Here is a 111,323-nt window from a genome sequence, read left to right on the forward strand (position 1 = left end):
AGCCATGAGCCGCCAGATCCACTTGTCAGCCTTCCTGCTCAGCGGCCCCGTGGTGCACAGCCATGCGGTGTGGCGCCATCCGGAAACTGTCGGCAATTACCTCGATCCCGAGTACTACGCGCGAGTGGCCAAGGTGGTGGAGGAGGGGCTGTTCGACTTTCTGTTCTTCGCCGATCGCCTGGCGGTGGGTGACCAGATGGGCGGCTCCCGCGAGTTGGCCTTGCGCTACGGCGCCCAGGACGCCACGCGCCTCGACCCGCTGCCGATCCTCTCCTACCTGATCGGCCAGACCCGCAAGTTGGGCCTGGGTGCGACGCGGTCCACTACCTATTACGAACCGGCACACATCGCCCGCGAGTTTGCCACCCTCGACCACCTGTCCAAGGGCCGCGCGGCCTGGAATATCGTCACCTCGATGAACGACAGCGAAGGGCGCCTGTTTGGCAAGGACAAGCACCTGGAACACGACCTGCGCTATGACCGCGCCGATGAATTTGTCGAAGTCGCGCTGAAGCTCTGGAGCAGCTGGGGCAAGGACGCATTGAAGCTCGATCGTGCCAGCGGCGTGCTCGCCGACCCGGCGTTGATCCAGTCGGTGCAGCACCAGGGCGAGTGGTTCAAGGTCGAGGGCCCGCTGAATATTCCGCGCACGCCCCAGGGGCGGCCAGTGCTGATCCAGGCCGGCTCCTCCGGACGTGGCCGTCGGTTCGGCGCGCGCTGGGCCGAAGCGATTTTCACCATTCACCCGCACCTGGCAGCCATGCGCGCGTTTCGCGATGACGTACGCGCGCAGGTCGTGCAGCAAGGCCGCGAGGCCGACAGTTGCAAGGTGCTGACAGCGGTGATGCCGTTCATTGGCGGCAGCGAAGCCGAAGCCCGCGCCAAGCGCGACCGGCACAACGCCCTGGCGCGTCCCGAGCTGGGCCTGGTGACGCTGGCTTCGCAGTTGAATGTGGACCTGTCGCCCTTCCCGTTGAGCGCCACGCTGGCGGAAATCGCGCAGTCACCGCTGATCCATCCGGCTGCTGCGGAAAAGCTGCTGATGCAAGGCCCGCAGACCACCCTGGAACAACTCGGCCGGATCTTCGCCAGCAGCGTGCGCGTGCCGCAACTGGTAGGCACCGGCGCGCAGATCGCCGACCAACTGGCCGAACTGTTCGAGCAGGGCGGTTGCGACGGGTTTGTGATTTCGCCGGGGTATTTGCCGGGGTCGTTTACTGAGTTTGTCGAGAGTGTGATTCCGCACCTGCAGCGCAAAGGCTTGTTCCGCAAAGCGTATGAGGGCTCCACGCTGCGCGAGCACTTGGGACTGGCTGACCTGCAGGCCTGACCGCAACTTGCGCGACACACGCACTTTTTTGTGGGGGCCGAGCTTTTTTTGTGGTGAGCAGTTTTTTTGTGATGAACGGTTTTTTTGTGGCAAGCAGGCTTTTTTGTGACAAACCCGCTTTTTTGTGGCGAGCGGGCTTGCCCCGCGTTGGGGCGCGCAGCGCCCCCAAAACCGAACCCCGCGGTGTACCTGGAAGAACGCGGTGACTGTATTTGGGGCCGCTGCGCGCCCCAACGCGGGGCAAGCCCGCTCACCACAGGTAAGCCCGCTCACCACATCCAAGCGGGCTCACCACAGGTAAGCCCACTCAACGCGGGCAAGCGGGCTCACCACAGGCAAGCCCACTCACCACAGACGAGCGGGCTCACCACAGAAAAGCCCGCTTACCGCATAACCAAGAACATCAATTTAAAAGGGATATTGAGCATGGCCACTTTCGATCACTTGACCCGTCGCCGCCTGCTCGGCATGGCCGGCCTGACCCTGGCTGGCCTGTCGCTGCCCGGCCTGGGCTTTGCCGCCGATGAACACGCCGGCCACAACACGCCCCAGGAGCCCGCCGGCACCGGAGACTTCATCCGCCTGGACGCGCCGCGCAAGTTGAAACTGGCCGTCAACCTCAACGCCGTGTGCCTGGCCCCGGTGGTGATCGCCCACGGCCAGGGCTTTTTCACCAAGCACAATCTCGACGTGGAGCTGGTCAACTTCGGCAACTCCACCGAAGTGCTGCTCGAAGCCATCGCCACCGGCAAGGCGGATGCGGGCGTGGGCATGGCGCTGCGGTGGCTCAAGGCGCTGGAGCAGGGCTTTGATGTGAAGCTCACTGCCGGCACCCACGGTGGTTGCCTGCGTTTGCTCAGTGCCGTGAACGGCGGCGTGAGCAAGCTCGAAGACCTCAAGGGCAAGGCCATCGGCGTGACCGACATGGCCAGCCCGGACCGCAATTTCTTTTCGATCCTGCTGAAAAAGCACGGCGTCGATCCGGTGCGCGATGTCGAATGGCGCCTCTACCCGGCCGACCTGCTGGGCACTGCGCTGGAGCGTGGCGAAGTGCAGGCGGTGAGCGGCAGTGACCCGTTCATGTACCGCCTGATCAAGTCCGGCGTGGCACGCGAACTGTCCACCAACCTGGTGGAGGAATACGCCAACCTCAGCTGCTGCGTGGTCGGTGTCACCGGCAAGCTGGTGCGTGAAGAAAAACGCGTAGTGGCGGCGCTGACCCAGGCGATTCTCGAAGCCCATGACTATTCCGTGCAGCACCCGGAGGCCGTCGCCAAGGGCTTCCAGGCCTATGCGCTGAACACCTCCACCGAAGAAGTGCAGGCGATCCTCCACGACCACACCCACGGCCACCATGCGGTCGGCGCGGCATTGACCCAGGAGATCACCACCTACGTCACCGACCTGAAAACCGTCGAAGTGATCAGCAAGGGCACCGATCCGGTGGAATTCGCCAAGGAGATCACCGCCGATGTCTTCAGCTGACGCCACAACCCTGAATCCGCCCGTGGCCCTCAAGGTCGGCTGGCAGGGCGCCGCCGTGGTGGCGGCCTGGGTGGCCGTCGCGCTGTTGATCAGCTATTGGCCCAACGCGACGCGCAATTGGCCGATGACCCAGGGCCTGGCGAATCTGTGCGTCGGCGTAGCGGTCGTGTTTATCCTGCTGAGCCTGCTCGGGCGCAAATTGACCAGGCTCGGGCTGCGCCTGCACTCGGCGGCGCCTTGGCTGATCGCCCTTCCGGCGCTGTTGGGCCTCTGGGAGTTGCTCACCGCCAAACTGGCGCTGTTGCCGGTGCCGTTCTTTGCCCCACCGCAGGCCTTGCTCGCGGTGTACCTCGAAGACTACGCGCGGCTGGCCGACAGCCTGCTGCATTCGGCAGTGTTGCTGGGCTCCGGCGTGGCGCTGGGCGCCGCCACCGGCTTTGTCGCCGGCGTGGCCATCGGCTGGTCCACGCGGATCGGTTACTGGCTGCACCCGGTGTTGCGCATCCTCGGTCCGGTGCCGTCGACGGCGTTGTTGCCGCTGTGCTTTTTCCTGTTTCCCAGCAGCTGGAGCGCCAGCGTGTTCCTGATCGCGCTGGCCACCTGGTTTCCGGTCACGGTGCTGACCTGGTCCGGCGTCGCCAGCGTCGATAAAGCTTATTACGACGTGGCGCGCACCTTGGGCGCGAAGCAGGGCTTTCTGATTTTCAAGGTGGCGATTCCCGCCGCGTTGCCCCACGTTTTCGTCGGCCTGTTCATGGGCCTTGGCGCGTCGTTTTCCACCCTGGTCGTGGCGGAGATGATGGGCGTGAAATCCGGAATCGGCTGGTACCTGCAGTGGGCCCAGGGCTGGGCCGCCTACGCGAATATGTACGCTGCACTGTTGATCATGGCGTTGGCCTGTTCGGGGTTGATCACCGGGTTGTTCCTGGTGCGCGATCGGTTGTTGGCCTGGCAAAAAGGAACGATGAAATGGTAGCCCTGGCAACTGCAGTCGCCGCATCCACGGGATTGGCACTGCGTATTGAAAACCTCAGCCATGGCTTTGCCCTGGACGGTCAGCACCTGCCGGTATTGGAGCGGGTCTCCCTGGATGTTGCACCGGGCGAGTTCGTGGCGTTGCTCGGGCCTTCGGGCTGTGGCAAATCCACCTTGCTGCGGCTGGTGGCCGGCCTCGAACCTGCGGATGCCGGCAAGCTGCTGGCCGACGGCGAGGCCATCCTCGGCCCCGACCCGAGCCGCGTGGTGGTATTCCAGGACCCGACCCTGTACCCGTGGCGCCGCGTGTGGGACAACGTTGCCATTGGCCTGGAAGCCCAGGGCCTGCTCAAGACCCATGCCGGCAAGGTCGACGAGGCGCTGGAAAAAGTCGGTCTCAGCCAGTTTGCCCGTGCCTACCCTCGGCAATTATCCGGCGGCATGGCGCAACGTGTCGCGCTGGCGCGTGCGCTGGTCAACCAGCCGCGCTTGCTGATCCTCGATGAGCCCCTGGGCAAGCTCGATTCGCTGACGCGCATCACCATGCAAAAGGAACTCATCGACCTGTGGCAGCGCCAGGGCTACACGGCATTGCTGGTGACCCACGATGTGGAAGAGGCGCTGTTGCTGGCCAATCGGGTGATTGTGTTCAGCGACCGCCCGGCGAAAATCCAGGCGCAACTGCACATCGACAGGCCGTATCCACGGCACCGCGACGACCCTTATCTGGTCGACCTGCGCCGGCAGATTCTTGGTCTGCTGGGGCTGGGAGAAAGCTGGTAGTCAGCGCGCGTCTTTCAGCGCAATGGTCTGGCTGGTCGCGCTCAACACACCGGCGCGCTCGGCCAGGTAGCGCGCTGGCGGCTGGCCCACCGCCTTGCGGAACATGGTGATAAAGCCGCTGGCATTCTCATAGCCCAGGTCCAGGGCCACGGCTTGCACGCTCTGACCTTTGGCCAGGCGCTGCAACGACAGGATCACATGCAACTGCCGTCGCCAACGGCCGAAACTCAAGCCCAACTCTTCGAGCAGCAGGCGCGTCATGCTGCGCTCGCTCATGCCGATGCGCACCGCCCATTGGCCAAGCGTGGCCTTGTCGGCGGGTTCGGCCAGCAGGCTGTCGGCCAGGCGCCGCAGCCTCGGGTCCCGGGGCATCGGCAGGTGCAGCGCTTCGATGGGGGCAGCGGCCAGCTCGTCCAGCAGCGTGTTGATCAAGCGGCCCTGGGCGCCGGCCTCGTCATACAGCTGCGGGAAACTCACCGCCTTGCTGATCAACTCATGCAGCAGGCCGGACACTGCCAGGGTGCAGCACTGCGGGGGCAGGGCGCAGGCGGCATCGGGGTCGATCAGCAGGCAATAGACTTCCGCCTCACCCGAGCCGCGCGCTGCATGGCAGGTGCCGCCGGGAATCCACAGTGCGCATTGCGGCGGGACGATCCAGATCCCCGCTTCGATTTCGCAGTGGATCACCCCGCGCAGGGTGTACATCAACTGGCCTTTGCGGTGCGCGTGTTGCGCGTGTTCCCAGGTGTCCGAGGCGCTGGTGGCACCCACCGCGACCACGGCACGCGGGAACACATCGGCATCCTTGGCCATCAGTGGGTCGTGCAGGTCCAGGCGGTGGTGTCTCATGGCGCGTTCGCAGTTTGGCTGAATTGCGAAACAGTCTGGCTATTCTGTGCAATGCCGTCCAGTGCCAGGCTCACTATAGTGAGAGTCACTCTCATTAAGGAGCTTGGCCATGCGACTCGACAGTACAACGTTCCCCGTGGTGAAAATCGTGTTTGACGCCCCCAACGAAGGCGGGCCGGAGGATGCGTTCCTGGCCTTTGAACGCCTGTTGGCGAGGGAGCAAGCCTTCATGCTGCTGCACGAAAAATCCGCCGATGAAAACAATCACGAGCACTCCCACGAAGAGCGCAAACAGGCGTCGATCTGGATGAAAAAGAACAAACAGGCGCTGCGCACGTTCGTCAAAGGCATGATCCAGGTCGAGCCCAGCGCCGCGCAACGCCTGGCCCTCAAGCCGTTTGCGGTCATGTTCGGCAAGGCCTGGGGCTACCCGCTGCTGGTGGTCGAATCCAAGGACCAGGCCTGGGCACTGGCGCGCGATGTGCTGGATGAGCAGGTGTCGGACGTGGCGCATTTCTGAGCTGCGCCAATACAAGCCTGTGGGCGCTGGCTTGCCTGCAATGGCGGTGTGTCGGCACTTCATGCATCAACTGACACACTGCCTTCGCGAGCAAGCCCGCTCCCACATTGGATTGAGGTGGGGCTTAGGCATCCGGGTGCATGGAGATCAAATGTGGGGATTGGGCTGGAGCCTAGACACCTGGATGCATGGAGATCAAAAAGTGGGAGCTGGCTTGCCTGCGAAGGCGGTGTGTCAGGCACCTGATAGATCAACTGACACACTGCCTTCGCGAGCAAGCCCGCTCCCACATTGGATTCGGGTGGGGCTTAGGCATCCGGGTGCATGGAGATCAAAGGTGGGGATTGGGGTAGCGCCTAGGCACCTGGATGCATGGAGATCAAAAAGTGGGAGCTGGCTTGCCTGCGAAAGCGGTGTGTCAGGCACCTGATGCATCAACTGACACACTGCCTTCGCGGGCAAGCCCGCTCCCACATTGGATTGGGGGTGGGCTCAGGCATCCGGGTGCATGGAGATCAAAGGTGGGGATTGGGCTGGCGCCCAGGCACCTGGGTGTATGGAGATCAAAAAGTGGGAGCTGGCTTGCCTGCGAAGGCGGTGTGTCAGGCACCTGATGCATCACCTGACACACCGCCTTCGCGAGCAAGCCCGCTCCCACATTGGATTGAGGTGGGGCTTCGGCATCCGGGTGCATGGAGATCAAAGGTGGGGATTGGGCTGGAGCCTAGGCACCTGGGTGTATGGAGATCAAAAAGTGGGAGCTGGCTTGCCTGCGAAGGCGGTGTGTCAGGCAACTGATGCATCAACTGACACACCGCCTTCGCGAGCAAGCCCGCTCCCACAGGGGGGAGCGGTGGGGGCCTTAGTCCACGCAGATCGCGCGGCCCAGTTGGCCTTTTTCTACGGTTGCCGAGCAGCCGAAATGTCCGTTGTCCACCTGGCATGCGCCGGTTACCGGGCCGTTGCCGGATTGGGTCGTCACGCTGGTCTGGCACTCGCCTTCGCACTGGCTGGAGTCGGTACAGGCCTTGCCGGCGTCCTTGTACGGTGTAACGCACTTCCAGCTCTGCAGCTTGCCAACTTGCTTCATGGTGCCGCCGCCGGCCAGGCAGGCAGACGCGGTGGAATCCTGGGCGGGCGGTGTTGCAGAGCACGCCGATAGCAACAGCAGGGCGGCCAGGCCGATCATCAATTTCATGCAAAAGTCCTCGTGGAGTAAGCGCAACGGTGCAGTGTACGGGCAATTGGACTACTTTGAATGACGAGCGATCCCTCCCGGTACTGACCCATGCACACGTTATGGAAACGCTATGTGGCACTGCTGGAAAACGACCTGAGCACGCAAATCTTCGACAATGTGAAGAACCTGCTGGTGTGCGCACTGCTGTTTGCAGCGGGGACTAATACAGTGCTCGGGCAGCGTGACTTGTTTATCGGCGTGTTCGCCTCCAGCGTGGCCGGTTGGGGGCTGATCATCCTGTCGTCGCTGTTGTTGGTGCTGAACGTGAGCGACGGCATTCGCAGGCTTTCCAAACTGCGCTACCACCTCGTGCTGCAACTGCTGATGATCCTGGTTTACCTGGTGATTGCCGAACGCATGGTCGAGATAGTCTGGGGCTTCCGCGCGCATTGAAGTATCCTCCGCGGCCCGCTTCCCATTGATTCAAAGACAGATGACAGGACAAGACATGCAGGCGATGCTTTCGTCGATCCTCGACGAAGTGCGCCCACTGATCGGCCAGGGCAAAGTCGCCGACTATATCCCCGCCTTGGCCGATGTACCCGCCAACCAGCTTGGCATTGCGGTGTACGGCAACGACGGTTCGGCCTACTGCGCAGGCGATGCCGATACGCTGTTCTCGGTGCAGAGCATTTCCAAGGTATTCAGCCTGGTACAGGCCATCGACCACGGCGGCGAAACCATCTGGGAGCGCCTGGGCCACGAGCCGTCGGGGCAGCCGTTCAACTCCATGGTGCAGCTGGAATTCGAACGCGGCCGCCCGCGCAATCCCTTCATCAACGCCGGTGCGCTGGTGATCTGTGACATCAACCAGTCGCGCTTCGCCGTGCCGATCCTGTCGATGCGCGATTTCGTACGGCGCCTGTCGGGCAACCCGCAGATCCTGGTGAACAGCGTCGTCGCCGACTCCGAAGCCCAGCACGGCGCGCGCAATGCGGCCATGGCTTACCTGATGAAATCCTTCGGCAACTTCCATAACGACGTCGACGCGGTGCTGCACAGTTACTTCAACTACTGCGCGCTGCAGATGAGCTGCCTGGACTTGGCCAAGGCATTCAGTTTCCTGGCCAACGAAGGCGTGAGTGCCCACAGCGGCGAACAGATCCTCACCGCGCGCCAGACCAAGCAAGTCAACTCGATCATGGCCACCAGCGGGCTGTACGACGAGGCGGGCAACTTTGCCTATCGCGTCGGCTTGCCGGGCAAGAGCGGCGTCGGCGGCGGGATCGTCGCGGTGGTGCCGGGGCAGTTCACGGTGTGCGTATGGTCACCGGAGTTGAACGCGGCGGGGAACTCGCTGGCGGGGATGAAGGCGTTGGAGTTGTTGAGCGAGCGGATTGGTTGGTCGGTATTTTGAGGTTATAAAGGTTTTCCAGGCCGTTCCTGCGCTACGTGGGAACGAGCATTTCTGCAGTGTCCAGATAGGTATCTTCATGGCTTACGAACTTCACATCGCCCGTGCCGACAGCCATGCAATTGCGCCTGAAGAGTGGCGCGCGTTGTGTGCCAGCGATCCAACCCTGGCGCTGCAGGACGAGGTGACCGGCATTAATCCCACTACCGGTGCGGTGATTTCCATGGGCGGAAATCAAACCGCCTACTGGACCTCTCCCACCACGCAGCAGGCTTACTATTTTGACTACCGGCGTGGTGAGATTGCCTTTGTGTACAGCGATGAAGCGATCGTGAAAGCCAAGGCTATTGCTCAATCGCTTGCCGCGACTATCAGGGGCGACGAGGGTGAGGCGTACTGACAGCCCTAGGCTTTGCGCGGCTTCATGAACAAATCCATCATCAAATACAGCGCGCCCACGGTGATTGCGATATCGGCAATATTGAACACGCCGGTATGGGCCGGCCCGACGTTCAGCACCATGTAATCAACCACGTGCCCGTCGCGAAAGACGCGGTCGATCAAGTTGGCGATGCCGCCGAGGGCGATGGCGTACAGCGGCAGGACTTTGCGCAGGGGCTGGTTCCAGTTCGAGAGGGACCACCACAGTGCCCAAGCCACTACGATAGCCACGCCGACGATGAAAATCAGCTGTTTGACCTGCGGCGACAACGCGGCGCCCAGGCTGAGGAACGCGCCGGGGTTCAGACTCAATTCGAGTGCCAGGTTGATCGGGTTGGCGCCGATTTTGAAGCTGTGGGCGTGCAGTGAAACCAGGGCCAGCAGTTTGACGAGTTGGTCCATGGCAATAAAGGCGAGGCCGGCGAGGAGGGCGAAGGTGCGGCCTCGCAGTAGGGGCGACGTGCTCAAGCGGTAACTTCCTGTTTCAGGCTTTCGATAGAGCGCCCGAAGATAGCTCAGGCGCTGTATCGCGTCCATCGTCACGCCACCGGATGAGCCACGCTCAGTGCCTTGTCGACCAGCAGTTGCACCCCTTCGAGCATGCGGCAGATGCCCAGCGCGACATTGCGTTGAGTCCCGTCGATCTCGAACGCCAGGTGAGCGGCGATGTCGCTGATGCAGGCCAGGTCCTGGGAGGCGTTGACCAGCAGGGTTTCGGTGCCCAGGTCGGCGCGTACGGTGAAGAGTCCGTCGCTGGCTTCGGGCGTGGCTGGTTTTGGGTTGAGGTAGTGATCGATGGCGCGGTAGGCCACTTCGTGCAGGGTGCTGGTGTCGAAATCGGGATGGCTTGGGGGGTTGGGGCTGTCTTTAATCATGGTGAAATCTCTCCGGGAATGGAGCTGCCACGATTCGCGGTCAAACGAGAGAGGGTGGCAGCTATACGCGGGTTGACCGACCGGTCCCAAAGTAGCCCGGCATACCCGAAGGTATCCCGCGTACAGCTGCCGCGACACGATACAACAGGCGTACACAAAACGCCTGATTCGATGTGGCACAGATGCATTTGGGAGGGCGGACGGTCAAATCCGGCCGCTGAATTGGCAGCGACGACGAGAGGTTAGCCAGCACCTTGGCGAGCCACAACCTGAAAGCCTTGTCGGAAAAATCCGAGAGCCGCATGCGCGGGGCACCGTTTATCGGGGTTGGGCTGGAAACAGCGGGAGTGCTGCGCACTCCAACGCGGGGCAAGCCCGCTCACCACAAAAAAAAAGGGGTGGGGCTAGTTTTTGGGTTTTTTCGGGGGCTTTGACCCGGGGATAATCATGGCGACCTCTTGCTGGTAGCGTCGGTACCGCTCACCGAACAGCGTCACCAGGTCCTTTTCTTCAAAGCGTGCGCCGATGAAGATGTAAACCGTCATTCCGACCGCAAACAACAGATGCCCGGCGGTCATGTGTGGCGTTGCCCAGAAGGCAATCAGGAAACCCAGGTACAGGGGGTGACGCACGAGCTTGTAAAACAGTGGCGTCGTAAACACCGGCGGCTGTGACGTGGGCTTGCGCCAACGGTCGATGGCCTGCTTGAGCCCGAACAGCTCAAAGTGGTTGATCAAAAACGTTGCCAGCAACGCGATGCCCCAGCCCAGCCAGAACAGGCCCATCAACAGGGCATCGGCCCAGGCGGCTTCAACCTCCCAGACACTCGCCGTAATGGGCTGCCACAGCCAGAACATCAACCCCAGCACCAGGCTGCTGAGCAGCACGTACGTGGAGCGTTCAACCGGCGCCGGGATGAACCCTGCCAGCCATTGCTTGAAACCTCGGCGCGCCATGACCGTGTGCTGGGCGCCGAACAGCATGATCAGCGCGGCATCGATCAACACGGCTGTCGGCCACTCACCGGGTGGGCCGTCGTTGATGTGCTTGGGCACCCCCATCTCGCCGACAAAGCCGATCAGGTACACGCAGGTGCACAGGAACACCAGGTAGCAGCCGGCGCTGTACACCAGCCCGAGCATTCGGGCGGTGTGTGGAGGATGTTCGAGGTTCATGGATGTCCTTCTCACTCAGTTGATCGCCCGCAATCCCAGCGGGCCAGCCAATGCATCTGGACTAAGCCTAGCGAGTTTTGCGCGCGCGGCAACCTGTGAGAATTGACAGTCTGCAGTGTGCCTGGGAATAGGATTCAGCTGATATTGAGCCGGTCCAGCAGGCTGTACCACGCCACCCCCGCGCCAATGTAGAACCGCTGCAACCCGTGCATCGGCAAGCGTTGCAACGGTGTCACCGGGTAGGCGAATTCCGCGTGGCTGTCGCACAAGCGTGCGGCCAATTGCTGCCCCAGGCTGGTACACAGCGCGATGCCGCGGCCATTGCAGCCCAACGCCAGGGTGAGCCCAGGCGCGGGTTGGTGCACGTGGGGCATGAAGTCGCGGGTGATTGCGATGCGCCCGGCCCAGCGGTACTCGAATTCCAGCGGGCCCAATTGCGGAAAGAGCAGCGCCAGGGAGCGCTCCAGGTGTGCAAAGTCGGCCGGTGATGTGGGATCGTTGAACAGCCCGCGTCCCCCCATCAATAAGCGTCCATGACTGTCTTTGCGAAAGTACAGCAGCAGCCGTTGCGCGGTGGACACGGTTTCCTGTCCCGGCAGGATGCACTCTGCCGCGCGCCCACTCAGCGGCTTGGTGGCGACGATAAAACTGTTCGCCGCCAGAATGCTCTGCGCCATCCCCGGCCACAGGTTGCCGCTGTAGCCGTTGGTGGCCAGCACCACTTGATCGGCCGTGACCTGGGCCCCGCCAGCCGTCTGCAGTTGCCATCCGCCGCCCTGGCGCTGCAACCCTGTCACCGCACTGTGCCCATGAATGCGCACACCCGCCGCCAACGCCGCGCCGACCAGCCCACGGGCATACGCCAGCGGCTGAATCGCCCCGGCACGGCCGTCCAGCCAGCCGCCAGCGAACGCCTCGCTGCCCATGCGCGCGGCCACCGCTGCTGCATCCAGACGCTGCACCGGCACGCCGCGTCGCGCCCATTGCTCGGCGCGTGCATGCAGCCCGGCCACGCCCTTTTGCGTGTACGACACCTGCATCCAGCCCTTGCGCACCGGCGCGCAATCAATGCCGTGCTTGTCGATCAACCTGAACACCAGGTCCGCCGAATTCGACACCGTCGAGATCAGTGGCTCGGCGCGCTCCGGTCCGAACATCTGCACCAGTTGCTCCGGGTCGTATTTGAGTGTCGGATTGACCTGCCCGCCGTTGCGCCCCGAGGCGCCCCAGCCCGGCTCATTAGCCTCCAGCACGCACACACTGACCCCGCGCTCGGCCAAGTGCAGCGCCGTCGACAGGCCGGTATAGCCCGCCCCGACAATCGCCACGTCGACCTTCAGCGACTCCGCCAGCGCGGGCGTTGGCAGCACGGACGGCGCCGTCGCCGACCACAACGATTTCATGACAGGCTCCTTGTAGTGCCGGTGGGGTGCAGCACGCGCCGCAGAAAGTCCTGGGTGCGCGCGTGCTGCGGGTCGCCCAGCACCTGCTCGGCCGGGCCGCTCTCGACGATGTAGCCGCCATGCAGGAAGCACACGCGGTCGGCCACTTCGCGGGCAAAGCCCATCTCGTGGGTGACCACGATCATGGTCATGCCTTCATCGGCCAGGGTGCGCATCACCGCCAGCACATCGCCGACCAGTTCCGGGTCGAGGGCCGAGGTGGGTTCGTCGAACAGCATGGCTTCGGGTTTCATCGCCAGGGCGCGGGCGATGGCCACGCGCTGCTGCTGACCGCCGGAGAGTTGTTCCGGGTAGGCGTCGGCCTTGGCACTCAGGCCGACTTTTTCCAGCAGCACCAGGGCTTCCTCGCGCGCTTGCCCAGGCGACTCGCCCTTGACGTACACCGGGCCCTCCATCACGTTTTCCAGCACCGTGCGGTGCGGGAACAGGTTGAAGCGCTGGAACACCATGCCCATGCGGCTGCGCAGGGCGTGCACGGTCTTGCTGCCGCGCTGCACGGTTTCACCGAACACGCTGATCGTGCCGCCGTCGTAGGCTTCCAGTGCATTGATGCAGCGCAGCAGGGTGGATTTGCCCGAGCCCGAGGGGCCGATCAGGCACACCACTTCGCCCTTGGCCACGTCGAGGTCGACGCCGTGCAATACGCGGTGGCTGCCGTAATGTTTTTGCAGCTGACGAATCTCGATCATGCTTTTTTCCTCCGGCCCAGGTGCTGCTCCATACGACGCAGGCCATACACCAGCGGCAGGCTCATCAGCAGGTAGAGCAGGGCGACCAGGGTGTAGACGGTCATGTTCTGGAAGGTCGACGAGGCGATCAGTTGGCCCTGGCGGGTCATCTCGGCGACGGTGATGGTCGACACCAGGGACGAGTCCTTGAGCATCATCACCAGGGTGTTGCCGTAGGGCGGCAAGGCAATGCGAAACGCCTGCGGCAGGATCACCCGGCGCATCATCAACGCCGAGCGCATGCCCAGGGCTTCGGCGGCCTCGCGCTGGCCCTGTTCGACCGCAATGATGCCGGTGCGAAAGTTCTCGGCCTGGTACGCCGAGTAGGCGATGCCCATGCCGATCACCCCGGCGTAGAACGCCGTGAGGTGCACGCCCATGTCCGGCAGGACGAAGTAGATGTAGAACAGCTGCACGATGATCGGCAGGCCACGGATCACGTTGATGATGGTGCTCGCCGTCCACGACAGCGCGCGGATCGGCGACAGCTTGAGCAACGCCAGCACCAGGCCGATGGCGCTGCTGAGCAGGAACGACAGCACGGTGATCTGGATCGTCACCCAGGCACCCTGCAGCAGAATCGGCAGGAAATCCTGGGCGTTCTGCAGGAACTCAGCCAGGTTCATGGGCGCACCTGGGTATCAAGTCCCCACTTCTTGAGGATGCTGTCCAGGGTGCCGTCGGCCTTGATGCTGGCGATGGCAGTGTTCAGGCGTTCGAGGGTTTGTGCGTCGCCCTTGCGCACTACCAGGCAGACCTCGCCGACGTTGACCGGTTGGTAGTCGGCGGCGAGTTTCACGCCTTTGAACAGTTTCTGGCGGATCTGGTACGCCACCACTGGCTGGTCGCCAACGGCGGCCTTGATGCGGCCCAGGGACAGGTCGCGGACCATCTCGCCAATCGAGTCGTAGGTGCGGATTTCCTTGAAGATGCCGAGCTTGTTCAGTTGATCGTAAAAGATCGTGCCGGCCTGCACGCCGACGACCTGGTCCTTCAACGGGGTGAGGTCGGGGTAAGCGGTGTTGTCTTCGGCGTTGATGATCAAGCCTTCACCGTAGGCATACACCGGGGCGCTGAAATCGACGACCTTGGTGCGTTCTTCGGTCTTGAGCATGCCGGCGGAGATGAAGTCGAGCTTGCCGGAGGTGAGGGAGGGGATCAGCGCGGCGAAGTTGGTCTGTTCGATCTGGCTGGTGAAGCCGCCGGCCTTGCCGACGGCTTCAGCCACGTCGACCATCACCCCCTGGATGCTGTTGCTCTTGATATCGAGGAAGGTGAACGGCGAACCACTGGCCGTTGCACCGACTTTGTACGTGGACGCACTTTCTGCGTGCGCGGCGCTGACGCAGAGCGTGGCGCACACGGCGAAGGCGAGGCGGCGAAACACGGGCGAAAGACTGTTCATCGGGTTACTCCAAAAGGAAAACGGAAAGTCAGTAGCGCAAGCGGCTGCCGATGAAACCGCAAGCTCTGTGCCATTTCGATTGGAGTAAGTCGAATATCGCTACGTAAATTCCACAAAATGAACTTGTCGTATCGATATGCGATATTTAGTAGTCTATTTTTGCGATTTAGGGTAGAAATATCGCCACGCCTGATCGTCCTGACCGCGAGTTCGCCATGTCCGAAGAACGCAACAGTTTGCACAACCAATCCCTGGAAAAAGGCCTGTCGGTGCTCAAGGCATTCAGCGCCCAGCGCCGCAGCATGAGCCTTGCAGAGGTGGCAGAGGCCGCTGGCATGACCAAAAGCTCGGCCCAGCGCATGGTGTTTACCCTCGAAAGCCTGGGTTACCTTCGGAAACACTCGCGCACCCGGCATTACCAACTCACCCCGCGCGTGCTGGAGTTGGGCTTCAGTTACCTGGACGCGCATTCGCTGATCGAAGTGGCCAACCCGTTCCTGTCCGAACTCACGCGGCTGACCGGCGAAACCTCATGCCTGACCGAGCCTGCGGGCTACGACATGACCTATATCGCGCGGTTCGTCAGCGCGGGTTTTGTGCCGGTGCACATGCCGATCGGCTCGCGGGTGCCGATGTACTGCACGGCGTCGGGGCGCGCGTATTTGAGCGCGTTGCCTACGGATGAAGCGTTGGCGCTGATCGAGCACAGCCAGCGCATTGCGCACACCAGCCAGACATTGACCGAGGTCGACAGGATCCTGGAATCGTTGCAGCAGGTGCGTGAGCAGGGCTATGCGGTCAATGCCCAGGAACTGTTCCTCGGCGACATGACCATCGGCGCACCGGTGCTGGGCGCGAATGGCCGGCCAGTGGCGGCGGTGCATGTGGTGGCGCCGACCAGTCGCTGGAGTCGGGCGGATGCGGAGAAGCAGTTGGCGCCGGCGTTGTTGCAGTGCTCCAGGGCGTTGAGCAATTCGGCGCGCAATCTTGAATAGCCCCATTCTCAAGAACACGGCCAATTCAATGTGGGAGCGGGCTTGCTCGCGAATGCGGTGTATCAGTCGCCAGATGCAGTGACTGGCACACCGCATTCGCGAGCAAGCCCGCTCCCACATTTTGATCTTCATTGTTCTTTGATAGTTATGTGAGTCCCAACAAAAAATGCGCCCCTTGGGGCGCATTTTTTGTTCGGTCAGCCATCGCCTATCAGGCAATCGCATCCCAAGCCCGATCACCGTGCTCGTCTTTGATCCGAGTCGGCAGGCCCATCACGTCCAGCGCCTTGAGGAACGGCTCAGCCGGCAGTTCCTCGACGTTGGCCATGCGTTGCACATCCCATTCACCACGGGCTACCAGCAGCGCAGCAGCGACCGGAGGCACGCCTGCGGTGTAGGAGATGCCCTGGCTGTCGGTCTCGGCGAAGGCTTCTTCGTGATCCGCCACGTTGTAGATGAACACCTCGTGCGGCTGGCCGTTCCTGGTGCCCTTGACCAGGTCGCCGATGCAGGTCTTGCCGGTGTAGCCAGGCGCCAGCGACGACGGGTCGGGCAGCACGGCCTTGACCAGTTTCAACGGCACGACTTCCAGGCCTTCGGCGGTGGTGACCGGCTTTTCGGAGAGCAGGCCGAGGTTTTTCAGCACGGTGAACACGTTGATGTAGTGCTCGCCGAAGCTCATCCAGAACCGCACGTTGGGCACGTCGAGGTTTTTCGACAGCGAGTGCACTTCATCGTGGCCGGTGAGATAGAGGTTCTGCGAGCCGACTACCGGCAGGTCGTCGGTGCGCTTGACTTCGAACATGGTGTTGCTGGTCCACTGGCTGTTCTGCCAGCTCCACACCTGTCCGGTGAATTCGCGGAAGTTGATTTCCGGATCGAAATTGGTGGCGAAGTATTTGCCATGGGAGCCGGCATTGACGTCGAGAATGTCGATCGAATCAATGCGGTCGAAATGCTGTTGCTGCGCCAGCGCGGCGTACGCGTTGACGACACCCGGGTCGAAGCCCACGCCAAGGATGGCGGTGATGTTCTTCTGTTTGCACTCTTCCAGGTGGTTCCATTCGTAGTTGCCGTACCACGGCGGGGTCTCGCAGACCTTGCCCGGCTCTTCGTGGATGGCGGTGTCGAGGTACGCGACGCCCGTGTCGATGCAGGCACGCAGGACCGACATGTTGAGGAACGCGGAACCCACGTTGATGACGATCTGCGACTGTGTCTCGCGGATCAGGGCCTTGGTCGCTTCCACGTCCAAAGCGTTCAGCGCGAAGGCCTGGATGTCGGCGGGTACCTTGAGGCTACCCTTGGCCTTGACGCTGTCGATGATGGCCTGGCATTTGGAGATGTTGCGCGACGCGATAGCAATACGACCGAGTTCGTCGTTGTGCTGCGCGCACTTGTGGGCCACCACCTTGGCGACACCTCCTGCACCAATGATAAGAACGTTCTTTTTCAATTGCTTTATCTCTCCTTTATCCGCCAGCTTACGAAAGGCTGGACAGGTAGTCGTCGTAACCAAATTCACGAACCACTTCGACTGTACCGTCGAGTTGTTTCACTACGATGGACGGCATTTTCAGGCCGTTGAACCAGTTTTTCTTGACCATGGTGTAGCCCGCGGTGTCGATGAACGACAGCCGATCGCCGATGGCCAGCGGACGATCAAATTGGTACTCGCCGAAGATGTCCCCGGCCAGGCAGGATTTGCCGCACACCATGTAGGTGTGTTCACCCTCGCTCGGTGCCAGCTTGGCGTTGAGGCGGTAGATCAGCAGGTCCAGCAGGTGCGCTTCGATGGAGCTGTCGACCACGGCCAGGTGTTTGCCGTTGTAGAGGGTGTCGAGCACGGTCACTTCCAGCGAGGCGCTGTTGGTGATCGCCGCTTCGCCGGGCTCCAGGTAAACCTGTACGCCGTACTTCTCGGAGAACGCCTTCAGGCGCGCGCAGAACGCGTCCAGCGCATAGCCTTCACCGGTGAAGTGGATGCCGCCGCCGAGGCTGACCCACTTGACCTTGTGCAGCAGCGCGCCGAAGCGTTCTTCGATGGTGCCGAGCATTTTGTCGAACAGGCTGAAGTCGCCGTTCTCGCAGTTGTTGTGGAACATGAAGCCTGAGATCTGCTCGATCACGCCTTCGATCTTCTCCGGGTCCCATTCGCCCAGGCGGCTGAACGGGCGCGCCGGGTCGGCCAGCAGGTAGTCGGAGCTGCTCACCTGCGGGTTGACGCGCAGGCCACGGGTCTTGCCTTCGCTGCGTTCGGCAAAACGCTGCAGCTGGCTGATCGAGTTGAAGATGATCTTGTCGCAGTTATCCAGCATCTCTTCGATTTCATCGTCGGCCCAGGCCACGCTGTAGGCGTGCGCCTCGCCTTCGAACTTCTGGCGACCGAGCTTGAGCTCATACAGCGACGACGAGGTGGTGCCGTCCATGTATTGCTGCATCAGGTCGAACACCGACCAGGTGGCAAAGCACTTGAGCGCCAGCAGGGCCTTGGCGCCGGACTGTTCGCGCACGTAAGCGATCTTCTGCATGTTGACCAGAAGCTTCTGTTTATCGATGAGGTAGTACGGCGTTTTGATCATTTTTGAGAGCCTGCGGCGGTGCCTGCCAAAAAAGGACACGCATTGTGCCCGCACTTGGATCAGATCGAAAGGTTAGTGGGCGGATTTTGCTGCGCCGCCTTTAATCTGGCCTGCCAATATGACAGCCCGTGAGGATGATGAACGGTCATGGTGATTGAACCAGGTTGGGGCGACGAGAGGTGAGAATGGACGCATGGACAGTGCACTGGCTGGAGGCTTCGGGCGGCCTGGCCGAGTTTCGTCAGGCATTGACGGGAGAATTCGACATCGCCTGTCAGGCCATTTCCCGATACCTGCCTGCCCAGCACATCCTGGCGATCGCACTCGACAAAGGATGGCTCCACACCCCCCTGTAGGAGCCGGCAAGCGGGCTCCTGCAGGTTATCGGTGACATCAAACTGTCATCTGCCCACCATGTGACTGCCACATTCCCTCGCTACTGTCCTCGCCAATGAGATCGATCTCAAGCGAGTGACGATGACTGACCTGAAAGACGTTGCGCGGTTGGCCGGGGTATCCCGTGCCACTGCCGCCCGCACCTTTGCTTCCCCCGACCAAGTGCGCCCGACCACTCGCGAGCAAGTGTTTGCCGCCGCCCGCGAGCTGGGCTTTCGCCCCAATCTGCTCGGCCGCCAGTTGCGGCTGCAAACCACCCAATTGATTGGCGTGGTGGTGCCCAACCTGCTCAACCCGGTGTTCGCCGAGCAGTTCCAGGCCATGGAGCGTGCGGCGCGGTTGCGCGGCTACAGCCTGGTGCTCGCCACCACGGACTACGACAGCGAGCGCGAAAGCAGCGTGGTCGAAGAGTTGCTGCGCCAGCGCGTCGACGGCCTGGTGCTGACGGTGACCGACGCCGAAAGCAACACCGTCCTCAGCAGCCTGAACAGCGAAAAAACCCCGTTCGTGCTCGCCTACCACCAACCCGGCAACCCCAACTACAGCGCCGTGTCGGTCGACAACCGCGCGGGCATGGCCCTGGCTACCCGCTACTTGCTGGAAGCCGGTCACCGGCGCATCAGCATGGTCGCCGGGCCCGCGTTGCAGTCGGACCGGGCCCGGCTGCGTTATGCGGGCTACTGCGATGCGATGAGCGAATACGGGCTTGCAAGCCGGCCGGTGATCGAAATGCCGGCCCACACCCAGGCCGAATTCGCTGCTATCGAAGCCTGCCTGCAAGGGCCCCAGGCGCCGACTGCGCTGGTGTGTTCCAACGATTTCCTGGCTATCAGCCTGATCGCCGAACTGCGCCGCAATGCCTGGCAGGTGCCGCAGCAACTGTCGGTCGTGGGCTTTGACGGCATCGCCCTCGGCACCCAGATGCACCCGACCCTGTGCAGCGTGGTGCAGCCCATCGCACTGCTCGCCAGCACGGTGATTGATCAACTGCTGGCGCAGATCGCCGGTAACGACCCGATATCCCACTGCCTGCCTTGCCATATCCGGCCGGGCGACAGCACTCAACCCCATGAGGAGAGCTTCGATGCGCGCATTGCGTAAAACCCTGGCAGCCGTGCTGCTCTGCGGTATGGCCGGCCTGGCCCAGGCCGCCGACACCGCAATTTGCTACAACTGCCCGCCGGACTGGGCCGACTGGGGCACCCAACTCAAGGCCATCGCTGCCGACACCGGTGTGCAGGTGCCGCTCGACAACAAGAACTCCGGCCAGTCCCTGGCGCAACTGGTGGCCGAGAAGGCCGCCCCCGTGGCGGACGTGGTGTATTACGGCGTGACCTTCGGCCTGCAGGCGCAAAAGGCCGGCGTGGTCGACGGCTACAAACCCAAGGGCTGGGAGCAGATTCCCGCCGGCCTCAAGGACCCGGACGGCCACTGGTTCGCGATCCATTCCGGCACCTTGGGCATCATGGTCAACGTCGACGCGCTCGGTGGCTTGCCGGTGCCGCACAGCTGGGCCGACCTGCTCAAGCCTGAATACAAAGGCATGGTCGGTTACCTGGACCCGTCCAGCGCGTTTGTCGGCTACGTCTCGGCGGTAGCGATCAACCGCGCCCTGGGCGGCGACCTCGACAACTTCGCCCCGGCCATCGACTACTTCCAGAAGCTTGCGAAAAACGCGCCCATCGTACCCAAGCAAACCGCGTACGCGCGGGTGCTCTCCGGTGAGTTGCCGATCCTGGTGGACTACGACTTCAACGCCTACCGCGCGCGCTACAAAGACAACGCCAACGTGGCCTTCGTGATCCCCACGGAAGGCAGCATCAGCGTGCCCTACGTGATGAGCCTGGTGGCCAACGCGCCGCACCGCGCCAATGCGCAAAAAGTCCTCGACTTCGTGCTGTCCGACGCCGGCCAGGCACTGTGGGCCAAGGCTTATCTGCGCCCGGTGCGCCCGCTGAAAATGCCTGCCGACGTCGCCGCGCAATTCCTGCCCGACAGCGACTACGCCCGCGCCGGCGTGGTCGACTACGAAAAAATGGCCGCCGTGCAGGAAGCCTTCGCCGCCCGTTACCTGAACGAGGTCAAGTAAGTGGCAGCATCGGCAAAACACGCGGCCTGGGCGTTGGCCCCGGCCTGTGCGGTACTGCTCGCGTTCTGGCTGTTGCCGCTGGCCCACCTGATGCTGCTCGGCGCCGAGAGCCGCGACAGCCTCGGCAGCGGTTACTGGCAGGTACTCAGCAGTGCGCAATACCTGGGCAGCCTGGGGCAGACGCTGGTGCTGGCGGTCGTAGTGACACTGGTCGCGCTGTTGATCGGCGGCATCAGCGGGGTGTTCCTCGCGCGCCAGCAGTTCTTCGGGCGTTCGGCCCTGGTCGCGCTGCTGACCTTTCCCTTGGCGTTTCCAGGAGTGGTGGTGGGGTTCCTGGTGATTCTGTTGGCGGGGCGCCAGGGCCTGCTGGCCTCCCTCGGCCTGCAACTGGCGGGTGAGCGCTGGATCTTTGCCTACTCGCTGGCCGGGCTGTTTATCGGCTACCTGTACTTCTCGATTCCACGGGTGATCCTCACGGTGATGGCCGCGTGCGAAAGCCTCGACCGCAGCCTGGAAGAAGCCGCGCATTCGCTGGGGGCAGGGCACTGGCGCGTGGTCTGCGACGTGATCGTGCCCGGCCTGGCGCCGGCTTTGGCCTCGTGCGGGGCGATCTGCTTCGCCACCTCCATGGGCGCCTTCGGCACCGCGTTTACCTTGGGCACGCGCCTGAATGTGACCCCGGTGGCGATCTACAACGTGTTCACCAACTACGCCAACTTTGCTGTCGCCGCCGCGTTGTCGGTGGTGCTGGGTGCGCTGACCTGGGCGGTCTTGCTGCTCACGCGCCGGCTGGTGAAAAATGCGGGGACGGTCCTGTGAAGCGCTCATCGCTGTTTGTGATTCAACTGCTGTTCACCTTGCTGGTGTGCGCCTTCATGCTGGTGCCGGTGCTGATGTCATTGCTCGCCGGGCTCACGCGCAATTTCTTTGTGGGGCTGTCCAGTGGCTTGACCTTCGACTGGTTGATCCAGGTCTGGCAGGCCTATTCGCCGACGGTATGGCTGTCGTTGCAACTGGCGCTGGCGTGCGCGGTGTGCGTCTGCGTGATCGGCGTGCCGGCGGCCTATGCCCTGGTGCGCATGAACAACCGCTTCAGCCGTGCCTTCGAAGAGTTGATGGTGCTGCCGGTGGCGATGCCGGGGTTGGCCAGTGCGCTGGCCTTGCTGCTGACCTACGGCCAGTTTGGCACGTTCCGCAGCAGCTGGTTGTTCATCCTGGTCGGGCATGTGCTGTTCACCTTGCCGTTCCTGGTGCGCCCGGTGATGGCGGTGATGCAGCGCCAGCACTTGCCGGTGTTGGAAGAGGCGGCGGCGAGCTTGGGCGCCGGGCCGATCAAGCGCTTTTTCAGCGTGGTGGTGCCCAACTGCCGCGCGGGGATCCTCGCCGGTGTGCTGATGGTGGTGACCTTGTCCCTGGGTGAATTCAACCTGACCTGGATGCTCCACACACCGATGACCAAGACCCTGCCGGTGGGCCTGGCCGACAGCTACGCCTCGGCGCGCCTGGAAATCGCCAGCGCCTACACCCTTATCTTTTTGCTGATGATCGTGCCGCTGTTGATTGCGTTGCAGGCCATCAGCGCGCGTTTGTCCCGTGGAGAACGTCGATGACTGCTATCACTATTCGCCTGCAAGGCTGTCGCAAGGCGTTCGCCGACGGCACCGTGGCCGTGCATGACTTGAACCTGACCGTCGAAGGCGGCGAAACCCTGGCGATTCTCGGCCCGTCCGGTTGCGGCAAGACCACCACGTTGCGCCTGATTGCCGGCCTCGAACGTCCGGATGTCGGCCAGGTATTGTTCGGCGACCAGGACGTGACCCGCCTGCCCATCGAGCGTCGCGACGTGGGCATGGTCTTCCAGAATTACGCGCTGTTCCCCAACCTGGATGTGGCCGGCAACATCGTCTACGGCCTGAAGATTCGCGGCGTGTCGGCGTCCGAACGCAACAAGCGCTGCGACGAGTTGCTGGAACTGGTGGGCTTGCATCACCACGGCAAGCGCAGCATCCACGAGTTGTCCGGCGGCCAGCGCCAGCGCGTGGCCCTGGCCCGTGCATTGGCACCGCGCCCGAAAGTGCTGTTGCTCGATGAGCCGCTGGCGGCCCTCGATGCGCAATTGCGTGAGCGCCTGCGCAGCGAGTTGGATCAACTGCTGCGGGGCCTGGGGATCACCTCGGTGTTCGTCACCCACGACCAGGGTGAAGCCATGGCGCTGGGTGATCGCATCCTGGTGATGGAACACGGCCGCGTGGCGCAGTTGGGCAGCCCGCGGGATATCTACCAGAAACCGGCCAACGCGTTCGTCGCCGGATTCGTCGGCAACCTGAATGCGTTCTCGGTGCTCGAAGCCTCGCCCCTGGGCCTGAAAGTCTGCGGCGGCGAATTGCCGTGGCAGGCGGCCAACCTGCCCGGCACGGTGTACTGCCGCCCTGAACACCTGCGCGTGATGGAAGGCGAGGGGCACCTGCACGGTCATCTGCTGGCGCAGTTTTTCCAGGGCGCGCAGAGCCGCCTGCTGGTGGATGTGGGCGGTCCGCAACCGTTGCTGGTCGACAGCAGCGACAACCAGCTCTACGCCGTGGGCGCGCCGATTGCCCTGGCGATCACACCGCACATGTTGTTCACCTTGAACGCCTGAGAACTTATGTCCAATCGTGCCTTTGTTGTTGCGCAGATCAGCGATCTGCACCTTAAAGCCGGCCAGCGCCTCACCTATGGCGTGGTCGATACCCTCGGTGCGCTGCGCCGCGCCGTCGATCATCTGAACGCCAGCCACCCACGGCCCGATATCGTGGTGGTCAGTGGTGACCTGGTGGACTTCGGCCGCGCCGATGAATACGCGGTGCTGCACCCTGAACTGGCGCGCCTGCACATGCCGGTCTACCTGGTGCCCGGCAATCACGACGCGCGCGGGCCGATGCTCGATGCGTTCGGTGATCACGCCTATTTGCCGGCCTCGGCCGAGGGGCCGCTGGACTGGGTGGTGGACGCGCATCCACTGCGCCTGATCGGCCTCGACTCGACCATTCCGGGCGGCCACGGCGGGCAGTTGCTGGACAGCCAATTGCAGTGGCTCGACGAGCAGTTGGCACTGCGCCCCGACGCGCCCACGCTGCTGATCCTGCATCACCCGCCGTTTATCAGCGGCATCGGGCATATGGATCGTGAGCCCTTCATCAATGCGGCGGCTTTGGAAGCAGTCGTGGCCCGCCATCCGCAAGTGGAGCGCCTATTGTGTGGGCACCTGCACCGGCCAATGCAGCGGCGTTTCGGCGGCAGCATCAGTTGCGTGTGCCCCGGCACTTCGCACCAGATCGTGCTGGACTTGCAAGATACCGCGCCGGCGCATTTCAACCTGGAGCCGGCGGGGTACCTGCTGCATCGCTGGGATGCGCAGCAGGGGTTGATCAGCCACAACGGCGTGTTAGGGGAGTACCCGGGGCCGTACCCGTTTTATGACGCGAATGGGTTGATTGATTGAAGCATCGGGCTTTCCATGGCGGGGATGGGGGCAGCTGCGCACCCCAGCGGGAGCAAGCTCCCTCGCCACGGTCCCGGACGGGGCTCAGGCCACGCGGTTTCTGCCTGAGCCCTTGGCCTCGTACAAGCGCATGTCCGCACGTTTGAGCAGCGCCAGGGAATCGCGGTCCGAGGGTTCGGCCACACCGACGCCGATGCTCACCGTCACATGGCCGACTGTCGGGAACACGGCGGCTTCCACGGCCGCACGGATTTTTTCAGCGACCACTTCGGGGCTGTCCGGCTCCTCGACTTCGGGCAGCAGCACGGCGAACTCCTCACCGCCGTAGCGCGCGACGAAGTCGGTGGCGCGGGTGGTGTTTTCGATCAGCGCCGCGAGCTGGCACAGCACGTCATCACCGATGGCGTGGCCGTAGGTGTCGTTGACGCGCTTGAAGTAGTCGGCGTCGATCAGCAGCAGCGCGAAGGTACGCCCGGTGCGCTGGAACAGCAGGCTGTTCTCGGCCAGTTTTTCATCGAAGCGACGCCGGTTGAACACGCCGGTCAGGGCGTCGTGGGTCGCCAGTTTGAGCAGGTCGGCGTTGGCCTGGGTGAGGTCGGCGGTGCGTTGGGCCACGGTGGCTTCCAGGGAGGCGTTGGCTTCTTGCAGTTCGCGTTCCTTGGAGAGCAATGATTGCGTCATGCCGGTGAGGGAGCGACCCAATTGGGCGATTTCCAGCACGGGGTGGTCCTGAGGGAAGACCGCGCCGGGCTGGTGGTTCTGCACCTGTTTGGCCGATTTGGCCAGGCGCTCGATCGGGCGGCTGAGGGAGGAGGCCAGGAAGTAGGCGGCGAGCACAAACACGACCGCAGCCAGCAAGCCCAGCACCAGCAATTTGTAGAGCAGGGTGCGCGCCGGTTCCAGCGCTACATCCAGCGGTTGGCGCACCATGATGTACCAGGTCATTTTCGCGTTGGACGGGCTCGGCACGGCGATGGAGGCGGTGACGTAGCCATTGCCGGTCGACCAGCCGGACGCACTGCGCAAGTTGTCTGGCGGCATTTGCTCGCCGGCCAGCAACTCCGGGTAGAGCACCTTGCCATCGAAGTCGACGATCAGCGCCTCGATCTGTGGGATCGCATCTTTTTGCATCACGGCCGAATCGACGATCTGCGTCACCCAGCGCCAGTGCGCATGAGCGCCCAGCACGCCGATGGTTTCGCCTTGTGCGTTGCGAATCGGCGCGGCAAAGTCGATAAAGCGCAACGGCTCGCCACTCGGCGAACCCGGCAACAGCTTGGCCAGCAGCACCGCCTCGTGAGGATCACCGGTGTACTCGCCGCGCAGGCCGGCCTGGAACCACGGGCGCTGCTTCACCGACTGATTGACCAGCAACCCGTTGACCGCCTGGCGCACTTGCCCGTTGGCGTCGGCCACGCCCATCCACGCGTATTCGGCGCGCGACTGGGTGCGCAGCTCCATCAAGGTCAGGATGTCCGGCGCGTCCAGGTCGCCCTTGCGCATGATCGGCGCCTTGCTCAGCAGCGAAACTTCCAACTGGCGTTCACGCAATTGCACCGCCAGCAGCGCCGCCGTCGAGCGGGCCGTGCTCAACAGGGCGTTGCCGCTGGCCTGTTTCATCTGTTCGGTGGCGATATGGCCGACATAGACCCCCACGCTCAATAACGTGAGTAACGACAAACCGGCAAACCACAGGGTCAGGTGACTACGCAGACTGGCTTTGATCATGGGGGGCTTTCGTCGACTGGGCGTTATTACAGGGTAGGCGTAATACCACAGAGCGTGCCAGCACTTGGGACCACAAACGTTCAAGAAGCACGCCAGGGCGGCTCAGTAGACTCGCCTCACTTCTTCTATTGCGGGTTCCCCATGGATATTTTCCTCTACGCCTTCAGCGTCATGTACAGCCCAGGTCCGGTGAATTTCATGGGCCTGAATGCCGGGCTCACCGGCCAGTTCCGGCGCTCCACCGGGTTTTTCATCGGCGTTGGTTGCGCGATGCTGTTGTTGTTCGTGCTGTTTGGCTACACCGGCGAAGCGCTCATCTCCCCGGCGGTGCTGCCGTACATCTCGTTGATTGGCGGGGTGTACACGTTGTACCTCGCCTATCAGGTGTTCAACGCGCGCACCGAAGTTGAAGAGTCTGCAAGCCCTGCGACCAGGACCCTCACGTTCTGGAATGGCCTGGTGATCCAGTTGCTCAACCCGAAGGGCATCATGGCAGTGTTGCCGATCACCAGTGTGATGTTGCCGGCGGCGCACATTACCGGGGCATCCATCGCCGGGGTCTCGGCATTGCTGGCATTCGGGGCGTTTGGTGCGCCGTGGGTGTATGCGCTGCTGGGTGCGGTGCTGGGGCGGCGCATCAATGGGGCGTCGGCCTTCACGCTGTTCAACCGGAGCATGGGCTTGGCGCTGGCGGTGTGCGCGTATTTCATGTTTCACGCGTTCTATGTGCATTTGGTTTCAACGTGAGAATACATCTGGTGCTGAGCCACCGCCTTCGCAGGCAAGCCACACATTAGGCTGTGTTGAGTCAGAGGTATTTGAGTCCGGCCAGGTCGGTGCGTGGTGGCCTGTATGCGTCCACCACACATCTGACTGGCTGAATGCGGTCAAAAATGTGGGAGCTGGCTTGCCTGCGAAAGCGGCGTGTCAGTGAATACATCTGGTGCTGACCCACCGCCTTCGCAGGCAAGCCAGCTCCCACATTAGTCCGTGTTGGGTCAGAGGTATTGGAGTCCGGCGAGGTCGGGCGCCTTGGCTTGTGTGCGTCCACCACACATCTGACTGGCTGAATGCGGTCAAAAATGTGGGAGCTGGCTTGCCTGCGAAAGCGGTGGGTCTGTGGATGCAGCTGGTGCTGACTCACCGCAATCGCAGGCAAGCCAGCTCCTACACTCGGCCGTGTTGAGTCAAAGGTACTTGAGCCAAGCCAAATCCCGCCGCCGGGCTTTCAGTCTGGCGAACCAACGCACTGGCACGTACAACGCCACAGGCAGCACTAACGCGACCAGCCAGATGGCGCCGATGCTGTCGACGCCGAAATAGTTGCCCTGGTTGAGCCCGAACAGCGCCACACCGATGACATAGAGCATTTTCAGCACATAAAGATGCAGCAAGTAGAAGAACATCGGCGCTGCGCCGAAGGTGGCGAGCACGCCGATCCAGCGTTTTTGTCCGGCACGTTCAAACGCCAGTAACAGCAGCAACCCGAGCCCCAGGGTCAGCGCCAGAAACAATAGCGAAGGCGGGTACTTGGTGACGTTGAAAAAGCTCATCAGCGTCCGCACACCGTCGTCATAGGCCTGCCAGGGTTTCTCGCCATAGCCATTGGCCGCGCGCGCCACCACGAATCCCACCAACGCCGCCGCACCGCTCAGCAACAGGTAGCGCTGGCGCAGCGCCGGCTGCAGGGTATTCGCGAACCACGGGCCGAGGCCGTAGCCGAGGGCAATCACGCCGATCCACGGCAGCACCGGATACGTGATCCGCAGGCGCAACGCGTCGCCAACCTCGATCCAACCGCGCTCATGCAGAATCGCCCAGGCGTTTTGCAGCGCCGACCCCGGCGTGAAGTGCAGGCCATCGAGCAGGTTGTGCCCGGCGATGATCACCAGGGCCACCGCGATCAGTAACGGACGCGGCAGCCACACCAGTGCGGCGAGGGCGAGCATGCTCACGCCGATGGCCCAGATCACTTGCATGTAGATCACGCTGGGCGGCAGTTGGAAGGTCCACGCGAAGTTGACCAGGGTGAACTCCAGCACCACCAGGAACAGCCCGCGCTTGAACAGGAACGCCGACACATCGCGCCGGCCCTGGTACTTCTGGCCGTACAGCCACGCGGATAAACCCGTGAGCAGCACAAACACCGGCGCACACAGGTGGGCGAGGGTGCGGCTCACGAACAACGCGGGTTCGGTGCTGTCGATGTTCATCGGGTCGCTGACCTGGCGGTGCAGCAGGAAGGTTTCGCGCACGTGGTCGAGCAGCATGAACAGGATGACCAGGCCGCGCAGGGCGTCTATGGCCAGCAGGCGTGGGCGTTGGGGAACAGCGTCGGTCATGGGCGGCATCACAGGGCAGGCGGGCGAGGAGCGTTATCCTATAACATTAATTTGCGCGTTGCCGTGCTTCGTCGTGCAGATTAGAATGCGATCAATTCTTAATTACTCCTTGGCCCCGCGCCGGTGACTCGCATGTCGTCCCCCCTCAATCTGCCTATCCAGGACCTGTACTGCGAACACCACGGATGGTTGTACCGCTGGCTCGACCGCAAGCTAGGCAACGCCAGCGACGCGGCCGACCTGGCCCACGATACCTTCATGCGCCTGCTCACCCGCCAGCCCGGCAACGGTTTTGGCAGCGAGCCGCGTGCGTTGCTCACGCATATCGCCAAGGGCCTGATGATCGACAGTTGGCGCCGCCAGGAAGTCGAGCGCGCCTACCTTGAGACCATTGCCCACCTGCCCGAGCAGGAAGTGCCGTCGCCGGAAACCCGCTGGCTGATCCTTGAAGCGCTGTACCGCATCGAAGCCATGCTGCGCGACCTGCCCGACAATACCCGCCAGGCCTTCCTGATGTCGCAGATCGACGGTTTGACCTACGCGCAGATCGCCGAGCACCTGCAGGTGTCGCTGGTGTCGGTCAAACGCTACATGCGCGATGCATTTCTCGCCTGCCTGAGCGTGGCATGAGCCCGTCGATCGACCCGCTGATCCTCGGCGAGGCCGCTGACTGGATGGTGCAGTTGCAGTCCGGCAGCGCCACCGACGAGGATCGTCGCGCCATCGCCCAATGGCAGTGCCGCAGCGCGCAGCACGCCCAGGCCTGGCAGCGGGCGGAAGCGATCCTCGGCGACTTCAACAGCGTGCCCGGCGCGATTGCCGGCGACACCCTCAAGCGCATCGGCCGCAAGAAAGCCCTGGGTCGGCGCCAGGCCCTCGGGCTGTTGCTGCTGGCGGGGCCGGCGAGCTGGTTGGCCTGGCAGCACAAGCCCTGGCAGGCCTGGACCGCCGACCAGCACACCGCCATCGGCGAGCAGCGCAACCTCACGTTACCGGATGGCACGCGCCTGCTGATCAACACCGCCAGCTCGCTGAATATCGTCTTTACCGATCAGGTGCGGCGCATCGAATTGCTGCAAGGCGAAGTGCTGATTACCACCGCCAAGGACCCGGCGCCGACGCACCGTCCGTTCAGCGTGCAGACCCCTCACGGCAGCGCGCGGGCGCTGGGGACGCATTTCAGTGTGCGGGTCGGGGAGCAGAGCAGCCGCGTGGCGGTGATCGACGGCGCAGTGGAAATGCTGCCGCTGCATGCCAGCCGGGGGCTGATCCTCAAGGCCGGCGAACAGAGCGCGTTCGGCAGTGACAGCGTGGCGGCGGTGGCGCCGCTGGAGGCGGGCGCAGTGACCTGGGAAAACGGCATGTTGCTGGCCCAGCAGATGCGCCTGGCGGATTTGCTCGAGGAGCTGGGCCGCTACCGGCAGGGCGTGTTGCGCTGTCACGCCAGTGTGGCCGGGTTGAGCGTGTCCGGCGCGTTCCCGCTGCGCGACACCGATGCCAGCCTGCGCCTGTTGCAGGACACGTTGCCGGTCAAGGTCAGCAGCCTGACCGGTTACTGGGTCACTGTTGAGCCACGCTGAAACTTTTTTGCCTGTTCGCTGACACCTTTTTCGTTGTCGTGCGGTGTAGGGGAGAACCCTCAACTTTGCACCGCGCCGACAGGAATGCCCATGACCTTCACATCGCACCCCATCCGCCCCTTGCAGGCCTTGAGCCTGGCCGTCGCGCTCGCGGCCATCGCACCGCTGCACAGCGCCGTGGCCGCCGAGCCGGCAAGCAGCGCGGCGCGCAGCTACAACCTCGGCGCCGGGCCGTTGGGCAATGTGCTGGCGCAGTTTGCGGCGTTGTCCGGCGTGCCGTTGTCGTTCGACTCCAAGCTGCTCAATGACCAGCACAGCGCAGGCCTGCAAGGCAGTTACACCGCGCAGTCGGGCTTTATGCAGTTGCTGCAGGGCAGCGGCTATACCCTGCAGAGCACCGGCGCGAATGGCTACACCGTGGTGCCCCAGGCCAACGGCGATGCGGTGGAGCTGGGCGCTACCACCATCAGCGGCGAGGGCGGGGCGCAGGCGGACACCTACGGCGGTGGCCAGGTCGCGCGTTCGGCGCGATTGGGCGTGTTGGGCAATCGTTCGATCAACGATGTGCCGTTCAGCGTGGTCAGCTACACCGCCAAGACCATCGCCGACCAGCAGGCGCGCACCGTGGGCGATGTGCTGCTCAATGATGCGTCGGTGCGCCAGTCTTCCGGGTTCGGCAACTTCTCCCAGGTGTTCACCATCCGTGGCTTGCCGTTGAACACCGATGACATTGCCTTCAATGGCCTGTACGGCGTGCTGCCGCGGCAAATCATCACCACCGAGGCGCTGGAGCGCGTCGAGCTGTTCAAGGGCCCCAACGCCTTCGTCAACGGCGTGTCGCCGGCTGGCAGCGGCATTGGCGGCAGCGTCAACCTGGTGCCCAAGCGCGCCGAAGACATCGCCACGCGCAGCGTCACCCTCGACACCACCACCGATGGCCAGGCCGGCGGCCACCTCGACGTGGGCCAGCGCTTTGGTGAAGACAACCGCTTTGGCGCGCGGCTCAACCTGGCCCGGCATGGCGGCGATACTGCCATCGAGGATGAATTCAAAAGCTCGCAACTGGTGGCCGTGGCCCTGGATTACCGGGGTGATCGCCTGCGCCTGTCCACCGACTTCGGCTACCAGAAAGAACGCATCAACAATGGCCGCTCGGTGGTGTACCCCAATGGCACCAAAGTGCCGAAGGCGCCTTCGGCCAAGGACAACTATGCGCAGGACTGGAGCTGGTCGGAGCTGGAAGACACCTACGGCATGTTCAATGCCGAGTACGACCTGACTGAAAACTGGACCGCCTATGTCGGCGGCGGTGCCAAGCACACGCGCGAGAATGGCCAGTATTCATCGTTGTACGTGGGCAATGACGGCAGCGGCCGCGTCGGCTTCCTGTACTCACCCCATGATGAAGACAACAAGAGCGCCATGGCCGGCCTCAACGGGCATTTCAACACTGGGCCGGTGACCCATCAGGTCAATCTCGGGTTGTCTGGCATCTGGGGTGAGCAGCGTTCGGCGTTCGAGGCGATCCTGCAGGCCAACCGTCGGCCGGGCAATCTGTACAACCCGACCCAGGTGCCTCGCCCGACCGTCACTTACTTCGGCAGCGACATTCACGACCCGCGTGTCGTCGGCAAGAACCGTATCAAGAGCGCCGCCGTTTCGGACACGCTCGGCTTCATCGACGACCGCGTGCTGTTGACCGTCGGCGTGCGTCGCCAGACCATCGAAGTGGATGGCTGGAACACCGCCAGCGGCGCACGCACCGCGAACTATGGCGAGTCCATCACCACGCCGGTGTATGGGCTGGTCGTCAAGCCGTGGGAGCACGTGTCGTTGTATGCCAACCGGATCGAAGGGCTGGCCCAGGGGCCCACGGTGCCGACGGCGGTCGACATCACCAACAGCGGCGACGTGTTCCCGCCGAGTCGCAGCAAACAGACCGAGGCCGGGGTCAAGCTCGATTGGGACAACTACGGTGCGACCCTCGGCGTCTACCGCATCGAACAGCCCAACAGCGCGACCAACAACAACCCCAACAGTGTGACGCCGCAGTTCCCCAACGGCACCCGCACGTTCAATGTCGACGGCGAGCAAATCAACAAAGGCGTCGAGTTGAACGTGTTCGGCGAGCCCATCGACGGCCTGCGCCTGCTGGCGGGTGCCACGTGGATGCACACTGAATTGCAGAACACCTCCAACGGCGCCACCGATGGCAACCGCGCCGCCGGCGTGCCGCGCTTCCAGTTCAACCTGGGTGCCGACTGGGACATCCCGGGCCTCCAGGGCGCCGCCGTCAACGCACGGCTGCTGCGCACCGGCGGGGAATACGTCAACGCCACCAACACCCTGAACATCCCGGCCTGGACCCGCGTCGACCTCGGCGCCCGCTATGGCTTCAAGGCTGACGACAAGTACGTCACCCTGCGCGCCAACGTCGAGAACGTGGCGAACAAGGCGTACTGGGCTTCCGCATCGACGGCCAACAACTACCTGACCCAGGGCGAGCCGCGCACGATCAAGCTGTCGGCCACGGTGGACTTCTAAGCGCCCACTACGGTCCACTGTAGGTGCCGGCCAACCGGCGCCTACAGGAGATAGCCACCGTGAGTACGACCGAACACACGCCGCAGTCCGTCATCGATTTCTGGCAGCACGCCGGCCCCAAGCGCTGGTTCGCCAAGGACGACGGGTTTGACGCAAGCTTTCGCGACACCTTCCACGCCACCCACTTGCAAGCGGCCCGGCGTGAGCTGGAAGGCTGGCTGGACACGGCTGACGGTGCGCTGGCGCTGTTGATCCTGCTCGACCAATATCCACGCAATGCGTTTCGCGGGACCGCGCACATGTTCGCCACCGACCCGCTGGCGCGCCTGTATGCCCGGCGCATGGTCGATGCCGGCCTCGATCAGCAGGTGGACCTCGCGTTGCGTGCGTTCTGCTACCTGCCGTTTGAGCACTCGGAGGATGCGGCTGACCAGCAACGCTCTGTGGCGCTCAACGCGGCGTTGGACGCCAACACCTACCGCTGGGCCAAGGAACACGCGCGCATCATCGAGCGCTTCGGGCGGTTTCCGCACCGCAACGACGTGTTGGCCAGGCTCACCACACCCGACGAGCGCAGCTTTCTGGAGGAGGGCGGGTTCGCCGGCTGAGCGGCTATTCCCGCGAGGAATGCCCCCATAAAAACAGCGCATTGTCTTTCTCGGCGGACATCTCGTAGCGTGGGGTTTCACCCAAGGAGACCCTGCCATGCACCAGCCCCCGTTGCGCCTCTATGTTGATTCGCTCTACACCAGCCCCTACGCGATGTCGGTGTTCGTCGCCCTGCGCGAAAAGGGCCTGGGCTTCGATGTGGTGACCCTGGACCTGGACGCCGCGCAAAATCGCACCGCCGATTTCGCCCAACTGTCCCTGACCCAGCGCGTGCCCACGCTGGTGCACGGCGATTTTGCGCTGTCGGAGTCGTCAGCGATCACCGAGTACCTGGAGCACCTTTACCCGGACACGCCGGTGTATCCGGTCGAGCCAAGGCAGCGGGCACGGGCGCGTCAGGTGCAGGCGTGGCTGCGCAGCGACTTGCTGCCGATCCGCCAGGAGCGTTCGACGCTGGTGGTGTTCTGCGGGCAGACAATGCCGCCGCTGTCGCCGGCGGCCGAGATCGCGGCAGGTACGTTGATCAGTGCGGCGCAGGCGCTGCTGGCGGGTAACCCGGAGTACCTGTTCGGCGCGTGGTCGATTGTCGATGTGGACCTGGCGGTGATGCTCAATCGCCTGATTCTCAACGGCGACAGCGTGCCCGCCGGGCTGGTTGATTACGCGCAGCGCCAGTGGGCGCGGCCGTCTGTGCAGGAATGGGTCAACCTGCCACGCCCTGCGCTTTAAGCCACCATTCATCCCCCGCCTGCGGTGGCGCCCTTGACAGGCGTCACCCGCGCGGCAAATACTCTCGCCATATTCATATATATGACTAAATAACAAAGTGAATGTGGCCCCATGAATACGCTCTCCAGTGATGCCCGTCTGCCGCTCTATCAACGCCTGCGCGACCATCTGGTCGAACAGATCGCCAACAATCGCTGGCGCCCTGGCGAAGCGATTCCCACCGAAGCGGTGCTGTCCGCCGAATACGAGATCTCCACGGGCACCGTGCGCAAGGCGGTGGATGCGCTGGTGAGCGAGGGCATCCTTGAGCGCCAGCAGGGCCGTGGCACGTTCGTCCGCCGCCCGCAATTCCAGTCGTCGCTGTTTCGCTTCTTCCGTTTCCAAGGCCCCTCGGGCGAACGCCAGGTGCCCGAGAGCCGCATCCTCACGGTGGAATCCGTGACTGCGCCGTCGGCGGTCAGCGAGGCCCTCGGCCTGAAAGCCGAAGCCCAGGTGATTCGTATCGTGCGTACCCGTCTGCTGGACGTGCAGCCGTTGCTGGCGGAAGAGATCTGGCTGCCGCGCAAGCGCTTCCAGGCGTTGCTCGACATCGACTTGTCAGCCCAGGGGCCGTTGCTCTACCCAGTGTATGAAAGCGTCTGTGGACAAGTAGTGGCCTCGGCCGAGGAGACCCTTACCGCCGAGTCGGTCAACGAGGTGTACGCGCGGCTGTTGCAGGTGCCGGTCAACAGCCCGGTGGTGGTGATCGAGCGCCTGGCCCGCGATTACGCCGGGCAGCCGCTGGAGTGGCGCCGCTCGCGCGGGCACGCCGAGCACTTCCGATACCGCGTGGATATCCGCTGACGCACCACCCGTAGTTTCACGTGTTTGCCAACACTGGCCTTGCAACGGCGCGGTTCGTGCTCGGCTGCCTCGCGTTTGACCTATAAGGATAAAAATCATGTTCAGTTGGTATCGCCAAGTCACTCCTCGGGAGCGCAAAACGTTCTGGGCCTGCTTCGGCGGATGGTCCCTCGATGCATTGGAAGTGCAAATGTTCGGCCTGGCGATCCCGGCCCTGATCGCCGCGTTCGCCTTGAGCAAGGGCGATGCCGGGCTGATCAGCGGGGTCACGCTGGTCACCTCGGCCATCGGTGGTTGGGTCGGCGGCACCTTGTCCGACCGCTACGGCCGGGTGCGCACTTTGCAGTGGATGATCCTGTGGTTCTCGTTCTTCACGTTTATCTCGGCGTTTGTCACCGGCTTCCACCAGTTGCTGATCGTCAAGGCCCTGCAGGGCTTCGGCATCGGTGGTGAGTGGGCGGCGGGCGCGGTGTTGATGGCCGAGACCATCAACCCCAAGTATCGCGGCAAGGTCATGGGCACCGTGCAAAGCGCCTGGGCCGTGGGCTGGGGCGTGGCGGTCGGGGTGTTCGCGCTGATCTATTCGTTTGTGCCGCAGGACATGGCCTGGCGTGTGATGTTCGTGGTGGGCCTGCTGCCGTCGTTCCTGATCATCTGGGTGCGCCGCAATGTGGAAGAGCCCGACAGCTTCCAGCGCCTGCAAAAAGAGCAGGTCATCCCGCAGAGCTTCTTCAAGTCGCTGGCCGGGATTTTTCGCCCCGAGCTGATCCGCGTCACGCTGTTTGGCGGCCTGCTGGGCCTGGGCGCCCATGGCGGTTACCACGCGGTGATGACCTGGCTGCCGACCTTCCTCAAGACCGAGCGCAACCTGTCGGTGCTCAACTCGGGTGGCTACCTGGCGGTGATCATTTTTGCGTTCTGGTGTGGCTGCGTGGTCAGTGGCTTACTGATCGACCGCATCGGCCGGCGCAAGAACATCGTGCTGTTCGCGCTGTGCTGCGTGGTCACCGTGCAGGCCTATGTGTTCCTGCCGCTGACCAATACGCAGATGCTGTTCCTCGGCTTCCCGCTGGGCTTCTTCGCCGCCGGCATTCCGGCCAGCCTGGGGGCGTTGTTCAACGAGCTGTACCCGGCGGATGTGCGCGGTGCCGGCGTGGGCTTTTGCTACAACTTCGGGCGTGTGCTGTCGGCGGTGTTCCCGTTCCTGGTGGGGCACATGAGCGACTCGATGTCGCTGGGCTCGGCCATCGGCATTGATGCCGGGATTGCCTACGGGGTCGCCGTGATTGCCGCCCTGTGCCTGCCGGAAACCCGTGGCCGCGTGTTGGAAGCGGCGCCGGTCGACAGCATCCCCAGCGGCCAGCGCGCGCAGGCCTGAGACCTATTTACGGATGAAAGACGACCACCATGCTCGATAACTGCTCCACGCCCATCACCGGCATCGATGCCCACGCCCATGTGTTCAGCCAGGCGCTGACCCTGGCCGGTGAGCGGCGCTATACCCCTGGGTACGACGCCACGCTGGGGGATTACCTCAGCCACCTGCACGCCAATGGCCTCAGCCATGGCGTGCTGGTACAACCGAGCTTCCTCGGCACCGACAATCAATACCTGCTCGCGGCCCTGCAGCAGGCGCCCGGTCAGTTGCGTGGGGTGGTCGTCGTAGACCCGGACGTCGGTCGCGATGCTTTACAGGCCATGGCCCGCCTGGGCGTCGTGGGGGTGCGCTTGAACCTGGTGGGGCGTGCGCTGCCGGATTTTGCCGGGCCGGGCTGGAAAGGGTTTTTCGCGCTGATCGCCGAACTCGGCTGGCACGTGGAATTGCACCGCGAGGTGGATGACTTGCCGCAACTGGTTCGGCACTTGATTCCGTTCGGGGTCAAGCTGGTGATTGATCACTTTGGCCGGCCCGATGCCCGGCAAGGGGTTGAGCAACGTGGGTTTGCCGAGTTGCTGGAGCTGGGACTCAGCGGCCACCTGTGGCTGAAAGTCTCGGGTATCTACCGCCTGGCCGGCACGCCCGCGCAGAACCTGGCGTTTGCGCGCGAGGCCATGCCGCTGCTGCTGCAAAGTTTCGGTCGGCATCGGCTGGTGTGGGGCAGTGACTGGCCGCACACCCAACATGAAGCGTCCACGGTCTATGCCAGTGTGGTTGAGCAGCGCCAGGCCCTGGGCTGTTCGGCGCAGGTCGAGCAGGCGTTGCTGGTCGATACGCCGAGCCGCTTATTCGGCTTCCACCACCCGTAGCCAGGCCTGCTCCACGCGGCGGTCGAGGTCTTCCCAATCCGCCATGCCCAGTACCCGTGTAGTGTTCAATCCGCGCAGATAGCCGCGCAGTTGCTGGGCGCTGGCGTTCACCTGCTCGGCATCGGCGGTGTCGTTCTGCAGCACGGTTTCATAGTCGACCAGGTAATCGGCGACCCGCTCGCGAAACTCCGGCAGTACGGCCTCGCGGATGCGGTCGAAGGTTTTCTGGTGGGGCTTCATGGCGTGGTCCTTATAAGTTTTATGTGCGCACTATCGGTTCAGATAATAGTCACCATCAAGCATCGCAAGTTCTGTTTTTACAGGAAAGGCGGAAAATCGCCTCATCAAGACGCTGCTCAAGGAAATGCGCGATGAGGACATTTATCCAACTGGCTTTGATGGCCCTGATGCTGGGCACTGTCGTCATGAACACGGCGGCAATCGCCGATGAACTGCCCACAGGCCATTTGCTACCTATCGTCGGTAGCGTAGACTCCCTGCAGCGTGCGCAATCGGTGGGTGTATTGCTGAGCGACAACACCCGCGACAATCTCAGCTACCTTGAACGCTACCACGACATGGCCTTGAATGGCGCCAAGGATGCCCTCGACGGGCGTATCCGCGAGGCGTTCGTCAACAGCTCCGACCCGGAACTGGCCATCGATTGGTTGATGAGCTCGTTGCAAGGCACCTTCCTGTCGGTCACCGTGTACGACAACCTGGATGCCCTGATGCAGGCTCACCCCGATGTGGTGGTGATGCTCGACACCCATAACCAACTGCTGACCCAGCGTAACGACCAGGTCGAGGCGCGTTTTATTGCGCGGTTTTATGACACGAACCTGCAATACATCGCCAAGGCCGAAGGCTCGGTGCACAAACAGCTGCCATCGGTGTGGGTGCACGACAAGGCCGCACCGGAGATTGCTGCGCAGATCGAACAGCAGCGCGATGTACAGCTTGATGCCTTGAAGCAGTTCGATGCATCGCTCAAAGCGTTGATTCGTGCCAGTTGATGTGACCTTTTTTAGTTATTTTCAGGAATTTTTCATGCGCTCTTTTTTCGTCCCGGCCCTGGCCTTTGCTTCCCTGTTACTGGCCGGTTGTGTTTCCGCCCCGAATGCACCCACCCTGACCCTGCAAACCAGCAAGGGCCCAGAAGCCTATGTGCAGTGTGTTGTACCGAAACTTGAAAAACACGGGATCACCTCGACCGTGACGCAAAACTCGCGTCACGCCAAAGTGGTACTCACCAGCAAGATCGCCGCCGATGACGTGCTGGAAGCCTACAAGTCGCAGGATGGCGGCAAAGTGTTCTTGTACGAGCGCAAGCCGCTGGCGTCGACGATCACGCCATCGCGTTTGGAACTTGCCGCGCAGGAATGCAAGTAACTGCCGGCAGCGCATCGCGTGGTGCGGGGATGTGGACGCGCCAACCTTTGAGCGGATTGCACAACCCGGTTCCAACTTGAAATACATTCCCAATGTGGGAGCGGGCTTGCTCGCGAAAGCGGTGGTTCAGTCAATAGTTTCGGTGCTGACCTACCGCCTTCGCGAGCAAGCCCGCTCCCACATTTTTTGATGTGTGCAGGGATCGGGGGTTGGCTGCGAGGCTGAAAGTGTTGGCCAGCCCTTGCCCACACGGGCTTGGGATGGGGCCTGAGACCCCGGGTGTACGCAGATCAAATGTGGGAGCTGGCTTGCCTGCGAAAGCGGTGGATCAGCCAGCGAATGCATCAACTGACCTATCGCCTTCGCGGGCAAGCCCGCTCCCACATTTTTTGATGTGTGCAGGGATCGGGGGGTGGCTGCGAGGCTGAAAGTGCTGGCCAGCCCTTGCCCACAGGGGGTTGGGATGGGGCCTGAGACCGCGGGTGTACGCAGATCAAATGTGGGAGCTGGCTTGCCTGCGAAAGCGGTGGATCAGCCAGCGAATGCATCAACTGGCACACCGCCTTCGCGAGCAAGCCCGCTCCCACATTTTTTGATGTGTGCAGGGATCGGGGGTTGGCTGCGAGGCTGAAAGTGTTGGTCAGCCCTTGCCCACAGGGGGTTGGGATGGGGCCTGAGACCCCGGGTGTACGCAGATCAAATGTGGTAGCTGGCTTGCCTGCGAAAGCGGTGGATCAGCCAGCGAATGCATCAACTGACACTCCGCCTTCGCGAGCAAGCCCGCTCCCACATTTTTTGATGTGTGCAGGGATCGGGGGTTGGCTGCGAGGCTGAAAGTGCTGGCCAGCCCTTGCCCACAGGGGATTGGGATGGGGCCTGAGACCCCGGGTGTACGCAGATCAAATGTGGGAGCTGGCTTGCCTGCGAAAGCGGTGGATCAGTCGATATTTTCGGTGACTGACACACCGCCTTCGCGAGCAAGCCCGCTCCCACATTTTTTGATGTGTGCAGGGATCGGGGGGTGGCTGCGAGGCTGAAAGTGTTGGCCAGCTCTTGCCCACAGGGGTTTGGGATGGGGCCTGAGACCCCGGGTGTACGCAGATCAAATGTGGGAGCTGGCTTGCCTGCGAAAGCGGTGGATCAGCCAGCGAATGCATCAACTGACGGATCGCCTTCGCGAGCAAGCCCGCTCCCACATTTTTAGTCGGTGCAGGACCTAGGGCTTGGCTTCGTTGCTGAAGGTGCTGACTGTCTTGACCAACCCTTGCGCCGCCAATGCCACCAGTTCACCGCCTTTTTCCACGGTCGCCAGCGCGGGGTCGGAGCCCATGCGTCCGTCGGGGAAGCGTGCGCGGAAGTCGAGGGCTTCGCGGATCGGCCCGGTGTTGGCGATTTGCGGCGAGTAGTCGGCAGACTTGATCGATTCCGGGTACGCCCATTGCGTCACGGCAATCTCCGACGGCGTGGCATGGCTGCCATGGCCCACCGGGAATTGGCGGTGAGCCAACTCGTTGACGCCTTCCAGATCCCACCAGTTCACCAACTTCAGCGCAAACCCGGCGGGGCGACGGCCGAAGCTCGCCTCGGCGTACAGCTCGGAAAACGCCGCTTCAATCGTGGCGATATTGCCGCCATGGCCGTTGAGGAACAGGATCTTTTCGAAACCATGCCCCGCCAGCGAGCGCACCCAGTCGCCAATCGCGGCAATGAAGGTGGAAGGGCGCAGCGAAATGGTGCCGGGGAAGCCCAGGTGATGCTGGGCCATGCCGATATTGAAAGTGGGGCCAATCAGGATGTCGGCGTTTTTCTGCGCCTCATGGGCGATGATTTCCGGACACATCCAGTCGGTGCCGAGCAGGCCGGTTGGGCCATGCTGCTCGTTGGAGCCGATGGGGATCACCACCGTGCGGCTGCGTTCCAGAAACTGTCCGATCTCGATCCAGGTGGATTTGTGTAGCAGCATGCGATGCTCTCTTTTATCTGTGGGACAGGCTATCCGCCACGGATTGTACGACTACTCGCCACCTGTTGGGGTTTGCAATTGAGGTACGTCGAAGACTTCAGCCAGCGCTGGTCGGGGTACCACGAAAACATGAACTGCCCATCCTTGAGCTTATCCACCACCTGGCGTGCCACCTGCGGGCGCACGGCCGGGCAACCCTGGCTGCGGCCGATACGGCCTTCGCGCTTGCTCCACAAGGGGCTGACGTAGTCGGCGGCATGAATCACCAGGGCGCGGTCGCGGGCCTGGTCGTTGAAGCCCGGCTCCAGGCCGTCCATGCGCAGCGAGTAGCCGTGGGCGCCGAGGTAGCTTTCCTGGGTTCGAAACAGGCCCAGGCTAGATTGGTGGCTGCCTTCCTGGTTGGAAAACTGGGTGGCGAAGTTTTCCCCGGACTTGGCACCATGGGCCACCAGGTCGCGCAGTACCAGGGTCTTTTTGCGCAAGTCGAAGATCCACAGCCGACGAGCGGTCGATGGCTGCGAATAGTCAATGACGGCCAGGCGCTCTGAGCGTTCCTCGCCGTTGTTGACCGCGCACTGCACCGCGCTCAGGGCGCTTTTGAGCACAGTGGGATTGAGTTCTGGAGCCGAGCGCGCCAGGCTGCTATACAAGGAAGGAGGATTGCCATTGGCGGCGAGCGCAGTATTGCTCAACGCGGCCAGGCTTACGGCTATCAAACCGAGGCGGCAGAAAAAAGTCAGCATCTACAGTACATCCCCCCACTGTGGATTGGAGCAAAGCCATTGTTCAAAAAACACGCATGTTACTTGAGCATTTGCCTGCTCGTTGCACCATTGGTCGCGACAGCCGATGCGCTGCCGGACGCCGCGTTACCCGTCGCGCCGCCAACGCTGGTCGCCACGGCGCCGGTGCAGCAGGCCTTGGCGCAATTGGCCAGTGTTTGTCCCAGCCTGGCGCCGCAGATCGATGCCGCCGTGCAAGCCCGCCTGCAAGCCTTCTACCAGCAGCAGGGCGATGTGCCTGTGTGGACCGCCGATGAGCGCCGGCAAGCGTTGCACGCTCAGTTGCTGATGCTCGCCGACGATGGCCTGGACCCCACCCACTATAGCCTGCCTGCGGCGGACGCCACGGCTAACGTGCTGTGCAGCGATATCGACAGCAGCCGGCAGTACCTGCAAGCCCTGCAGGATCTGCATTACGGGCGCCTGCAGCAGTCGCGCTTCGAGCCCCTGTGGCACTCGCAGCCGCCGGCCCATGACCCGGATACCGAAGTGCTGGCCTTTGCCGCCGCCGGCCTGCAGGACATGGCCCAGGCCTTCGACCAGGCGCGCCCCAGCGCCGATCTTTATCGCAGCTTGCGCAACGCCTATTCCGCCGTGCGCCAACGACCGTTGCCGCATTGGGACCCGGTCGCCACCGGCCCGCTGCTGCGCCCGGGCATGGAAGACCCGCGCGTGCCCGAACTCGCGCGGCGCCTGTACAGCGGCGGCTACCTGGCCAAGGCACCGACCGGCAGCAGCAGGCAATACCGCGACGAGTTGGTCAAGGCGGTCAAGGCCTTCCAGCTCAGCCACTCGCTGCAGGCCGACGGCGTGATCGGCACCGGCACCGTGGCCGAACTCAACGTCAGCCCGGCCGTGCGCCGCGAACAACTGCGCATCAACCTCGAGCGTTTTCGCTGGCTGGCCCAGGACCTGGAACCCGAAGGCGTGCTCGTCAACGTGGCGGCCGCGCAACTGAGCGTGTACCAGAGCGGCATCCCGGTGTGGCAAACCCGCCTGCAAGTGGGCCGCGCCGAACGCCAGACGCCGCTACTCAAGTCACGCATTACCCGCCTGACCCTCAATCCCACCTGGACCATCCCGCCGACCATCATGCGCGAGGACAAGTTGCCAGCGATCCGCCTCAACCCCGAATACCTGCGCCAGCAGAACCTGCAGGTGCTCGACGCCCAAGGCCACCCGCTGGCGCCCGACCAGGTCGACTGGGCGCGCCCCGGCAATATCCTCCTGCGCCAGGAAGCCGGCCCGCGCAATCCGTTGGGCAAGATCGTGATGCGCTTTCCCAATCCCTACTCGGTGTACCTGCATGACACCCCGAGCCAGCCGCTGTTTACCAAAGGGCCACGGGCGTTCAGTTCGGGGTGCGTGAGGGTCGAGCAGCCGTTGCTGTTGCGCGACCTGCTGGTGAGCCCGGCCGAACGCGCGCGCACCGACGAACTGCTGGCTACCGGCCTGACCCACGAATTCCGCCTGGCCACGCCGGTACCGGTGTTGTTGGGCTACTGGACCGTGCAGGTCGACGGCCAGGGCGACCTGGTCTACGCGCCGGACATCTACGCGCGTGACCCGGTATTGATGAAGGCGATGGGCAGCGTCCTCTAACCCACCCAAACCCTGGCCCCGCCCCCTGGCCCCTGGGCTCCTTGCCCCGCCCCCTGTGGCGAGCGGGCTTGCCCCGCGTTGGGCTGCGCAGCAGCCCCATCACTCCCCCTACATCCAATCCCGCCTGATGGCTGATGCCGACCACCGTGCATCCTAGCAACTGCTCCCGCCCCGACGGCCACACGCCCAGATGCCCTATTTCAAATAGCAGGCGCTGATCCAGTCTGCTGGCTTGGCCGAGAGCTGCATCGCCACGGGTCGGTAGCGCGGGTCCAGTTGCGCTGCCAGCCAAAACAGGCTTGCGCTGCTCCTGGGCTGCCAGGCGCCGCTGTAGCCAGCCTCGCCAACGCCGGCGCGGTCCTTGTCGAATTGAACATGGGTGTGTACGAACTCCTGATGGCTGCGCTCACCCGTGGCGTACGGCACCAGCCAATCGAGGGCGGCACCCAGGGATGCGCCATTGGCGGTGGTGGTCAGCCAGTTGCCACCCACCCCGTAGGGCTTGGCTGCCAGCGCGGCCTGCACCAGCGGCTCAAGATCGTAGACCACGTAATGCAGGGCGTCGCGGTCGTGGAAGTCGGTCACCGAACCATCGGGCAGGATATTGTCGGCGACCTGCTGCTGGAACAGGTGAAAGGCCTGCTCAAGCATCACCCGGTCCCCCAAGGCGGCCGCCGCCACGCTGACCAACTTGACGCGGTGGCTCTGCCAGTTATTGGTCTGCGTGCCTTTTTTCGGCAGATGAAACTGCTCGATACGCGCGATGTAGCCATTGCCCAGTTGGCTGATCAAGCGGCGACTGGCCTCGCGGGTAGCCGGGTCCAGATGGTCGGCGGTCAGCGCGTAGGCGCTGATCAGCATGTCGAGGTTGGTCTCGTCGATGGGGTTGAAGTTCGGTTGGTACACCCCGGCCCACGCGGCGAGGTAGGCATCGACTTGCTTGAGGTAACGCGCATCGCCGCTCAAGCGCCAGGCCAGTGCCGCCTGGCGCATCACCGGCCAGTCCCGCTCGGCCGCGATGCTCTGCTCGCGAATGCCGTGGTGCGGCAGGGTGCCTTCGGTGTGCACATGCGCCAGGGGCTGGGGCAGGTCACCCACGTGACGTTGGGCCGCCGCCAGCAGCGCGGGGGACGCAGGAGTTGTCGCGACGGGTTGGCAAAGGCTTGCCGCCGAGGCCGCATGGGTAAACGCCGCCAGCATGGCAGTCAGGGTCAAGATGGTTTTTTTCATGAAAGGCTCTGCAGGACGCGAACCCCGTCACGCTAGCACGCAGCCGGCGAGCGTTTGATGAAACTCCCGTCAACTCAGTATGCTTGCGCCCCCCACCGGTCGATCCCAGGACGCGCCATGACCTTGCCCTTTGTGAAGATGCACGCCCATGGCGACGACTTCATCATCATCGACCGCCGTGGCCTCGATGACCCGATCACCCCCGAAGTCGCCCGCCGCCTCGGCAACCGTCACACCGGCATCGGCTTCAACCAGCTGGCGGTGGTGCTCGATTGCGAAGACGCCGCCGCTCGCATCAAGTTCTGGAACCCCAACGGCACGCCTTTGGCCACGTGCGGCAGCGCCACCCGTGGCGTGGCTGATCGGTTGATGCATGAAGCCGGCGCCGATTCGGTGGTGCTGCGCACCGATCGCGGCCTGCTGACGTGCGTGCGCGAGGCGGGGCGGCGAGTGTCGGTGGACATGGGCGCGCCATCGCTGGACTGGGCCGCGGTGCCGCTTGCCGAGGCCATGGATACGCGCACGTTGCCCATCGAGGGACGTCCTGCGGCGTGCAGCATGGGTAACCCGCATTGCACGTTTTTTGTGCAGGACATCGCCGCTGTCGACGTCGCGGCGCTGGGGCCGGCGCTGGAAATCCATCCGTTGTTCCCGGCGAAGACCAATGTGCATTTTGTGCAGGTGCTCGATCGCGGGCATATCCGCCTGCGCATCTGGGAGCGCGGTGGCGGCGTGCCGCTGGGGTCCGGCTCGTGCTGCTGCGGGGCGGTGGTCAATGGCATCCGGCGTGGGCTGCTCGACGCCACCGTGCAGGTGCAGTGCGATGGCGGTACGGTCACGGTGCACTGGGACGGGCAGGGCGGTGTCGTGCTGACCGGCAGTGTGGCGCCGGTGATGCAGGGCAGCGCCTACGCGTTCGAGTGTTGATCAGGTACAGTCGGCGCCTTCAGGAAGAAACTTCAGGTAACAATCATGATGCGGTGGTTGCAGCAATCCGTCTTGAGTCTGCTGGTGTTGATGGCCTGCAGCCTCTTCATCAGCGCCCAGGCCGACACTTCGCCGATCGGCGTGGCCCTCGACCAACGGGTCATCGACCTCTCCAACACCCTCGACCCTGGCACCACCACCCGCCTGATGGAGCAACTTGCCGCCCTTGAACAACGCAAAGGCGCGCAGGTGGCCGTGGTGCTGGTGCCCACCACGGGCGGCAGCAGCATCGAGGATTATGCCAACCAACTGTTTCGCGCCTGGAAACTCGGGCGTAAGGACGTCAACGACGGCATCCTGCTGGTGGTGGCCAAGGAGGACCGCAAGGTGCGCATCGAGGTCGGCTACGGCCTTGAGGGCACCGTCACCGACGTGCTCGCCCACCGCATCATCGAAGAACACATCACCCCGGCATTTCGCCAGGGCGACTTCGCCGGCGGCGTGGCCCAGGGCGTGAACGACCTGGTGGTGCTGGTGGACGGCGGCGACTTGCCCAAGGTCGCCGGCCCCGGCATCAATCCCCAGGCGGTGGCGGTGTTGCTGGCGTTTATCGTCGGCGGCATCGGCGGCGTGCTGATGGCCGCCGGCAAGCTGCCTTGGCGCCAGGCCTTGATGCTCACCGTCGGGGTCACGGTGGCGCTGGCGGCACTGGCCGGTGGGCGGGATTGGCCGATGTACCTGCTGTTGTTGCCATTGACGATCCTGATTGGCGGCGCGACCTTCGGCGCCTTGTGGCTGGCGCGCACGGTGTTTTACTGCGTGATCGGGTTGCTGGCCTACATCGCGGCCTTGCTGGTGGCGGACCGTTTCGTGGCGGTCAGCTTTGTCCATTGGCTGGCCTTGCCATTGGGCGCGCTGGCCGTCCTGGGGGCGTACCTGGCGCTGTGGGTGGTCATGAGAGACGCCTGGAAGACCAGCCCCGTGGGGTTTGCCGTGCGGTTGCTGGCGGCGATCGCGGTGTACGTGGCCGCCGGGTTGATCGCCGACGCCGGGCGTGACGGCTGGCTGGTGGCGTTTCCGATTGCTTCGTTCGTGGCGCTGTTCATCTTTGGCAAGACCGCCGCCGGCTCGGGTTCCGGTTCGGGCGGCAGTTCATCCGGATCAAGCTCCAGCGGTTCCAGCTCCAGCAGCAGCTCGTCCGGTGGCGGCGGCTCCAGTGGCGGCGGTGGGGCTTCAGGGAGCTGGTAAAGCCGCTAGCGCGGCGTGTAGCCGACCCAGCCCTTGAAGCTGAAGCCGGCATAAAACAGCTCCACCCCTTCAAACCCGGCCTCGCGCATCAAGGCTTCATCCGTCTCGGGCGATAGTACCGGCAGCTGCGCGCTGATCGCGGTAATCGCCCGCTCGGCGTCCGCCGCCGGCACCCCCGAATCCACCGCGAACGCCGCATAGCGCTGCAACCAACGGGCCTTGTCTTGCGCGGCCTGCGGGAAGCTGTGGTGCGCCACAATCAACGGTGCCCCTGGCAGCAAGCGCTGCCACAATGCCTTGAGGGTTTGCAGGCGCTGCTCCTGCGGGATGAAGTGCAAGGTCAGCAAGCACGTGGCCCCATCGAACGGCCCCAGCGGCGCCGTGTCGATGTAACCCTCATGCAAGTCGACGCGCTCATTCAGCGGGCCCAATGTCGCTTGCGCTAGTTTCAACATCTCGGCCGCCGGGTCCACCCCCACAAAGCGCCAACCCGGCTCGGCGTCGGCAAAGCGCTTCAACTCCAGGCCGCCACCCGCGCCGAGTACCAGGACCGTGCCGGTGGCCGGCACGCTTTCGCGCAGCAGCAGGGTGGTCATGCGCTGCAGGCCATCGAAGCCCGGCACCAGGCGCACAGGGCCTTCGGCGTAACGGGCGACGGCGTCGGGGTCGGAAAAAAAGCTCATGGCAGGGCTCCTGCGGGATTGGCGAGGGCTAAACCCTACTGTGGCAAATCGGCAGTGGCAATCGGTTCAAGAAATCCACGATGATGTCGATAGGATCTCATCGACCACAAGGACCGTTCCCCCGATGAAACTGCTGAAACTCGCTGCCATCTTGACCCTGCCACTGCTCGGCGCCTGCTCCGACTATCACTACAAGAACTACCAGGGCGACTGGGCGCCGGAAAAACTCCACCCTGTCGACCTCTCCAACAACGCGCCGGACGCGGTGCTGGTGTACTTCGACACCTGGCGCGAACGCGAGCTGGGCGTGCCGTTTCACCGCCTGGCACTTGCGGTGGAAGTCGACGGCGTAACGTTGCCGGGGGCGGGTCGCCAGTCGATTCTCAACGTGAGCGGCGAACAGGCCCTCAAGCTCAGCCCAGGCAAACACTCGCTGCGCTGGTGCAACGTGTCGATGAACGCCCTCGGCACCGGCGGTGCGTTCTGCAACGAAGGCGCGGACGACGTGGAGTTCAAGGCCGGCAGACGCTACCTGGTCAGCTACCGCCTGACCGCCAGCACCCGCGGTGTGGGGCCGAACTACAGCACCCAATACCGCACCCATTCGAGCATCAAGGACCTTGACTCCCAAGAGATCATCTATCCCAGCGCCGGCACCGGCACGTTGATCTCCAATGATTGATGCCCACGGCCTGTGTGCGCAAACGGCCGGCCATCACGTGCCGAAGGCCCGCCTGCCATCACCAGCCTGATTCGCGACGCGATCCCCCAGGACGCCCTGTGCATCGGCGTGCTGGGCATGCAGGTGTTCCTCGACACCTACGCCACCGAAGGCATCCGCAGCGCCATCGCCAAGGAAGCGCTGCACGCCTTTGCACCGGAATCCATCGCCCAACTGATCGCCGAACCGGGCACGGTATTGATCGTGGCCGAGGTGAATAACCACTTGGTCGGCTTTGCCCAGATCCAACTCGAGGCCGGCCACGCGCTGATCGACGCGGCCAACGTCGCCGAACTGCAACGCCTGTACATCCAGGAGCGATTCACCGGGCGGGGTATCGGCAATCAGTTGCTGCACGCGGCGGAGCAGCGCGCGGCATCGGCGGGTGCTGCGTTGTTGTGGGCGACGGTGTGGGCGGGGAATGCGCGGGCGCTGGGGTTCTATCCTCGGCGCGGCTACGCCGTGCTGGGCGCGCCGACGTACACGTTCCAGGGCGAAACCCATGAGAACCGCTTGTTCGGCAAAGCCCTGGACGCTATAGCCGCTTAGACAGAAATACGCGGCAGCTGCCAGCCGGTTCACAGGGGATCTCACCAAAGCGCAGCCAACCGTGCCGCTCGTAGAAACCCGGTGCCTGGAAGCTGAGGGTGTAGAGCACCGCATTCGTACAACCGCGCCGCCGCGCTTCGTCTTCGAAGGCGTGCAGCAACTGGCTGCCCAGGCCGCTGCCGCGCAGGTCCTCGGGCAGGTGGAAGAGGTCGAGGAAAGCGGTGCCCAGGGTGGTCTTGCCGGTGATGCCACCGAGGATTTGCCCGCTGGCATCCTTGATCAGCACGTTCAGCGGCCGGCGGTCGTTGCCGCCGGTGACGGCCGTATTGAAGACGGCGAGGCCGTTGCCGAGGATGCGCTCGGCGTCGGGGTTGGCGTAGTCGCTGATTTCAATGAGCGGTGGCGTCATCGTCGCGTATCTCATTCGAGGAGGCAGGCACTTTAGCCTGCATTGCCTCCTCTTCCAATTGCTTCTCCCGGGCCGCCAGGCGCGCTTTGTTGTCGGCCTCTTCACGCGCCTGTTGGTCGCGGTGCATTTGCGCTTCCATGTCCTTCATCTGCTGGCGATTCTGCTCGGCAAACTGACGCATCTGCTCGCGGTTCTGCCGCGCTTGCTCATCGGCCCGTTGGCTGGCTTCGCGCTGAAACTGTGCGAAGGAACCGTTGCGTAGGTGTTCAATGTCCTGGGCCGTGGCGCCGAAGGCCAACGGCACGGTCGAGATCAAGGTGGCGGCGAACAACACAGCGGTAACGCGGCTAATCCGATTCCTGGACATCAAGGCACTCCGAGTCAATTCGTGGTGCCTTGTTGGACGTCGCCAAAAGCATAAGTTCCAAGCGTTGCTATTAAAAAGCCATCACCATTTCATGCCACGCCATCCCGCCATGATCCGAAGGCGAAGGGCGCACGTAGGTGTAGCCCATGCGGGTGTACAACGGCACATGCTGTTCCTTGCACATCAAGTGAATCGTCTGCTTGCCCAGCACCTGCATGCGCTGCACAAACTCGGTCATCAGCCGCTTGGAATAGCCCTGGCCCTGATGCGCCGGGTCGACCACCACCGACATGATCACCACATTCGGTGCCTCGGCCGAATGGCCCACCAACTCCTTGAACGCTTCGTCCGACATCACCACGTCATGGGCGCAACCCGAGTTGATGAAACCCACCACCTCACTATCGGCTTCCAGAATCAAGAAGCCCTGCGGGTACTGCGCAATGCGCGTGGCGATCTTCTCCAGAGTCGCCGCCTCGTCGCCTTCGTAGGCGGTGATTTCAATCTCGAAGCAACGGGCAGCATCGGCGGGGAGGGCGTTGCGGAAGGTGAGGGCGGGCATGGGCGTTTCCTGGAGGGTTGAGCGAAAGGCCCCATGATAACGGCGTGCCCCAGCCATCGCCATGGCGGGGGGCTGCGGCGAGCACACAAGCAAAATCTGGGAGCAACTGTCGAAGCCCGGCGAGATGGAGAAGGCGGCGGCATTGCTGGCATTTTCTTCGGCTGACACACCGCTTTCGCAGCCTCGCTAGAGCTCGGCAGCTCTCACAGGGGATCGCGGGGATGGCGATGAGATCTGTGGTGAGACCATGTTCAAAATATATGGCTTGCCGGCGATGGCATTGGGTCAGCCACCCTCTCGATCGCCAATGCGGCCGCTTTCGCAGCCTCGCTAAAGCTCGACAGTTCACACGGGGGATTTGCGGTGTCGGCCTTATTTCAATGTGGGAGCGCTCGAGCCCCAGCGAGGCCGCGATGGCGGTGGTACAGACAGCACCAAGCGCGCTTTTCAAACCCATAACGCTGGTTTTCATCATGGTTGATGCCGAAGGAACAGTTCGAGTCATCCATGCATAGGGAAATTTCCTACATTTTAACAGGCGACTTCCTTCGCTGAAGGTTATCCAGGCTCGCCACTATGAGCGCCCTCGAGTCTGCAAAACGGTTGATGACGATGGCCCCACCACGTGTTCTGGTTATGGAAAACCACAGTGCCCAGCGCAGCACCCTGGTCAATATGTTGCGACGGCTCGGGGTGCGGGAGGTGTTGCAGGCCAGCAACAGCGAACAGGCGATGTTGCTGATGCAGCGCACCGGCGGCGTGGATATCGTGCTGTGCGACTTGGGCAACAAGGGCTCCGAGCAGGTGGAGTTGCTGCGCTATGCCAGGCAGATTGGCCTGGTGCAGGCGGTGGGGTTGTCGAACGAATTGCGTCCTGAACTGCGTCGGGCGCTGGGCCACCTGGAATTTTTGTCGGGTGTGCAACTGCTGGGTATCTTGAGCACGCCGTTGCAGCCGCAAGTGCTGGACAGGTTGCTCAAGCGCTATCGCGCGATACCACCGGCAGCCCCTAAGTCTGCGGCCATGGCCCCGCTGCCCAGCGAAGAAGAAATACAACTGGGCCTGGCCCTGGGGGAGTTTCGCGGTTGGTTTCAGCCCAAACGGATGATGAGTGATGGCAGCCTCGCCGGCGTCGAGGCATTGGTGCGCTGGGAGCACCCGGCCCGGGGCTTGTTGTTACCCAAGGACTTCCTCGCCGCGGTGCTGGCCTATGACCTGATCGATGAAATGTTCAAACAGCTGCTGGAGCAGGGGCTGAAATTGCTCGCCGTGCTGCATCGCCAGGGCACCGCGCTGGAAATGTCGTTCAACCTGCATGCCTCGCAACTGGCCCGCCACGGCCTGATCGAGCATATTCAGGGCGCGCTGCAGCGTCACGGCCTGTGCGCCTCGTTGCTGGTGTTCGAGCTGGCTGAAAATGGCTTGCTGGATCTGCAGTCTTCCACCCAGGAAAACCTGCTGCGCCTGCGCTTGATGGGCTGCGGCTTGTCGATCGACGACTTCGGCGTGGGCTTCTCATCACTCAAGTTGCTGTGCCAATTGCCGTTCAACCAGATCAAGCTCGATGGCGACTTTATTCACACCTTGAACGAGCCGCGCAGCCAGGCCATGGTCGGTAGCACCCTGGCCCTGGCCCGCTCGCTGGACATGAGCCTGGTGATCGAAGGCGTGAGCAACCGGCAGATTCGTGATGCGCTGATCAGCCTTGGCTGCGAGCTCGGGCAGGGGTTTTTCCTGGCCCGGCCAATGACCGGCCACGACCTCCTGCATTGGCTGGCGCGCGAAGATGTGCAGCCGATAAGTTCGCCGGTGGCTTAGGCGGCAAAACTTCAGAATTTTCCTACACTTCAGTCGTGTTCGTGTAACTTGAGCAACGCGTCGGCTGGCCGTTTATCCATTGTTTTGCGTCGTGGGTGCTTCTGTCACCGGAACTTTCCGGCGCGCCTTACAGGAGGTTACATGTATACCGCTTTGGTTGTGGATGACCATCCCTTCATTCGCTCGTCCGTCAAAATGCTGCTGCGCCAAGTTCAGTTTGAAGTCGTGGCCGAAGCCGATAACGGCGCAGATGCGGTGCAATTGGCGCGTGAGCATGTTCCCGACCTGATCATTCTCGACATCGGCATGCCCAGGCTCGACGGCCTTGAGGTGCTCAACCGCATGGCATCCCTGCGCCTGCAGAGCAAGATCCTCGTGTTCACTTCGCAGTCGGCGCTGTTTTATTCCATGCGCTGCATGAAAGCCGGTGCGGCCGGGTTCATCTCCAAGACCAACGACATGGAGGAGGTGACCAAGGCGATCAAGGCCGTGATGGACGGGTACACCTTTTTCCCCAACCTGGCCAACAGCTCGGTACGTCGCAGTGACCTCGAGGCCACGGATCACGAGTTGATCCAGAATCTCTCCGACCGCGAACTGACCATCTTGCAACAGCTGTCCCAGGGGCTGACCAATAAGGAAATCGGTGACGCCATGCTGATCAGCAACAAGACGGTGAGCACGTACAAGACCCGCCTTATCGAAAAGCTCAACGTCAAATCGGTGGTGTACCTGGCCGACTTTGCCAAGCGCAACAACCTCATCTGAATGAATACACTTCTTCGACATGGCTTGCTGGGCCTGCTGTTGCTCGGCGTCCTGGGCAATGCCCTGGCAGCGCCGCAAATGCTCAAGCTGCACGGGCGTTCCGACGTCAGCGACTACAGCGTGGGCCTGGACGAAGCCGACTGGAGCTGGCTGCGCGGCAAGGGCACGCTGGTGCTCGGCTCTTCGGCGCCGGACTACTCGCCGTTCAGCATCACCAGTAACCGTCATGACTACGAAGGCATCACGGCTGACTACGCGCAGTTGATGGAGCAATTGCTGCACGTGAAAGTTCGGGTGCAACGGTATGCCTCACGCAATGAGGTGCTGGCGGCGCTCAAGGCGGGCGACGTCGATATGCTCGGCAGCTCCAACGGCTACGAGGCAGCCGATCCGGAACTTCAACTCTCCGAGGCCTATGCCGAAGACCAGCCGACCCTGGTCAGCCGTGTCGGCGACAGCCAGAACCTCGATCCGGAACTGGCCGGCAAGCGCGTGGCGATGCTCTATCACTATCTGCCGCCCAAGGCTGTCGAAGCCTTTTACCCAAAGGCCAGCTTGCAGCTTTACCCCTCCACCCTCAGCGCCATCGGCGCCGTGGCGTTCGGGCAGGCCGACGTGTACCTGGGCGATGCGATCAGTGCCAACTACCTGATCAACCGCAACTACCTGAACAACGTGCAGTTGGCTGACTTCTCGCGCATGGAAGTCAGCAATTTTTCGTTTTCGGTCAAGCGCGACAACACGCGCCTGCTGCGGATTATCAATGCGTCACTGGCGGCGATCCCGGTCACCGAGCGCCAGACCATTCTGCGCCGCTGGAGCGCCGGCGGCGCGAGCATACCCGGTCAGCATCCGTTGCATTTCAGCGTCAGTGAGCAGCGCTGGCTGGACAGGAATCCGCGGTTGCGGGTAGCAATTGACGAAGACTTCCTGCCGATGTCGTTCTACAGCGACGAGGGTGAATTTCGTGGCATCAGCGCCGATGTCCTGGCCAAGGTGGCCCTGCGTACGGGCTTGAAGTTCGATATCCAGCGGGTGAGTTCGGTGCGCGAGATGATCGACGCCATCACCAGCAACAAGGCAGACCTGCTGATCACCATCACTCCCAGCGAGGAGCGCGAAGCAGTCCTGCGCTTTACCCGCCCGTACCTGGCCACGCCCTTTGTACTGGTCAGTCGCACCACGGCAGGCAGCCCCAATACTCTGGACGACATGCACGGCAAGCGCCTGGCGGTGATCAGCGGTGACTCCAGCCGCGACATGCTCACCGAGCAATACCCGGACATCCGCCTGGTGGATGCCGACAGCGCCCACGACGCCATGCAGAAAGTCGCCAATGGCGAGGCCGATGCGGCGGTCAATTCGCTGATCACCGCCCGCTACATGATTTCCCGGCAATACCGCGATCGCTTGCGTATCACCAGCACCGTGGGCGTTACCAACTCGCGCATGGCCTTTGCCACGGCCCGCGGCTCGCTGGAGCTGTTCTCGATCCTGGACAAGGCGCTGCTCAGCATCGCCCCGGAGGAAATGGACGAGCTGACCAACCGCTGGCGTAGCGAAGTGGTGGTGGGCGACAGCTATTGGCTGCGCAACCGCAGCGCAATCATCCAGGGTTTTGTGATTGCCGCCGTGTTGCTGGTGATTGCCCTGGGCTGGATCGCCTACCTGCGGATGTTGATGCGCAAGCGCAAACAGGCCGAGCAAGCGTTGAGTGACCAGGTTGAATTCATGCGCGTATTGATCAACGGCACCCCGCACCCGATCTACGTGCGTGATCGCGAGGGCAAGCTGCTGATCTGCAACAGTGGCTACCTGGAAGTGTTCGCGGTGGAGCGCGAGCAGGTGATCGGCAAGACCGTCCTGGACGGTGTGCTCGGCGACCCGGATGAAGCCGCCGCGTATCACCGTGACTACCTGCGGGTGATGGACAGCGGCGAAGCACAGTTGCAGGATCGCAGCCTGAGCATGCCCGATGGCCGAGTGTTGACTATCTATCACTGGATGCTGCCGTACCGCAGCAGCACCGGCGACGTCAGCGGCATGATCGCCGGCTGGATCGATATCAGCGAACGCCAGCGGCTGCTGGAAGACGTTAACGCCGCCAACCGCGCCAAGACCACTTTCCTGGCAACCATGAGCCATGAAATCCGCACACCGATGAACGCGGTGATCGGCATGCTCGAACTGGCGACGAAGAAGGCTGACCAAGGCGTGATGGATCGCTTTGCGATTGATGTGGCTTCCGGCGCGGCGCGCGGCTTGCTGGACCTGATCGGCGACATCCTCGACATTGCCCGCATCGAATCCGGGCGATTGTCGTTGAATCCGGAGCGCGCCAACCTGCGCGAGCTGCTGGAGTCGGTGGTGCGCATTTTCGAAGGCCTGGCGCGGCAGAAACAGCTGCAATTGCAGTTGGACCTCGATGCCGGCGTCAATGGTGATGTGCTGATCGACCCGCTGCGCTTCAAGCAGATCGTGTCCAACCTGCTGAGCAACGCCATCAAGTTCACCGCCCAGGGCCACGTGCGCCTGAGTGTTCGAACGCAGATGAGCAAGGAGCAACTGGGGGTCAGGCTGCAGGTGGAGGACTCCGGCATGGGCATTGGCGAAGAGGACCAGAAACGCCTGTTCAGCCCCTTTACCCAAGCCGGCAACAATGACCAGTCGGCCCGCAGCGGCTCCGGCCTGGGCCTGGTCATCAGCCGCACACTCTGCGAAATGATGGGCGGGCGCCTGACCCTCGACAGCACCTTGGGCCAAGGCACGCGCATCGACGTGCGGCTGGACCTGACCACCCTGGAGCCGTTGACCGATATTGTTCCGGTCGAGGACGAACCGGCCGTCACGAACCACGCGTTGAACATCCTGGTGATTGATGATTACCCGGCCAACCGTCAGTTACTCACCCAGCAACTCAACTACCTGGGGCACCGGGTCGAGGATGCCGAGGATGGCGCCCACGGGTTGCGCGCCTGGCGCAACGGCCAGTTCGATGTGGTGATTACTGACTGCAATATGCCGCTGATGAACGGCTATGAACTGGCCCAGGCGATCCGCGCCGAAGAGACTGCCCGTGGCTCGCCGCCCAGCCTGATCCTGGGCTTTACCGCCAATGCGCAGCCGGAAGAGAAGGGTCGCTGCCTGGCAGCCGGTATGGACGACTGCCTGTTCAAACCCATCAGCCTCAAGGACTTGAGTGCGCGCCTGGCAGGCCTCGCAACCGAGCAGGGGGACGCCGCCGGGTTTTCGGCGGATGACGATATCGACCTGACCAGCGTTGAACACCTGGCCGGTGGCGACATTGACTCGATCAAAAGCCTTCTGGGCGACCTGGCCGCCAGCAATGAGCAGGACATGGCGCGCCTGATGCAGCTATTTACCCGTCACGACCTGCAAGGCCTGGCGGACATCGCGCATCGGGTCAAGGGTGGCGCGCGGATTATCAAGGCCCAGCGGCTGATTCGCTGCTGTGAAGACCTGGAGGCCGCCTGCAATGGGCTGGACTCGGCGCAGCTGACCGAAGCCGTGGATGCGCTGCATCAACAGATGGAGCGGCTCGAAGAGCGATTGGAGCGCTACCTGGCTTGAGTCATCACTAGGAAATTTCCTACAAGAACGCGGCACCATTCATACGTAATCAACCCCTCCCAACTCCGATACTGAGCCTCGTTGAACGGCCCCGCCGACCAAGCGGACCGGGCCCTGCAACCTGATTGAAGCCCTCACTGGGCTTCGAACTTTCCTCATTATCTGGATTACGTTATGAACAAGTTTGCGCTCAAAGGTCTGTTTGCCGCTGTCATCCTCGCCGCTGGTTCCCAAGTTGCGATGGCCGCTGACGGTGAAATCAACTTCGTTGGTTCCGTAACCGACAACACTTGCCCGGTGGTCGTGACTGACCTGAACGGTTCGGCCGGTGCCGGCGATGTAGGCCTGGGCGATGTACCTGCCACCTCCCTGGCTACCGTCGGCGCTGTTGCCGGTGGCGGCGCGTTCAGCCTGACCATCGACACCACTGCCCCTGGTTGCAGCGTCACCGGCAAGAGCGCCGTGGTCAAATTCCTGTCCCTGAGCGGCACCGCCGGCGCCAGCGGCCAGTGGATCGGCATCACTCCGGACGCCGGTCACGCCACCAATGTTGCAGTACAGATCAAGGACGCCACCGACAAGGACGTGCAACTGGGCCTGGAGTCGGCTCCTTACCTGGACCTGACCCAACCGCTGCGCTTCACCGCCAACTACATCGCTACCGGCATTGCGACCTCCGGCCCGGCCAACGCCAAGGCTGCGTTCACCGTCGAGTACCAGTAAGCCCTGTTGATGCGCCGCTGCAGCGCTGATGCGCGCGGCGGCCATCCCCTCGCTCACGGCAAGAGGATGATCGAAATGAACGTTTCCCCCTTCAAGCATGCATCGGCCCTGGCGCTGTTGCTCAGTACTGTACTGCTCAGCACGGCCAGCCAGGCCGGTGTGATGCTCGGCGGCACACGGATCGTGTTCGACGGCAACAAACGCGACGCGGCGATCACCGTCAGCAACACCACGGCGCAGCCGTACATGGTGCAGACCTGGGTCAACACCGAAGCCGATGACATGACCACCGCCACGCCCTTTGTGTCGACGCCGCCGCTGTTCCGCCTGGACCCGCGCAAAGAGCAAATGGTGCGCATCCAGAAAGTCGCCGGCAACCTGCCGACCGACCGTGAATCGGTGTTCTATTTCAACGCCCAGGAAATCCCGGTGGCCAGCGAAGGCAACGCCAATACGCTGAAGATCGCCATGCGCACCCGCGTCAAATTGTTCTATCGCCCGGCCGGTCTCAAGGGCAATGCGATCGAAGCACCGTCGCAGCTGACCTGGAGCCTCGCGCAGGAGCAGGGCAGGGCAGTGCTGGTGGTCAACAACCCGTCGCCGTTCCATATTTCGTTCATTGGCGTCACCGCCAAGTCTGCCGGCCAGAGCGTCGAGGTCAACGAGCCGACGATGGTCGCGCCGCTGAGCAGCCAGCGTTATCCGCTGCCGGGCTTCAAAGGCACAACCGGCGAAGTGGTGTTCTCGGCCATCAATGATTACGGCGGCTACAGCGAGCCGCAGACCGTGCCACTGAACCGCTGATTCCTTTTCTTCCTGTAGACGTTTGCGCGTGCCACGGCTGTGGCGCGGCGGCCGGGTATTGCCATGCGAATCGATAACTCCTTCAGCTTTAGTCGTTTGCCTTTATGGGTAGCGGTGGCGGCCGCCTGTGCCGGTGAATTGGCCGTGGCCGGTGAGCCTGCCAAGTTCGATGCCGGCTTCATGCAGTCGTTTGGCGGCGCCGGTGCCGGGCCCAACCTCGACCTGGATGCGGTGGCCAACAGCGGCAGCATCGGTCCTGGTACCTACCCGGTGCTGATTCGCCTGAACCAGAGCTTTTTCGACCGGCGTGACATGACCTTCATCAAGGATGAGCAGGGTGGTGACGTGCGTGTATGCCTGTCCGAAGCCTTTCTCAAGGAGCTCGGGGTTAAGCTGGATGCGTTCAAGGTGCCCGGCGAAACGCTCCCCGCGTGTATCGACCTGGCCGCGCTCATTGAGGGTGCCTCGGTGACCTTCAATGCCAACTACCTGGCTTTGGATATCAGCGTGCCGCAGATCGCCTTGAGCCGGGATGCGGCCGGCTACGTGGCACCGTCGGAATGGGACCGCGGCATCAATGCCGCGATGCTCAACTACCAGTTTTCCGCCGCGCAGACCAACAGCGACGCCCGGGGCACCGGCAATCAGTACAACCTGTATGCCACCGGTGGTTTCAACCTCGGCGACTGGCGTTTTCGCTCCAGCTCCTCGTTCCGCCAGGGCGATGAAGGTGGCCGCCAATGGCAGCGCAGCAATACCTACGCGCAACGGGACATCACGCCGCTGAAAGCCACGCTGACGGTGGGCGAGAGCTTCACCCCTGGCGATGTGTTCGACAGCGTGCCGTTTCGCGGTGTGCAACTGGCCTCGGACATGGGCATGTTGCCGGACTCGATGCAGGGCTACGCCCCGGTGATCCGTGGCATCGCCGAAACCCAGGCCAAGGTCGAAGTGCGCCAGAACGGCTACTCGCTGTACACCACTTACGTGGCGCCGGGTGCGTTTGAAATCAACGACCTCAACGCCGCCTCGGGCAGCGGCGACCTGGAAGTGATCATCACCGAAGCCGATGGTCGCGAGCGCCGTTTCACCCAGCCGTACGCAACCCTGGCCAACATGCTGCGGGAAAACACCTGGCGCTATAGCGCAACGGTGGGCGAATACAACTCGGCCAACGGTGGTGAGCGGCCGATGTTTACCCAGGCGTCCCTGGCCTACGGCTTGCCGTTCGACCTGACGCTGTACGGCGGCTTTCTGGGGGCTGATTTTTACCGTGCCGGTGTGGTTGGCGTGGGCAAGAGCCTGGGCAGCATCGGCGCCGTCTCGGTCGACGTCACCCAGGCGCAGACCGACGTGCCCAAGGCCGTCACCACTCAAGGCGACAGCAAAAAAGGCCAGAGCATCGGCCTGCGCTACGGCAAGGCATTTGAAAGCGGCACTTCGGTGCGCTTCGCCGGTTATCGCTATTCCACCGAAGGCTATCGCGACTTCAGCGAAGCCGTGGATTTGCAGCAACCCAACGAATACAGCCAGTTCTCCAAGCGCAGCAAGGTCGAGGCCAGCGTCAACCAGGCCCTGGACAACTACGGCTCGCTGTACTTGAACCTGAGCAAGCAGAACTACTGGGGCACGTCCCGGGAAGACAAGCAGATGCAGCTGGGTTTCAACACCCAGTACAAGGGCGTGACCTATGGCGTGTACGCCAGCAAGACCCTGACAGACGACTTCGGCTCCAACAACCAGGTGGTCTTCACTGTGTCCATGCCCCTGGGACAAACCCGCAGTACCGGTACGTTCAGCGTCACCCGCAACAATGACGGTAGCCTCGATCAACGGGCCGGCCTCAGTGGTCGCGATGGCAACCTGAACTACAACGTCAACGCCAACCGCGTGGAAAACACCGGCAACAACGGCTCGGCACTGCTGGGCTACCGCGCACCGTTTGCCCAGTTGGGCGCCGGTGTGAGCGTCGGCTCGGGCTACCGGCAGACCTCGGTCAGCGCGGCGGGCTCGGTGCTGGCCCATGGCGATGGTGTGGAGTTCGGCCAGACCCTGGGTGAAACCGTGGCGCTGGTGGAGGTCAAGGACACGCCGAAGGTCGGCCTGCTGAATGCCCCGGGCACCCTGACCAACGACCGCGGATATACCCTGGTGCCATACGTCACGCCGTATCGCAAGAACCGCGTGGCCGTGGACACCAGCGAACTGGACACCAGCGTCGACATCGCCGAAGGCGTGACCAACGTGGTGCCGCGTCGCGGTGCGGTGGTCAAGGCGGTATTCGCCGCCAGCCGTTCGGAAAAAATACTGCTCAACGTCCGCCTGCAGGACGGCTCGCTCTTGCCTTTCGGCACCACCGTGCAGGACGACCAGGGCGCCAGTGTCGGCGTGGTCGGCCAGGCAGGGCAGGTGCTGCTGTCGGCGGGCAAAGGCGTCACCTACACCATGAAGTGGGGTGGCAAGGCCGCGCAGCAGTGTGAAATCAATTTGGATATCAGCAGCACGCCAGCCACCGATGGTTATCGGGTGATGGACGCTGTGTGCGTAGGAGTTCGTCCATGAAACCGATAAACAAGTGGAAAAAACGCGTGCTGTTGAGCGCGCTGGCGGTGGCACCGTTTGCCCTTTCAGAGATGGCGTTGGCCGACTGTGGGGCAACCAGCGCGACCCAGAGCGTGCACCCCATCGGGGATGTGTACATTCCTCAGGATGCGCCGGTGGGCTCAACCATCGGGCTGGTCAAGTACACCCGCTTCCCGATCATCAACTGCACGACGACGGTACCGTTTTCGATCCAGGCCAACATGCTCGGTGCCAAGTTACCCGCGGTCACCGCGGCCATTGGCGCGGTGCAAGGCAGCCAACTGTACGCGACGAACATACCGGGGATCGGGGTAGGAGTGGTCAACGAAAGCCGCCCCAGCTTTCTGTGCCGGACCTCCGGCAACTGGTACTTCCCGCTGACGTACGCCAGCTGTAATACCGGTGGTTTCGCCTCCAATACCAATAACAGCCTGATCCTGATCAAAACCGGACCGATCCCGGCAGGCGTCAATGATTTCGGCAACCTGCAGGTGTACACCGTCACGATCAACAACAACGGTACGCCGTTCGACTGGATCGACGGTCGCCTGACCGGCAGCGTGACCGTGGCCGGCTGCAGCATGCCCGAAGGCGTGGGCAGCATCATCGACGTTCCGTTGAACAACTGGGAAAAGCGCGTGTTCAACGGTCCCGGCAGCGTCACGCCAACCGAAAGTTTCAATATCCCGCTGAATAACTGCATTGCCGGGACGTACGCGGGGAATCCGACCTGGAACTACTTCCAGGGCAACACCGCCAACATCCGCCTGGATGGCGCCAAGGGGTCGGTGATTGTCGATGCCGGCCAGGGAATCCTGGGGCTCAACTCCGAAGCCACCGCCAGCGGCGTGGCGGTACAGGTGCTCAAGCAGGACGGAACCGTGCTGCCGCTGGGCGTCGATGTACCGATCATGCCAGTCCAGGACGGCACCACCAACCTGCAGTTCGGTGCCCGCTACATCCAGACCGCCGGCGATGCCTCCGGGCCGCAGCCCGGTATTGCCAACGCCACCGCGAATTTCACCATCACCTACAAATAGGAACGATCCCATGCAACGTTTTACCCGTCGCTTCATGGCCGCTTGCGTACTGTCCACCGTGGTTGCCAGTGGTACCACCGTGGTTGCCAGCGGTGCCACCGTGACCAACGATCACCCGACCATCCGCGCCATGTCCGGTGCCGAGCCAATCCAGCAATTGCCGGCTGCCAAGACCGCGTTGATCGTGATCGACTTCCAGAACGAATACTTCACCGGACGCATGCCGATCCCGGACGGCGCCAGCGCCCTGGCGAAAGCCCGCGAGCTGATCAGCTATGCCGACAGCCACAAGATCCCGGTCTACCACGTGCAGCACGTGTCGCCGGCCGGCGCTGCGGTGTTCGCCATTGATGGCGAGACCGTGAAGTTTCACAAGGCCATGCAGCCACGCCCGCAGGATCACGTGGTGCAAAAGAACACCGTAAGCGTGTTCGCCAGCACCGACCTGGCCACACAACTGAGCAAGGCCGGGATCAACACGCTGATCATCAGCGGCCTGATGACCCATGCCTGTGTCGCCGGTGCCGCCCGTGATGCCGCGCCTCTGGGCTTCAACGTGATTGTCGCATCCGATGCCTCCGCCACCCGCGCGATCACCCGTGTCAATGGCCAGGGCGTCGACAAGGACGCCTTGCATCAAGCGGCACTGGCCGAAGTCGAGGACACCTTCGGCGACGTGATGACCACCGCGCAGATCATCAAGCTGCCTGTGCGCTGAATCGCTGCGACCCGCCCGGTGTATGACCCGGGCGGCCTTATTCCTTTCAGATGAGCCGACTGCAATGACGAGTCTTCCGATACGTGTGCTGGTACTTGAGGACCATCCTTTCCAACGTGCCGTGGCGGTGAGCATGCTGCGCCAACTGGGCTGTCACGAGGTCTATGAGGCCGCGGATGGTGTGCAGGCGCTGACGGTGCTGCAACAGGTGGGCAGGGTGGATGTTGCCCTGTGCGACTTGTGCATGGAGGGTATGGATGGCCTGGAGTTTCTTCAGCAGGTGGGGCACTCGGGTCTGGTCGGCTCCGTGATTATCAGCAGCTCATTGTCGGCGGATGTACGCCGCACTGTGCAGCAGATCGTTTCGTTGCTGGGCCTTGAAATGCTCGGTGACGTCGGCAAGCCGTTGCAGGCACACAGCCTGGAGCACCTGCTGAAAAAACGCTCCAGTGGCCCCGGCACTGCGCTGCCCAAGGCCGCGCCGGTACGCGTGGCCAGCGATGAAGAAGTGCGCTGGGCGCTCAACGAACAGCAACTGCAAGCCTGGTATCAGCCCAAGGTCGACATGCACACCGATGACGTCTGCGGCGTGGAGGTATTGACCCGCTGGGTGCACCCGCTGCGCGGCATCCTGTCGCCGGCGGTGTTCATGCCGGTGCTGGAACGCTGCGACTTGCTCGATACGCTGCTGTTCATGCAGATGAACCAGGCCTTGAGCCTGCAGCGGCTGGCGAAAAATAGCGGGCTCCCGCTTGATCTGTCGTTCAACCTGCACACCAGCCAGTTGGCCAACAGCAACCTGATCGCCGTTATCAAAGGCATCCTCTCCCTGCACGGTACGGCACCTGCCAGCCTGACCTTTGAACTGACTGAAAGCGGCCTGCTGGAAGCCCCTGCGACCAGCCTGGAAACCCTGGTGCGCCTGCGCATGATGGGCTGCAAGTTGTCCATCGACGATTTCGGCGCCGGCTTCTCATCGTTGCAGCGCCTGTGCCAACTGCCGTTCAACGAGATCAAGCTCGACGGTGAGTTTATCCGCACGTTGCTCCATGAACCGCGCTGCCAGGCGATCGTGAGTAGCACCCTGGCACTGGGGGAAACCCTGGGTATGTCGGTCGTGGTGGAGGGTATCGAAACCGAGGCGCAGCGCGAGGCACTGCTGGCGATGGGATGTACGCAAGGGCAGGGCTACCTGTTCGCGCGGCCGATGAGTGATGTGGATCTGCTGCGCTGGTTGCCGGCGGCGTTCGAAGTTCATCGACGGTCGTGAGCATCGCCGTGGCGGTCATTACGGGGACTAAAACCCTCCACATCCTGGCCTCGATGCCACGATATGGAGGGTTCCAGACATCACAATCGAATCACTTCAAGCCGTCAGCTCACACCCCTTCCACCAATTTCCCGCCATGCATACGGCGTTTATAGGCACTGTCGCGACTCGCCAACCAGAAATACAACGGCGACGTCACCACCAACCCCACCACCCAGGACAGATCCGCGCCGTTGATGTGTTCGGAAATCGGCCCTACATACAGTGGCGTGTTCATGAACGGAATCTGCACCGCGATCCCGACCGCGTAGGCCAGCAACGCCTGGGGGTTGTAGCGGCCGTAAATCCCGCCATCGACGCGGAAGATCGAGGCGATGTCGTATTGACCTTTGTGAATCGCGTAGAAGTCGATCAGGTTGATCGCCGTCCACGGCACCAGCACCACGAGCAGCACCAGCACCATGTCGACGAAGTGGCCGATGAAGTCCTTGGAGGCGAACACGGCGGCAATCGCGCAGGCGGCGAGCACCAGGATGGAGATTACCGCGCGGCTTTTGGCCGTGGGGATCCAGCGGTAGGCGAAGGTCTGGACCAGGGTGATGATCGACAGCACGGCGCCGTAGAGGTTGAGGGCGTTGTGGCTGATCACGCTGAGCAAGAACAGCACGAGCATCAGCGGGCCGATGGCGCCGGTGGCGAGTTTGACCGCGTCCATGGTGTCCATGCCCACCGGGGTGGCGAGGACGGCGACGGCGCCGAAGATGAACGACAGGCTGGAGCCCAGGGCGGAGCCGAGGTAGGTGGTCCAGAAGGTCGAGGCGACCGGCACGTCGGCCGGCAGGTAGCGCGAGTAGTCCGACACGTAGGGCGCAAAGGCGATCTGCCACAGCGCTGCGAGGGACACGGTAGCCAGCCAGCCGGAGATGTTGAAGCTGCCGCGTGTCAGGAAGTCGGTGGTCTGCACATGCGTGAAGATGTAGCCGAAGCCCAGCACGATGCCGGCGCCGAGCACCCAGGTGCCGATGCGGTTGAGTACGTGGATGAAGCGGTAGCCGATGATGCCGATGATCCCGGAGCCAATGGCGCCGATCACGATGCCCACCGGCACGGGCACGGCATCGACCACGCCGTGCAGGGATTTACCCGCGAGCACGATGTTGGAGGCGAAGAAGCCGATGTACATGACGCCGGCGATCACCACCACCAGCAGCGCGCCGAGGGAGCCGAACTGCGCGCGGCTCTGGATCATTTGCGGGATGCCCATTTGCGGGCCTTGGGCCGAGTGCAGCGCCATCAGCACGCCGCCGACCAGGTGGCCGACGAGGATAGCGACGATGCCCCAGATCAGGTTGAGGTGGAACAGTTGCACACCCAGCGCACCGGTGACGATCGGCAACGGCGCGATGTTGCCGCCGAACCACAGGGTGAACAGGTCTCTTACCTTTCCGTGGCGATCTTCCGGGGGCACGTATCCAATCGTGTGTTTTTCGATAAGCGGGGCGGAGGATGTTGCAGTGGTAACCATGACGAGCTCCAAGGCAAGGTGAGTACGTGGACGTACTTCGCTGTGCGCCGCCTGCGCGGCGCTTTGTTGTTGGAGTGATCATCTGCAATGGGCGCAGGGAGGTAAATTAGTAAGTTTGTTGCTATAGACCTTAAAAAATATCGCTCGCGCTTTGCCGCGCTCCGGTATGTTGCCTGTACCTGTTTTGCGGGCGAAGTCCCACGTTTCTGGAGGTCCCGATGGCTGCCTACAACTTGCGCCAACTCAGATATTTTGTCACCACGGCCGAGTGCGGCAGCGTCGCCGAGGCGTCGCGCAAGCTGTATATCGCGCAGCCGTCGGTGTCCACTGCGATCAAGCAGCTTGAAGACAGCTTTGGTGTGCAGTTGTTTATCCGCCATCACGCCCAGGGCGTGTCACTCACCCCCAGCGGCGCGCGCTTCTATCGCAAGGCCCTGGAGCTGCTGCGGGTGGCCCATGAATTCGAACAGAACGCCCTGGCCGACAATGACGTGGTCGCGGGGCAGATCGATATCGGCTGCTTCGAAACGGTGGCACCGCTGTACTTGCCGCGCTTGATCGCCGGTTTCAAGGCGCGCTGGCCGGGGGTGGAAATCCGCATCCGTGACGGCGAGCAGCAAGAACTGGTACAGGCGCTGACGGCGGGCAGTATCGATGTGGCGATGCTCTTCGAGCATGATCTGGGCGCGACCATCGAGACCACGCCGCTGATGCCGCCGCAGCAGCCGTACGCGTTGCTGCCGGCGGATCACCGCTTTGCGCAGCAGGCCAAGGTCTCCCTGGCGGACCTGGTGCTGGAGCCGATGATCTTGTTGGACGTGCTGCCGAGCCGCACGTACTTCGTGAGCATCTTTGAAGAGCGCGGGCTGACGCCGAATATCGTGTTCAGCTCGCCGTCGATCGAGATGGTGCGGGGCATGGTGGGACGGGGCTTTGGCTTTTCGATTCTGGTGACCAAGCCATTTACCGAGTACACCTATGATGGGCAGAAAGTCGCGTGCGTACCGCTGGCGGAGACGGTGACCGGGTCGGGGTTGTCGGCGGTGTGGCTGCGCCGGGCGCCGTTGACCAAGCCGGTGCAGTTGTTTGTGGATTACTGCCGCGAAGAACTGGCGCGCTTGCTGGGGTGAATCTGCACGGTTTTCTGGCAAGCACTGGAGATCAATGTGGGAGCCGGGCTTGCTCGCGATGGCGGTGGGTCAGTTGCCCCAGGTGTGGCTGATGTGACGCTATCGCAGGCAAGCCAGCTCCCACAGTAGAGGGGGGTGCCGGGAAGAGCGCGCTTACTGGAGTGAGCGCAGGGCAAAAATGTGGGAGCGGGCTTGCTCGCGAAGGCGGTGGGTCAGTTGCCCGGATGTGGCTGATGTACCGCTATCGCAGGCAAGCCAGCTCCCACAGTAGAGGGGGTTGCCGGGAAGAGCGCGCGTTTACTGGAGTGAGCGCAGGGCAAAAATGTGGGAGCGGGCTTGCTCGCGAAAGCGGTGGGTCAGTTGCCCGGGTGTGGCGGATGTACCGCTATCACAGGCAAGCCAGCTCCCACAGTAGAGGAGATCATTGTGGGAGCCGGGCTTGCCCGCGATGGCGGTGGGTCAGTCGCTCCGGATGTGGCGGATGTACCGCTATCGCAGGCAAGCCAGCTCCCACATTGGTAACCCGTGTTGCCTGCAGATCGGCGGTTCACGCACGGATTGAGTCGAGCATCCGCCACAGCATGGCATCACACCCCGCCAGTTGGTCGACACTCACAAACTCATCCGGCTTATGCCCCTGGTCCATGCTCCCCGGCCCGCATACCACGGTGGGGATGCCCACCGCATCGAACAAGCCACCCTCGGTGCCAAAGGCCACGGTGCCGAACTCACGTGAACCACTGAACGCGGCAATCAACTCCGCGGCCTGGCTGCGTTCGTCGGTGACCAACCCCGGATAGGCCGACAGCTCGGTAAAGTGAATCGCACTCTGCGCGCTGACCGCCTGCATGCGCGGCAGCACCTGCTGCGTGGCATAGGCTTTCAACGCGTCGGCCACTTCGCCCGGGTCTTGCGACGGCAACGCGCGAATCTCGAAGTCGAAGCGGCAATCGGCGGGCACGATGTTGAGTGCCTTGCCGCCACTGATCACGCCGGTTTGCACGGTGCTGAACGGCGGATCGAACCGCGCGTCCTGGGTGCCACGCAGCTGCTGGCCGATGCGCCCCAGTTCACCGATCAACTCGGCGGCATGTTCAATCGCATTCACCCCGTAAGGCGCGTAGGCCGAATGGCAGGCCTCGCCATGCACGTCGCAGCGCATCGCCAGCTTGCCCTTGTGACCCAGCACCGGCTTGAGCTCGGTGGGTTCGCCGATGATGCACAGCATCGGTTTCACCGGGCGTTGCTCCAGCACCTTGAGCAACGAACGCACGCCGAGGCAGCCGACCTCTTCGTCATACGACAGGGCGATATGCACCGGCATCCGCAACGGCGCCTCGACCAACGCCGGCACCAGCGCCAGCACACAGGCGATATAGCCCTTCATGTCTGCCGTGCCACGCCCAAACAATTTGCCGTCGCGCGCGGTCAACTCGAATGGCGGCACTGTCCAGGGCTGCCCGTCCACCGGCACCACGTCGGTATGCCCGGACAGCACAATGCCGGGCAATTGCACCGGGCCGATGCTGGCAAACAGGTTGGCCTTGCTGCGGTCCTCGTTGTAGATCCGCTCGCTGGCCACGCCGAAGCTCGCCAGGTAATCGTGCACAAACTCGATCAACTGCAGGTTGGATTCGCGGCTGGTGGTGTCGAACCCCACCAGCGTGCGCAGCAACGCCTGGCTCTGGCTCATCGCTCGTCTCCGGCCACGCCGTAGCCGGGCGAACGGTCGGGGGCGAGGGCGCGGTCGATGTAGTCCTGCACTTGCGGGCGGTAGGCGTCCCAGAGTTTTTGCAGCGCGCCGATTGGCGCCTCATCCGCCCAATCGACCCGCAGGTTGATGATCGGCCAGGTCAGTTCGCCCACCACCACCAGCGCGGCGGAGTGCACCGGGCCGGCTTCGCCACCGGCGGCGATGGCGGCGTGCATGGCGGCCAGGAGTCGGTCCGCCAACTGCCCTTCGGCCTGTTCAAAAGCAGTGACCATCGCGTCGATCACCGCGCGGTCGGCGAGCATATTGCCGGCCGCCACGCATTGCTCGCCCGACACGGCGTTGTGGGTGCCGAGGGTTTCGCTGCCGCTGAAATGCACGCTGCGGCCCAGGTGATCAATGGCCGTGAGCTGTCGGTACTGGCTGTAGCCATTACGCGTCAACGCAGTGTCGATGGCCTCGGCAGGGGCGAGGCCTTGTTCGAGCAAATCGAGCACGTCCGGGCCCAGCGCCGGCAGCGTGATGTTCTGGGTCGACACCGCACCCACGCCGGGCCGCAGCCACGGGCAACGGGCGCCCACGGCAATGCTTGAGGAACTGATGGCAATACCCAACTGGCCGGTGTCGGCGCATCGGGCGACGATGGAAAACGTCATGGGCAGCTCCTTATTCGGGAATAACCGCGATCACATCGATTTCCATCAGCCACTGTGGCTGGCCCAGGGCCGAGACGACCAGCCCGGTGGAGATCGGGAACACGCCTTTGAGCCACTTGCCGACTTCCTGGTACACCGGCTCGCGGTAGCGCGGGTCGATCAGGTAAGTGGTGGTCTTGACGATATGGCTGAGGTCGCTGCCGGCTTCTTCGAGCAGTTGCTTGACGTTGCGCATGGCCTGTTCGGCCTGGGCGCGCGGGTCGCCGAGCCCGACCAGGTTGCCGTCGAAATCGGTGCCGACCTGGCCGCGCACGTACACGGTATTGCCGGCGCGCACGGCCTGGCACAGGTCATTGTCCAGGCTCTGGTTGGGGTAGGTTTCCTTGGTGTTGAACATGCGGATGCGAGTGTGGGTAGGCATCTGGAAAACTCCGAAAAATAAGGGGTCAGGCGCTGACAGGTGTTTTGTGAGCCACCGGGGCGGCGTCGCGGTATTCGAGGTATTGGCGCTGGATGGCGATGTGGTCGGCCACGTACTTGGCGTCGTGCCAGACGCCCCAGATAAACGACGAGCCGCGACGTGACTGCCAGGGCAAGCCAAGGAAGTAGATTCCGGCCTCGCTGGACACGCCGCGCTGGTGTTGCGGCTTGCCGGCAGCGTCGAATGCGTCGACTTGCAGCCAGCTGTAATCCACGGCAAACCCGGTGGCCCAGATGATCGAGGTGATGCCGGCCTTGGCCAGGTCCAGTTCCAGGATCGGCTGGCGGATGCAGTCTGCATCGGGGAAGACACGGCGCGCCTCAGGTTCCACCGGCAGGTCCAGGCCGTTGCGCTCGATATAGGCATCGGCCGCGTCCAGCAGGGCCAGGTAATTCTCGTCACCGCGCGCCAGGTTCTCGACCAGATTGGGCTGGAAGGTGGCGACACTGCCGTCGAAGGCTTGGGTCAAGCCGACCAGGGTCATGCCGTGCTGGGCCAACTCGCGAAAATCGATGGTCTTGCCGCCATGGGCGCCGCTCACCGCGATGGTCACGTGCTCGCGGCCAGGTTTCATCGCCGCCTGGTCCCACTCGCCCAGCACGCCCAGCCACCAGCAGAAATCACGGTTGCGGTAAGCGCGCGGCGGGCGGTCGTGGGCGCCGACCGAGAGGTACACCTGGCGACCGGAGCGCTGCAGTTCATCGGCGATCTGTACACCGGATGAGCCGGCGCCCACCACCAGCACGGCGCCGGCCGGCAGTTGCGCGGGGTTGCGGTAGTCGGCGGAATGCAGCTGGTGCAGCGTGGTGTCCTTGGGCGCAATCGCCGGGATCACCGGCTTCTGGAATGGCCCAGTCGCGGCCACCACGCGGTTGGCTTCGATCACGCCTTCGCTGGTGTGCACGGTGAAGCCTGGACGGCCGACATTGCGCACCACCGAGGTCACGTCCACGCCGGTACGGATCGGCGCATTGAATTTGCGTGCATAGGCCTCGAAGTAATCCGCCACCCGTTCTTTTGGCGCAAAGCCATCGGCGGCGACATCATCGAATTCCAGGCCTGGGAAGCGGTCGTGCCAGGCCGGCCCGTTGGCGACCAGCGAATCCCAGCGCCCGGTGCGCCAGCGCTCGGCAATCCGGCTGCGTTCCAGCACCAGGTGGGGCACGCCTTGCTTGCTCAAATGCTCGCTCATGGCCACGCCAGCCTGACCGGCCCCCACCACCAGGGTATCTATTTTTGTTATCGCTACAGTCATGTGTCTGTCCTTCCGTAATGCAGTTGGATTCAGCTCGGGCATGACTTCAAGGCTAGGGGGAGGGCGGTTATTAATAAAATATTATTAAGCTGGGAAGTGAGCATAAATATCGGATGCAGAGCCGTCGCCCGCGGCGTTAACGGGCCTCCTCCTTTCGATGTGGGAGCGGGCTTGCCCGCGATTGCAATCTGCCCGGCGATAGCGTTCCATCTGACTCACCGACAGCGCGGGCACGCCCGCTTCCACAAGGTTTTCGCCATGCCTGACATTCGCGTCATGACCGCGTCCGACTACGACGCCGTGCTTACCCTCATGCAAGACACCCCCGGCATCTCCCTGCGTGATGCCGACTCCCGCGAGGCCACCGAGCGCTACCTGGCGCGCAACCCCGGGATGAGTTTTGTCGCGCAAATCGAAGGCCAATTGATCGCGTGCGTCATGTGCGGCCACGACGGGCGTCGCGGGTATCTGCAGCATTTGCTGGTGCTGCCGGACTACCGTCGCCAAGGCCTCGCGCAGGCGTTGACCCGGCGCTGCCTTGAGGCGCTGGAACAGTTGGGTATCCACAAATGCCACCTCGACGTGTTCAAGACCAACACCCACGCCGCCCAGTATTGGCAGGGCCAAGGCTGGAAGCTGCGTATCGATATCGACCGGTATTCCTTCACGCGCCCGGGCAATGAAAACGCCTAGAACTCGCCGGAATACTTCACCGCTGCGGCCGCCCGCGAGGGTACATCCAAGGTGCGCAGCAGCGACGACACATGGATGCGCACGGTAAACGGCGAGATATCCAGGGCCTTGGCGATTTCCTTGTTGGTCTTGCCCTGGGCGATCAGGCGCAGCACTTCCTGCTGGCGGGTGGTGAGGGTGTGGGTGTCGAGGGGCAGCAGGCCGGAGGGCGCGAACTTGACCAGCACCTCGCCTTCGCGGATCGCCAGCAGCGCCTGGCCGATCTCGTCGGGGGCGATGTTCTTGCCGATAAAACCGTCGGCGCCCAGGGCCATCACTTGATCGATCAGCGCCGGGTCATCGACCATCGACACCACGACCAGGGTGGTGCGCCGCAGTCGCTGGCGCAGCTCGACCAGCTGGCTCATGCAGGTCAGGCCGGGAAAGCGCAGGTCGAGGATCAGCGTATCGACGTCGTGGCCGTCGCCGATCAGCGCGAGCACCGTGTCCAGGTCGCCGGCCTCTTGCACCACGGCTTCGGGCAGCAAGCGCTGCACGGTGCGCCGCATGCCTTCACGGAACATCGGATGGTCGTCGGCGATGATGATGCGATCGGTCATGGCGTGCTCCTCCCTGGGGCAAGGTTGTGCGCTGGCATGCTACCTTACCACCGCGCCCAGGGTCTGCCTGGGGTGCATGATGGATTTGTTGACTGCCGCACAAGGACGTACCCCATGAGTCTTGAGACCAACTCCGAACTCGACCAGGCCAACCTGCGCATCGTGGTGGCCGCCATTGCTATCGTGTATATCGGCGCGCTGGGCTTCCTGCCCGGACAGTCGCTGGACACCTACCTGCCGGTAATCCTGTACATCGTGCTGTTCCTGCTGGCCTCCATCGTCTTGCGCCAGGTCATCGCGCGCTGGCCCGGGCATTATCCGGCGCGGCGGATTTTCGGCATGCTCCACGACTACACCGGCACCTCGTTCGGCATGGTCATCGGCGGTGAAGCGGCGTTGCCGCTGTATGCGGTGATGGTGTGGGTCAACCTCGGCAACGGCATGCGCTATGGCTCGCGCTACCTGGCGATTGCCACGGCATTGGCGTTGCTGGCGTTGTTGGTGGTGTACCGGCTCACGCCGATATGGCAGGCGCAACCCTTCATGGTGCTGATGCTGATGATCACCAGCACGGTGATCCCGGTGTACGCGCATATCCTCCTGGAACGTACGCGCAAGGCGTCCGAACAAGCCATCGCGGCCAACCTGGAAAAGTCCCGGTTCCTGGCCCAGGCCAGTCATGACCTGCGCCAGCCCATCCACTCCATCGGCCTGTTCACTGCGTGCCTGCGCGAAGCCAGGCTCGGCGATGAAGAGCGGCGGCTGGTGGACAACATCGACCGTTCGCTGCTCAACGTGTCGCAGTTGTTCCGCTCGATCCTCGACCTCTACACCCTCGACAACGGCCGCCTGTTGCCCAAATACCAGGCGATCCACCTGGGTGAATTCCTCGCTGATCTGGTGCGCCAGAACGCCGAGGCGGCGCGTTGGGCCGGCGTGGAATTGCGCCTGCGGCCTTGCGCATACTGGGTGCTGGTCGACCCGGCGCTGTTGGCGACCATGGTGCAGAACGTACTGTCCAACTGCTTCAAATACGGTGCGCACCGTCCCGTGTTGATCGGCGTGCGCATTCGCGACGGAGGCTTGGCGGTGGAGGTGCATGACCGGGGTCGGGGGATTGCCGAGGAGCATCTGTCAAAGGTCTTCGAAGAGTTCTATCGGGTTCGCCACCTGCGTGACAAAGACGTCGAAGGCGTCGGCCTTGGGCTGTCCATCGTCAAGCGCCTGGGGCAGTTGATGGGGGTACACGTGAGCCTGCGTTCACGGGTTGGCCATGGCACGTCCGTGAGCCTCTACGGCCTGACCCTCGCCACCGCACCGCGTGCACCGGCCGCTCGCGACGAAACGCGCCAGGCGGGCCTGCTGACCGGTTTGAAAGTGTGCCTGGTGGAAGATGATCACAACGTCTTGCTCGCCACCCAGGCCCTGCTGGAGCGCTGGGGCTGCGTGGTCCAGGCCGAGTCATCAGGACGCGACCTGGTCAGCGATTGCGACATCATCGTCGCCGACTACGACCTGGGGAATCACGCCACCGGCATCGAATGCATCGATGCCCTGCGCGAACAACGCGGCTGGGCGGTCCCGGCCCTGATCCTCACCGGGCACGATGTGGAGAAAATCCAGGCCGCCTTGCACGACCGTCAGATCGCCATTCTCTCCAAACCCGTGCGTCCCGCTGAACTGCGCGGCACCCTGCGGGACCTGAGCCAGGAGACGGTTACTGGGTGAACCCTTGCAGTGCGTTGCCGCGTGCGCCCTTGGGCTGGCAGTAAGCGGCGGGCTTCATCAAGCCAAAGCTGGCCACCGTGAACAAGCCACCGCTGGCGCCGCTGGGCACCGAGCAGTTGTACTCGCCGGAGGCAGCGCTGGCGATGTAGTAGGTGGTCATCGAATCGCTGCGCACATTGGAAATACGCTTGACCGGTTCGCCCAGGTTGGTTTCCGATAGGGTCTTGAGGTGGTCTTCGCTGGGCTTGACGTTGCTGCAGCCGGCGACGCCGATGATCAGGGCGCCGAGCAGGGTGAGACGGGTAATGGGGGCGTGCAGTTTCATGGTGATTCTTCCTTGGGTTGTTATGGTTTTTCCAACGCACAACGAACCCGCGCGCAATGAATGCGCGGTGCCTGGGGAACGTTGGAAGTGGCGGCGAATATAGCGCCGCCGGGGGAAGCGGTCGATTAGCACAAGTGTGCTAGTGGCACGATGATTTCATGCAGGGAGATGCACATGCTGGAGATAAAACGCGCCACCCCGGAGCACGCCCAGGTGGCGTTCGATATCCGCTTGCGGGCCATTCGCAGCCAATGTATCGGCGCCTATACGTCCGAGCAAATGCTGCTGTGGACGCGGGGTAAAGCCGAGGACGGCTACGACGCCCTGATGGATCAACCGTTTTACCTGGGCTGGGTCAACGGCGAGGCGGTAGCCACCGGAATGCTCGACCCGCGCAATAACGAAGTGGGCGCGCTGTTCGTGTTGCCCGATTACACCGGCCACGGTTATGGCAAGGCGATGCTGGCGTTTCTGGAAGACTTGGCACGCGAGCTGGACATGACCGCATTGGTCCTGGACTCGACGTTGAATGCGGCGAGTTTCTATCGGGCGTGCGGGTACGTGGGGGATAAGCAGGCGATTTACCATTCGCCGTCCGGTTTGCAGCTGGCATGTATCCCGATGACCAAACAGCTCAGCGCCTGAGACCACACTTTGTAGGGGGCGGCTTGCCGGCAAACAAGCCGGATGACCGACCGCTATCTAAGTCTATCGCGTGCCGCGCCAGGTAGGTGCGACGCTGTTTAGTGTGGATTGAGCGCCTGCTTGCGATACACCCCGGCCAATTCCCGCGCCAGCCCGATAAAGTTCTGCAGCGGCGCCGATGGATTGAATGTGCGCCGCACCAGGGTAATCGGCGCCAGCAGCTTCGGCCGTGCGTCCTTGATCCGGCAATACACCACGCTTTCGCGGTGTACGTCGCGCATTGACGCAGGGACTACCGAGATGCCTTCACCGGCGGCCACCAGGCTGAGATTGGTGAGCATGCGTTCCACTTCAAAGGCGATCTTCGGTTCGAAGCCGCCGTTCTGGCAGGCCTTGATCAGGTTGGCGTACATGCCCGGCGCGCCGGGGCGGCGTACGAGGATGAAGCGTTCATCCTTGAGCGCGTCGAGCGCGATGTCGGTGCCGGGGGCTTTCAGCAACGGGTGGCCGGTGGGCAGCGCCAGCAGCATTTCTTCGTTGAGCAGGCGGTGGAAAGTCAGGCTTTGGTGAGTGCTGACCGGCGCGCGGAGGATGCCGATGTCGATGCGCTTTTCGACGCTGTCCTCGGTCACTTCCCGGGCGCTGCCTTCGTTGATCGACAGTTCCACGCCGGGGTAGCGCTCGCGGTACGCGCGAATGATCCGTGGGATCAGCGGGTGGGCGGCGGCGGAGCTGGTGAAGCCGATCACCAGCGTGCCCTCGATGCCTTGGGCGGCGCGGGACGCCTTGAGCGAGCCTTGTTCGACACGGGCGAGGATGATCCGCGCTTCATCGAGAAACACCAGGCCACCGGCCGTTAGGTCGACGCCCTTGGGGTGGCGCTTGAACAGGTCGAAGCCCAGCTCTTGCTCGAGCGCGCGGATCTGCTGGCTGAGGGGCGGTTGCTGCATGTTCAGGCGCGCAGCGGCACGGGTGAAATGTCGCTCTTCAGCCACCATGATGAAATAGCGTAAATGGCGAAGTTCCATGGTGGTATATCCCGTGACAAGACTTTATTATTTGCGGCCGGCAGCGGCCAGGCGCCCAATATGCCGAAAGCGGCGCGCAGCGACAATAACAATAAATAAAAACAGGCTGGAGTACCGATGCCGACCCGATACGCCAAGAACGCCACCCTGCCTATTTTGATTGCCATCGCACTTGGCATGACGCTGGGCCTGGTGTCTCCGAGCCTGGCGATTGAAATGAAAGTGTTGAGTGACGGTTTCATCAAGTGCGTCGGCTTATTGATGCCGTTCCTGTTGTTTGTATTGGTGTCCACCGGTGTTGCCGGTATCAAGCGGGCGCCGCAGCACCGCCATCTCGTACGGCGCATCATTGTGTATTTCCAGTTAATGTCGTGTGCCGCGCTGATGCTGGGCATGGCCACGGGCTGGGTGTTCAACCTCGAGCCCAGCGCGGTCTCGGCGCCGCCGATACCGCCCGAAAGCTTCCTGCATGAACTGTCGCTGCTGTCGGCGTCCTCCACGCTGTACCGCGTGTTTACCCAGAGCCTGGTGCTGCAAGTGATGTTCGCCGCCGTGCTCTGCGGGCTGCTGCTGGGGCGCGGCAGCAGCCTCGGCAATCGCTGCCTGGGCTGGCTGGAGGCGGGCGTGCAGGGGGTGTTTTTCGTACTGCGGATAATCTTGAGGTTTGCCCCGCTGGCGGCGTTTGGGGCGATGGCGTTTGTGGTGGGTAAATACGGGGTTAGTTCGGTCTTGCCGCTGTTGAAGTTCGTGCTGGTTATATACCTGGTGAGTGCGTTATTTGTGGTTGTGGTATTGGCCTTTATTACGCGTTTAGTTGGAATAAAGCTCACGCGTTTGATGGGTTATTTGAAAGAAGAGTTATTGCTGGTGACATTCACCGGTTCTTCCGTGGCGGCACTTCCCGGTTGCGTGGATAAACTCGAAGCCCTGGGCTGCGATCGCCAGTTAGTGCGCCTGGTGTTGACCACCGGCTACACCTTCAACCTGGCCGGGACCAACCTCTACCTGACTACCGCGATCATGTTCCTGGCGCATATGGCCGGGGTCGAGATTGCCCTGCCGGAGCTGCTCGCGGTGTTGGTGATCTGCCTGGTGACGTCACTGGGTTCCACCAGTGTGGCGGGGTCGGCGCTGTTCACCTTGATCGCCACCTTGAACATCCTGCAACTGGTCCCTCTGGAAGGGGTGGGCCTGCTGCTGGGAGTGGAGCGCTTGATGAAGTGCCGCTCGCTGACCAATGTGCTCGGCAACTGCGTGGCGTGCCTGGCGATTTGCGGGTGGCAGAAGTCGATTGATCGTGAGGTGTTGAAACAGGCACTGCCCACCCAGTAGGAGCCGGCAAGCCGACTCCTGCTGGTGAGGGGTCAGCCTTTGGTATTGGCCAGTTTGTCGAAGGCCTTGTCGAGGTTGCCTTCTGCACTTTGCAGCTTCTCACGCCGCTCCTTCAGCCACTGCTGATCCGCTTCCAGCGTCTTGCGCGCCTCCACCAGCATGCGCTTGACCTCCTGCGGCTGCGGGCCGCCGGTGCCTTTGCGGGTTTGGACCATGGTGGTCGGGGACAACGCCGCACGAAAACCGGCCTCGTCCAGCGGCAAGGTGTTGGGAGTCCACTTGTACTTGTCCGCCGCCTGGCTATACAGCTTTTGTGCGTCGGCGTAAGGGAAGGTCTTCGGCGTGGTGCCGTTGCTGCGTGCTTCGGTGACGATCAGCGAGGCAAAGCTGTGACCAATACGGAACGGCACCTTGTATTGACGCTCCAGGGTGTCGGCCAGCTCCATCGACGTGGTCCACTCCGATTCCAGTTCCTCCAGGGCCCGCTGCGGGTTGATCTGCAGCGCGTCGAGCACTGCGTCCATGGCCTGGAACATCTCCTTGGTCGAGCGGAACACGCCCAATGAGTCGAACGCGAACTTGTAGTCGGTCATGCCAGTGGTGACGTTATGCGCGCGCAAGGTCACGGCCTGGGCCAGGCCGACCACGTCCGAGGCGGTCTCCCGCGCCCGCATCAGCAAGCCGGGGTTGCGTTTTTGCGGCATGGCGCTGCTGGTATAGGTGGCCTCTTCATCGAGCAGCAGCCACGGGCGGATCTGGTGATACTGGGTGTGGATGTCGCCGATCATGGCGCCGACGCGAATAGCCGAGGACGACGCCAGGTTGGCTGCTTCGATCGGGATGTCGTAGGTCGACACCTGGCTCGAATCCAGCGAGTTCTCGCGCACGCCATCAAACCCCAGCAGCTCGGCCAGGCGCTCGCGGTTCAGCGGGTAGGCCGAGTTTGCCAACACTGCGGTGCCCATCGGGCTCTTGTTCAAGCGTGTGTACAGTTCGCGGATGCGCTGGCCATCGCGGTCAAACGCGGCCTCGAATGCCAGCAGGTAGTGGGCATAGCTGATCGGCATGGCCTGCACGCCGTTGGTGTAGGCGGGCACCAGGGTGTCGACGTTCTTGTCGGCAATGTTCAGCAGGCGCAGGCGCGTGGCGTTGAGTGCCTCGCTATAGGCCAGCACCTGGCTGCGCAACGCGGCCAGGCGGTAGGTGGCGAGCATGTCCTGGCGGCTGCGCCCGGAGTGGATCAGCGAGGCCTCGGGACCGATCTTGTCGGTCATGATCTTTTCCAGTTGCAGCACGTCGCTGGGGCGCGTGCCGCCGGGCTGATCGGCCTGGGCAATGGCGTAGCGCACACCGCCGGCGATCTTCTGGCCCATGTCCGGCTTGACGATGCCTTCTTCGGTGAGCATCACGATCGAGGCTTTGTTGATGCGATTCAGCCAGGCGAATTGCGTCTGGGTCGGATCGGCCTTGGCCTTGTGTTCGGTTTGCGAGCTGTCGGGCGTGGCGCCGACTTTCGCCGCCTGGGCCGCGCATTGTTCGGTGGTGGTACACGGCAATTCGCCGGTGTTGGCCGCCTGGGCGCCGAAGCTGTTGAAGAGGGCGAAGGCCACTGCCAGAGGCAGCAGGCTTTTCAGGGCGCGGGGGGATGTGTTCACAGGAGTACCCGATTTATTTTTGGAATTGGGGGCCAGCCGGGCGCAGGGCACAGGCGGCAGGATCAGGCTATCGGGTCTGTTTGCAGATTGAAAATATATAGTAAGTGTTGAAGGCAGAGGTTTTAGGTATGGCGATGGGAAGGGTTGCGGGGAATGAAGGGGGTTGCTGGGGGAGGGGGCGTAGTGGTGAATGAGGTTGTTGTAGGGAGAGGGCTGTTGTGTTGAATGAGATTGTTGTGGTGAGCGGGGGCTATTGTGGTGAGCGGGCTTGCCCCGCGTTGGGGCGCGCAGCGGCCCCAGTCATGCACTGCGGTTCTTCAGGTGGATTTGGGTTGTCAGGTTTCAGGGCTGCTGCGCAGCCCAACGCGGGGCAAGCCCGCTCGCCACAAAAACCTGGTGCTGCCCAGAAAACCCAGCGGCAACAGATCAATGCATCTTGCTATGGTCCATCCCATCCAGGCCGCGTGCGGTGGCCTTGACTTCAATGGCTTGTTTCTCACCCTTGGCGTTTTTCACCGTGAGGGTCAGCGGCACCTGGTCGCCTTCCTTGATCTGGCTGGTCAGGCCCATCAGCATCACGTGATAACCATCCGGGTCGAGCTTGACGGCCTTGCCCGCCGGCAGGGCGACGGAATCCACCGGGCCCATGCGCATCACGTCATCCTTCATGCTCATTTCATGGATCTGCACGTCCTTGGCTGCAGGCGTTGCCACGCTCAGCAACTGGCTGTCGCTGTCGGCGGTCAGGGTCATGAACGCGCCGCTGGACGGCTGGCCCGGCACCGAGGCGCGTACCCATGCGTCGGTGACCAGTACCTGGGCGCTGGCGTGCGCTGCGAGGCCCAGCAGGGACAGGCCGATCAGGGTGCGCTTGAGGTGTTGAACGGCAGTCATTAGCAGACCTCCATGACGGTGAGCAGGTCTTCTGCGCACTCTTTAGCGTTAAGGGATGCCTGCAGGCCCAGGCGCAGGTTGCCGCGTGTGTCGAACACGAAACTGGTGGCCGTGTGAGACAGCGTGTAGGTGTCGCCGGCGGGGATCTTTTCATAAAAGATCCCGAACTCCTTGGCGGCCACGGCGATTTCTTCCGGGGTGCCATACAGCGCTTCGAAGCTGGGGTCGAAGGCTTTCACGTACTTGTCGAGAATCTCCGGGGTGTCGCGTTCCGGATCCAGGGTGATAAAGATCACCTGCATGATCTCGCCGTCGCGGCCCATCAGCTTCTTGGCCTGGGCGGCGCGGGCGAGGGTGGTCGGGCACACGGCCGGGCACTGGGTGAAGCCGAAGAACACCACCGGCATCAGGCCACGGTAGGAGCTGAGGGTGACGGTTTCGCCCTCGGTGTTCTTGAGCTTGAAGGTGCGGCCCATGATCTTGTCGCTCAAGTCCTTGCCGTACTTGAAGTTCAACCTGGGGCTGTTGTCACAACCGGCCAGCAGGCCCAGACCCAGCAGGCCCATGCCGGTCAGGACCTTGCGGCGGGTAAATAACGTACTCATCAACTGTGCATCCTGTGAAACGCCTGCATTGCTCTGGATCTACACATCAGGCTTTGAGGGCGCCAAGTCTACCAACCCTGGGAAGCGCACGTAATCTGCGACGTTCTGCCACAGGGGCATGCGGTGCTTCATCCTTTTGCGGCTCTGATGGTAGAGTCGCCGCCATGAAATCGAGCCATCCCGCCCGTCCGCTGATCGTCTGGACCCTGTACTTCTGCGTGCTGATGAACCTGTTCGCGTGCGGTTTGGGGCATGGCCAGATGCTCGGCCAGCAACTCAACGGGATTGGCGGGGCGTTCTGTTCGGTGGACGGTAGCCAGGCGCCACTTTCCGACAAAGGGTTGGGCAGCCCGTCTTCCAGCAACATCTCGAACTACTTTGCCTGCCCTGTGTGCAACGCCGTCACCGTTGCGCTGGTGTTCCTGATCGGTCTCGCCTGGCTGTTGGGCCTGGCGCAAACCCCGCGTCCGGCGCATGAGCGGCGCAACAAGGCGCCACCGCGTTATTCCTGGCCCTCGGCCAACCCCCGCGCTTCCCCGACTTTCTGACGTGTGCCTTGGGCTCCCTGCAACCAGGGGGCGTTCTATCGTCACGACTGAGAGTGCGTTTCATGAACCACCTGTTGCCTGCCGGCGCCAGCCGCCTGGTGCGCAAGGCTTCGCGTCGCCTGCGCGCGGAACCTGTGCAGCCTGACTACCCGAGCAATTCCCGTTGTTTCGTACACCTGGATGCGCGCCTGTTGCCGTATTGGCACAGCGTGTTCGACATCTGCCCGGCGCTGCTCAAGCTCGACCCACCCGAGGGCCTGAACCTGTTTCGCAGCTTCATGACCTGGGCTTACCGCAACCAGCCGGCGCAGGACTGGACCTACCACCTGAACATCGGTCGCTGGCTGCTGGGCTCGCCGTATCGCACGCAGATCGACGATGAGCCGATCGAAGCCTTCATGGCCGCCGCCGCAGCGCGCTGGATCAATACCGACGACAGCCCGGCACAGGGTGTGATCCTGGCCTGGCAAGGTTCGACCGTACTGGAGTGGAAGGGCACCCCGCGAGCGACCGTCGAGCCACCGCGCACGCCAGTGCCGGCGGGGGAATTTGTCTGGGGCTCACTGGACACGCGAGGCGAATTCAGCGGCTGGTTGCCGGTGCCGTAAGGTGCTGGCGAATCCACGCGTCGACGTCGGTCACGGCGATGCCGTGCCGGGCGTTGAACGTGACGGCGGGGTCCCAGGCCACGCCGTTGCCCTGGGCGAACACCGCGCGGTACTTCTTCAGATTGTCGTCGGGGCTGCTGGCGAGGTCGGCCAGTAGCGCCGGCACCGACCAGGGTTCGCGCTGAAGCTGGATGCCCAAGGCGGCGTCGACGGTGTCGGCCAACTGCCCGTAGGTCAGGGTGTCGCCAGCGGTGTACACCACCTGGTTGGCGATGGCGGGTTCAGCGAGCACGATCTGCGCCGTCAGCCGGCCGATGTCCTCGGGCGTGGTGACAGTGACGGCAGTGTCCCAGTCGCCCAGAGCATGCACGGTGTTTTGCGCGAGGTCGACCACGCCAAACGACCGCTCGAACAGAAAGCTGGTGAACATCCCGGTGGAGATGATCAGCCACTGGGTGGTCTGTTGGCCGCGAAGAAGGTCGCGCACGTCCAGTTGCTCGTCGAACAGGTCCTGCGGGCTGCCACGGCCGATCACGTCGTAGTCCACGCCAAATTGCCACGGCACATAGCGCTTGACCCCACTGCGGATCGCCGCCTGTGCCAACTTGCGTTGGGTGCCTGGGCCTGCGGCAAATCCGATGCAACTGATCACCGTGTCGAACGGCGCGAACAGCGCGGCGAGCGTGTCCTGGCTATCGTTCTGCAGATCGCCGGCCAATGGCTCGACGCCCAGCTCACTCAAGCCATTCGCAGTAGCCGACTGCGCACGCAACAGCACGGCGATGCGGGTGCCCTGCGGCGCCAGGGCGACCAGTTCGCGCAGCACGGCCATGCCCAGTTCACCGGCACCGAGCACCAGGATGGAAGGGGAAGTCATTGGGTTCTCCGTCAACAGTGAAAGTCGTGGCATGCTTGCAGAATTAAACGCCGCGCATAAGAAGGCACACGCGTGATACCGAGAGCCCCCCATGGATAACGACGAAATCATCCGCCGCTCGCAGGCCGCCTGCGACGCCCTCAGCGCCGACGATGACGGCCTCAAGCGCGAGGTGTTGAGCCACGCCGGCAACCGCTGGTCATTGGGCATCGTGCACGTGCTCGGCGTGTCCGGTCGCCTGCGCCATGCCGAGATCGGTCGACGCATGACGGGCGTCACCCAGCGCATGTTGACCCGCACCTTGCGCCAGTTGGAACGCGACGGCCTGGTGCTGCGCCATGACTTTCAGGAAGTGCCGCCAAGGGTCGAATACGCCCTGTCGCCCCTCGGCACGCAGTTGTTGGTGCACATGATTCCGCTGTGGACCTGGGTGGTGGAAAACGGCGAGGCGTTTCGCCAGGCGCGGGAGCAGTTTGATCAGGCTTGATCGGGAAGCAGCCGGGCAGACGCGAGCGGAGGCAGGCCTGGATTGTTACGCAAACTGAAAAAGTGATTGGCGGTTTTGGCGGCTGTTTCTGTGCCGCTCAACTCTATACCGTGCGCGCTCCCGTTGAATGCGGCACCGACCCGACTGACAAAGAACAGGGTTGGGCCGTGACGGGGTCGCCTCAATCACTTCTCGGAGCCTTCATGAAGCACACCACTTGCCTGGCGCTCGCCGTGTCCATCGGCGCGGCGCAGCAGGCGGCTGCCGCCGGTTTTATCGATGACAGCAAAGCCAGCCTCGACCTGCGCAATTTCTACTACAACCAGGACACCCGTAATGCCAGGGGCGCCTCGGACAAGGAGTGGGGCCAGGCCTTCATGTTCAACTACCAGTCCGGTTTCACCGAGGGCGTGGTCGGCCTGGGCCTGGATCTGCAACAATGGTATGGCTTGCGCCTGGATGCGTCGGGCCGCGCGGGCAAGGCCGGTGCAGACAACACCCCCGGCAGCGTTTTCCCCCTGGACGACGGCAAGGCTGCACATGACTTCAGCAAGACTGGCGTCACCGGCAAAATGCGCATCGCCCAGACTCAACTGAAAGTCGGCAGCCTGATGCCCAAGCTGCCGGTGCTGACCACCGAAGACGGGCGCCTGCTGCCCCAGACCTTTCGTGGCTATCAGCTGGACTCCAAGGACTTCAAGGATTTCAACCTGGTTGCCGGCAAGCTTGAGCAGGTTGTCGATCGTAATTCCAGCAACGGCCAGGGCATGTCGATTGCCGGTGCCAATGACCCGATCAAAGGCAAATCCAGCAACCAGTTCTATTACGGCGGGCTTGATTACAGCGTTACCAAGCAGCTGCAGCTGCAGTACTACTACGCCAACCTGGAGAATTTCTACCAGCAGCACTTCCTCGGCCTGGTGCACAACTGGCAGTTGCCGGTGGGGCAGTTCAAGAGCGACCTGCGCTATTTCTACAGCACCGCTGATGGCAAGAATGGCAGCGCGGCGGGGCGCAGCGAAGGATATGTCAGCTCGGGTTACTACGCGCCGGGCATCAATACGGGCAAGGTCGACAACCGCTTGTGGAGTGCGCTGTTCACCTATGGTCTGAGCGGGCACGCGTTGAGCCTTGGCTACCAGAAAACCACGGGCGAAAGTGACTTCCCGCATATCAACCAAGGTCAGGGCCGCTCGTTGTACCTGATCACCAATTCGCAGTCACTCAAGTTCGTGAATGCCGGCGAGCAGGCGACGGTGGGCAGCTATGCCTATGACTTTGCCGGCCTGGGCATTCCTGGCCTGCGTTCCAGCGTGACTTATATCCACGGCAGCCATATCCGTACCGCCGGCCGCGATAACAGCGAATGGGAACGCGACCTGCGCCTGGATTATGTGATTCCCAACGGCACGTTGAAGGGCCTGGGGTTTACCTGGCGCAGTGCGGTGCTGCGCGGGAATGACACCGCAGACAAAGATGAAACGCGCCTGATTGTCAGCTACAGCATCCCGCTGATGTAAAGCGTCAACTGCCGGTATGCGCGGTTTTCTTTTTCGTCGCCTTGCCGCTGGGCTGTTTGTGCGGCGCAGGGCTCGGCGCGGCTTTTTCCTTGGGAGCAGTCTCGGTTTTTTTGTCGCTGTCTGATGGGCTGCTGGGGTAGGTGCCAGGAGGCAGGGCGGAGCCCGCGGCGCTGCTGTCGCTCAGCGTATTCGGTGACGGCGCGGTGTCGTCGCCGAAGGCGGCGAAGGCCGGACTGGCCAGCAGGGCCGACAGGCCGACAATAAGCAAAATCCTTTGGGACATTCTGGTCTTCATGACGCGATCCCCTTGTTGCTCTGATCATGACTGAAGCCCGAAAAATCCGGGCTCCAGTACTGCTTCAATCAAGACTTCTTGCCGCCGCCGGAGCTATGCGCCCCGCCTTTTTTGCCGGCTTCAGAAGCCTTTTCGCGGTCATTGGCAAAGTTGCCGCCCGAACCTTGACCGCCGCTTTTTTTCTGCGTGTCGGGCTTGGCTTTGCCGCCTGCACCCGTGGTGGTTTTTCCGCTGGTAGCCATTTTCAAATCCCTCATCAATGAGTGAATCAATGGTGTCGCTTAATTGGGAATACTCAACCGAAAGCAAAGTTTGAAAAAGTTCGCCGCCATGCGACGAATGGACGTCACGCCGCGAGCGGCTTGGCGCCCATGGATTTCTTGTGCGCCGCTTTCATCGCTTCCATTTCAGCGCCGAGTTCTTCCAGCACTGCCTTGCCCAGTAGCTTCCTGGCCTGGGGGAACATCTCGGTTTCCTCTTCTTCGATGTGGTGTTCCAGCAGTTCCTTGACCACTTTGACGCGCCCGGAGAACTCGGTGGTGGAGGGCTCGGTCTGCTTCAGGTCGGGCAGCACCAGGGCGTCGACCGTGCGATGCTCTTCCTTGGCTTCGTGGTACATGATGTCTTGTTCCTTGCCGCCGGCTTTGCGGAAGGCCGGGTAGAGGATCTCTTCCTCAAGCTTGGTGTGCAGGCTGATCTCCATCTCGAGTTTGGCCAGCAGCTCGGTGCGCTTCTTGACGCCGCGTTCGGTGGACTCGCTCAGTTGGGTCAGCAACGCCTTGACGCGTTCGTGGTCAGCCTTGAGAAGGTCGATGGCATTCATGGTGGAACCTCACGGATAGCAAGCGGGCGCGTCGAAGTGCGCGCCTCGTCCGTTAGGTAGTGCATCAGTTATACCAACTTGAACGTATTTATAAATCCTTTATGAATCAGTCGTTTATCTTGAGATCGTGAGTGTGGCGGTCGTGCAGCTTGCATGGTCGTGCAAGGTTTGGGTTGCATTACGCCGTCCCTAGCCGCCGCTGACTTTCCAATGCTTGATGTCTTCGGCGAACACCACCTGCTTGACCTCATGGGCAATCCCATAGGCGAGCGATTCGTGCGCGGCAATGACCTTTTCCTCGGCTGACAGGCACTTGAAAATATCCAGCTGGGTGTCGGCCTGGGACGTCTCCAATTCATAGATTTTCACGTAGCGGGCGAGGTCGTTATCCAGGCTCGACAGGTACTCGCGCAGCCGTTGGTGGTCCACCGAACTCTGGCTGAAGTACCAGTTCATCGGATGGATCAGAAAGCGCGAATGCGGCGTGGTGATACGCCGGTTCGCTGCCAGGAACATGATGATGCCCATGGATTCGATATTGCCCGCGTTGATCGCGCAGAGCGGCACCGGCAGCGCCTTGAGGAAGGTGTAGAGGGTAAACCCGAAGTTGGTGCTGCCGCCGGTGGTCGACAGGTTCAGCAGCAGCGAACTGGCGCCTTCGTCGATCGCATCCAGGCAGCAGTCGCGAAAACGCTCGGTGGTGCCTTGGTCGATCTGGCAGTGAAAGTGGATAACATGCTCGGTCATCCTGAACCTCCGGAATTCAGTGCAAGAGGGGTGACTGAGGTTGAGTCTAGAAGGTTGCCCGCGATGTGCCCGGGTGCAAATCGGATGGAACCCTCGGGCCAGATGCTTGACCTAATGCATAGACCTCAGGAGGTGAACCATGCAAATAGAATATATCTGGATCGCGTTGGCGGTGATTTTGCTGCTGTTGGAATTGTGGGCGATCAACGTCGTATTGCGCAGCACCGGTGGCTGGGAGACCAAGGGGCTGTGGGTGGTAGTGCTGATTTTCGTGCCGCTGTTGGGGCTGATTGCCTGGGCGATGTTTGGTCCCAAGCGAGAGATGGCGCAGCAGCGCAGAAGCTAAGGTCCACAGGTAAAAAACAGGCGCCGAGAGGCGCCTGTTTGCGTTTCCGCCAATCGCTATCAACCCGCCAGGGCCTTGGCGATGGCTTGGTTGAATGCCGGCAAGTCATCCGGTGTACGCGAGGTAATCAAGGTCCAGCCGTTGGCCTTGCACTCCTTGACCTCGGCATCCACCCAGCCGGCGGCACCGGCGTTTTCCAGGTCGATGCGCACGCTTTTGTAGGAAGTCAGCGTCTTGCCCTTGATCACGCCGGCGTCGATCAGCGCCCATGGGCCGTGACAGATCGCGGCCACGGTCTTGCCGGCCTTGACGAAGTCGTTGATCACCCGCAGCGCCGCGGCATCCTGGCGCAGGGTGTCGGCGTTGACAGTGCCGCCAGGGATGACCAGTGCATCGAATTCGCTGCTGACCACGTCCGACAGTTGCACGTCGGATTCCACCGTCTTGTCTTTCTCGGTATCGCCGACAAACGTCTGGGTGGTGCCGCCCTTGCTGGATGCGTGGGTTACGGTGGCGCCGAACCCGCGCAGCGCTTCCAGCGGCTTGACCAGCTCGTCGCGCTCGATGCCGGTGTTGGAGGTGATGATCAGGATGTGCTTGCCGTTGAGTTGCGCGCTCATGGTCGAGTGTCTCCTTGGGTCAGGGGTAGATTAATGGTCGTGTTTGGCTTGCAGTTCCTTGGCCATTTTCAAATGGGCTTCAAGGGTCGGCAGGGTCTTGGTGGCGAAGGCTTTCAGCTCGGCGTTGTCCGAGGAAGCGGCTTCTTTCTGGAACAGTTCGACAGTTTTTTCATGGGCCGCCACCTGGTTGTTGGCGTAGGCCTTGTCGAACGATTCATCGCGCAGTTCGAGAATGGCTTTCTTGGCCTTGTCGGTCAGCGCGGCATCGTCCGGCACTTCGATATCGAGTTTTTTCGCCAGGGCTGCCAGTTCCTGGTTGGCCTTGGTGTGGTCGGTGACCATGTGCTGGGCAAAGGTTTTCACATCGGCCGAGCTGCTTTTTTCGAGGGCGAGTTTGCCGGCCTCGACTTCAGTGATGCCGCCTTGTGCCGCGTCTTCTACGAAGCTGTTGGACGTCGCGGCCATGGCCGTGGAAATCGAGCCGGCAACCAGCACGAAAGTCAGGCCCATTTGTTTGATCAGTTGCGTGGTCATGGTGGATCTCCTTGAACATGGCGGGGATGCCGTTACCTGAGTGTTGAGCCGGCCCGACTGCAAAAGGTTTAAATTAATTCGCGCTTTTCTCACCAGCGGGCATGGCTGGCAAATTCCTTGAACTATCGAAATCCGTTGGCCTCTGCTGCACAGGTGCGTGCGATTTTCTTGCACGCCTTCAACTGCCAGGAGAGACACCGTGACCGATCACAAGACCGCCGATAAAACCCCTGACCCCATCAGCTCCGAACAGGCGCAGAAAGGTGCCGGCACCGCAGCCAAGGGCGAGACGCTGGAGCGCCCGAATCCCAAGACCGAAACCGTCGACAAGGTGCTCACGCCGACCTCGATCAAGGACACCGAGCGTCAGACCGATGCGATCAACGAGCAGGCCGCCAAGGCCGAGCGCAAGCTGGGCCACTGAACATGGCCAAGGCAATTTCCGCGTCGGAACTGGGGATTGATCTCAAGCCTGCGGATGACGCCAGCCTGTTCAAATGGTTTGTCGCCAGTTTCCTGATGGGCAAGCGCATCCAGGCGCCCATCGCGGCACAGGCCTACAAGGTGATCGTCGAAGAGCAGGGCCGCGACACGCCGCGCAAGTTGCAGCACTGCACATCGCGTGAGCTGGTCTCGATGCTCGGGCGTGCGCATTACGTGCGTTATGACGAGAGCACCGCGCAGCGCCTGCTCGACCTCAGCGCCAAGCTCAACGCCGAATACGCCGGCAAGATCACCCACATGCGCAGTGCCAGCAAAGACCGCCAGGCGTTCGAAAAACGCCTGGGGGAATTTGACGGCGTGGGGCCCAAGACCATTGAGATTTTCATGCGCGATGCGGCTGCGGTGCTGTTTTGACCCTGCTTTTTAATTGCAGCATGGGGCTGCTGTGACAGATGTGCTGCGGCCTTTTTGTGGTGACTTTTTTGTGGCAAGACGGCTTTTTGTGGCGAGCGGGCTTGCCCCGCGTTGGGGCGCGAAGCGGCCCTGATCCAGCCAGCGCATTTCTTTCAGGTAAAACGCAGTTGCAGGTTTTGGGACTGCTGCGCAGCCCAACGCGGGGCAAGCCCGCTCACCACAAGGGGGCCTCGATTGTTACCTCTTCAGCACTTCGCGGCCTATGAGTTTTCGCGGCGAGCGACCTGTGTTGGCAAGCAGTTTGATTGTGGCAAGCCCGCTCTAGTGGCAAGCAAATTAGCTGTGGAAAGCCCGCTTTTTGTGGTGAGCGGGCTTGCCCCGCGTTGGGGCGCGAAGCGGCCCTGACCCAGCCAGCGCAATTCTTTCAGGTACAACGCGGTGACAGGTTTTGGGGCTGCTGCGCAGCCCAACGCGGGGCAAGCCCGCTCACCACAAGGGGCCTCGATTGTTACCTCCTCGGCACTTCGCGGCCTATGAGTTTTCGCGGCGAGCGACCTGTGTTGGCAAGCAGTTTGATTGTGGCAAGCCCGCTCTAGTGGCAAGCAAATTAGTTGTGGAAGGCCCGCTTTTTGTGGCGAGCGGGCTTGCCCCGCGTTGGGGCGCGAAGCGGCCCTGACCCAGCCAGCGCAATTCTTTCAGGTACAACGCGGTGACAGGTTTTGGGGCTGCTGCGCAGCCCAACGCGGGGCAAGCCCGCTCACCACAAGGGGGGCTCGATTATCTCTTCAGCACTTCGCCGCCTATGAGTTTTCGCGGCGAGCGATCTTTGTTGGCAAACCCGCTCACCCCCAAAAGCTGTTCGCCACAGATCACTCGACCTCCACCTGCAGCACTTCCAGGCCTAACCGTTGGTACGCTTCGACGCTCGGCACGTGCCACTCGGTGATCAATGTGTGGATACGCTCACACGGCCCCACCACAAACGGCTCCACCGCACCGAGCTTGTCGGCCATGGTCACCGCGACCACGTGCGAGGCGCTGTCGAGCAGGGCTTGTTTGACCGCCACTTCATCAAAATGCAGCGAGCTGATACCCACCTGCGGATGCAGTGCGCATACGCCGGTGAACAGCAGGTCGGCCTTGACGCTCTGGATCAAGCGTACGGCGTCCTGACCCGTGGTGGACAAGGTCGCCGGGTTGAGTTGGCCACCGGCCAGGATCACCTTCACTTCGGGATGATCGGCCAGCGCGATGGCGATCATCGGCGACGGCGTGACTACGGTCAGGCGGATCGAGCGCGGCAACGACTGGGCAATCTGCAGTGTGGTGGAGCCGGAATCGAACAACACGATCTGGCCATCTTCCACCAGGTTGGCGGCCCGGTGGGCAAGGTGACGCTTGGCGTCGTTGGTCTCGCCGACCCGGGTGAAGAAGTCCTTGCCGGTGTCCTTGGGCCGGGGCAGGGCGCCACCGTGCACGCGTTGCAGAAGGCCAGCAGCCGCGAGTTCGCCGAGGTCGCGGCGGATGGTGTCCTGGGACACGGCGAAATGCTCCACCAGGTCGGCGGCGGTGACTTTGCCATCGCGCTCGAGCAGCAACAGGATCTTTTGTTTGCGCAACGAAGGCAGGTCAATGGCTTGATGAGTGGTGTGCATGTTTTTGCGCTTTGTTGCGGGTTTGTGCGAGATTAGTCTCCTGCCCATCTAAACGCAATGGCTGGTTGCGCAGCCGATGGGCGGTTACTCTCTGTGTTCAGTTCAGGGAGAGGTGACCTAGATGTCGTTGATTACAACCATCGAAGATTTACGCAAGCTGGCGCAAAAACGTGTCCCACGGATGTTCTACGATTACGCCGATTCCGGCTCCTGGACTGAGAGCACCTACCGGGCGAATGAAAGCGATTTTGCGCGGATCAAATTCCGCCAGCGGGTCGCGCGCAATATCGATGAGCGCTCGATCCGCGCCCGCATGATTGGCCAGGACATGGCCATGCCGGTCGCCCTCGCACCCACCGGCCTGGCCGGTATGCAGCATGCCGATGGCGAGATTCTCACCGCTCGCGCCGCCGCCGCGTTTGGCCTGCGCTACACCTTGTCGACCATGAGCATCTGCTCGCTGGAAGATATCGCCGAACACGTCGGCCAGCCATTCTGGTTCCAACTGTATGTGATGCGTGATCGCGCGTTTGTCGAGCAATTGATCGAGCGCGCCAAGGCCGCTGGCGTGGATGCGCTGGTGCTGACCCTGGACCTGCAGATCCTCGGCCAACGCCACAAGGATTTGATCAACGGACTGTCGGCGCCGCCCAAGCTGACCCTGCCGAATATCCTCAACATGGCGACCAAACCGCGCTGGGTAATGGGCATGCTCGGCACCCAGCGGCGCGGCTTCGGCAATATTGTCGGGCATGTGAAGGGCGTGGCGGACATGAGTTCGTTGTCGTCGTGGACCGCCCAGCAATTCGACCCGCGCCTGAGCTGGGATGATGTGGAGTGGATCAAGAAGTGCTGGGGCGGCAAGCTGATCATCAAGGGCATCCTCGATGTGGAGGATGCGCGCCTGGCGGCGAATTCCGGTGCCGATGCACTGGTGGTGAGCAACCACGGTGGCCGTCAGCTGGACGGTGCGCCGTCGAGCATCAGCCAGTTGCCGGCGATTGTCGACGCGGTAGGCGAGCGCATCGAAGTGTGGCTCGACGGCGGCATTCGCTCCGGCCAGGACGTGCTCAAGGCGATGGCATTGGGCGCCAAGGGCACCATGATCGGTCGCCCGCACCTGTATGGCCTGGGCGCGATGGGCGAGGCGGGCGTGACCAAGGCACTCCAGATCATTGCGCGTGAGCTGGACGTGTCGATGGCGTTGTGCGGCTATAACGATATACGCGATGTGAATCGCGAGATTTTGTTGCCCGGTACATTTCCCGAAAACGTTTACTGAGCAAAAAAATCGTAAAAAAATAAAAAGAGTTGTCCACGAAAACCGTGGGTATCTCTGTGGATAACTTTGCGAAGGCCCGGCAGGGTTGGTGATTTAACCCTCGGTTAATATTTGATCAACTTTCGACGCGGGCCAGTATGGGCAGGGTTTGCGCTTGACACGCAAGCGCGAACCCAGTGCCGAAAAGCGCTTTTATGAGTCGCCGTTGCGCGCTGTGGAGTGGGTGACAACCTGCGACGGCATCTTCGCTTGCATCAGGCTGTCGAGTGCCTGGCCATAATTGCGACCGGCCAGGCTCATGCTGTTGTTGTGCGTGGCGCCGGGCACCAGCAACAGCCGTTTGGGTTCCTGGGCGGCTTCAAATAGCTGCTGGCTGAAACGCGGCGGCACGTATTGATCGGCCAGCCCGTGGACCACCAGCAGGGGCATATGGATAGCGGCGATCTTGTCGATGGAATCGAACTTCTGCGACAGCAGCCAGCGTACCGGCAACGAGGTATTCGCCACCGCCGTGGCCACATCCGCCAGGGAGGTGAAGGTCGATTCAATTACCAACCCGCGCACCGGCAACGGCGTTTGCTTGCCCAGTTCGACGGCCAGGTCGATGGCCACCGCGCCGCCCAGGGAATGTCCGTAGATCAGGCGTTTGCTGGGGTCCGGTTGCAGCACCTGGAAACGCTCCCACGCGATGCGGGCGTCTTCGTACACGGTGGTTTCCGATGGCAGCTCGCCGTGGCTTTGGCCAAACCCGCGATAGTCGATGGCCAGAACCGAGTAGCCGAGGGCGTGCAACTGCTCAATGCGAAACAGCTGCCCGGTCAGGTTCCAGCGTACGCCGTGCAGGTAGAGGATCGCCGGCGCGTCGGCCTTGGCCGCCGGGTACCACCAGCCATGGATGTTCTGCCCGGACTTGAAACTGGCGGGCTTGAGTTCGAACTCCTGCACTGCCTTGGGCAAACCGCTGTACCAGCTGGCAGTCCCCGGCTCTATGCGAAACACCAGCTCGCGCTCCTTGTGTTGCAGCACGGCACACCCCACCGGCAGGCCGACGATCAGCAGCGCCATGCACAGCAGGGGAAACCAGCGCAGGCCCAGGCGAGACAGAAAACGAGAAGACATGAAGGTTCCAGGACAAAGGTGAAGCACGGGTTTTACCAGATGGCCCGCGCAGGCAGGAATTAATTCGACAGCCGTCCACGACGATTGCTTGCAAAGTGTTACAGCATTGAATTACCCCTGCACCGGTTGTTAGGGTGGGCGGCTACACAGGAGAGCAAGCACATGGATTTCACAGGCAAAACCGCGATTGTCACCGGCGGTGCCCGCGGATTGGGGCTCAGTTATGCACGGGCGCTGGCCTTGGGCGGGGCGCGCGTGGTGATCAGCGACATTGGTGCCGACCCGGTCGGCGCCGGCAACGACGTCACGGTGGTCGATTCGGCGGCCAGGACCTTGCAGGCCGAAGGCTTGCAGGTGATCGGTCACGCGGGTGACCTGTCCACCGAAGAAGGCAGCCGGCAACTGATCGCCTCGGCCATCGAGGCGTTCGGGCAGCTCGATATCCTCATCCACAATGCCGGTTGGGTCGGTTACCAGAACATTGCCGACCTGGATGCCGCGTTCCTGCAGCGCGCCATGGACATCAACCTCTACGCGCCGCTGTGGCTGTGCAAGCACGCGTGGCCACACCTGCTGCGATCCGCCGCGCCGCGCATCATCCTCACCACGTCCGACCGGGCGATGTACGCGCAGTACGAGCAGACCGGCCTGGTGGCCTACAGCGCCGGCAAGATGGCGCAACTGGGGATCATGAACGCGTTGAGCCATGAGGGCGCCGAGGCCGGGATCCGCGTCAACGCGATTTCGCCGGTGGCCAAGACGCGCATGTGGGGTGTCACCGAGGAGCCGGACGAACTCAAGCCGGAGTGGGTGACGCCGGGCGTGGTCTTCCTGGCCTCCGCGCAGTGCGAGGACACGGGCTACATCCTGCGCGCCAGCAATGGCCAATTCACTGCCACGCGCTTCACTGAAAATCCCGGCGTGGAGTACCCGCGCAATCTCGCCCGGATCAAGGCGGACAGCGCCGAAGCTGTCGCCGCCGCGTGGCCTCGCATCAAACAGGCGTGAACCCGATGACTCCCTTGAGCAAAGACCTGACCATGGACAACAGCCCCGTTCGCATCACGGCCGAAGAGACCCTTTCGGACAACTGGTACATCCTGAAGAAATACAGCTTCGACCTGCGCCGCCGTGATGGCAGCTGGCAGGCCCAGACCCGTGAGGTGTATGACCGGGGCAATGGCGCGACGATCCTGCTGTACAACCGCGAGCAGCGCACGGTGTTGCTGATTCGCCAGTTCAGCATGCCGACGTTCGTCAACGATCACCCCGGCTACTTGATCGAGACGGCCGCCGGGCTGCTGGACAATGCCAGCCCCGAGGAGCGCATTCGACTGGAAGCGGAGGAAGAGACCGGCTACCGCGTGGGGCAGGTGGAGAAGGTCTATGCGGCGTTCATGAGTCCCGGGTCGGTGACTGAGCGGATTCACTTCTTTATCGGCGAATATCAGCCGGGTGACCGGATGGGGGATGGCGGCGGGCTGGAAGAAGAGGGCGAGGATATCGAAGTGTTGGAGCTGGGATTCGAACAGGCGCTGGCGATGGTGCAGGCTGGGGAGATTGTGGATGGGAAGACCATCCTGCTACTGCAGCACCTGGAGTTGCGGATGTTGAAAGAGGGCTGGTGAGGCGGTGAGCTTTCCACTTCTTCAGTAACATGGCGGCCTTGGAGTTGTTCGGTGTTGCCTGTCGAACTCGGTTAAAACTGTGGGAGCGGGCTTGCTCGCGAAAGCGGTGGGTCAGTTGCTGGAGAGGGTGGCTGGTCTGGCGCCTTCGCGGGCAAGCCCGCTCCCACATTTGGGGTGTATTTCAAGGTTAGAGATGGCTTGTGCCTTCAGCTCAAATGCCGGTGCAGCACCCCGAATCTCAAGCCCAAACAGCAATCAAAACTGTGGGAGCGGGCTTGCCCGCGAAAGCGGTGGGTCAGTGCTGGAGAGGGTGGCTGGTCTGGCGCATTCGCGAGCAAGCCCGCTCCCACATTTGGGGTGTATTTCAAGGTTGGAGCCGGGTTGTGTCGCCTGCTCAAATGCCGGTGCAGCACCCCGAATCCCAAGCCCAAACAGCGATCAAAACTGTGGGAGCGGACTTGCTCGCGAAAGCGGTGGGTCAGTCGCTGGAGAGGGTGACTGGTCTGGCGCATTCGCGGGCAAGCCCGCTCCCACATTTGGGGTGTATTCCAAGGTTGGAATCGGGTTGTACCACCCGCTCAAATGCCGGTGCAGCACCCCGAATTCCAGCCCAAACAGCGATCACAACTGTGGGAGCGGGCTTGCTCGCGAAAGCGGTGGGTCAGTCGCTGGAGAAGGTGGCTGGTCTGGCGCCTTCGCGGGCAAGCCCGCTCCCACATTTGGGGTGTATTCCAAGGTTAGAGTCGGGTTGTGCCGTCCGCTCAAATGCTGGTGCAGCACCCCGAATCCCAAGCCCAACAGCAATCAAAACTGTGGGAGCGGGCTTGCCCGCGAAAGCGGTGGGTCAGTCGCTGGAGAGGGTGACTGGTCTGGCGCCTTCGCGGGCAAGCCCGCTCCCACATTTGGGGTGTATTTCAAGGTTGGAATCGGGTTGTGCCGTCCGCTCAAATGCTTGTGCAGCCCCCCGAATCCCAGCCCGAACAGCGATCAAAACTGTGGGAGCGGGCTTGCTCGCGAAAGCGGTGGGTCAGTTGCTGGAGAGGGTGGCTGGTCTGGCGCCTTCGCGAGCAAGCCCGCTCCCACACTTGGGGTGTATTTCAAGGTTGGAGCCGAGTTGTGTCGCCTGCTCAAATGCCGGTGCAGCACCCCGAATCCCAAGCCCGGACAGCGATCAAAACTGTGGGAGCGGGCTTGCCCGCGAAAGCGGTGGGTCAGTTGCTGGAGAGGGTGACTGGTCTGGCGCCTTCGCGGGCAAGCCCGCTCCCACATTTGGGGTGTATTCCAAGGTTGGAGCCGGGTTGTGCCGTCCGCTCAAATGCTTGTGCAGCACCCCGAATCCCAAGCCCAAACAGCGATCAAAACTGTGGGAGCGGGCTTGCTCGCGAAAGCGGTGGGTCAGTCGCTGCAGACGGTGGCTGATCCGGCGCCTTCGCGGGCAAACCCACCTTCAGACTGGCGGCTATTGTCAGAAAATTCCCACAGGAGTACAAATGTACTCCATGACGACTCTCACTCCCCGCCGTACCGCCATCCTGACCTTTATCCGCGACCGTATCGCGCAGCAAGGCCAGCCTCCGAGCCTCGCCGAGATCGCCGAGGCGTTTGGTTTCGCCTCTCGCAGCGTGGCGCGTAAACACGTGCTGGCCCTGACCGAAGCCGGTTTTATCGAGGTCAACCCCAACCAGGCCCGTGGTATTCGCCTGCTCAACCAACCGGCACGCCCCGAGTGGCTGGACATCCCGGTCCTCGGCCGAGTCGCCGCGGGCTCGCCCATCGGTGCCGATGCCGACGTGCACAGCCGCCTGCAACTCGACCCCGCTACCTTCGCGAAAACCCCGGACTATCTGTTGCGGGTGCAGGGCGACTCGATGATCGAGGATGGCATTCTCGACGGTGACCTGGTGGGCGTACGGCGCAGTGCCGAGGCCTTGAATGGGCAGATTGTGGTGGCGCGCCTGGACGGCGAAGTCACCATCAAGCGCTTCGAACATCACGGCGAGCATGTGCGCTTGCTGCCGCGCAATCCTGCGTATAAACCTATCGTGGTCGGGCCCGATCAGGACCTGGCCATCGAAGGGGTGTTTTGCGGCCTGGTGAGGCAAGGCTGATGGGCGCCGTGGTTGCGTTGGATACGCTGTTCAATGGCGGCCGTGTCTGGAAGGGCCGACCTGCCGCGCCTCCGGCCAGCGTGCAGCCCACCGGGCTGGCGGCGTTGGATGCGGTGTTGCCGACGGGCGGCTGGCCGGAGTCGGCCTTGAGCGAAATCCTCATGGCCAAGGAAGGTGTGGGCGAGCTGCAGCTGGTGCTGCCGACCCTGGCGCGGCTGTCGGCGGCGGGCGAGCGCATTGTGTTGGTGGCGCCGCCCTACACGCCGTATCCGCATGCCTGGCAGAACGCCGGAGTGGATTTGCGTCAGCTCTCGGTGATCCAGGCCGAGGAGCGCGATGCCCTGTGGGCCGTGGAGCAATGCCTGCGCTCCGGCAGTTGCGGCGCGGTGCTGTGCTGGCCGCGCAAGGCCGATGATCGCGCGCTGCGCCGCTTGCAGGTGGCGGCGGAAACCGGGCAGACCCTGGCATTTGCCTGGCGTGCCTTGAGTGAGGCGGTCAACGCCTCGCCCGCCGCCTTGCGCCTGGTCGTCGAAGCCAGGCCGGCGCAGGTGCGGGTACTCAAATGTCGGGGCGGCCTGGCCCACCCGGCACCGATTGCACTGGCGGGGCACTGAGGTTGCCATGCGCTGGGTGTGTATTGTCTTCCCGCAATTGGCGCTGGACGGGGTGCAGCGCCTGTATCCCGAACCGGATCAACCGCTGGCGCTGCTGGCCGGCACGCCGCAGCGTCGCGTGCTGCAGACCGTCAATGACGCTGCGCGCGCCTTGGGCCTGCACCCGGGCCAATCCCTGACGGCCGCGCATGCGCTGGCCAAGACCTTCACTTGCGCCGAATACGACCCGGCTGAAATAGAACGTTGGCAACAGTTCCTCGCGGCCTGGGCCTACCGCTTCAGCTCCCAGGTCAGTGTGTATTACCCACGCGCCTTGCTGTTCGAAATCGAGTCGAGCCTGGGGCTGTTCGGGCCGTGGGCGCAGTTCGAGGCACGCTTGCGCACGGAACTGACCGAGCTGGGTTTTCGCCACCGTATCGTCGCTGCGCCCAACCCGGCGGCGGCGCGGGTGCTGGCGAATATTTACGATGGCCTGGCCGTCAACGATGAGGGCTTGATGCAGGCCCTGGCGCCGCTGCCCATCGACCGCGCCGGCTTCGACCCTGCGGCGGCCACCGCCTTGTCGCGCATGGGCCTGCGCAGCCTGGCCCAGGTGCAGGCGCTGCCCCGGCATACCCTGGCGCGGCGCTTTGACGCCAACCTGCTCAAGCACCTGGATGCGTTGAGCGGGCAGCGGCCCTTGGCGCTGGCGTTCTATCAGCCGCCGGACCAGTTCGATGTGCGCATCGAGTTGAATTTCGACGTGCAATCCCACCAGGCCTTGCTGTTTCCATTGCGCCGCTTGACCGGCGACCTGTCCGCCTTTCTTTGCGGCCGCGACAGTGGCGTGCAGCGCTTCGACCTGCACCTGGAACATGCCCAGGCGCCCGACAGTGTGATCAAGGTCGGCCTGCTGAGTGCCGAGCGCGAGCCGGCGATGCTCTTCGAGCTGGCCCGCGGGCGCCTGGAGCAAGTGCAAGTGACGTCACCGGTGCGCGGTTTTCGCCTGGTGGCCCAGGACTTGCCGGTCTTCGTCCCGCAACGCCAGGACCTGTTCGATGACCGTCCGCAGCAGACCTTGCCGTGGGAGCAACTGCGCGAACGCTTGCGTGCGCGCCTGGGGGATGACGCGGTGCAAGGCCTGCGTTTTCACGCCGATCATCGCCCCGAGTGCGCCTGGCAAGCAGCGGCTGACAGTCGCGCATGCCCGACCTTGAGCAAGGTGCAACGCCCCGGCTGGCTGCTCAACGAACCGACGCTGCTGGCTGAGCAGGCGGTGCACATCCTGATGGGCCCGGAACGCATCGAGTCCGGCTGGTGGGATGGCGCCGATATTCGCCGCGACTACTACCTGATCCAGACCCGTGCCGGCCAGCAAGGCTGGGCCTATCGCACCGTGGGACAAAGCGATGGGTTGTGGCTGCAAGGCTGGTTCGCATGAGTTACGCCGAGCTGCATTGCCTGTCCAACTTCAGCTTCCAGCGCGGTGCTTCCAGTGCGCTGGAGTTGTTCGAGCGGGCCAAGCGCGAGGGCTACAGCGCCCTGGCGATTACCGACGAGTGCACCTTGTCGGGCATCGTGCGCGCCTGGCAGGCGGCCAAGGCGGTGGAGTTGCCGCTGATCATCGGCAGCGAGATGCGCATCGAGAACGGCCCGAAACTGGTGTTGCTGGTGGAGGACCTCAGCGGCTATCAGCACCTGTGCCGGCTGATTACCCTGGCGCGGCGCCGGGCCGAAAAGGGCCAGTACCGACTGCTGCTGGAAGACTTCGAACAACCGCTGCCCGGCCTGCTGGCGCTGTGGGTCGCCGACGACCAGGACACCCAGGCCTCGGTCCAATGGCTGCGACGCACCTTTGCCGAGCGCCTGTGGCTGGCGGTGCACCTGCACTGCGGCCAGGACGATGCACGCCACCTGGAGCAGCGCCTGCAACTGGCTGCCAGCCTGCAGATCCCGGCAGTGGCCTGCGGCGATGTGCACATGCATGCGCGCGGTCGCCGCGCCCTGCAGGACACCATGACCGCCATCCGCCATCACGTGCCGGTGGCCGAAGCCGGCACGCGCCTGCACCCCAACGGCGAGCGGCATTTGCGCAGCCTCGATGCCCTTGCCGCGCTGTACCCGCCAGCGCTGCGCGATGAAACCCTGAGCATCGCGCGCCGCTGCACCTTTGACTTGAGCCAGCTGCGCTATCACTACCCGCGCGAGCTGGTGCCCGAGGGCCATGACGCCAGGTCCTGGTTGCGCAGCGTGACCGAAGAAGGCATCGCCCAGCGCTGGCCGCACGGGGTGGACGCCAAGACCTTGCAGCAGATCAATCACGAGCTGCAATTGATCAGCGACCTGGGCTACGAAAGTTACTTCCTCACGGTGCACGACATCGTGCGCTTCGCCCGCAGCCGTTCGATCCTGTGCCAGGGGCGGGGCTCGGCGGCCAACTCGGCGGTGTGTTTTGCCCTGGGCATCACCGAGATCGACCCGAGCCTGACCGACATGCTGTTCGAGCGTTTCCTGTCCAAGGAGCGCAACGAGCCGCCGGACATCGACGTCGACTTCGAACACGAACGCCGCGAAGAAGTGCTGCAGTACGTGTTCCAGCGCTACGGCCGCACCCGCGCGGCGCTGACGGCGGTGGTCAGCAGTTACCACGCGGCCGGCGCGGTGCGCGATGTGGCCAAGGCCCTGGGCTTGCCGCCGGACCAGATCAACGCCCTGGCCGAATGCTGCGGGCGCTGGAGCGATGATGCGCCGCCACTGGAGCGCCTGCGCGAAGGTGGTTTCGACCCGCACAGCCCGATCCTGCGCCGCGTGCTCACCCTCACGCAGCAACTGATCGGCTTCCCCCGGCACTTGTCCCAGCACCCTGGCGGCTTCGTGATTTCCGAGTACCCGCTGGACACCCTGGTGCCGGTGGAAAACGCCGCCATGGCCGAGCGCACCATCATCCAGTGGGACAAGGACGACCTCGACGCCGTCGGCCTGCTCAAGGTGGATATCCTGGCGCTGGGCATGCTCAGCGCGATCCGCCGCTGTTTCGATCTGCTGCGCCGCCATCGCAATCGCGACCTGGCCCTGGCGACGATCCCCAAGGAAGACCCGGCCACCTACGCGATGATCAGCAAGGCCGACACCATCGGCGTGTTCCAGATCGAGTCGCGGGCGCAGATGTCGATGTTGCCAAGGCTCAAGCCAAAGACCTTTTATGACCTGGTGATCGAAGTCGCGATTGTGCGGCCGGGGCCGATCCAGGGCGGCATGGTGCACCCGTACCTGCGGCGGCGGAACAAGGAAGAGCCGGAAACCTACCCGTCGCCGCAGCTCGAAGCGGTGCTCAAACGCACCCTGGGTATCCCGCTGTTCCAGGAGCAGGTGATGCAGATTGCCATGGTCGCCGCCGACTACGGCCCCGGCGAGGCCGACCAGCTGCGCCGCTCGATGGCCGCCTGGAAGCGCCACGGCGGCCTGGAACCGCATCAGCAGCGCCTGCGTACCGGCATGCTCAAGAATGGCTACAGCGAGGCGTTTGCCGCGCAGATTTTCGAGCAGATCAAGGGCTTTGGCAGCTATGGCTTTCCCGAGTCCCATGCGGCCAGTTTTGCCTTGCTGACCTACGCCAGTTGCTGGCTCAAATGCCATGAGCCGGCGGCCTTCGCCTGCGCGCTGATCAACAGCTGGCCGATGGGTTTCTACAGCCCGGACCAGATCCTGCAGGACGCGCGACGCCATCGCTTGCAGGTCCGTGCGGTGGACGTGCAGGCCAGTGACTGGGATTGCAGCCTGGAGCCGAGCGACGGCGAACAGCCGGCGATTCGCCTGGGCTTGCGCATGATCTCGGGGTTTCGCGAAGAGGATGCGCGGCGCATCGAGGCGGCGCGCCAGCGTCGGGCCTTCAGTGACATCGCCGACCTGGACGAACGCGCCGGGCTGGATCCCCGCGCCCAGGCCTTGCTGGCGGATTCCGGGGCCTTGCGCGCCTTGGCCGGCAACCGGCACAAGGCGCGCTGGGACGTGGCCGGGGTGCATAAACAGTTGGGGTTGTTCGCCGGTTTGCCGAGCCCCGACGAGGCGCAAGTGGAGCTGCCAGCACCCACGGTGGGCGAGGACCTGCACGCCGATTACGCCACCGTCGGCACGACTCTCGGCCCGCATCCCTTGGCGCTGCTGCGCGCGGAGTTGCGCAGACGACGCTGTCGCAGCTCGCAGGAATTGCTTGCGGTGGAGCATGGGCGCAACGTCAGCATCGCCGGGCTGGTCACCGGTCGCCAGCGTCCTGGCACCGCCAGTGGCGTCACGTTCGTCACCTTGGAAGATGAGTTCGGCAACCTCAATGTGGTGGTCTGGCGCGACCTGGCCGAGCGTCAGCGCCAGGCCCTGGTCGGCTCGCGGCTGCTCAAGGTGGACGGGCGCTGGGAAGCGGTGGGCGAGGTCCGGCACCTGATTGCCGGGCGCCTGACCGACCTGACGCCGCTGCTGGAGGGAATCACGGTGCGGAGCCGGGATTTTCACTGAGGGGAGTTGCCGCCGCCGCTGCGGATACGTTATATGCAATGAAACGTTTCACGGCTGCCGGGCTCCAAGGTTTTATCACGGCTATCGCCCCCACCCATTCACCCATCCGTTCGCCAAGAGCCCACCATGCAGTTTTTATCCAATACCCACGGTTGTGAAGGTTGGGGCGGTGAAATGGCCCAGCGGATCCGCGCCTTCGACTGGTCTTCGACCGAGCTTGGGCCGATTGAAAAATGGCCCTGCAGCCTGAGCGGCAGTGTGCAGATGCTGCTGGCCTCGCCCATGCCGATGGTGATGCTGTGGGGGGCGGCGGGCTACATGATTTACAACGACAGCTATTCGGTGTTTGCCGGCGGCCGGCATCCCTACCTGCTGGGCACGGCGGTGGAGCTGGGCTGGCCTGAGGTCGCCGATTTCAACCGGCATGTGCTGGATACGTGCCTGGCGGGCGGCACCTTGTCCTACCGCAATTTTCCGTTGGAGTTGCTGCGTAACGGCGTGCCGGAAGAGGTCTGGATGGACTTGACCTACAGCCCCATCGCCGATGACCACCAGCAACCTGCCGGGGTCCTGGTGATCGTGAACGAGACCACCGAGCACGTGAAATCCGAACGAGTGCGCCAGGAACTCACGCATAACCTGGAGCAACGCGTCGCCGCCGAAGTGCAGGCGCGTTCCGCTGCCGAAGAGCAACTGCGCCAAGCGCAAAAGCTCGAAGCCATCGGCGGGCTGACCGGCGGCGTCGCCCACGACTTCAACAACCTTTTGCAAGTGATCGCCGGCAACCTGCACCTGCTGGCCCGTCATGAGCCGGACAATCCCCAGGTACAGCGCCGCGTCACGGCGGCCATTGCGGCGGTGGAGCGGGGCGCCAAGCTGTCCTCGCAACTGCTCGCCTTCGCACGGCGCCAACCGTTGTCGCCGGCGGTGTACAACCCGCAGCGCATCTACGCAGGCCTGGGCGAACTGCTGCAGCGCGCGCTGGGCGAAACCATCCATATCGACGTGCAATTGCCCCAGGATTCCTGGTGCATCAATGTCGACCGCAACCAGTTGGAAAACGCGCTGCTCAACCTGGCGATCAATGCCCGTGATGCCATGCAGGGCGAGGGCGTGATTCGCATCACCGGCGAAAATATCATTCTCAACCCTGCCGAGTGCGTGGGTAAAAGCATCAAGCCGGGTGAGTATGTGCGCCTGGCGGTCACGGATATCGGCGTGGGCATGCCGCCGGCGATCCTGGCGCGGGTGTTCGAACCGTTCTTTACCACCAAGCGCAGTGGCCACGGCACCGGCCTTGGCTTGAGCATGGTGTTCGGCTTCGTGCGCCAGAGCGGCGGGCATGTCGACGTGTGGAGCGAAGAGGGCAAGGGCACCGTGGTGCAGATGTATTTTCCGCGCAACCTGGGTGAAGAGAGCCAGGACACCCACGCCGAACCGGCGCTGCCGGCCAACGGGCATGAGACGGTGCTGGTGGTCGAAGACAACGAAGACGTGCGCGTGACGGTCGTCGAGCTGCTCGAGCAGGCGGGCTACACCGTGCTCACCGCCGAAGACGGCGACCAGGCGATGCACCTGCTGCAGTCCGGCGTGTTGCCCGAGCTGATCTTCACCGATGTCGTGATGCCCGGCCGGGTCAAGAGCACCGACCTGGCCAACTGGGCCCGCGCCCAGGAGCCACCGATCGCGGTGCTGTTCACCTCCGGCCACACCCGCGACATTCTTTCCGGGAATCACCTGCTGAGCCCCGACATTCATCTGCTGAGCAAGCCCTACAGCCCCGAAGCCCTGGCGCAACGGGTGCGCAGCGTGCTCACCGCTCGATAAGGTTGACCATGACTTCACAGCGCGACATCCCCGCCCTCACTGCCCAGCGACCAGGCTTCGTCCGGGTGCGCGGCGCCCGCGAACACAACCTGCAGAACGTCGATGTGGACATCCCGCGCGATGCCTTGGTGGTGTTCACCGGCGTGTCCGGCTCGGGCAAGTCGTCGCTGGCGTTTTCCACGGTGTATGCCGAGGCCCAGCGGCGTTATTTCGAATCGGTGGCGCCGTATGCGCGGCGCCTGATCGATCAGGTCGGCGTGCCGGATGTGGACTCCATCGAAGGCCTGCCTCCGGCCGTGGCCCTGCAACAGCAGCGCGGCACGCCGAGCGCGCGGTCCTCGGTGGGCAGCGTCACGACTTTGTCGAGCCTGATCCGCATGCTGTACTCGCGCGCCGGCAGCTATCCGGCGGGCCAGGCGATGCTGTATGCCGAGGATTTCTCACCCAATCTGCCGCAGGGCGCGTGCCCGCAATGCCATGGCCTGGGCCGGGTGTACGAGGTAACCGAGGCACTGATGGTGCCGGACCCTTCGTTGACCATCCGCCAGCGCGCCGTGGCGTCCTGGCCGCTGGCGTGGCAGGGCCAGAACCTGCGCGACATCCTGGTGACCCTCGGCTATGACGTCGACATTCCATGGCGCGACCTGCCGAAAAAGCAGCGCGACTGGATCCTCTTTACCGAAGAAACCCCGACCGTGCCGGTGTACGCCGGCTTCACCCCACAGCAGACCCGCGAGGCGTTGAAACGCAAACTGGAGCCGAGTTACCAGGGCACGTTCAGTGGCGCGCGGCGCTATATCCTGCACACTTTCACCCACACCCAAAGCGCGCTGATGAAAAAACGCGTGTCGCAATTCATGCAGGGCAGCGCCTGCCCGCTGTGCGAGGGCAAGCGCCTGACCAAGGCCGCGCTGTCGGTGAAGTTTGCCGGGCTGGATATCGGTGAATTGTCGCAACGTTCGCTGACCCAACTGGCCGAAGTGCTGCGCCCGGTAGCGGCGGGGCAGGACACGATGAAGCTGTCGGTGGAAAAGCGCCTGGCCGCCCAGCGCATTGCCCAGGATTTGCTCGAACGCGTGAGCACGTTGACCGACTTGGGGCTGGGTTACCTGTCCCTGGAGCGCAGCACGCCGACGTTGTCGTCCGGCGAGTTGCAGCGCCTGCGCCTGGCCACGCAACTGGGCTCGCAGTTGTTCGGTGTGATCTATGTGCTGGACGAGCCCTCGGCGGGCTTGCACCCGGCGGATAGCGAAGCACTGTTCACTGCGCTGGATCGCTTGAAGGCGGCGGGCAATTCGCTGTTTGTGGTGGAACACGACCTGGAAACCATGCGCCGCGCCGACTGGCTCATCGACGTCGGCCCGGCGGCCGGCGAGCATGGCGGACACGTACTGTACAGCGGGCCACCGGCGGGTTTGGCCAAGGTCGAGGCCTCGCAGACCCGTGACTACCTGTTCGCCGCACGGCGCCCGTCGAGCGCAGCGCAACGTCAGCCCAGCGGCTGGTTGCAGCTGGAAGGCGTGACGCGCAATAACCTCAAGGACCTGGCGGTGGAGTTTCCGTTGGGCTGCTTCACGGCGGTGACGGGCATCTCCGGCTCGGGCAAATCCAGCCTGGTCAGCCAGGCGTTGCTGGAGCTGGTAAGTGGCGGCCTCGGCAGCCGGGTGGAAACCGACGAGGAACCCAGCCTGGAAGACGATGCACCGCAAACCAGCGGCGGGCGCATCAGTGCCGGGCTGGAGCAGATTCGCCGCCTGGTGCAGGTCGACCAGAAACCTATCGGCCGCACGCCGCGTTCCAACCTGGCGACCTACACCGGATTGTTCGACCACGTGCGCAAACTGTTCGCGGCCACCCCGGCGGCGAAGAAACGCCATTACGATGCCGGGCAGTTCTCCTTCAATGTCGCCAAGGGCCGTTGCCCGAACTGCGAAGGCGAGGGTTTTGTCAGCGTTGAATTGCTGTTCATGCCCAGCGTGTATGCGCCATGCCCGACCTGCCACGGCGCGCGCTACAACCCCGAGACCCTGGCGATCGAGTGGCAAGGCCTGAGCATCGCCCAGGTGCTGGGGCTCACGGTAGAGCAGGCGGTAGAGGTGTTCGCCGAGGAGCCTGGCGTACTGCGCTCATTGCAAGTACTGCGCGATATCGGCCTGGGCTACCTGCGCCTGGGCCAGCCGGCGACCGAGCTGTCGGGGGGTGAAGCGCAGCGCATCAAGCTTGCCACCGAGCTGCAACGCAATGCGCGCGGCGCCACGTTATATGTGCTGGATGAGCCGACAACCGGCTTGCACCCACGGGATGTCGACCGCCTGCTCAGCCAGTTGAACCATCTGGTGGACGCGGGGCATACGGTGGTCGTGGTGGAGCATGAAATGCGCGTGGTGGCCCAGAGTGACTGGGTGATTGATATCGGGCCCGGGGCCGGGGATTTGGGCGGCAAGGTGGTTGCCAGCGGCACGCCGCAGAAGGTCGCGAAAAGCAAGAAAAGCCGCACCGCCGCCTTCCTCGCCAAGGAGCTCTGACCCCCTGTAGGCGCCCGGCAAGCCGGGCGCCTTCCGTGTCAGGCTTGCTGGATCTGTTGCTTGGCCTGCTTCACCACATTCTCGACGGTAAAGCCGAACTTCTCCTGCAGCTTCGCCAACGGCGCCGACGCGCCGAAGCTGTTCATCACCACCTTGGCGCCGGTCTGGCCGACATAGCGGTCCCAACCCAGCGGGCCTGCCTGTTCGACCACCACGCGTGCTTTCACGGCGGGCGGCAATACACTGTCGCGGTAGGCCTGGTCCTGCTCTTCAAACAGTTCCCAGCTCGGCATCGAGACCACTTGCGCGGCGATCCCCTCAGCCTTGAGCTGCTCATAGGCTGCCACCGCCAGGCTGACTTCGCTACCCGTCGCCAACAGCAGGACTTTAGGCTGCTCAGCCCCGGCCAGCACATACGCGCCCTTGGCCGCTCCGGATGCAGGCGCGTACTTTGACCGATCCAGCGTCGGCAGCGGCTGGCGCGACAACACCACGCAACTCGGACGATGGGTTTGTGCCAGGGCGACTTTCCACAGTTCGAGGGTTTCATTCGCATCGCCTGGACGCAGGGTGAGCAACCCCGGTGTGGCGCGCAGTTGGGTCAAATGCTCGATGGGCTGGTGCGTCGGCCCATCCTCACCGACGCCAATCGAGTCGTGGGTGAACACGAACACCACCGGAAGCTCCATGATCGCCGCCAGGCGGATCGGCGGTTTCATGTAGTCACTGAACACCAGGAACGTCGAGGTGTACGGCCGCAGGTAAGACAGCGCCATGCCATTGGCAATCGCGCCCATCGCATGCTCGCGGATGCCGAAATGCAGGTTGCGCCCGCTGTAGTCGTCGGTGCTGAAACGTCCGGCACCGTCGAAGGTGAGGTTGGTCTTGGTCGAGGGCGACAAGTCCGCCGAACCGCCGAGCAACCACGGAATCTGCTGGGCAAACGCGTTCAGCACTTCGCCACCGGCGGCGCGGCTGGCCACTCCCTTGGCGTCGGTGTCGAAGCTGGGCAAGCCGTCCTGCCAATGCTCGGGCATTTCACCGGCGCGCATGCGCTGCAGTTCATCGGCCAGCTCCGGTTCATATTGCTCCAGGTGCGTCAGGTGCTGCTTCCAGGCGTCATACAGTGGCCGGCTGCGCTCCAGCAGCGCATCACGCAGCACTGTGCGCGCTTCATCGGGCACCAGGAAACTGGAATCCTGCGGCCAGCCGTACGCGGCCTTGGTCAGGCGGATTTCCTCGTCGCCCAACGGCTCGCCATGCGCGGCGGCAGTGTTGTGCTTGTGGGGCGAGCCGTAGCCGATCACGCTGTCGACCACGATCAGGGTCGGTGCGCCGGTGTTGGCCTTGAAGGTCTCCAGGGCGGTGCTCAGGGCTTGCAAGTCATTTGCGTCGGTCACGTGCAAGGTGTGCCAGCCATAGGCCTGGAAGCGCTTGATCACGTCTTCGCTGAAGGCCAGTTCGGTATGGCCTTCGATGCTGATGGTGTTGTTGTCGTAGATCCAGCACAGGTTATCCAGCTTCAAGTGCCCGGCCATCGAGGCGGCTTCGCTGCTGATGCCTTCCATCATGTCGCCGTCACCGCACAGGGTGTAGACGTTGTAATCGAACAGCACCTTGCCATCGCGGTTGAAGCGTTGACCCAGCCAGCGTTCGGCCATGGCCATGCCGACACTGTTGGCGCAGCCCTGGCCGAGGGGGCCGGTGGTGGTTTCCACGCCGGTGGTCATGCGGTATTCGGGATGGCCCGGGGTCTTGGAACTCATTTGCCGGAACTGCTTGATGTCGTCCAGGCTGATCGCCGGTTGCTCCGAGCGCTTGCCATGCGCATCGATCTCGACCACGCCGGCCAGGTGCAACAGCGAGTACAGCAGCATCGACGCATGCCCTACCGACAGCACGAAGCGGTCACGGTTGGGCCAGTCGGGATGGTCCGGGTGGTAGCGCAGGAAGCGGCTCCACAACGTATAGCCCACCGGCGCCAGGCCCATGGGCGTCCCCGGATGGCCGGAATTGGCCTTCTGCACAGCGTCCATGGCCAGGGTGCGAATAGTATTGATGCATTGGGTGTCGACAGCAGTGGCAGCGTGAGTCATGAAACCGGTCTCCCTCAGGGTGCGATCTACAGTGGAGGGCAGGGCACGGCAAAGGTTTGATCGCATCGCCGGCGTTGCGACGAACGGGGATGGTTTGACCCCGGACATGACAAGACCCCTTGGAATGGGCTAGCTTCAAGGCTGTAGCCATTGATCAACTTGCGGAGGTACGCCATGCCAGTGAAACACGACCTATACCAGGACTTGGGTTTTACCAAGGAAGTCGTTCACGAACGCAGGGCCAGCGACAAACGCCTGGACTCGCTGTTCAGTCAATACGACGCAGCCGACGCCGCGGTGCTGAAGGCGGAGTCTGCCAGTGCCAGCGATGAGGACGTGGAGAAGCTGAAGAAGAAACGCTTGTTGGTCAAAGATGAGATCGTGGGGCGGCTGGGATAAGCCGTGCGCTTGCAACGAAACGGTAATTTTTGTTCAGAATTGTCTGAGGGACATCTTCCACTTCGCTGCTTATGATGCCGACCGCCCACCCGGCTCTGGGGACTGTTGCGGCGCCAGGACGGCGCTGGTGAGCCGGGTGGGCACTCGGTCTTTTTACCCCAGCAGCGCGCGGGTGCACTCATCGATAGAGCGCTGCTGCGTCTCGCCGTACAGCTGCAATTCATCGATTGTCTGGCGCCCCAGCGCCTTCTCGAACTCGGCCTTGTTCGAATTGGCTGCGTAGTGACTCTGCGCCGCGTCCCCCAGGTTTGACTGAAATATCCCCGCCGCACTCACTGGCAGGAAATCCTCATACACCAACGGTTCCACGTCCACATGACCGGCCGCGATCAGCGCTGACAGCGTACGCGGCTGATCGGCTTGGCCGCGTGCCGCCAGGCCTTTGTCCGTGGCTAAGTAGCGGAAGTACGCCAGGTCGTGTTCGCGCATCTGCGCATGGTCATCCGGGAAGGCCTGGAAGTGTTGCTCCATCAATTGCATATAGCGTGCGGCGTTGCCCTCATTGGGGAAAGCGCCGAGTGCGTCGCGGGCGGCGTTCAGCAGTTGGTCGTACAGCGCACGCCCCTTGGGAGTGAGGGCGACGCCGCGTTGTTCGATTTCACCGAAGCGCGCGCTGTGGCTGCCTTGGGCGTCGGTGAAGGCGATGGGTTCGTCGAGGGCCTTGAAGCTGGTCTGGCGCAGTAGGATCGGGCAACGACGGCGGGGTGGGCCTTCGATCACGGCCTTGGGCGTGATGCCCTTGCCGGGCATGGCGGCCTGCACCTGGTCGATGTCCAGCGTGCGCGGGGTCAGGTGGTTGATGTGCGGGCCCTTGAAGGCCACTACGTCGGCGATCAGGCGGTGCTGGTCGCTGAGTTGCTGGTACTGCGCGGCGGTGACGGTGGCGGTGTGGTGCCAGCGAAAGGTCTCCAGGGCCTGGCGGATGAAGGCCTCCGCATCGTTGGCGTCGAGGCCGCCGTCCTGCTCCGCTTGTTCGATCAGCGCGAGGGCGCCGGGGGTAAAGATCGCCCGCTTGGCCAGGGCCGCTTCGGCGAAGGCGCGCAGCTCAGGACTTTCGATCAGCTCCAGGCGCAGCAGCGAGGTGAACACGCGAAACGGGCTGGTTTGCAGCGCGCTTTCATGTACCGCGCGAAACGCCGTGGAATGCACCGGCACGCCGGCGGGCGTCAGGTCGTAGTAGCCCACCGGTTGCATGCCCATCACCGCAAACAGGCGGCTGATGGTCGCCAGCTCCGCAGCAGTGCCCAGGCGGATGGCGCCGTGACGCTCCTGGTCCAGGCGCTGGATTTCGCCGGTGCGCTGCAGCTGTTGCGCCAGGGCCGGTTCGCGCTCGAATACGCGGGTATTGGTCTCGGCCACCAGCTCCATCAGCGCCCCATACAGCGGAACTTCATCTCGGTACATATCGGACATGGCCTTGGAAAAGCCCTTGCGGATCTCGTCGGGGCTGATATGTGCGCTGGTGTGCATAGAAAAATTCCTGATGGCTTTGCCGATGAAGGTGACCGTTCGCTGGATTTTGTTGAGCTGCAGGTGAGGTTGCAAACGAAGATTCCTCTGGACTTCATTCTGCAAATGAATGAGATGACGCGAATATGACAAAAAACGGCCGGCTGGAAATTTCATTTTCCCGAGCCTTTCCTAACTAATTCTTCACGGAGTCAGCCCCATCCGCCATGAAAGAATCGTCACGTTTGCAAGGATGAAAACGTCGTTTCGCACATCGCACACATAAAAATATGTTTAGGGGCCGTCGTTAATGAAAATTTCTACACTGGCGTTATCCATCACCGCCGCCGTTCTTGCACAACACGCATTGGCTGATGATTTCGGGCTCGGTTCGCTGGGCACGGGCAACGGTCACAGCGGCTTTCTCGAAGACAGCCACGCCGCCATCAGTTCGCGGACCATGTACTACAGCGCGGATAACCGCTCGGGGACCAACAACGATCTGCGCGAAGCCGCGACATTGCTGCGCTTTGACTATAAATCCGGCTACACCCAAGGCACCCTGGGTGTCGGTTTCGACGTCATGGCCTTTGGCGCGCTGCGCCTGGACGGCGGCGATGGCCACACCGCGGGCCCTGGCCTGTCGGGTAACGGCAACAGTTTCTTCCCGACCAAGAACAACGGCACCGAGCCGGCCGATTCCTTTGGTCGTGCGGCGGGTAACGTGAAGTTCCGCATTTCCCAGACCGAGTTGCACGTCGGGGGTGGCTTGGCGCCGGTGTTGCCGATCCTGGTCTCCAACGACAGCCGCGTCGCACCGCAGACCTTTGACGGCGGCATCCTCACCTCCAGCGACATTCCCAACGTGACGTTCACCGGTGGTGAATTGAACCGCGCCGAAGGCCGTGCCTCCAGCAACTCCACAGGCTTGAGCGTTGCCGGTGGCCAGCGCGACAGCGACAGCTTCAAGTTCGGTGGGTTGGACTACAAGCCGTTTGGTTCTTCCGACAACGTCGTCGCGAAAAACCTGACGTTGCAGTACTACTACGCCCAACTGCAAGACTTCTACAAACAGAACTACTTCGGCCTGGTCCACGTGCTGCCGCTGGGCAATGACCAGTCGTTCAAGACCGACCTGCGCTACTTCGACAGCACCAGCGACGGCAAGAACGGCGAGAGCGGCTACCAGTTCAACAACAACGGCGGTTACGCCAAGCACGCCAACGAAGTGGACAACAAAACCTACAGTGCCGCCTTCACCTACCAGTTGGGCGGCAGCAGCCTGATGCTGGGCCACATTGGTGTGGGTGACGATGGCGGTTTTGTCTGGGTCAACCAGGGCAGCATCGCCGACCCGCACGCGCAAGGCGCCGGCGGCAGCGACTTCTACCTGTTCACCGACGCCGTGGTCGGCCAGTTCTCCCGTGCCGGCGAGCAGGTCAACTTCGGTCAGTACTCGTATGACTTCAAGGCTTACGTACCGGGCCTGAAGGCGTCCGTGGCGTACCTGGACGGCTCGGACATCAAGTCGAAGGTGGCCGGTGGTCCGGACCAGAAAGAAAACGAAACCGACTTCCGCCTGGACTACGTTGTGCAGGCCGGTCCTCTGAAAGGCTTCGGTACCACCTTCCGTACCGGTACCTACCACGGCAAAAACACCGGCACCCCCGACCAGGACCAGACACGCCTGATCTTCAACTACACGTACGCGATCTTCTAAGTCTTCATGTGCACCCGGGCGTCATTGGGTTCTACACTGCTCCTCACCTGGTAGGCGATGGAGGACCCAATGACGGCCACACCCAACACCCGAATACTGGACACGATTGAAGGCCAACGCCTGGCAACGCCGGATGCCGAACGTTGGCGCGAGTGGGGCCCCTATCTGAGCGAACGCCAATGGGGCACGGTGCGCGAAGACTACAGCGCCGATGGCGATGCCTGGACCTACTTCCCCCATGAACGTGCACGCAGCCGCGCCTACCGCTGGGGCGAAGATGGGCTTGCCGGCTTCAGTGACAAGGCGCAACGCTGGTGCCTGGGCCTGGCCTTGTGGAACGAGCGCGACACGATCCTCAAGGAACGCCTGTTCGGCCTGAATAACGCCGAGGGCAACCACGGTGAAGACGTCAAGGAACTGTACTTTTTCGTCGATGGCGTACCGAGCCATGCCTACATGCGCATGCTCTACAAATACCCGCACGCGGCCTTTCCCTACGCTGACCTGACCGCCGAGAACGGGCGCCGCGGGTTGGACGATGCCGAGTATGAAATCCTCGATACCGGCGTGTTTGAAGACAACCGTTACTGCGATATCAGCGTCGAATACGCCAAGCACGCGCCCGACGACATTTTCATGCGCGTCACCGTCCACAACCGCTCCGAACAACCAACCCGCTTGCAGGTATTGCCGCAACTGTGGGCGCGCAATGACTGGAGCTGGACCTTCGACGCGCCCAAGCCAGCGTTGACGCTGGACACTGATCGGGTGCTGGCCCGGCATCACGAACTCGACGATCGCCATCTCAGCGCCTGGGGCCAGGAGGGGGTGGAATGGCTGTTCTGCGAAAACCAGACCAACTTTCCCAAGCTCGACGGACAACCGACGCCGGGGCCGTTCAAGGATGGCATCAACGATTACGTGGTGGACGGCGTTGCCACGGCGATTCGCCGCGACGCCGGCACCAAGGTCGCCGCGCGGTTTAGCCTTGAACTTGCAGGCCTTGAGCATAAAACCCTGTACCTGCGTTTTGCCCCGACGGACGCGCCCGAGGTCAATGCGCGCAGGCTGTTCGACTTGCGCCGCCAGGAGGCGGATGAGTTCTACGCCGCCTTGCAGCACGGCATCGCCGATGACGACGCGCGCAATGTGCAGCGCCAGGCGTTGGCCGGATTACTGTGGTCCAAGCAGCTGTACTACTTTGATGTGAACCAGTGGCTCGACGGAGACCCGGCCCAGCCTGCGCCGCCGCCCGAACGCCTGCATTTTCGCAATACCCATTGGCGGCAC

108 protein-coding genes and 1 pseudogene (2 of these 109 only partly in view) are annotated in these 111,323 nt (G+C 62.9%); 66 read left to right on the plus strand and 43 right to left on the minus strand.

Annotated features, from left to right (window positions below; genetic code table 11):
- From C9990_RS12750 to C9990_RS12770, 5 genes are all read left to right on the plus strand, one after another.
- On the plus strand, positions 1-8 hold the 3' end of the coding sequence (locus C9990_RS12750; RefSeq protein WP_106803494.1) for an aliphatic sulfonate ABC transporter substrate-binding protein. It extends 931 nt beyond the left edge of the window; the window shows 8 of its 939 coding nt (coding positions 932-939); its start codon lies off the left edge, out of view; the stop codon is at positions 6-8.
- Positions 5-1,330: an LLM class flavin-dependent oxidoreductase gene (locus C9990_RS12755; protein ID WP_106803495.1), complete on the plus strand. Its 1,326-nt coding sequence runs from the start codon at positions 5-7 to the stop codon at positions 1,328-1,330. Before C9990_RS12750 ends, C9990_RS12755 begins: the two co-directional genes overlap by 4 nt.
- A 426-nt stretch (positions 1,331-1,756) precedes the next feature.
- Positions 1,757-2,815: an ABC transporter substrate-binding protein gene (locus C9990_RS12760; protein WP_106803496.1), complete on the plus strand. Its 1,059-nt coding sequence runs from the start codon at positions 1,757-1,759 to the stop codon at positions 2,813-2,815.
- Positions 2,802-3,791 carry an ABC transporter permease gene (locus tag C9990_RS12765; RefSeq protein WP_106803497.1) on the plus strand — a complete coding sequence of 330 codons (990 nt, stop codon included), beginning with the start codon at positions 2,802-2,804 and terminating at the stop codon, positions 3,789-3,791. The genes C9990_RS12760 and C9990_RS12765 overlap by 14 nt, the downstream gene beginning before the upstream one ends.
- Positions 3,785-4,573 (plus strand): ABC transporter ATP-binding protein, encoded by a 789-nt coding sequence (locus tag C9990_RS12770; RefSeq protein WP_065907542.1) that lies wholly within the window; start codon positions 3,785-3,787, stop codon positions 4,571-4,573. The genes C9990_RS12765 and C9990_RS12770 overlap by 7 nt, the downstream gene beginning before the upstream one ends.
- Here C9990_RS12770 and C9990_RS12775 read toward each other — a convergent pair whose 3' ends face one another.
- Positions 4,574-5,422, minus strand: a complete 849-nt coding sequence (locus C9990_RS12775) for a helix-turn-helix domain-containing protein (protein WP_065907544.1) — start codon at positions 5,420-5,422, stop codon at positions 4,574-4,576.
- A gap of 109 nt (positions 5,423-5,531) precedes the next feature.
- On the opposite strand from C9990_RS12775, the gene C9990_RS12780 reads away from it, so the two are divergent.
- Entirely contained in the window at positions 5,532-5,942 is a 411-nt protein-coding gene (locus C9990_RS12780; protein ID WP_065907546.1) for a hypothetical protein, read from the plus strand.
- A gap of 862 nt (positions 5,943-6,804) precedes the next feature.
- On the opposite strand, the gene C9990_RS12790 is transcribed toward C9990_RS12780, so the two are convergent.
- The gene (locus tag C9990_RS12790; protein WP_065907552.1) at positions 6,805-7,140 is read right to left on the minus strand and encodes a hypothetical protein; all 336 of its coding nucleotides are present in this window, start codon (positions 7,138-7,140) and stop codon (positions 6,805-6,807) included.
- A gap of 90 nt (positions 7,141-7,230) precedes the next feature.
- On the opposite strand from C9990_RS12790, the gene C9990_RS12795 reads away from it, so the two are divergent.
- The 3 genes from C9990_RS12795 (at position 7,231) to C9990_RS12805 (ending at position 8,936) form a co-directional block, all read left to right on the plus strand.
- On the plus strand, positions 7,231-7,575 hold the full coding sequence (locus tag C9990_RS12795; protein ID WP_065907561.1) for a hypothetical protein: 345 nt from the start codon (positions 7,231-7,233) through the stop codon (positions 7,573-7,575).
- Between the two features lie 55 nt (positions 7,576-7,630).
- Positions 7,631-8,539, plus strand: coding sequence for a glutaminase B (gene glsB / locus C9990_RS12800; RefSeq protein WP_106803499.1), 909 nt, complete (start codon positions 7,631-7,633; stop codon positions 8,537-8,539).
- Positions 8,540-8,615: 76 nt separating this feature from the next.
- Entirely contained in the window at positions 8,616-8,936 is a 321-nt protein-coding gene (locus C9990_RS12805; RefSeq protein WP_177410330.1) for a hypothetical protein, read from the plus strand.
- A gap of 5 nt (positions 8,937-8,941) precedes the next feature.
- Here the strand turns inward: C9990_RS12805 and C9990_RS12810 are convergent, their stop codons facing one another.
- From C9990_RS12810 to C9990_RS12840, 7 genes are all read right to left on the minus strand, one after another.
- Positions 8,942-9,445 carry a signal peptidase II gene (locus C9990_RS12810; RefSeq protein WP_106803500.1) on the minus strand — a complete coding sequence of 168 codons (504 nt, stop codon included), beginning with the start codon at positions 9,443-9,445 and terminating at the stop codon, positions 8,942-8,944.
- A gap of 71 nt (positions 9,446-9,516) precedes the next feature.
- Positions 9,517-9,852, minus strand: coding sequence for a DUF6124 family protein (locus C9990_RS12815; protein WP_106805643.1), 336 nt, complete (start codon positions 9,850-9,852; stop codon positions 9,517-9,519).
- Between the two features lie 404 nt (positions 9,853-10,256).
- Entirely contained in the window at positions 10,257-11,027 is a 771-nt protein-coding gene (mddA, locus tag C9990_RS12820; RefSeq protein ID WP_106803501.1) for a methanethiol S-methyltransferase, read from the minus strand.
- Positions 11,028-11,161: 134 nt separating this feature from the next.
- Positions 11,162-12,430: an FAD-binding oxidoreductase gene (locus tag C9990_RS12825; RefSeq protein WP_106803502.1), complete on the minus strand. Its 1,269-nt coding sequence runs from the start codon at positions 12,428-12,430 to the stop codon at positions 11,162-11,164.
- Complete coding sequence (locus C9990_RS12830) at positions 12,427-13,179, minus strand: amino acid ABC transporter ATP-binding protein (RefSeq protein WP_106803503.1); 753 nt, start codon at positions 13,177-13,179, stop codon at positions 12,427-12,429. The genes C9990_RS12825 and C9990_RS12830 overlap by 4 nt, the downstream gene beginning before the upstream one ends.
- Positions 13,176-13,844: an amino acid ABC transporter permease gene (locus C9990_RS12835; RefSeq protein WP_065907573.1), complete on the minus strand. Its 669-nt coding sequence runs from the start codon at positions 13,842-13,844 to the stop codon at positions 13,176-13,178. The genes C9990_RS12830 and C9990_RS12835 overlap by 4 nt, the downstream gene beginning before the upstream one ends.
- Positions 13,841-14,623 (minus strand): ABC transporter substrate-binding protein, encoded by a 783-nt coding sequence (locus C9990_RS12840; protein WP_065907574.1) that lies wholly within the window; start codon positions 14,621-14,623, stop codon positions 13,841-13,843. The genes C9990_RS12835 and C9990_RS12840 overlap by 4 nt, the downstream gene beginning before the upstream one ends.
- A 215-nt stretch (positions 14,624-14,838) precedes the next feature.
- On the opposite strand from C9990_RS12840, the gene C9990_RS12845 reads away from it, so the two are divergent.
- Positions 14,839-15,618 (plus strand): IclR family transcriptional regulator, encoded by a 780-nt coding sequence (locus C9990_RS12845; protein ID WP_065907576.1) that lies wholly within the window; start codon positions 14,839-14,841, stop codon positions 15,616-15,618.
- Between the two features lie 211 nt (positions 15,619-15,829).
- Here the strand turns inward: C9990_RS12845 and C9990_RS12850 are convergent, their stop codons facing one another.
- On the minus strand, positions 15,830-17,074 hold the full coding sequence (locus C9990_RS12850; protein ID WP_065907580.1) for a saccharopine dehydrogenase family protein: 1,245 nt from the start codon (positions 17,072-17,074) through the stop codon (positions 15,830-15,832).
- A 28-nt stretch (positions 17,075-17,102) separates the two neighbouring features.
- Positions 17,103-18,200, minus strand: a complete 1,098-nt coding sequence (locus C9990_RS12855; RefSeq protein ID WP_106803504.1) for a carboxynorspermidine decarboxylase — start codon at positions 18,198-18,200, stop codon at positions 17,103-17,105.
- A 185-nt stretch (positions 18,201-18,385) separates the two neighbouring features.
- Here C9990_RS12855 and C9990_RS32305 point away from each other — a divergent pair, with 185 nt between their 5' ends.
- The 7 genes from C9990_RS32305 (at position 18,386) to C9990_RS12885 (ending at position 24,166) form a co-directional block, all read left to right on the plus strand.
- A complete protein-coding gene (locus C9990_RS32305) occupies positions 18,386-18,556 on the plus strand; it encodes a hypothetical protein (protein WP_157955071.1) in 171 nt (56 codons plus the stop codon).
- Positions 18,557-18,677: 121 nt separating this feature from the next.
- Positions 18,678-19,697 carry a LacI family DNA-binding transcriptional regulator gene (locus C9990_RS12860; RefSeq protein WP_065907583.1) on the plus strand — a complete coding sequence of 340 codons (1,020 nt, stop codon included), beginning with the start codon at positions 18,678-18,680 and terminating at the stop codon, positions 19,695-19,697.
- Entirely contained in the window at positions 19,681-20,685 is a 1,005-nt protein-coding gene (locus C9990_RS12865) for an ABC transporter substrate-binding protein (protein ID WP_106803505.1), read from the plus strand. Before C9990_RS12860 ends, C9990_RS12865 begins: the two co-directional genes overlap by 17 nt.
- Positions 20,686-21,504 (plus strand): iron ABC transporter permease, encoded by an 819-nt coding sequence (locus C9990_RS12870; RefSeq protein WP_106803506.1) that lies wholly within the window; start codon positions 20,686-20,688, stop codon positions 21,502-21,504.
- On the plus strand, positions 21,501-22,295 hold the full coding sequence (locus C9990_RS12875; protein ID WP_106803507.1) for an ABC transporter permease: 795 nt from the start codon (positions 21,501-21,503) through the stop codon (positions 22,293-22,295). Before C9990_RS12870 ends, C9990_RS12875 begins: the two co-directional genes overlap by 4 nt.
- Positions 22,292-23,323 (plus strand): ABC transporter ATP-binding protein, encoded by a 1,032-nt coding sequence (locus C9990_RS12880; protein ID WP_106803508.1) that lies wholly within the window; start codon positions 22,292-22,294, stop codon positions 23,321-23,323. Before C9990_RS12875 ends, C9990_RS12880 begins: the two co-directional genes overlap by 4 nt.
- A gap of 6 nt (positions 23,324-23,329) precedes the next feature.
- Positions 23,330-24,166: a phosphodiesterase gene (locus C9990_RS12885; RefSeq protein ID WP_106803509.1), complete on the plus strand. Its 837-nt coding sequence runs from the start codon at positions 23,330-23,332 to the stop codon at positions 24,164-24,166.
- Positions 24,167-24,250: 84 nt separating this feature from the next.
- On the opposite strand, the gene C9990_RS12890 is transcribed toward C9990_RS12885, so the two are convergent.
- Entirely contained in the window at positions 24,251-25,894 is a 1,644-nt protein-coding gene (locus C9990_RS12890; RefSeq protein ID WP_106803510.1) for a sensor domain-containing diguanylate cyclase, read from the minus strand.
- 141 nt (positions 25,895-26,035) lie between these two features.
- On the opposite strand from C9990_RS12890, the gene C9990_RS12895 reads away from it, so the two are divergent.
- Entirely contained in the window at positions 26,036-26,641 is a 606-nt protein-coding gene (locus C9990_RS12895; RefSeq protein WP_106803511.1) for a LysE family translocator, read from the plus strand.
- A gap of 440 nt (positions 26,642-27,081) precedes the next feature.
- Here the strand turns inward: C9990_RS12895 and C9990_RS12900 are convergent, their stop codons facing one another.
- A complete protein-coding gene (locus C9990_RS12900; protein ID WP_106805644.1) occupies positions 27,082-28,236 on the minus strand; it encodes a DUF1624 domain-containing protein in 1,155 nt (384 codons plus the stop codon).
- Positions 28,237-28,368: 132 nt separating this feature from the next.
- Between C9990_RS12900 and C9990_RS12905 the strand changes: the two genes are divergently transcribed.
- From C9990_RS12905 to C9990_RS12940, 8 genes are all read left to right on the plus strand, one after another.
- Positions 28,369-28,866: a sigma-70 family RNA polymerase sigma factor gene (locus tag C9990_RS12905; protein WP_106803512.1), complete on the plus strand. Its 498-nt coding sequence runs from the start codon at positions 28,369-28,371 to the stop codon at positions 28,864-28,866.
- A complete protein-coding gene (locus C9990_RS12910; RefSeq protein WP_106803513.1) occupies positions 28,863-29,816 on the plus strand; it encodes a FecR domain-containing protein in 954 nt (317 codons plus the stop codon). Before C9990_RS12905 ends, C9990_RS12910 begins: the two co-directional genes overlap by 4 nt.
- Before the next feature lie 90 nt (positions 29,817-29,906).
- A complete protein-coding gene (locus tag C9990_RS12915; RefSeq protein ID WP_106803514.1) occupies positions 29,907-32,360 on the plus strand; it encodes a TonB-dependent receptor in 2,454 nt (817 codons plus the stop codon).
- Between the two features lie 59 nt (positions 32,361-32,419).
- Positions 32,420-32,968, plus strand: coding sequence for a DUF924 family protein (locus C9990_RS12920; protein ID WP_065907601.1), 549 nt, complete (start codon positions 32,420-32,422; stop codon positions 32,966-32,968).
- 97 nt (positions 32,969-33,065) lie between these two features.
- Complete coding sequence (gene yfcF / locus C9990_RS12925) at positions 33,066-33,698, plus strand: glutathione transferase (protein ID WP_106803515.1); 633 nt, start codon at positions 33,066-33,068, stop codon at positions 33,696-33,698.
- A gap of 111 nt (positions 33,699-33,809) precedes the next feature.
- Positions 33,810-34,541, plus strand: coding sequence for a GntR family transcriptional regulator (locus C9990_RS12930; protein ID WP_106803516.1), 732 nt, complete (start codon positions 33,810-33,812; stop codon positions 34,539-34,541).
- A gap of 97 nt (positions 34,542-34,638) precedes the next feature.
- Positions 34,639-35,919, plus strand: coding sequence for an MFS transporter (locus C9990_RS12935; protein ID WP_106803517.1), 1,281 nt, complete (start codon positions 34,639-34,641; stop codon positions 35,917-35,919).
- Between the two features lie 29 nt (positions 35,920-35,948).
- Positions 35,949-36,788 carry an amidohydrolase gene (locus tag C9990_RS12940; RefSeq protein ID WP_106803518.1) on the plus strand — a complete coding sequence of 280 codons (840 nt, stop codon included), beginning with the start codon at positions 35,949-35,951 and terminating at the stop codon, positions 36,786-36,788.
- Here the strand turns inward: C9990_RS12940 and C9990_RS12945 are convergent.
- On the minus strand, positions 36,765-37,028 hold the full coding sequence (locus C9990_RS12945; RefSeq protein ID WP_065907610.1) for a hypothetical protein: 264 nt from the start codon (positions 37,026-37,028) through the stop codon (positions 36,765-36,767). The genes C9990_RS12940 and C9990_RS12945 overlap by 24 nt on opposite strands.
- Before the next feature lie 131 nt (positions 37,029-37,159).
- Between C9990_RS12945 and C9990_RS12950 the strand changes: the two genes are divergently transcribed.
- Together C9990_RS12950 and C9990_RS12955 are read left to right on the plus strand one after the other, a co-directional pair.
- Entirely contained in the window at positions 37,160-37,804 is a 645-nt protein-coding gene (locus C9990_RS12950) for an ATPase (protein WP_065907612.1), read from the plus strand.
- 34 nt (positions 37,805-37,838) lie between these two features.
- Positions 37,839-38,180, plus strand: a complete 342-nt coding sequence (locus C9990_RS12955) for a hypothetical protein (RefSeq protein WP_065907613.1) — start codon at positions 37,839-37,841, stop codon at positions 38,178-38,180.
- 1,216 nt (positions 38,181-39,396) lie between these two features.
- On the opposite strand, the gene C9990_RS12960 is transcribed toward C9990_RS12955, so the two are convergent.
- A complete protein-coding gene (locus C9990_RS12960) occupies positions 39,397-40,143 on the minus strand; it encodes a creatininase family protein (RefSeq protein ID WP_106803519.1) in 747 nt (248 codons plus the stop codon).
- 29 nt (positions 40,144-40,172) lie between these two features.
- Complete coding sequence (locus C9990_RS12965) at positions 40,173-40,886, minus strand: murein L,D-transpeptidase catalytic domain family protein (RefSeq protein WP_065907619.1); 714 nt, start codon at positions 40,884-40,886, stop codon at positions 40,173-40,175.
- Between the two features lie 39 nt (positions 40,887-40,925).
- Here C9990_RS12965 and C9990_RS12970 point away from each other — a divergent pair, with 39 nt between their 5' ends.
- The gene (locus C9990_RS12970; protein WP_106803520.1) at positions 40,926-42,527 is read left to right on the plus strand and encodes a murein L,D-transpeptidase; all 1,602 of its coding nucleotides are present in this window, start codon (positions 40,926-40,928) and stop codon (positions 42,525-42,527) included.
- 195 nt (positions 42,528-42,722) lie between these two features.
- Here the strand turns inward: C9990_RS12970 and C9990_RS12975 are convergent, their stop codons facing one another.
- Positions 42,723-43,757 carry an alginate lyase family protein gene (locus tag C9990_RS12975; RefSeq protein WP_106803521.1) on the minus strand — a complete coding sequence of 345 codons (1,035 nt, stop codon included), beginning with the start codon at positions 43,755-43,757 and terminating at the stop codon, positions 42,723-42,725.
- A gap of 117 nt (positions 43,758-43,874) precedes the next feature.
- Between C9990_RS12975 and dapF the strand changes: the two genes are divergently transcribed.
- Positions 43,875-44,684: a diaminopimelate epimerase gene (dapF, locus tag C9990_RS12980; protein WP_106803522.1), complete on the plus strand. Its 810-nt coding sequence runs from the start codon at positions 43,875-43,877 to the stop codon at positions 44,682-44,684.
- Between the two features lie 45 nt (positions 44,685-44,729).
- A complete protein-coding gene (locus C9990_RS12985) occupies positions 44,730-45,932 on the plus strand; it encodes a YgcG family protein (RefSeq protein ID WP_106803523.1) in 1,203 nt (400 codons plus the stop codon).
- A 5-nt stretch (positions 45,933-45,937) separates the two neighbouring features.
- On the opposite strand, the gene C9990_RS12990 is transcribed toward C9990_RS12985, so the two are convergent.
- Positions 45,938-46,615: a class I SAM-dependent methyltransferase gene (locus tag C9990_RS12990; RefSeq protein ID WP_106803524.1), complete on the minus strand. Its 678-nt coding sequence runs from the start codon at positions 46,613-46,615 to the stop codon at positions 45,938-45,940.
- Between the two features lie 124 nt (positions 46,616-46,739).
- Here C9990_RS12990 and C9990_RS12995 point away from each other — a divergent pair, with 124 nt between their 5' ends.
- Together C9990_RS12995 and C9990_RS13000 are read left to right on the plus strand one after the other, a co-directional pair.
- The gene (locus C9990_RS12995) at positions 46,740-47,297 is read left to right on the plus strand and encodes a hypothetical protein (RefSeq protein WP_106803525.1); all 558 of its coding nucleotides are present in this window, start codon (positions 46,740-46,742) and stop codon (positions 47,295-47,297) included.
- 117 nt (positions 47,298-47,414) lie between these two features.
- On the plus strand, positions 47,415-47,885 hold the full coding sequence (locus C9990_RS13000) for a GNAT family N-acetyltransferase (protein ID WP_106805645.1): 471 nt from the start codon (positions 47,415-47,417) through the stop codon (positions 47,883-47,885).
- Here C9990_RS13000 and C9990_RS13005 read toward each other — a convergent pair.
- From C9990_RS13005 to C9990_RS13015, 3 genes are all read right to left on the minus strand, one after another.
- Positions 47,872-48,294, minus strand: coding sequence for an N-acetyltransferase (locus C9990_RS13005; protein WP_106803526.1), 423 nt, complete (start codon positions 48,292-48,294; stop codon positions 47,872-47,874). The two genes, C9990_RS13000 and C9990_RS13005, sit on opposite strands and share 14 nt — an antisense overlap.
- Complete coding sequence (locus C9990_RS13010) at positions 48,275-48,661, minus strand: hypothetical protein (protein ID WP_157955072.1); 387 nt, start codon at positions 48,659-48,661, stop codon at positions 48,275-48,277. Before C9990_RS13010 ends, C9990_RS13005 begins: the two co-directional genes overlap by 20 nt.
- A gap of 70 nt (positions 48,662-48,731) precedes the next feature.
- On the minus strand, positions 48,732-49,223 hold the full coding sequence (locus C9990_RS13015; RefSeq protein WP_106803528.1) for a GNAT family N-acetyltransferase: 492 nt from the start codon (positions 49,221-49,223) through the stop codon (positions 48,732-48,734).
- A 636-nt stretch (positions 49,224-49,859) separates the two neighbouring features.
- On the opposite strand from C9990_RS13015, the gene C9990_RS13020 reads away from it, so the two are divergent.
- From C9990_RS13020 to C9990_RS13060, 9 genes are all read left to right on the plus strand, one after another.
- A complete protein-coding gene (locus C9990_RS13020) occupies positions 49,860-51,041 on the plus strand; it encodes an EAL domain-containing protein (protein ID WP_106803529.1) in 1,182 nt (393 codons plus the stop codon).
- Between the two features lie 141 nt (positions 51,042-51,182).
- Entirely contained in the window at positions 51,183-51,809 is a 627-nt protein-coding gene (locus tag C9990_RS13025) for a response regulator transcription factor (protein ID WP_106803530.1), read from the plus strand.
- Complete coding sequence (locus tag C9990_RS13030) at positions 51,810-55,400, plus strand: transporter substrate-binding domain-containing protein (protein WP_106803531.1); 3,591 nt, start codon at positions 51,810-51,812, stop codon at positions 55,398-55,400. It abuts the gene before it with no gap.
- Between the two features lie 174 nt (positions 55,401-55,574).
- Positions 55,575-56,123, plus strand: coding sequence for a fimbrial protein (locus C9990_RS13035; RefSeq protein WP_106803532.1), 549 nt, complete (start codon positions 55,575-55,577; stop codon positions 56,121-56,123).
- Between the two features lie 75 nt (positions 56,124-56,198).
- Positions 56,199-56,927, plus strand: coding sequence for a molecular chaperone (locus C9990_RS13040; RefSeq protein ID WP_371920644.1), 729 nt, complete (start codon positions 56,199-56,201; stop codon positions 56,925-56,927).
- 63 nt (positions 56,928-56,990) lie between these two features.
- Complete coding sequence (locus C9990_RS13045) at positions 56,991-59,489, plus strand: fimbria/pilus outer membrane usher protein (protein ID WP_106803533.1); 2,499 nt, start codon at positions 56,991-56,993, stop codon at positions 59,487-59,489.
- Positions 59,486-60,550 (plus strand): fimbrial protein, encoded by a 1,065-nt coding sequence (locus tag C9990_RS13050; RefSeq protein WP_106803534.1) that lies wholly within the window; start codon positions 59,486-59,488, stop codon positions 60,548-60,550. Before C9990_RS13045 ends, C9990_RS13050 begins: the two co-directional genes overlap by 4 nt.
- 34 nt (positions 60,551-60,584) lie before the next feature.
- Entirely contained in the window at positions 60,585-61,268 is a 684-nt protein-coding gene (locus tag C9990_RS13055) for a cysteine hydrolase family protein (RefSeq protein WP_242485977.1), read from the plus strand.
- A gap of 64 nt (positions 61,269-61,332) precedes the next feature.
- The gene (locus tag C9990_RS13060) at positions 61,333-62,538 is read left to right on the plus strand and encodes an EAL domain-containing protein (protein WP_106803536.1); all 1,206 of its coding nucleotides are present in this window, start codon (positions 61,333-61,335) and stop codon (positions 62,536-62,538) included.
- Between the two features lie 109 nt (positions 62,539-62,647).
- Here C9990_RS13060 and C9990_RS13065 read toward each other — a convergent pair whose 3' ends face one another.
- Positions 62,648-64,063: a cytosine permease gene (locus C9990_RS13065; RefSeq protein ID WP_065907637.1), complete on the minus strand. Its 1,416-nt coding sequence runs from the start codon at positions 64,061-64,063 to the stop codon at positions 62,648-62,650.
- Positions 64,064-64,281: 218 nt separating this feature from the next.
- On the opposite strand from C9990_RS13065, the gene C9990_RS13070 reads away from it, so the two are divergent.
- Positions 64,282-65,193, plus strand: coding sequence for a LysR substrate-binding domain-containing protein (locus tag C9990_RS13070; RefSeq protein ID WP_065907639.1), 912 nt, complete (start codon positions 64,282-64,284; stop codon positions 65,191-65,193).
- A gap of 547 nt (positions 65,194-65,740) precedes the next feature.
- On the opposite strand, the gene argE is transcribed toward C9990_RS13070, so the two are convergent.
- From argE to C9990_RS13090, 4 genes are read right to left on the minus strand one after another with little or no spacing between them, the layout of a single operon-like run.
- Positions 65,741-66,886 (minus strand): acetylornithine deacetylase, encoded by a 1,146-nt coding sequence (argE, locus tag C9990_RS13075; protein WP_106803537.1) that lies wholly within the window; start codon positions 66,884-66,886, stop codon positions 65,741-65,743.
- A complete protein-coding gene (locus C9990_RS13080) occupies positions 66,883-67,560 on the minus strand; it encodes a DUF1028 domain-containing protein (protein WP_106803538.1) in 678 nt (225 codons plus the stop codon). Before C9990_RS13080 ends, argE begins: the two co-directional genes overlap by 4 nt.
- Before the next feature lie 10 nt (positions 67,561-67,570).
- On the minus strand, positions 67,571-67,981 hold the full coding sequence (locus tag C9990_RS13085; RefSeq protein ID WP_010171793.1) for a RidA family protein: 411 nt from the start codon (positions 67,979-67,981) through the stop codon (positions 67,571-67,573).
- A gap of 25 nt (positions 67,982-68,006) precedes the next feature.
- Positions 68,007-69,338 carry a flavin-containing monooxygenase gene (locus C9990_RS13090; protein ID WP_371920645.1) on the minus strand — a complete coding sequence of 444 codons (1,332 nt, stop codon included), beginning with the start codon at positions 69,336-69,338 and terminating at the stop codon, positions 68,007-68,009.
- A gap of 216 nt (positions 69,339-69,554) precedes the next feature.
- On the opposite strand from C9990_RS13090, the gene C9990_RS13095 reads away from it, so the two are divergent.
- Positions 69,555-69,989 carry a GNAT family N-acetyltransferase gene (locus C9990_RS13095; RefSeq protein WP_106803540.1) on the plus strand — a complete coding sequence of 145 codons (435 nt, stop codon included), beginning with the start codon at positions 69,555-69,557 and terminating at the stop codon, positions 69,987-69,989.
- Here C9990_RS13095 and C9990_RS13100 read toward each other — a convergent pair.
- Positions 69,986-70,588, minus strand: a complete 603-nt coding sequence (locus C9990_RS13100) for a response regulator transcription factor (RefSeq protein ID WP_106803541.1) — start codon at positions 70,586-70,588, stop codon at positions 69,986-69,988. The genes C9990_RS13095 and C9990_RS13100 overlap by 4 nt on opposite strands.
- A 114-nt stretch (positions 70,589-70,702) precedes the next feature.
- Between C9990_RS13100 and C9990_RS13105 the strand changes: the two genes are divergently transcribed.
- Positions 70,703-72,316, plus strand: coding sequence for a hybrid sensor histidine kinase/response regulator (locus C9990_RS13105; protein WP_106803542.1), 1,614 nt, complete (start codon positions 70,703-70,705; stop codon positions 72,314-72,316).
- On the opposite strand, the gene C9990_RS13110 is transcribed toward C9990_RS13105, so the two are convergent.
- Positions 72,306-72,641: a hypothetical protein gene (locus C9990_RS13110; protein WP_065907651.1), complete on the minus strand. Its 336-nt coding sequence runs from the start codon at positions 72,639-72,641 to the stop codon at positions 72,306-72,308. The two genes, C9990_RS13105 and C9990_RS13110, sit on opposite strands and share 11 nt — an antisense overlap.
- A 174-nt stretch (positions 72,642-72,815) precedes the next feature.
- Between C9990_RS13110 and C9990_RS13115 the strand changes: the two genes are divergently transcribed.
- Positions 72,816-73,286: a GNAT family N-acetyltransferase gene (locus C9990_RS13115; RefSeq protein WP_106803543.1), complete on the plus strand. Its 471-nt coding sequence runs from the start codon at positions 72,816-72,818 to the stop codon at positions 73,284-73,286.
- Between the two features lie 98 nt (positions 73,287-73,384).
- Here the strand turns inward: C9990_RS13115 and C9990_RS13120 are convergent, their stop codons facing one another.
- Positions 73,385-74,314 carry a LysR family transcriptional regulator gene (locus tag C9990_RS13120; protein ID WP_106803544.1) on the minus strand — a complete coding sequence of 310 codons (930 nt, stop codon included), beginning with the start codon at positions 74,312-74,314 and terminating at the stop codon, positions 73,385-73,387.
- A 117-nt stretch (positions 74,315-74,431) separates the two neighbouring features.
- Between C9990_RS13120 and C9990_RS13125 the strand changes: the two genes are divergently transcribed.
- The gene (locus C9990_RS13125; RefSeq protein ID WP_106803545.1) at positions 74,432-75,646 is read left to right on the plus strand and encodes a cation:dicarboxylate symporter family transporter; all 1,215 of its coding nucleotides are present in this window, start codon (positions 74,432-74,434) and stop codon (positions 75,644-75,646) included.
- A gap of 32 nt (positions 75,647-75,678) precedes the next feature.
- Here the strand turns inward: C9990_RS13125 and C9990_RS13130 are convergent, their stop codons facing one another.
- The 3 genes from C9990_RS13130 to C9990_RS13140 all read right to left on the minus strand — a co-directional run bounded on the left by C9990_RS13130 (position 75,679) and on the right by C9990_RS13140 (position 78,800).
- Positions 75,679-77,301 (minus strand): argininosuccinate lyase, encoded by a 1,623-nt coding sequence (locus C9990_RS13130; protein ID WP_106803546.1) that lies wholly within the window; start codon positions 77,299-77,301, stop codon positions 75,679-75,681.
- Between the two features lie 426 nt (positions 77,302-77,727).
- A complete protein-coding gene (locus tag C9990_RS13135) occupies positions 77,728-78,195 on the minus strand; it encodes a copper chaperone PCu(A)C (protein WP_065907662.1) in 468 nt (155 codons plus the stop codon).
- Positions 78,195-78,800, minus strand: coding sequence for an SCO family protein (locus C9990_RS13140; RefSeq protein WP_106803547.1), 606 nt, complete (start codon positions 78,798-78,800; stop codon positions 78,195-78,197). The genes C9990_RS13135 and C9990_RS13140 overlap by 1 nt, the downstream gene beginning before the upstream one ends.
- Before the next feature lie 164 nt (positions 78,801-78,964).
- Here C9990_RS13140 and C9990_RS13145 point away from each other — a divergent pair, with 164 nt between their 5' ends.
- Both C9990_RS13145 and C9990_RS13150 read left to right on the plus strand, forming a co-directional pair.
- A complete protein-coding gene (locus C9990_RS13145) occupies positions 78,965-79,348 on the plus strand; it encodes a DUF2946 domain-containing protein (protein WP_065907665.1) in 384 nt (127 codons plus the stop codon).
- Between the two features lie 62 nt (positions 79,349-79,410).
- Positions 79,411-79,956, plus strand: coding sequence for a putative natural product biosynthesis protein (locus C9990_RS13150; protein ID WP_106803548.1), 546 nt, complete (start codon positions 79,411-79,413; stop codon positions 79,954-79,956).
- Here the strand turns inward: C9990_RS13150 and C9990_RS13155 are convergent.
- Positions 79,931-80,833 (minus strand): aromatic alcohol reductase, encoded by a 903-nt coding sequence (locus C9990_RS13155; protein ID WP_106803549.1) that lies wholly within the window; start codon positions 80,831-80,833, stop codon positions 79,931-79,933. The genes C9990_RS13150 and C9990_RS13155 overlap by 26 nt on opposite strands.
- 91 nt (positions 80,834-80,924) lie before the next feature.
- Between C9990_RS13155 and C9990_RS13160 the strand changes: the two genes are divergently transcribed.
- Both C9990_RS13160 and C9990_RS13165 read left to right on the plus strand, forming a co-directional pair.
- Positions 80,925-81,320, plus strand: a complete 396-nt coding sequence (locus C9990_RS13160; protein WP_065907670.1) for a helix-turn-helix domain-containing protein — start codon at positions 80,925-80,927, stop codon at positions 81,318-81,320.
- 203 nt (positions 81,321-81,523) lie between these two features.
- Positions 81,524-82,840, plus strand: coding sequence for an OprD family porin (locus tag C9990_RS13165; RefSeq protein ID WP_106803550.1), 1,317 nt, complete (start codon positions 81,524-81,526; stop codon positions 82,838-82,840).
- 4 nt (positions 82,841-82,844) lie between these two features.
- Here C9990_RS13165 and C9990_RS13170 read toward each other — a convergent pair whose 3' ends face one another.
- The 4 genes and pseudogenes from C9990_RS13170 to C9990_RS13185 all read right to left on the minus strand — a co-directional run bounded on the left by C9990_RS13170 (position 82,845) and on the right by C9990_RS13185 (position 84,705).
- A complete protein-coding gene (locus C9990_RS13170; protein ID WP_371920646.1) occupies positions 82,845-83,123 on the minus strand; it encodes a hypothetical protein in 279 nt (92 codons plus the stop codon).
- An 80-nt stretch (positions 83,124-83,203) separates the two neighbouring features.
- Positions 83,204-83,311: pseudogene (locus C9990_RS32745) on the minus strand (general stress protein); the annotation flags it as partial.
- 170 nt (positions 83,312-83,481) lie between these two features.
- A complete protein-coding gene (locus C9990_RS13180) occupies positions 83,482-83,958 on the minus strand; it encodes a hemerythrin domain-containing protein (RefSeq protein WP_065907677.1) in 477 nt (158 codons plus the stop codon).
- A gap of 189 nt (positions 83,959-84,147) precedes the next feature.
- A complete protein-coding gene (locus C9990_RS13185; RefSeq protein WP_065907679.1) occupies positions 84,148-84,705 on the minus strand; it encodes an ATP-dependent Clp protease proteolytic subunit in 558 nt (185 codons plus the stop codon).
- Positions 84,706-84,844: 139 nt separating this feature from the next.
- On the opposite strand from C9990_RS13185, the gene C9990_RS13190 reads away from it, so the two are divergent.
- Positions 84,845-85,051: a PLDc N-terminal domain-containing protein gene (locus tag C9990_RS13190; protein WP_065907680.1), complete on the plus strand. Its 207-nt coding sequence runs from the start codon at positions 84,845-84,847 to the stop codon at positions 85,049-85,051.
- Between the two features lie 59 nt (positions 85,052-85,110).
- On the opposite strand, the gene C9990_RS13195 is transcribed toward C9990_RS13190, so the two are convergent.
- Positions 85,111-85,671, minus strand: coding sequence for a type 1 glutamine amidotransferase domain-containing protein (locus C9990_RS13195; RefSeq protein ID WP_106803552.1), 561 nt, complete (start codon positions 85,669-85,671; stop codon positions 85,111-85,113).
- A 30-nt stretch (positions 85,672-85,701) separates the two neighbouring features.
- Positions 85,702-86,205, minus strand: a complete 504-nt coding sequence (locus tag C9990_RS13200) for a DUF4142 domain-containing protein (protein ID WP_065907683.1) — start codon at positions 86,203-86,205, stop codon at positions 85,702-85,704.
- Positions 86,206-86,404: 199 nt separating this feature from the next.
- On the opposite strand from C9990_RS13200, the gene C9990_RS13205 reads away from it, so the two are divergent.
- Entirely contained in the window at positions 86,405-86,629 is a 225-nt protein-coding gene (locus C9990_RS13205) for a hypothetical protein (protein WP_106803553.1), read from the plus strand.
- Between the two features lie 2 nt (positions 86,630-86,631).
- Positions 86,632-87,063 (plus strand): DNA methylase, encoded by a 432-nt coding sequence (locus tag C9990_RS13210; RefSeq protein WP_106803554.1) that lies wholly within the window; start codon positions 86,632-86,634, stop codon positions 87,061-87,063.
- Between the two features lie 869 nt (positions 87,064-87,932).
- Here C9990_RS13210 and C9990_RS13215 read toward each other — a convergent pair.
- A complete protein-coding gene (locus C9990_RS13215) occupies positions 87,933-88,718 on the minus strand; it encodes a DeoR/GlpR family DNA-binding transcription regulator (RefSeq protein ID WP_065907687.1) in 786 nt (261 codons plus the stop codon).
- 121 nt (positions 88,719-88,839) lie between these two features.
- Here C9990_RS13215 and C9990_RS13220 point away from each other — a divergent pair, with 121 nt between their 5' ends.
- Positions 88,840-90,000 (plus strand): alpha-hydroxy acid oxidase, encoded by a 1,161-nt coding sequence (locus C9990_RS13220; RefSeq protein WP_065907689.1) that lies wholly within the window; start codon positions 88,840-88,842, stop codon positions 89,998-90,000.
- Positions 90,001-90,192: 192 nt separating this feature from the next.
- Here C9990_RS13220 and C9990_RS13225 read toward each other — a convergent pair whose 3' ends face one another.
- Positions 90,193-91,119, minus strand: coding sequence for an alpha/beta hydrolase (locus C9990_RS13225; RefSeq protein WP_106803555.1), 927 nt, complete (start codon positions 91,117-91,119; stop codon positions 90,193-90,195).
- A 162-nt stretch (positions 91,120-91,281) separates the two neighbouring features.
- Here C9990_RS13225 and C9990_RS13230 point away from each other — a divergent pair, with 162 nt between their 5' ends.
- The 8 genes from C9990_RS13230 (at position 91,282) to uvrA (ending at position 104,309) form a co-directional block, all read left to right on the plus strand.
- The gene (locus C9990_RS13230) at positions 91,282-92,127 is read left to right on the plus strand and encodes an SDR family NAD(P)-dependent oxidoreductase (RefSeq protein WP_106803556.1); all 846 of its coding nucleotides are present in this window, start codon (positions 91,282-91,284) and stop codon (positions 92,125-92,127) included.
- Between the two features lie 32 nt (positions 92,128-92,159).
- Positions 92,160-92,747, plus strand: coding sequence for an NUDIX domain-containing protein (locus C9990_RS13235; RefSeq protein ID WP_106805647.1), 588 nt, complete (start codon positions 92,160-92,162; stop codon positions 92,745-92,747).
- 1,490 nt (positions 92,748-94,237) lie between these two features.
- Complete coding sequence (gene lexA / locus C9990_RS13255) at positions 94,238-94,855, plus strand: transcriptional repressor LexA (RefSeq protein WP_106803558.1); 618 nt, start codon at positions 94,238-94,240, stop codon at positions 94,853-94,855.
- Positions 94,855-95,469, plus strand: a complete 615-nt coding sequence (imuA, locus tag C9990_RS13260; RefSeq protein ID WP_065907693.1) for a translesion DNA synthesis-associated protein ImuA — start codon at positions 94,855-94,857, stop codon at positions 95,467-95,469. Before lexA ends, imuA begins: the two co-directional genes overlap by 1 nt.
- Before the next feature lie 7 nt (positions 95,470-95,476).
- On the plus strand, positions 95,477-96,889 hold the full coding sequence (locus C9990_RS13265; protein WP_106803559.1) for a DNA polymerase Y family protein: 1,413 nt from the start codon (positions 95,477-95,479) through the stop codon (positions 96,887-96,889).
- Complete coding sequence (locus C9990_RS13270; RefSeq protein WP_218277274.1) at positions 96,865-99,957, plus strand: error-prone DNA polymerase; 3,093 nt, start codon at positions 96,865-96,867, stop codon at positions 99,955-99,957. The genes C9990_RS13265 and C9990_RS13270 overlap by 25 nt, the downstream gene beginning before the upstream one ends.
- Positions 99,958-100,083: 126 nt before the next feature.
- Complete coding sequence (locus C9990_RS13275) at positions 100,084-101,784, plus strand: ATP-binding protein (RefSeq protein WP_106803561.1); 1,701 nt, start codon at positions 100,084-100,086, stop codon at positions 101,782-101,784.
- A gap of 8 nt (positions 101,785-101,792) precedes the next feature.
- Positions 101,793-104,309: an excinuclease ABC subunit UvrA gene (gene uvrA, locus C9990_RS13280; RefSeq protein ID WP_106803562.1), complete on the plus strand. Its 2,517-nt coding sequence runs from the start codon at positions 101,793-101,795 to the stop codon at positions 104,307-104,309.
- Between the two features lie 38 nt (positions 104,310-104,347).
- Here the strand turns inward: uvrA and tkt are convergent, their stop codons facing one another.
- A complete protein-coding gene (gene tkt, locus C9990_RS13285) occupies positions 104,348-106,405 on the minus strand; it encodes a transketolase (RefSeq protein ID WP_106803563.1) in 2,058 nt (685 codons plus the stop codon).
- Positions 106,406-106,579: 174 nt separating this feature from the next.
- On the opposite strand from tkt, the gene C9990_RS13290 reads away from it, so the two are divergent.
- Positions 106,580-106,804 carry a DUF465 domain-containing protein gene (locus C9990_RS13290; RefSeq protein ID WP_065907703.1) on the plus strand — a complete coding sequence of 75 codons (225 nt, stop codon included), beginning with the start codon at positions 106,580-106,582 and terminating at the stop codon, positions 106,802-106,804.
- A gap of 153 nt (positions 106,805-106,957) precedes the next feature.
- On the opposite strand, the gene C9990_RS13295 is transcribed toward C9990_RS13290, so the two are convergent.
- On the minus strand, positions 106,958-108,334 hold the full coding sequence (locus tag C9990_RS13295; RefSeq protein WP_106805648.1) for a VOC family protein: 1,377 nt from the start codon (positions 108,332-108,334) through the stop codon (positions 106,958-106,960).
- Between the two features lie 289 nt (positions 108,335-108,623).
- Between C9990_RS13295 and C9990_RS13300 the strand changes: the two genes are divergently transcribed.
- Together C9990_RS13300 and C9990_RS13305 are read left to right on the plus strand one after the other, a co-directional pair.
- Positions 108,624-110,033: an OprD family outer membrane porin gene (locus tag C9990_RS13300; protein ID WP_106803564.1), complete on the plus strand. Its 1,410-nt coding sequence runs from the start codon at positions 108,624-108,626 to the stop codon at positions 110,031-110,033.
- A gap of 69 nt (positions 110,034-110,102) precedes the next feature.
- On the plus strand, positions 110,103-111,323 hold the beginning of the coding sequence (locus C9990_RS13305) for a glucosidase (RefSeq protein ID WP_106803565.1). The gene runs 1,416 nt beyond the window's last position; the window shows 1,221 of its 2,637 coding nt (coding positions 1-1,221); it begins with the start codon at positions 110,103-110,105; its stop codon lies beyond the right edge, outside the window.

It is taken from the genome of Pseudomonas sp. S5D5 (assembly GCF_003013355.1).
GTDB classification, from domain to species: Bacteria; Pseudomonadota; Gammaproteobacteria; order Pseudomonadales; family Pseudomonadaceae; genus Aquipseudomonas; species Aquipseudomonas aylmerensis.

What these genes read in the sequence shown, in the direction of transcription:
- C9990_RS12780 (WP_065907546.1), top strand. Translation starts at nt 5,532, where the DNA reads ATGCGACTCGACAGTACAACGTTCCCCGTGGTGAAAATCGTGTTTGAC.
- C9990_RS13275 (WP_106803561.1), top strand. Translation starts at nt 100,084, where the DNA reads ATGCAGTTTTTATCCAATACCCACGGTTGTGAAGGTTGGGGCGGTGAA.
- C9990_RS12950 (WP_065907612.1), top strand. Translation starts at nt 37,160, where the DNA reads ATGAGGACATTTATCCAACTGGCTTTGATGGCCCTGATGCTGGGCACT.
- C9990_RS13050 (WP_106803534.1), top strand. Translation starts at nt 59,486, where the DNA reads ATGAAACCGATAAACAAGTGGAAAAAACGCGTGCTGTTGAGCGCGCTG.
- C9990_RS13035 (WP_106803532.1), top strand. Translation starts at nt 55,575, where the DNA reads ATGAACAAGTTTGCGCTCAAAGGTCTGTTTGCCGCTGTCATCCTCGCC.
- C9990_RS13010 (WP_157955072.1), bottom strand. Translation starts at nt 48,661, where the DNA reads ATGTCCAGGAATCGGATTAGCCGCGTTACCGCTGTGTTGTTCGCCGCC.
- C9990_RS13105 (WP_106803542.1), top strand. Translation starts at nt 70,703, where the DNA reads ATGAGTCTTGAGACCAACTCCGAACTCGACCAGGCCAACCTGCGCATC.
- C9990_RS13005 (WP_106803526.1), bottom strand. Translation starts at nt 48,294, where the DNA reads ATGACGCCACCGCTCATTGAAATCAGCGACTACGCCAACCCCGACGCC.
- C9990_RS13000 (WP_106805645.1), top strand. Translation starts at nt 47,415, where the DNA reads ATGCAGGTGTTCCTCGACACCTACGCCACCGAAGGCATCCGCAGCGCC.
- C9990_RS13195 (WP_106803552.1), bottom strand. Translation starts at nt 85,671, where the DNA reads ATGAGCGCGCAACTCAACGGCAAGCACATCCTGATCATCACCTCCAAC.
- C9990_RS12965 (WP_065907619.1), bottom strand. Translation starts at nt 40,886, where the DNA reads ATGCTGACTTTTTTCTGCCGCCTCGGTTTGATAGCCGTAAGCCTGGCC.
- C9990_RS13085 (WP_010171793.1), bottom strand. Translation starts at nt 67,981, where the DNA reads ATGCCTACCCACACTCGCATCCGCATGTTCAACACCAAGGAAACCTAC.
- C9990_RS13140 (WP_106803547.1), bottom strand. Translation starts at nt 78,800, where the DNA reads ATGAGTACGTTATTTACCCGCCGCAAGGTCCTGACCGGCATGGGCCTG.
- C9990_RS12775 (WP_065907544.1), bottom strand. Translation starts at nt 5,422, where the DNA reads ATGAGACACCACCGCCTGGACCTGCACGACCCACTGATGGCCAAGGAT.
- C9990_RS13300 (WP_106803564.1), top strand. Translation starts at nt 108,624, where the DNA reads ATGAAAATTTCTACACTGGCGTTATCCATCACCGCCGCCGTTCTTGCA.
- C9990_RS13070 (WP_065907639.1), top strand. Translation starts at nt 64,282, where the DNA reads ATGGCTGCCTACAACTTGCGCCAACTCAGATATTTTGTCACCACGGCC.
- C9990_RS12995 (WP_106803525.1), top strand. Translation starts at nt 46,740, where the DNA reads ATGAAACTGCTGAAACTCGCTGCCATCTTGACCCTGCCACTGCTCGGC.
- C9990_RS13215 (WP_065907687.1), bottom strand. Translation starts at nt 88,718, where the DNA reads ATGCACACCACTCATCAAGCCATTGACCTGCCTTCGTTGCGCAAACAA.
- C9990_RS13135 (WP_065907662.1), bottom strand. Translation starts at nt 78,195, where the DNA reads ATGACTGCCGTTCAACACCTCAAGCGCACCCTGATCGGCCTGTCCCTG.
- C9990_RS12885 (WP_106803509.1), top strand. Translation starts at nt 23,330, where the DNA reads ATGTCCAATCGTGCCTTTGTTGTTGCGCAGATCAGCGATCTGCACCTT.
- C9990_RS13080 (WP_106803538.1), bottom strand. Translation starts at nt 67,560, where the DNA reads ATGACGTTTTCCATCGTCGCCCGATGCGCCGACACCGGCCAGTTGGGT.
- C9990_RS12760 (WP_106803496.1), top strand. Translation starts at nt 1,757, where the DNA reads ATGGCCACTTTCGATCACTTGACCCGTCGCCGCCTGCTCGGCATGGCC.
- yfcF (WP_106803515.1), top strand. Translation starts at nt 33,066, where the DNA reads ATGCACCAGCCCCCGTTGCGCCTCTATGTTGATTCGCTCTACACCAGC.
- C9990_RS13030 (WP_106803531.1), top strand. Translation starts at nt 51,810, where the DNA reads ATGAATACACTTCTTCGACATGGCTTGCTGGGCCTGCTGTTGCTCGGC.
- C9990_RS12955 (WP_065907613.1), top strand. Translation starts at nt 37,839, where the DNA reads ATGCGCTCTTTTTTCGTCCCGGCCCTGGCCTTTGCTTCCCTGTTACTG.
- C9990_RS12830 (WP_106803503.1), bottom strand. Translation starts at nt 13,179, where the DNA reads ATGATCGAGATTCGTCAGCTGCAAAAACATTACGGCAGCCACCGCGTA.
- C9990_RS12825 (WP_106803502.1), bottom strand. Translation starts at nt 12,430, where the DNA reads ATGAAATCGTTGTGGTCGGCGACGGCGCCGTCCGTGCTGCCAACGCCC.
- C9990_RS13160 (WP_065907670.1), top strand. Translation starts at nt 80,925, where the DNA reads ATGGATAACGACGAAATCATCCGCCGCTCGCAGGCCGCCTGCGACGCC.
- C9990_RS12905 (WP_106803512.1), top strand. Translation starts at nt 28,369, where the DNA reads ATGTCGTCCCCCCTCAATCTGCCTATCCAGGACCTGTACTGCGAACAC.
- C9990_RS12855 (WP_106803504.1), bottom strand. Translation starts at nt 18,200, where the DNA reads ATGATCAAAACGCCGTACTACCTCATCGATAAACAGAAGCTTCTGGTC.
- C9990_RS13185 (WP_065907679.1), bottom strand. Translation starts at nt 84,705, where the DNA reads ATGACCGAGCATGTTATCCACTTTCACTGCCAGATCGACCAAGGCACC.
- C9990_RS12900 (WP_106805644.1), bottom strand. Translation starts at nt 28,236, where the DNA reads ATGACCGACGCTGTTCCCCAACGCCCACGCCTGCTGGCCATAGACGCC.
- C9990_RS13230 (WP_106803556.1), top strand. Translation starts at nt 91,282, where the DNA reads ATGGATTTCACAGGCAAAACCGCGATTGTCACCGGCGGTGCCCGCGGA.
- lexA (WP_106803558.1), top strand. Translation starts at nt 94,238, where the DNA reads ATGTACTCCATGACGACTCTCACTCCCCGCCGTACCGCCATCCTGACC.
- C9990_RS13060 (WP_106803536.1), top strand. Translation starts at nt 61,333, where the DNA reads ATGACGAGTCTTCCGATACGTGTGCTGGTACTTGAGGACCATCCTTTC.
- C9990_RS12765 (WP_106803497.1), top strand. Translation starts at nt 2,802, where the DNA reads ATGTCTTCAGCTGACGCCACAACCCTGAATCCGCCCGTGGCCCTCAAG.
- C9990_RS12880 (WP_106803508.1), top strand. Translation starts at nt 22,292, where the DNA reads ATGACTGCTATCACTATTCGCCTGCAAGGCTGTCGCAAGGCGTTCGCC.
- imuA (WP_065907693.1), top strand. Translation starts at nt 94,855, where the DNA reads ATGGGCGCCGTGGTTGCGTTGGATACGCTGTTCAATGGCGGCCGTGTC.
- C9990_RS13210 (WP_106803554.1), top strand. Translation starts at nt 86,632, where the DNA reads ATGGCCAAGGCAATTTCCGCGTCGGAACTGGGGATTGATCTCAAGCCT.
- C9990_RS12910 (WP_106803513.1), top strand. Translation starts at nt 28,863, where the DNA reads ATGAGCCCGTCGATCGACCCGCTGATCCTCGGCGAGGCCGCTGACTGG.
- C9990_RS12755 (WP_106803495.1), top strand. Translation starts at nt 5, where the DNA reads ATGAGCCGCCAGATCCACTTGTCAGCCTTCCTGCTCAGCGGCCCCGTG.
- C9990_RS13165 (WP_106803550.1), top strand. Translation starts at nt 81,524, where the DNA reads ATGAAGCACACCACTTGCCTGGCGCTCGCCGTGTCCATCGGCGCGGCG.
- C9990_RS13120 (WP_106803544.1), bottom strand. Translation starts at nt 74,314, where the DNA reads ATGGAACTTCGCCATTTACGCTATTTCATCATGGTGGCTGAAGAGCGA.
- C9990_RS13020 (WP_106803529.1), top strand. Translation starts at nt 49,860, where the DNA reads ATGGAAAACCACAGTGCCCAGCGCAGCACCCTGGTCAATATGTTGCGA.
- uvrA (WP_106803562.1), top strand. Translation starts at nt 101,793, where the DNA reads ATGACTTCACAGCGCGACATCCCCGCCCTCACTGCCCAGCGACCAGGC.
- C9990_RS12915 (WP_106803514.1), top strand. Translation starts at nt 29,907, where the DNA reads ATGACCTTCACATCGCACCCCATCCGCCCCTTGCAGGCCTTGAGCCTG.
- C9990_RS12930 (WP_106803516.1), top strand. Translation starts at nt 33,810, where the DNA reads ATGAATACGCTCTCCAGTGATGCCCGTCTGCCGCTCTATCAACGCCTG.
- C9990_RS12815 (WP_106805643.1), bottom strand. Translation starts at nt 9,852, where the DNA reads ATGATTAAAGACAGCCCCAACCCCCCAAGCCATCCCGATTTCGACACC.
- C9990_RS12770 (WP_065907542.1), top strand. Translation starts at nt 3,785, where the DNA reads ATGGTAGCCCTGGCAACTGCAGTCGCCGCATCCACGGGATTGGCACTG.
- C9990_RS13040 (WP_371920644.1), top strand. Translation starts at nt 56,199, where the DNA reads ATGAACGTTTCCCCCTTCAAGCATGCATCGGCCCTGGCGCTGTTGCTC.
- C9990_RS13090 (WP_371920645.1), bottom strand. Translation starts at nt 69,338, where the DNA reads ATGCCCGAGCTGAATCCAACTGCATTACGGAAGGACAGACACATGACT.
- C9990_RS13065 (WP_065907637.1), bottom strand. Translation starts at nt 64,063, where the DNA reads ATGGTTACCACTGCAACATCCTCCGCCCCGCTTATCGAAAAACACACG.
- C9990_RS13200 (WP_065907683.1), bottom strand. Translation starts at nt 86,205, where the DNA reads ATGACCACGCAACTGATCAAACAAATGGGCCTGACTTTCGTGCTGGTT.
- C9990_RS13290 (WP_065907703.1), top strand. Translation starts at nt 106,580, where the DNA reads ATGCCAGTGAAACACGACCTATACCAGGACTTGGGTTTTACCAAGGAA.
- C9990_RS13025 (WP_106803530.1), top strand. Translation starts at nt 51,183, where the DNA reads ATGTATACCGCTTTGGTTGTGGATGACCATCCCTTCATTCGCTCGTCC.
- C9990_RS13095 (WP_106803540.1), top strand. Translation starts at nt 69,555, where the DNA reads ATGCCTGACATTCGCGTCATGACCGCGTCCGACTACGACGCCGTGCTT.
- C9990_RS32305 (WP_157955071.1), top strand. Translation starts at nt 18,386, where the DNA reads ATGGACGCATGGACAGTGCACTGGCTGGAGGCTTCGGGCGGCCTGGCC.
- C9990_RS13145 (WP_065907665.1), top strand. Translation starts at nt 78,965, where the DNA reads ATGAAATCGAGCCATCCCGCCCGTCCGCTGATCGTCTGGACCCTGTAC.
- C9990_RS12795 (WP_065907561.1), top strand. Translation starts at nt 7,231, where the DNA reads ATGCACACGTTATGGAAACGCTATGTGGCACTGCTGGAAAACGACCTG.
- C9990_RS12840 (WP_065907574.1), bottom strand. Translation starts at nt 14,623, where the DNA reads ATGAACAGTCTTTCGCCCGTGTTTCGCCGCCTCGCCTTCGCCGTGTGC.
- C9990_RS13295 (WP_106805648.1), bottom strand. Translation starts at nt 108,334, where the DNA reads ATGCACACCAGCGCACATATCAGCCCCGACGAGATCCGCAAGGGCTTT.
- C9990_RS12895 (WP_106803511.1), top strand. Translation starts at nt 26,036, where the DNA reads ATGGATATTTTCCTCTACGCCTTCAGCGTCATGTACAGCCCAGGTCCG.
- C9990_RS13220 (WP_065907689.1), top strand. Translation starts at nt 88,840, where the DNA reads ATGTCGTTGATTACAACCATCGAAGATTTACGCAAGCTGGCGCAAAAA.
- C9990_RS13235 (WP_106805647.1), top strand. Translation starts at nt 92,160, where the DNA reads ATGGACAACAGCCCCGTTCGCATCACGGCCGAAGAGACCCTTTCGGAC.
- C9990_RS12835 (WP_065907573.1), bottom strand. Translation starts at nt 13,844, where the DNA reads ATGAACCTGGCTGAGTTCCTGCAGAACGCCCAGGATTTCCTGCCGATT.
- C9990_RS13150 (WP_106803548.1), top strand. Translation starts at nt 79,411, where the DNA reads ATGAACCACCTGTTGCCTGCCGGCGCCAGCCGCCTGGTGCGCAAGGCT.
- C9990_RS12935 (WP_106803517.1), top strand. Translation starts at nt 34,639, where the DNA reads ATGTTCAGTTGGTATCGCCAAGTCACTCCTCGGGAGCGCAAAACGTTC.
- argE (WP_106803537.1), bottom strand. Translation starts at nt 66,886, where the DNA reads ATGAGCCAGAGCCAGGCGTTGCTGCGCACGCTGGTGGGGTTCGACACC.
- C9990_RS12960 (WP_106803519.1), bottom strand. Translation starts at nt 40,143, where the DNA reads ATGCTGCTACACAAATCCACCTGGATCGAGATCGGACAGTTTCTGGAA.
- C9990_RS13190 (WP_065907680.1), top strand. Translation starts at nt 84,845, where the DNA reads ATGCAAATAGAATATATCTGGATCGCGTTGGCGGTGATTTTGCTGCTG.
- C9990_RS13115 (WP_106803543.1), top strand. Translation starts at nt 72,816, where the DNA reads ATGCTGGAGATAAAACGCGCCACCCCGGAGCACGCCCAGGTGGCGTTC.
- C9990_RS13015 (WP_106803528.1), bottom strand. Translation starts at nt 49,223, where the DNA reads ATGCCCGCCCTCACCTTCCGCAACGCCCTCCCCGCCGATGCTGCCCGT.
- C9990_RS13265 (WP_106803559.1), top strand. Translation starts at nt 95,477, where the DNA reads ATGCGCTGGGTGTGTATTGTCTTCCCGCAATTGGCGCTGGACGGGGTG.
- C9990_RS13170 (WP_371920646.1), bottom strand. Translation starts at nt 83,123, where the DNA reads ATGTCCCAAAGGATTTTGCTTATTGTCGGCCTGTCGGCCCTGCTGGCC.
- C9990_RS13225 (WP_106803555.1), bottom strand. Translation starts at nt 91,119, where the DNA reads ATGTCTTCTCGTTTTCTGTCTCGCCTGGGCCTGCGCTGGTTTCCCCTG.
- C9990_RS12890 (WP_106803510.1), bottom strand. Translation starts at nt 25,894, where the DNA reads ATGATCAAAGCCAGTCTGCGTAGTCACCTGACCCTGTGGTTTGCCGGT.
- C9990_RS12845 (WP_065907576.1), top strand. Translation starts at nt 14,839, where the DNA reads ATGTCCGAAGAACGCAACAGTTTGCACAACCAATCCCTGGAAAAAGGC.
- C9990_RS12790 (WP_065907552.1), bottom strand. Translation starts at nt 7,140, where the DNA reads ATGAAATTGATGATCGGCCTGGCCGCCCTGCTGTTGCTATCGGCGTGC.
- C9990_RS13125 (WP_106803545.1), top strand. Translation starts at nt 74,432, where the DNA reads ATGCCGACCCGATACGCCAAGAACGCCACCCTGCCTATTTTGATTGCC.
- dapF (WP_106803522.1), top strand. Translation starts at nt 43,875, where the DNA reads ATGACCTTGCCCTTTGTGAAGATGCACGCCCATGGCGACGACTTCATC.
- C9990_RS13110 (WP_065907651.1), bottom strand. Translation starts at nt 72,641, where the DNA reads ATGAAACTGCACGCCCCCATTACCCGTCTCACCCTGCTCGGCGCCCTG.
- C9990_RS12975 (WP_106803521.1), bottom strand. Translation starts at nt 43,757, where the DNA reads ATGAAAAAAACCATCTTGACCCTGACTGCCATGCTGGCGGCGTTTACC.
- C9990_RS13100 (WP_106803541.1), bottom strand. Translation starts at nt 70,588, where the DNA reads ATGACCGATCGCATCATCATCGCCGACGACCATCCGATGTTCCGTGAA.
- C9990_RS12860 (WP_065907583.1), top strand. Translation starts at nt 18,678, where the DNA reads ATGACTGACCTGAAAGACGTTGCGCGGTTGGCCGGGGTATCCCGTGCC.
- C9990_RS12805 (WP_177410330.1), top strand. Translation starts at nt 8,616, where the DNA reads ATGGCTTACGAACTTCACATCGCCCGTGCCGACAGCCATGCAATTGCG.
- C9990_RS12945 (WP_065907610.1), bottom strand. Translation starts at nt 37,028, where the DNA reads ATGAAGCCCCACCAGAAAACCTTCGACCGCATCCGCGAGGCCGTACTG.
- C9990_RS12865 (WP_106803505.1), top strand. Translation starts at nt 19,681, where the DNA reads ATGCGCGCATTGCGTAAAACCCTGGCAGCCGTGCTGCTCTGCGGTATG.
- C9990_RS13180 (WP_065907677.1), bottom strand. Translation starts at nt 83,958, where the DNA reads ATGAATGCCATCGACCTTCTCAAGGCTGACCACGAACGCGTCAAGGCG.
- mddA (WP_106803501.1), bottom strand. Translation starts at nt 11,027, where the DNA reads ATGAACCTCGAACATCCTCCACACACCGCCCGAATGCTCGGGCTGGTG.
- C9990_RS12940 (WP_106803518.1), top strand. Translation starts at nt 35,949, where the DNA reads ATGCTCGATAACTGCTCCACGCCCATCACCGGCATCGATGCCCACGCC.
- C9990_RS13055 (WP_242485977.1), top strand. Translation starts at nt 60,585, where the DNA reads ATGGCCGCTTGCGTACTGTCCACCGTGGTTGCCAGTGGTACCACCGTG.
- glsB (WP_106803499.1), top strand. Translation starts at nt 7,631, where the DNA reads ATGCAGGCGATGCTTTCGTCGATCCTCGACGAAGTGCGCCCACTGATC.
- C9990_RS12985 (WP_106803523.1), top strand. Translation starts at nt 44,730, where the DNA reads ATGATGCGGTGGTTGCAGCAATCCGTCTTGAGTCTGCTGGTGTTGATG.
- C9990_RS13155 (WP_106803549.1), bottom strand. Translation starts at nt 80,833, where the DNA reads ATGACTTCCCCTTCCATCCTGGTGCTCGGTGCCGGTGAACTGGGCATG.
- tkt (WP_106803563.1), bottom strand. Translation starts at nt 106,405, where the DNA reads ATGACTCACGCTGCCACTGCTGTCGACACCCAATGCATCAATACTATT.
- C9990_RS12990 (WP_106803524.1), bottom strand. Translation starts at nt 46,615, where the DNA reads ATGAGCTTTTTTTCCGACCCCGACGCCGTCGCCCGTTACGCCGAAGGC.
- C9990_RS13045 (WP_106803533.1), top strand. Translation starts at nt 56,991, where the DNA reads ATGCGAATCGATAACTCCTTCAGCTTTAGTCGTTTGCCTTTATGGGTA.